The sequence below is a fragment of the Pseudomonas sp. M5A4_2d genome (genome assembly GCF_053345295.1).
The window spans coordinates 227,315-339,363 of record NZ_JBKEZW010000007.1; the positions used below are offsets into that span (position 1 = coordinate 227,315).

Annotated in this window: 120 protein-coding genes, 7 tRNA genes and 1 pseudogene (1 of these 128 cut by a window edge); 75 read left to right on the forward strand and 53 right to left on the reverse strand. The window is 59.4% G+C overall.

The annotated features are described in order from the left end of the window. Positions 1-913, reverse strand: partial view of a 1-phosphofructokinase gene (gene pfkB / locus ACLBW8_RS18065; protein ID WP_259763064.1) — the 5' portion only. Its footprint begins 29 nt before the window's first position; only the first 913 of its 942 coding nucleotides appear in the window; its start codon is at positions 911-913; its stop codon lies off the left edge, out of view. After that, positions 914-3,772, reverse strand: coding sequence for a phosphoenolpyruvate--protein phosphotransferase (ptsP, locus tag ACLBW8_RS18070; RefSeq protein WP_447805978.1), 2,859 nt, complete (start codon positions 3,770-3,772; stop codon positions 914-916). A 294-nt stretch (positions 3,773-4,066) separates the two neighbouring features. Here ptsP and cra point away from each other — a divergent pair, with 294 nt between their 5' ends. Together cra and ACLBW8_RS18080 are read left to right on the forward strand one after the other, a co-directional pair. Next, the gene (gene cra / locus ACLBW8_RS18075) at positions 4,067-5,062 is read left to right on the forward strand and encodes a catabolite repressor/activator (RefSeq protein WP_064450664.1); all 996 of its coding nucleotides are present in this window, start codon (positions 4,067-4,069) and stop codon (positions 5,060-5,062) included. Positions 5,063-5,064: 2 nt separating this feature from the next. After that, positions 5,065-5,841, forward strand: coding sequence for a TatD family hydrolase (locus ACLBW8_RS18080; protein ID WP_447805979.1), 777 nt, complete (start codon positions 5,065-5,067; stop codon positions 5,839-5,841). Here ACLBW8_RS18080 and ACLBW8_RS18085 read toward each other — a convergent pair. The 5 genes and pseudogenes from ACLBW8_RS18085 to ACLBW8_RS18105 form a co-directional block, all read right to left on the reverse strand. Beyond that, positions 5,788-6,216, reverse strand: a complete 429-nt coding sequence (locus tag ACLBW8_RS18085) for a hypothetical protein (protein WP_447805980.1) — start codon at positions 6,214-6,216, stop codon at positions 5,788-5,790. The genes ACLBW8_RS18080 and ACLBW8_RS18085 overlap by 54 nt on opposite strands. 127 nt (positions 6,217-6,343) lie before the next feature. After that, positions 6,344-6,568, reverse strand: a pseudogene (locus tag ACLBW8_RS18090) (methyl-accepting chemotaxis protein); the annotation flags it as partial. A gap of 153 nt (positions 6,569-6,721) precedes the next feature. Further along, entirely contained in the window at positions 6,722-7,558 is an 837-nt protein-coding gene (gene ampE / locus ACLBW8_RS18095) for a regulatory signaling modulator protein AmpE (RefSeq protein ID WP_064450660.1), read from the reverse strand. Next, positions 7,555-8,118 carry a 1,6-anhydro-N-acetylmuramyl-L-alanine amidase AmpD gene (gene ampD / locus ACLBW8_RS18100; RefSeq protein WP_064450659.1) on the reverse strand — a complete coding sequence of 188 codons (564 nt, stop codon included), beginning with the start codon at positions 8,116-8,118 and terminating at the stop codon, positions 7,555-7,557. Before ampD ends, ampE begins: the two co-directional genes overlap by 4 nt. 43 nt (positions 8,119-8,161) lie before the next feature. Beyond that, entirely contained in the window at positions 8,162-10,336 is a 2,175-nt protein-coding gene (locus ACLBW8_RS18105; RefSeq protein ID WP_447805981.1) for a DUF1631 domain-containing protein, read from the reverse strand. A 244-nt stretch (positions 10,337-10,580) separates the two neighbouring features. Here ACLBW8_RS18105 and nadC point away from each other — a divergent pair, with 244 nt between their 5' ends. Then, a complete protein-coding gene (gene nadC / locus ACLBW8_RS18110; protein WP_447805982.1) occupies positions 10,581-11,429 on the forward strand; it encodes a carboxylating nicotinate-nucleotide diphosphorylase in 849 nt (282 codons plus the stop codon). Between the two features lie 60 nt (positions 11,430-11,489). Here the strand turns inward: nadC and ACLBW8_RS18115 are convergent, their stop codons facing one another. From ACLBW8_RS18115 to ACLBW8_RS18125, 3 genes are all read right to left on the reverse strand, one after another. Further along, positions 11,490-11,795, reverse strand: coding sequence for a DUF6388 family protein (locus ACLBW8_RS18115; protein WP_221293915.1), 306 nt, complete (start codon positions 11,793-11,795; stop codon positions 11,490-11,492). 154 nt (positions 11,796-11,949) lie between these two features. Next, positions 11,950-12,022, reverse strand: a tRNA-Thr gene (locus ACLBW8_RS18120). A 64-nt stretch (positions 12,023-12,086) separates the two neighbouring features. Next, complete coding sequence (locus tag ACLBW8_RS18125) at positions 12,087-12,500, reverse strand: pilin (RefSeq protein WP_447806062.1); 414 nt, start codon at positions 12,498-12,500, stop codon at positions 12,087-12,089. A gap of 202 nt (positions 12,501-12,702) precedes the next feature. Between ACLBW8_RS18125 and ACLBW8_RS18130 the strand changes: the two genes are divergently transcribed. Genes ACLBW8_RS18130 through yacG form a run of 4 tightly spaced genes read left to right on the forward strand, consistent with a single transcriptional unit; the run spans position 12,703 to position 15,591 of the window. Continuing rightward, complete coding sequence (locus ACLBW8_RS18130; protein ID WP_447805983.1) at positions 12,703-13,911, forward strand: type II secretion system F family protein; 1,209 nt, start codon at positions 12,703-12,705, stop codon at positions 13,909-13,911. Then, on the forward strand, positions 13,908-14,774 hold the full coding sequence (locus tag ACLBW8_RS18135) for a prepilin peptidase (RefSeq protein WP_447805984.1): 867 nt from the start codon (positions 13,908-13,910) through the stop codon (positions 14,772-14,774). Before ACLBW8_RS18130 ends, ACLBW8_RS18135 begins: the two co-directional genes overlap by 4 nt. Beyond that, on the forward strand, positions 14,771-15,394 hold the full coding sequence (coaE, locus tag ACLBW8_RS18140; protein ID WP_447805985.1) for a dephospho-CoA kinase: 624 nt from the start codon (positions 14,771-14,773) through the stop codon (positions 15,392-15,394). Before ACLBW8_RS18135 ends, coaE begins: the two co-directional genes overlap by 4 nt. Further along, complete coding sequence (gene yacG, locus ACLBW8_RS18145; RefSeq protein WP_064450651.1) at positions 15,391-15,591, forward strand: DNA gyrase inhibitor YacG; 201 nt, start codon at positions 15,391-15,393, stop codon at positions 15,589-15,591. Before coaE ends, yacG begins: the two co-directional genes overlap by 4 nt. On the opposite strand, the gene ACLBW8_RS18150 is transcribed toward yacG, so the two are convergent. Both ACLBW8_RS18150 and ACLBW8_RS18155 read right to left on the reverse strand, forming a co-directional pair. Further along, positions 15,588-15,803, reverse strand: coding sequence for a hypothetical protein (locus tag ACLBW8_RS18150; protein ID WP_064450650.1), 216 nt, complete (start codon positions 15,801-15,803; stop codon positions 15,588-15,590). The genes yacG and ACLBW8_RS18150 overlap by 4 nt on opposite strands. Positions 15,804-15,867: 64 nt before the next feature. After that, positions 15,868-16,557 (reverse strand): energy-coupling factor ABC transporter permease, encoded by a 690-nt coding sequence (locus ACLBW8_RS18155; RefSeq protein ID WP_064450649.1) that lies wholly within the window; start codon positions 16,555-16,557, stop codon positions 15,868-15,870. 191 nt (positions 16,558-16,748) lie between these two features. Between ACLBW8_RS18155 and ACLBW8_RS18160 the strand changes: the two genes are divergently transcribed. From ACLBW8_RS18160 to ACLBW8_RS18170, 3 genes are all read left to right on the forward strand, one after another. Beyond that, positions 16,749-17,378, forward strand: a complete 630-nt coding sequence (locus tag ACLBW8_RS18160) for a DUF1780 domain-containing protein (RefSeq protein WP_053254334.1) — start codon at positions 16,749-16,751, stop codon at positions 17,376-17,378. Positions 17,379-17,467: 89 nt separating this feature from the next. Further along, entirely contained in the window at positions 17,468-17,641 is a 174-nt protein-coding gene (locus tag ACLBW8_RS18165; RefSeq protein WP_447805986.1) for a DUF3094 family protein, read from the forward strand. Positions 17,642-17,701: 60 nt separating this feature from the next. Further along, the gene (locus ACLBW8_RS18170) at positions 17,702-19,000 is read left to right on the forward strand and encodes an NAD(P)/FAD-dependent oxidoreductase (protein WP_064450647.1); all 1,299 of its coding nucleotides are present in this window, start codon (positions 17,702-17,704) and stop codon (positions 18,998-19,000) included. A gap of 177 nt (positions 19,001-19,177) precedes the next feature. On the opposite strand, the gene ACLBW8_RS18175 is transcribed toward ACLBW8_RS18170, so the two are convergent. The 7 genes from ACLBW8_RS18175 to rluD all read right to left on the reverse strand — a co-directional run bounded on the left by ACLBW8_RS18175 (position 19,178) and on the right by rluD (position 24,290). Then, positions 19,178-19,254 (reverse strand) — tRNA-Pro (locus tag ACLBW8_RS18175). Between the two features lie 92 nt (positions 19,255-19,346). Continuing rightward, positions 19,347-19,422 (reverse strand) — tRNA-Lys (locus tag ACLBW8_RS18180). 5 nt (positions 19,423-19,427) lie between these two features. Continuing rightward, positions 19,428-19,504: transfer RNA gene (locus tag ACLBW8_RS18185), tRNA-Pro, on the reverse strand. Positions 19,505-19,514: 10 nt separating this feature from the next. Further along, positions 19,515-19,590, reverse strand: a tRNA-Asn gene (locus ACLBW8_RS18190). Positions 19,591-19,893: 303 nt separating this feature from the next. Further along, a complete protein-coding gene (gene clpB / locus ACLBW8_RS18195; protein ID WP_053254304.1) occupies positions 19,894-22,458 on the reverse strand; it encodes an ATP-dependent chaperone ClpB in 2,565 nt (854 codons plus the stop codon). A gap of 147 nt (positions 22,459-22,605) precedes the next feature. Next, positions 22,606-23,331 carry a peptidoglycan editing factor PgeF gene (gene pgeF / locus ACLBW8_RS18200; RefSeq protein ID WP_447805987.1) on the reverse strand — a complete coding sequence of 242 codons (726 nt, stop codon included), beginning with the start codon at positions 23,329-23,331 and terminating at the stop codon, positions 22,606-22,608. Next, positions 23,328-24,290 carry a 23S rRNA pseudouridine(1911/1915/1917) synthase RluD gene (gene rluD, locus ACLBW8_RS18205; protein WP_053254302.1) on the reverse strand — a complete coding sequence of 321 codons (963 nt, stop codon included), beginning with the start codon at positions 24,288-24,290 and terminating at the stop codon, positions 23,328-23,330. The genes pgeF and rluD overlap by 4 nt, the downstream gene beginning before the upstream one ends. A gap of 149 nt (positions 24,291-24,439) precedes the next feature. On the opposite strand from rluD, the gene ACLBW8_RS18210 reads away from it, so the two are divergent. Then, positions 24,440-25,465 (forward strand): outer membrane protein assembly factor BamD, encoded by a 1,026-nt coding sequence (locus tag ACLBW8_RS18210; RefSeq protein WP_064450645.1) that lies wholly within the window; start codon positions 24,440-24,442, stop codon positions 25,463-25,465. Between the two features lie 125 nt (positions 25,466-25,590). Next, positions 25,591-25,824, forward strand: coding sequence for a PP0621 family protein (locus tag ACLBW8_RS18215; RefSeq protein ID WP_064450644.1), 234 nt, complete (start codon positions 25,591-25,593; stop codon positions 25,822-25,824). Here ACLBW8_RS18215 and thiO read toward each other — a convergent pair. The 5 genes from thiO to pilV all read right to left on the reverse strand — a co-directional run bounded on the left by thiO (position 25,811) and on the right by pilV (position 29,123). Next, positions 25,811-26,920 (reverse strand): glycine oxidase ThiO, encoded by a 1,110-nt coding sequence (gene thiO / locus ACLBW8_RS18220; RefSeq protein ID WP_447805988.1) that lies wholly within the window; start codon positions 26,918-26,920, stop codon positions 25,811-25,813. The two genes, ACLBW8_RS18215 and thiO, sit on opposite strands and share 14 nt — an antisense overlap. A gap of 62 nt (positions 26,921-26,982) precedes the next feature. After that, positions 26,983-27,384: a type IV pilin protein gene (locus tag ACLBW8_RS18225; RefSeq protein WP_221293910.1), complete on the reverse strand. Its 402-nt coding sequence runs from the start codon at positions 27,382-27,384 to the stop codon at positions 26,983-26,985. 11 nt (positions 27,385-27,395) lie between these two features. After that, positions 27,396-27,926, reverse strand: coding sequence for a pilus assembly PilX family protein (locus ACLBW8_RS18230; RefSeq protein ID WP_447805989.1), 531 nt, complete (start codon positions 27,924-27,926; stop codon positions 27,396-27,398). Positions 27,927-27,933: 7 nt separating this feature from the next. After that, the gene (locus ACLBW8_RS18235; RefSeq protein WP_447805990.1) at positions 27,934-28,641 is read right to left on the reverse strand and encodes a PilW family protein; all 708 of its coding nucleotides are present in this window, start codon (positions 28,639-28,641) and stop codon (positions 27,934-27,936) included. Beyond that, positions 28,638-29,123, reverse strand: a complete 486-nt coding sequence (pilV, locus tag ACLBW8_RS18240; RefSeq protein ID WP_447806063.1) for a type IV pilus modification protein PilV — start codon at positions 29,121-29,123, stop codon at positions 28,638-28,640. The genes ACLBW8_RS18235 and pilV overlap by 4 nt, the downstream gene beginning before the upstream one ends. A gap of 205 nt (positions 29,124-29,328) precedes the next feature. Between pilV and ACLBW8_RS18245 the strand changes: the two genes are divergently transcribed. After that, positions 29,329-29,910, forward strand: coding sequence for a GspH/FimT family pseudopilin (locus ACLBW8_RS18245; protein ID WP_128588608.1), 582 nt, complete (start codon positions 29,329-29,331; stop codon positions 29,908-29,910). Here the strand turns inward: ACLBW8_RS18245 and ispH are convergent. From ispH to murJ, 6 genes are all read right to left on the reverse strand, one after another. Beyond that, positions 29,864-30,811: a 4-hydroxy-3-methylbut-2-enyl diphosphate reductase gene (ispH, locus tag ACLBW8_RS18250; RefSeq protein WP_064450638.1), complete on the reverse strand. Its 948-nt coding sequence runs from the start codon at positions 30,809-30,811 to the stop codon at positions 29,864-29,866. The two genes, ACLBW8_RS18245 and ispH, sit on opposite strands and share 47 nt — an antisense overlap. A 168-nt stretch (positions 30,812-30,979) precedes the next feature. Continuing rightward, positions 30,980-31,417: an FKBP-type peptidyl-prolyl cis-trans isomerase gene (fkpB, locus tag ACLBW8_RS18255; RefSeq protein WP_010213263.1), complete on the reverse strand. Its 438-nt coding sequence runs from the start codon at positions 31,415-31,417 to the stop codon at positions 30,980-30,982. A gap of 7 nt (positions 31,418-31,424) precedes the next feature. Next, positions 31,425-31,937: a signal peptidase II gene (gene lspA, locus ACLBW8_RS18260; RefSeq protein ID WP_064450637.1), complete on the reverse strand. Its 513-nt coding sequence runs from the start codon at positions 31,935-31,937 to the stop codon at positions 31,425-31,427. Continuing rightward, positions 31,930-34,761, reverse strand: a complete 2,832-nt coding sequence (gene ileS / locus ACLBW8_RS18265) for an isoleucine--tRNA ligase (RefSeq protein WP_447805991.1) — start codon at positions 34,759-34,761, stop codon at positions 31,930-31,932. Before ileS ends, lspA begins: the two co-directional genes overlap by 8 nt. A gap of 14 nt (positions 34,762-34,775) precedes the next feature. Then, positions 34,776-35,714, reverse strand: a complete 939-nt coding sequence (ribF, locus tag ACLBW8_RS18270) for a bifunctional riboflavin kinase/FAD synthetase (RefSeq protein ID WP_064450635.1) — start codon at positions 35,712-35,714, stop codon at positions 34,776-34,778. A gap of 119 nt (positions 35,715-35,833) precedes the next feature. Then, positions 35,834-37,372: a murein biosynthesis integral membrane protein MurJ gene (gene murJ / locus ACLBW8_RS18275; protein ID WP_064450634.1), complete on the reverse strand. Its 1,539-nt coding sequence runs from the start codon at positions 37,370-37,372 to the stop codon at positions 35,834-35,836. 253 nt (positions 37,373-37,625) lie between these two features. On the opposite strand from murJ, the gene rpsT reads away from it, so the two are divergent. Next, the gene (gene rpsT, locus ACLBW8_RS18280) at positions 37,626-37,904 is read left to right on the forward strand and encodes a 30S ribosomal protein S20 (protein ID WP_003171647.1); all 279 of its coding nucleotides are present in this window, start codon (positions 37,626-37,628) and stop codon (positions 37,902-37,904) included. A 294-nt stretch (positions 37,905-38,198) separates the two neighbouring features. On the opposite strand, the gene ACLBW8_RS18285 is transcribed toward rpsT, so the two are convergent. Beyond that, positions 38,199-38,684, reverse strand: coding sequence for an FKBP-type peptidyl-prolyl cis-trans isomerase (locus tag ACLBW8_RS18285; protein WP_016976314.1), 486 nt, complete (start codon positions 38,682-38,684; stop codon positions 38,199-38,201). On the opposite strand from ACLBW8_RS18285, the gene ACLBW8_RS18290 reads away from it, so the two are divergent. The 3 genes from ACLBW8_RS18290 to ACLBW8_RS18300 all read left to right on the forward strand — a co-directional run bounded on the left by ACLBW8_RS18290 (position 38,683) and on the right by ACLBW8_RS18300 (position 42,052). Next, complete coding sequence (locus ACLBW8_RS18290) at positions 38,683-38,973, forward strand: DUF3565 domain-containing protein (RefSeq protein ID WP_064450633.1); 291 nt, start codon at positions 38,683-38,685, stop codon at positions 38,971-38,973. The two genes, ACLBW8_RS18285 and ACLBW8_RS18290, sit on opposite strands and share 2 nt — an antisense overlap. Before the next feature lie 79 nt (positions 38,974-39,052). Further along, positions 39,053-41,152 carry a phosphate acetyltransferase gene (gene pta, locus ACLBW8_RS18295; RefSeq protein WP_262667002.1) on the forward strand — a complete coding sequence of 700 codons (2,100 nt, stop codon included), beginning with the start codon at positions 39,053-39,055 and terminating at the stop codon, positions 41,150-41,152. After that, positions 41,153-42,052 (forward strand): acyltransferase, encoded by a 900-nt coding sequence (locus tag ACLBW8_RS18300; RefSeq protein WP_447805992.1) that lies wholly within the window; start codon positions 41,153-41,155, stop codon positions 42,050-42,052. Between the two features lie 192 nt (positions 42,053-42,244). On the opposite strand, the gene cysN is transcribed toward ACLBW8_RS18300, so the two are convergent. The 3 genes from cysN to ACLBW8_RS18315 all read right to left on the reverse strand — a co-directional run bounded on the left by cysN (position 42,245) and on the right by ACLBW8_RS18315 (position 46,102). Next, positions 42,245-44,143 carry a sulfate adenylyltransferase subunit CysN gene (gene cysN / locus ACLBW8_RS18305; RefSeq protein WP_221293907.1) on the reverse strand — a complete coding sequence of 633 codons (1,899 nt, stop codon included), beginning with the start codon at positions 44,141-44,143 and terminating at the stop codon, positions 42,245-42,247. 13 nt (positions 44,144-44,156) lie between these two features. Next, a complete protein-coding gene (cysD, locus tag ACLBW8_RS18310; protein WP_049710083.1) occupies positions 44,157-45,074 on the reverse strand; it encodes a sulfate adenylyltransferase subunit CysD in 918 nt (305 codons plus the stop codon). A gap of 269 nt (positions 45,075-45,343) precedes the next feature. Then, positions 45,344-46,102: a Nif3-like dinuclear metal center hexameric protein gene (locus ACLBW8_RS18315; RefSeq protein ID WP_447805993.1), complete on the reverse strand. Its 759-nt coding sequence runs from the start codon at positions 46,100-46,102 to the stop codon at positions 45,344-45,346. Between the two features lie 102 nt (positions 46,103-46,204). Between ACLBW8_RS18315 and algW the strand changes: the two genes are divergently transcribed. From algW to ACLBW8_RS18330, 3 genes are all read left to right on the forward strand, one after another. Then, entirely contained in the window at positions 46,205-47,359 is a 1,155-nt protein-coding gene (gene algW, locus ACLBW8_RS18320) for a Do family serine endopeptidase AlgW (RefSeq protein WP_064450628.1), read from the forward strand. Positions 47,360-47,467: 108 nt separating this feature from the next. Then, a complete protein-coding gene (locus tag ACLBW8_RS18325; protein WP_447805994.1) occupies positions 47,468-49,564 on the forward strand; it encodes a TonB-dependent siderophore receptor in 2,097 nt (698 codons plus the stop codon). A 12-nt stretch (positions 49,565-49,576) separates the two neighbouring features. Continuing rightward, complete coding sequence (locus tag ACLBW8_RS18330) at positions 49,577-50,296, forward strand: DUF4198 domain-containing protein (RefSeq protein WP_064450626.1); 720 nt, start codon at positions 49,577-49,579, stop codon at positions 50,294-50,296. Between the two features lie 135 nt (positions 50,297-50,431). On the opposite strand, the gene hemH is transcribed toward ACLBW8_RS18330, so the two are convergent. Further along, positions 50,432-51,457 carry a ferrochelatase gene (gene hemH, locus ACLBW8_RS18335; protein WP_447805995.1) on the reverse strand — a complete coding sequence of 342 codons (1,026 nt, stop codon included), beginning with the start codon at positions 51,455-51,457 and terminating at the stop codon, positions 50,432-50,434. Between the two features lie 14 nt (positions 51,458-51,471). Further along, the gene (locus ACLBW8_RS18340; RefSeq protein ID WP_447805996.1) at positions 51,472-52,371 is read right to left on the reverse strand and encodes a TIGR01777 family oxidoreductase; all 900 of its coding nucleotides are present in this window, start codon (positions 52,369-52,371) and stop codon (positions 51,472-51,474) included. Between the two features lie 211 nt (positions 52,372-52,582). Here ACLBW8_RS18340 and ACLBW8_RS18345 point away from each other — a divergent pair, with 211 nt between their 5' ends. From ACLBW8_RS18345 to ACLBW8_RS18400, 12 genes are all read left to right on the forward strand, one after another. Further along, positions 52,583-53,569, forward strand: coding sequence for an NAD(P)/FAD-dependent oxidoreductase (locus ACLBW8_RS18345; RefSeq protein ID WP_221293892.1), 987 nt, complete (start codon positions 52,583-52,585; stop codon positions 53,567-53,569). After that, positions 53,566-53,781 carry a TIGR02450 family Trp-rich protein gene (locus ACLBW8_RS18350; protein ID WP_447805997.1) on the forward strand — a complete coding sequence of 72 codons (216 nt, stop codon included), beginning with the start codon at positions 53,566-53,568 and terminating at the stop codon, positions 53,779-53,781. Before ACLBW8_RS18345 ends, ACLBW8_RS18350 begins: the two co-directional genes overlap by 4 nt. Before the next feature lie 112 nt (positions 53,782-53,893). Further along, on the forward strand, positions 53,894-54,853 hold the full coding sequence (locus ACLBW8_RS18355) for a YbgA family protein (RefSeq protein ID WP_064450621.1): 960 nt from the start codon (positions 53,894-53,896) through the stop codon (positions 54,851-54,853). A 17-nt stretch (positions 54,854-54,870) separates the two neighbouring features. Further along, positions 54,871-55,800, forward strand: coding sequence for a MerR family transcriptional regulator (locus ACLBW8_RS18360; RefSeq protein WP_447805998.1), 930 nt, complete (start codon positions 54,871-54,873; stop codon positions 55,798-55,800). Continuing rightward, the gene (phrB, locus tag ACLBW8_RS18365; RefSeq protein WP_447805999.1) at positions 55,801-57,246 is read left to right on the forward strand and encodes a deoxyribodipyrimidine photo-lyase; all 1,446 of its coding nucleotides are present in this window, start codon (positions 55,801-55,803) and stop codon (positions 57,244-57,246) included. After that, complete coding sequence (locus tag ACLBW8_RS18370) at positions 57,239-57,661, forward strand: nuclear transport factor 2 family protein (RefSeq protein ID WP_064450618.1); 423 nt, start codon at positions 57,239-57,241, stop codon at positions 57,659-57,661. The genes phrB and ACLBW8_RS18370 overlap by 8 nt, the downstream gene beginning before the upstream one ends. Continuing rightward, positions 57,658-58,440: an SDR family NAD(P)-dependent oxidoreductase gene (locus ACLBW8_RS18375; RefSeq protein WP_064450617.1), complete on the forward strand. Its 783-nt coding sequence runs from the start codon at positions 57,658-57,660 to the stop codon at positions 58,438-58,440. Before ACLBW8_RS18370 ends, ACLBW8_RS18375 begins: the two co-directional genes overlap by 4 nt. Beyond that, entirely contained in the window at positions 58,437-59,684 is a 1,248-nt protein-coding gene (locus tag ACLBW8_RS18380; RefSeq protein ID WP_447806000.1) for an NAD(P)/FAD-dependent oxidoreductase, read from the forward strand. Before ACLBW8_RS18375 ends, ACLBW8_RS18380 begins: the two co-directional genes overlap by 4 nt. Then, positions 59,681-60,490, forward strand: coding sequence for a DUF1365 domain-containing protein (locus tag ACLBW8_RS18385; RefSeq protein ID WP_064450615.1), 810 nt, complete (start codon positions 59,681-59,683; stop codon positions 60,488-60,490). Before ACLBW8_RS18380 ends, ACLBW8_RS18385 begins: the two co-directional genes overlap by 4 nt. After that, positions 60,477-61,748 carry a class I SAM-dependent methyltransferase gene (locus ACLBW8_RS18390; RefSeq protein WP_447806001.1) on the forward strand — a complete coding sequence of 424 codons (1,272 nt, stop codon included), beginning with the start codon at positions 60,477-60,479 and terminating at the stop codon, positions 61,746-61,748. Before ACLBW8_RS18385 ends, ACLBW8_RS18390 begins: the two co-directional genes overlap by 14 nt. Then, the gene (locus ACLBW8_RS18395) at positions 61,741-62,232 is read left to right on the forward strand and encodes a DUF2878 domain-containing protein (RefSeq protein ID WP_064450613.1); all 492 of its coding nucleotides are present in this window, start codon (positions 61,741-61,743) and stop codon (positions 62,230-62,232) included. Before ACLBW8_RS18390 ends, ACLBW8_RS18395 begins: the two co-directional genes overlap by 8 nt. A gap of 54 nt (positions 62,233-62,286) precedes the next feature. Further along, positions 62,287-62,592, forward strand: a complete 306-nt coding sequence (locus tag ACLBW8_RS18400) for a YkgJ family cysteine cluster protein (protein ID WP_016977069.1) — start codon at positions 62,287-62,289, stop codon at positions 62,590-62,592. A gap of 152 nt (positions 62,593-62,744) precedes the next feature. Here ACLBW8_RS18400 and ACLBW8_RS18405 read toward each other — a convergent pair whose 3' ends face one another. The 6 genes from ACLBW8_RS18405 to hemA all read right to left on the reverse strand — a co-directional run bounded on the left by ACLBW8_RS18405 (position 62,745) and on the right by hemA (position 68,111). Beyond that, complete coding sequence (locus ACLBW8_RS18405; RefSeq protein WP_064450612.1) at positions 62,745-63,263, reverse strand: acyloxyacyl hydrolase; 519 nt, start codon at positions 63,261-63,263, stop codon at positions 62,745-62,747. A 112-nt stretch (positions 63,264-63,375) separates the two neighbouring features. Beyond that, positions 63,376-64,170 carry a glutamate racemase gene (gene murI, locus ACLBW8_RS18410; RefSeq protein ID WP_262666989.1) on the reverse strand — a complete coding sequence of 265 codons (795 nt, stop codon included), beginning with the start codon at positions 64,168-64,170 and terminating at the stop codon, positions 63,376-63,378. After that, positions 64,163-64,918, reverse strand: coding sequence for a molybdopterin-synthase adenylyltransferase MoeB (locus ACLBW8_RS18415; RefSeq protein WP_447806002.1), 756 nt, complete (start codon positions 64,916-64,918; stop codon positions 64,163-64,165). The genes murI and ACLBW8_RS18415 overlap by 8 nt, the downstream gene beginning before the upstream one ends. Then, positions 64,912-65,742 carry a peptide chain release factor N(5)-glutamine methyltransferase gene (gene prmC / locus ACLBW8_RS18420; protein ID WP_447806003.1) on the reverse strand — a complete coding sequence of 277 codons (831 nt, stop codon included), beginning with the start codon at positions 65,740-65,742 and terminating at the stop codon, positions 64,912-64,914. Before prmC ends, ACLBW8_RS18415 begins: the two co-directional genes overlap by 7 nt. Then, on the reverse strand, positions 65,743-66,825 hold the full coding sequence (gene prfA, locus ACLBW8_RS18425; RefSeq protein WP_053131841.1) for a peptide chain release factor 1: 1,083 nt from the start codon (positions 66,823-66,825) through the stop codon (positions 65,743-65,745). Next, positions 66,822-68,111: a glutamyl-tRNA reductase gene (hemA, locus tag ACLBW8_RS18430; protein ID WP_064450607.1), complete on the reverse strand. Its 1,290-nt coding sequence runs from the start codon at positions 68,109-68,111 to the stop codon at positions 66,822-66,824. Before hemA ends, prfA begins: the two co-directional genes overlap by 4 nt. 182 nt (positions 68,112-68,293) lie before the next feature. Between hemA and ACLBW8_RS18435 the strand changes: the two genes are divergently transcribed. The 19 genes from ACLBW8_RS18435 (at position 68,294) to ACLBW8_RS18525 (ending at position 82,624) form a co-directional block, all read left to right on the forward strand. Then, complete coding sequence (locus ACLBW8_RS18435) at positions 68,294-70,018, forward strand: tetratricopeptide repeat protein (protein ID WP_064450606.1); 1,725 nt, start codon at positions 68,294-68,296, stop codon at positions 70,016-70,018. Between the two features lie 4 nt (positions 70,019-70,022). Beyond that, positions 70,023-70,640: a lipoprotein insertase outer membrane protein LolB gene (gene lolB / locus ACLBW8_RS18440; protein ID WP_064450605.1), complete on the forward strand. Its 618-nt coding sequence runs from the start codon at positions 70,023-70,025 to the stop codon at positions 70,638-70,640. 49 nt (positions 70,641-70,689) lie between these two features. After that, positions 70,690-71,493, forward strand: coding sequence for a 4-(cytidine 5'-diphospho)-2-C-methyl-D-erythritol kinase (ispE, locus tag ACLBW8_RS18445; protein ID WP_447806064.1), 804 nt, complete (start codon positions 70,690-70,692; stop codon positions 71,491-71,493). 36 nt (positions 71,494-71,529) lie between these two features. Beyond that, a tRNA-Gln gene (locus ACLBW8_RS18450) sits at positions 71,530-71,604 on the forward strand. Between the two features lie 46 nt (positions 71,605-71,650). Beyond that, a complete protein-coding gene (locus ACLBW8_RS18455) occupies positions 71,651-72,592 on the forward strand; it encodes a ribose-phosphate pyrophosphokinase (RefSeq protein ID WP_003208392.1) in 942 nt (313 codons plus the stop codon). Positions 72,593-72,730: 138 nt separating this feature from the next. Further along, on the forward strand, positions 72,731-73,330 hold the full coding sequence (locus ACLBW8_RS18460) for a 50S ribosomal protein L25/general stress protein Ctc (RefSeq protein WP_064450603.1): 600 nt from the start codon (positions 72,731-72,733) through the stop codon (positions 73,328-73,330). 167 nt (positions 73,331-73,497) lie between these two features. Then, a complete protein-coding gene (pth, locus tag ACLBW8_RS18465; protein ID WP_053254257.1) occupies positions 73,498-74,082 on the forward strand; it encodes an aminoacyl-tRNA hydrolase in 585 nt (194 codons plus the stop codon). Between the two features lie 21 nt (positions 74,083-74,103). Further along, complete coding sequence (gene ychF / locus ACLBW8_RS18470) at positions 74,104-75,204, forward strand: redox-regulated ATPase YchF (RefSeq protein WP_064450602.1); 1,101 nt, start codon at positions 74,104-74,106, stop codon at positions 75,202-75,204. A gap of 334 nt (positions 75,205-75,538) precedes the next feature. After that, positions 75,539-76,462 carry a sigma 54-interacting transcriptional regulator gene (locus ACLBW8_RS18475; protein ID WP_447806004.1) on the forward strand — a complete coding sequence of 308 codons (924 nt, stop codon included), beginning with the start codon at positions 75,539-75,541 and terminating at the stop codon, positions 76,460-76,462. A gap of 182 nt (positions 76,463-76,644) precedes the next feature. Then, positions 76,645-76,824 carry a hypothetical protein gene (locus ACLBW8_RS18480; protein WP_447806005.1) on the forward strand — a complete coding sequence of 60 codons (180 nt, stop codon included), beginning with the start codon at positions 76,645-76,647 and terminating at the stop codon, positions 76,822-76,824. Positions 76,825-76,886: 62 nt separating this feature from the next. After that, positions 76,887-77,252: a hypothetical protein gene (locus ACLBW8_RS18485; protein WP_447806006.1), complete on the forward strand. Its 366-nt coding sequence runs from the start codon at positions 76,887-76,889 to the stop codon at positions 77,250-77,252. A 6-nt stretch (positions 77,253-77,258) separates the two neighbouring features. Then, positions 77,259-78,041 (forward strand): type III secretion system inner membrane ring lipoprotein SctJ, encoded by a 783-nt coding sequence (sctJ, locus tag ACLBW8_RS18490; protein WP_221293873.1) that lies wholly within the window; start codon positions 77,259-77,261, stop codon positions 78,039-78,041. A gap of 79 nt (positions 78,042-78,120) precedes the next feature. Then, complete coding sequence (locus ACLBW8_RS18495; RefSeq protein WP_447806007.1) at positions 78,121-78,573, forward strand: type III secretion protein; 453 nt, start codon at positions 78,121-78,123, stop codon at positions 78,571-78,573. A 15-nt stretch (positions 78,574-78,588) separates the two neighbouring features. Next, positions 78,589-79,188 carry a type III secretion system stator protein SctL gene (gene sctL, locus ACLBW8_RS18500; protein WP_447806008.1) on the forward strand — a complete coding sequence of 200 codons (600 nt, stop codon included), beginning with the start codon at positions 78,589-78,591 and terminating at the stop codon, positions 79,186-79,188. Positions 79,189-79,284: 96 nt separating this feature from the next. Continuing rightward, a complete protein-coding gene (locus ACLBW8_RS18505; protein ID WP_128588667.1) occupies positions 79,285-79,500 on the forward strand; it encodes a hypothetical protein in 216 nt (71 codons plus the stop codon). A 1-nt stretch (position 79,501) separates the two neighbouring features. After that, positions 79,502-79,900 carry a hypothetical protein gene (locus ACLBW8_RS18510; protein WP_064450595.1) on the forward strand — a complete coding sequence of 133 codons (399 nt, stop codon included), beginning with the start codon at positions 79,502-79,504 and terminating at the stop codon, positions 79,898-79,900. A gap of 14 nt (positions 79,901-79,914) precedes the next feature. After that, positions 79,915-82,056: a type III secretion system outer membrane ring subunit SctC gene (gene sctC / locus ACLBW8_RS18515; protein WP_447806009.1), complete on the forward strand. Its 2,142-nt coding sequence runs from the start codon at positions 79,915-79,917 to the stop codon at positions 82,054-82,056. Next, entirely contained in the window at positions 82,053-82,256 is a 204-nt protein-coding gene (gene hrpT / locus ACLBW8_RS18520) for an HrpT family type III secretion system protein (RefSeq protein WP_447806010.1), read from the forward strand. Before sctC ends, hrpT begins: the two co-directional genes overlap by 4 nt. Further along, positions 82,253-82,624, forward strand: a complete 372-nt coding sequence (locus tag ACLBW8_RS18525) for a transcriptional regulator (RefSeq protein ID WP_447806011.1) — start codon at positions 82,253-82,255, stop codon at positions 82,622-82,624. Before hrpT ends, ACLBW8_RS18525 begins: the two co-directional genes overlap by 4 nt. On the opposite strand, the gene sctU is transcribed toward ACLBW8_RS18525, so the two are convergent. Genes sctU through sctW form a run of 11 tightly spaced genes read right to left on the reverse strand, consistent with a single transcriptional unit; the run spans position 82,625 to position 92,792 of the window. Further along, positions 82,625-83,722, reverse strand: a complete 1,098-nt coding sequence (sctU, locus tag ACLBW8_RS18530) for a type III secretion system export apparatus subunit SctU (protein ID WP_447806012.1) — start codon at positions 83,720-83,722, stop codon at positions 82,625-82,627. It abuts the gene before it with no gap. Continuing rightward, a complete protein-coding gene (gene sctT / locus ACLBW8_RS18535; protein WP_447806013.1) occupies positions 83,719-84,507 on the reverse strand; it encodes a type III secretion system export apparatus subunit SctT in 789 nt (262 codons plus the stop codon). Before sctT ends, sctU begins: the two co-directional genes overlap by 4 nt. Positions 84,508-84,517: 10 nt before the next feature. Further along, positions 84,518-84,781 carry a type III secretion system export apparatus subunit SctS gene (sctS, locus tag ACLBW8_RS18540; RefSeq protein WP_053254244.1) on the reverse strand — a complete coding sequence of 88 codons (264 nt, stop codon included), beginning with the start codon at positions 84,779-84,781 and terminating at the stop codon, positions 84,518-84,520. A gap of 7 nt (positions 84,782-84,788) precedes the next feature. Then, positions 84,789-85,442 carry a type III secretion system export apparatus subunit SctR gene (gene sctR / locus ACLBW8_RS18545; RefSeq protein WP_064450589.1) on the reverse strand — a complete coding sequence of 218 codons (654 nt, stop codon included), beginning with the start codon at positions 85,440-85,442 and terminating at the stop codon, positions 84,789-84,791. Beyond that, positions 85,439-86,455 carry a FliM/FliN family flagellar motor switch protein gene (locus ACLBW8_RS18550; protein WP_447806014.1) on the reverse strand — a complete coding sequence of 339 codons (1,017 nt, stop codon included), beginning with the start codon at positions 86,453-86,455 and terminating at the stop codon, positions 85,439-85,441. The genes sctR and ACLBW8_RS18550 overlap by 4 nt, the downstream gene beginning before the upstream one ends. After that, a complete protein-coding gene (locus tag ACLBW8_RS18555; protein WP_447806015.1) occupies positions 86,452-86,910 on the reverse strand; it encodes a type III secretion system HrpP C-terminal domain-containing protein in 459 nt (152 codons plus the stop codon). Before ACLBW8_RS18555 ends, ACLBW8_RS18550 begins: the two co-directional genes overlap by 4 nt. After that, complete coding sequence (gene sctO / locus ACLBW8_RS18560) at positions 86,907-87,350, reverse strand: type III secretion system stalk subunit SctO (RefSeq protein ID WP_447806016.1); 444 nt, start codon at positions 87,348-87,350, stop codon at positions 86,907-86,909. Before sctO ends, ACLBW8_RS18555 begins: the two co-directional genes overlap by 4 nt. Beyond that, positions 87,337-88,695: a FliI/YscN family ATPase gene (locus ACLBW8_RS18565; protein ID WP_262666967.1), complete on the reverse strand. Its 1,359-nt coding sequence runs from the start codon at positions 88,693-88,695 to the stop codon at positions 87,337-87,339. The genes sctO and ACLBW8_RS18565 overlap by 14 nt, the downstream gene beginning before the upstream one ends. After that, a complete protein-coding gene (locus ACLBW8_RS18570) occupies positions 88,692-89,591 on the reverse strand; it encodes an FHA domain-containing protein (protein WP_447806065.1) in 900 nt (299 codons plus the stop codon). Before ACLBW8_RS18570 ends, ACLBW8_RS18565 begins: the two co-directional genes overlap by 4 nt. Before the next feature lie 37 nt (positions 89,592-89,628). Further along, positions 89,629-91,722, reverse strand: a complete 2,094-nt coding sequence (gene sctV, locus ACLBW8_RS18575) for a type III secretion system export apparatus subunit SctV (protein WP_447806017.1) — start codon at positions 91,720-91,722, stop codon at positions 89,629-89,631. After that, positions 91,719-92,792, reverse strand: a complete 1,074-nt coding sequence (gene sctW / locus ACLBW8_RS18580) for a type III secretion system gatekeeper subunit SctW (RefSeq protein WP_447806018.1) — start codon at positions 92,790-92,792, stop codon at positions 91,719-91,721. Before sctW ends, sctV begins: the two co-directional genes overlap by 4 nt. Before the next feature lie 263 nt (positions 92,793-93,055). On the opposite strand from sctW, the gene ACLBW8_RS18585 reads away from it, so the two are divergent. The 24 genes from ACLBW8_RS18585 to ACLBW8_RS18700 all read left to right on the forward strand — a co-directional run bounded on the left by ACLBW8_RS18585 (position 93,056) and on the right by ACLBW8_RS18700 (position 110,916). Further along, on the forward strand, positions 93,056-93,607 hold the full coding sequence (locus tag ACLBW8_RS18585; RefSeq protein ID WP_064450581.1) for an RNA polymerase sigma factor: 552 nt from the start codon (positions 93,056-93,058) through the stop codon (positions 93,605-93,607). A gap of 394 nt (positions 93,608-94,001) precedes the next feature. Then, entirely contained in the window at positions 94,002-94,259 is a 258-nt protein-coding gene (locus tag ACLBW8_RS18590) for a DUF6124 family protein (protein WP_447806019.1), read from the forward strand. A gap of 114 nt (positions 94,260-94,373) precedes the next feature. Beyond that, positions 94,374-94,450, forward strand: a tRNA-Met gene (locus tag ACLBW8_RS18595). Positions 94,451-94,620: 170 nt separating this feature from the next. Further along, positions 94,621-95,862, forward strand: coding sequence for a tyrosine-type recombinase/integrase (locus tag ACLBW8_RS18600; RefSeq protein WP_447806020.1), 1,242 nt, complete (start codon positions 94,621-94,623; stop codon positions 95,860-95,862). Positions 95,863-95,991: 129 nt separating this feature from the next. Further along, positions 95,992-96,990: a hypothetical protein gene (locus ACLBW8_RS18605; RefSeq protein ID WP_447806021.1), complete on the forward strand. Its 999-nt coding sequence runs from the start codon at positions 95,992-95,994 to the stop codon at positions 96,988-96,990. A gap of 117 nt (positions 96,991-97,107) precedes the next feature. Beyond that, the gene (locus tag ACLBW8_RS18610; RefSeq protein WP_447806022.1) at positions 97,108-97,374 is read left to right on the forward strand and encodes a helix-turn-helix transcriptional regulator; all 267 of its coding nucleotides are present in this window, start codon (positions 97,108-97,110) and stop codon (positions 97,372-97,374) included. After that, positions 97,374-97,673: a helix-turn-helix domain-containing protein gene (locus ACLBW8_RS18615; protein WP_447806023.1), complete on the forward strand. Its 300-nt coding sequence runs from the start codon at positions 97,374-97,376 to the stop codon at positions 97,671-97,673. Before ACLBW8_RS18610 ends, ACLBW8_RS18615 begins: the two co-directional genes overlap by 1 nt. Next, positions 97,670-98,143 (forward strand): Rha family transcriptional regulator, encoded by a 474-nt coding sequence (locus tag ACLBW8_RS18620; protein WP_447806024.1) that lies wholly within the window; start codon positions 97,670-97,672, stop codon positions 98,141-98,143. The genes ACLBW8_RS18615 and ACLBW8_RS18620 overlap by 4 nt, the downstream gene beginning before the upstream one ends. A gap of 475 nt (positions 98,144-98,618) precedes the next feature. Continuing rightward, on the forward strand, positions 98,619-98,882 hold the full coding sequence (locus ACLBW8_RS18625; protein WP_447806025.1) for a hypothetical protein: 264 nt from the start codon (positions 98,619-98,621) through the stop codon (positions 98,880-98,882). Beyond that, entirely contained in the window at positions 98,879-99,388 is a 510-nt protein-coding gene (locus tag ACLBW8_RS18630; protein ID WP_447806026.1) for a hypothetical protein, read from the forward strand. The genes ACLBW8_RS18625 and ACLBW8_RS18630 overlap by 4 nt, the downstream gene beginning before the upstream one ends. Before the next feature lie 106 nt (positions 99,389-99,494). After that, the gene (locus ACLBW8_RS18635; protein ID WP_447806027.1) at positions 99,495-99,782 is read left to right on the forward strand and encodes a hypothetical protein; all 288 of its coding nucleotides are present in this window, start codon (positions 99,495-99,497) and stop codon (positions 99,780-99,782) included. Beyond that, a complete protein-coding gene (locus ACLBW8_RS18640; RefSeq protein WP_447806028.1) occupies positions 99,775-100,002 on the forward strand; it encodes a hypothetical protein in 228 nt (75 codons plus the stop codon). Before ACLBW8_RS18635 ends, ACLBW8_RS18640 begins: the two co-directional genes overlap by 8 nt. Further along, entirely contained in the window at positions 99,999-100,880 is an 882-nt protein-coding gene (locus ACLBW8_RS18645) for a toprim domain-containing protein (protein ID WP_447806029.1), read from the forward strand. The genes ACLBW8_RS18640 and ACLBW8_RS18645 overlap by 4 nt, the downstream gene beginning before the upstream one ends. Next, positions 100,867-102,669, forward strand: a complete 1,803-nt coding sequence (locus ACLBW8_RS18650) for a DUF927 domain-containing protein (RefSeq protein WP_447806030.1) — start codon at positions 100,867-100,869, stop codon at positions 102,667-102,669. The genes ACLBW8_RS18645 and ACLBW8_RS18650 overlap by 14 nt, the downstream gene beginning before the upstream one ends. Positions 102,670-103,005: 336 nt before the next feature. Beyond that, a complete protein-coding gene (locus ACLBW8_RS18655; RefSeq protein ID WP_447806031.1) occupies positions 103,006-103,314 on the forward strand; it encodes a hypothetical protein in 309 nt (102 codons plus the stop codon). Beyond that, entirely contained in the window at positions 103,311-103,919 is a 609-nt protein-coding gene (locus tag ACLBW8_RS18660; RefSeq protein ID WP_447806032.1) for a hypothetical protein, read from the forward strand. The genes ACLBW8_RS18655 and ACLBW8_RS18660 overlap by 4 nt, the downstream gene beginning before the upstream one ends. Then, positions 103,906-104,406 (forward strand): hypothetical protein, encoded by a 501-nt coding sequence (locus tag ACLBW8_RS18665; RefSeq protein WP_447806033.1) that lies wholly within the window; start codon positions 103,906-103,908, stop codon positions 104,404-104,406. Before ACLBW8_RS18660 ends, ACLBW8_RS18665 begins: the two co-directional genes overlap by 14 nt. Positions 104,407-104,418: 12 nt before the next feature. Then, positions 104,419-105,021, forward strand: coding sequence for a tail assembly protein (locus ACLBW8_RS18670; protein ID WP_447806034.1), 603 nt, complete (start codon positions 104,419-104,421; stop codon positions 105,019-105,021). A 48-nt stretch (positions 105,022-105,069) separates the two neighbouring features. Beyond that, positions 105,070-105,492 carry a hypothetical protein gene (locus ACLBW8_RS18675; RefSeq protein WP_447806035.1) on the forward strand — a complete coding sequence of 141 codons (423 nt, stop codon included), beginning with the start codon at positions 105,070-105,072 and terminating at the stop codon, positions 105,490-105,492. A gap of 164 nt (positions 105,493-105,656) precedes the next feature. Continuing rightward, positions 105,657-106,622 carry a hypothetical protein gene (locus ACLBW8_RS18680; protein ID WP_447806036.1) on the forward strand — a complete coding sequence of 322 codons (966 nt, stop codon included), beginning with the start codon at positions 105,657-105,659 and terminating at the stop codon, positions 106,620-106,622. A gap of 171 nt (positions 106,623-106,793) precedes the next feature. Next, positions 106,794-107,501, forward strand: a complete 708-nt coding sequence (locus tag ACLBW8_RS18685; RefSeq protein WP_447806037.1) for a hypothetical protein — start codon at positions 106,794-106,796, stop codon at positions 107,499-107,501. 706 nt (positions 107,502-108,207) lie between these two features. Continuing rightward, complete coding sequence (locus ACLBW8_RS18690; protein WP_191951294.1) at positions 108,208-108,678, forward strand: hypothetical protein; 471 nt, start codon at positions 108,208-108,210, stop codon at positions 108,676-108,678. 66 nt (positions 108,679-108,744) lie between these two features. After that, positions 108,745-109,773, forward strand: a complete 1,029-nt coding sequence (locus ACLBW8_RS18695; RefSeq protein WP_447806038.1) for a DUF4238 domain-containing protein — start codon at positions 108,745-108,747, stop codon at positions 109,771-109,773. A gap of 327 nt (positions 109,774-110,100) precedes the next feature. Then, complete coding sequence (locus tag ACLBW8_RS18700) at positions 110,101-110,916, forward strand: hypothetical protein (RefSeq protein ID WP_447806039.1); 816 nt, start codon at positions 110,101-110,103, stop codon at positions 110,914-110,916. Positions 110,917-112,049 lie beyond the last annotated feature (1,133 nt).

Consider the following 112,049-nt stretch of genomic DNA (forward strand, 5'->3'; position numbering starts at 1 on the left):
CGCCGCTTTCGAGACGCGCCAACTGCGCGTCATCGCTGATGCCAAAGCCGATCTGCGTGACGGCCATGGCGGCAATCGCCGTGGCCCGGCGCAGGGTGCTTTCCGGCAGATCAAAACTGAGCAAACCGTGAAGCATCCCGGCCAGCAGCGAGTCACCCGCACCGACCGTGCTGGCGACGCTGACCTTGGGCGGCGTGGCATGCAGCGCCGTGCCCGGGCTGAACCAGTTCACGCCGTCGGCGCCGTGGGAAACTACTACATGCTCGACGCCTTGGGCGTGCAGGCGTTCGGCGGCCTGGGCCTGTTGCGCGATGGAATCGGTGGGGCAATCCAGGGCTTCGGCGAGCTCTTCAGTGTTCGGCTTGATCAACCACGGGCCCGCCTGCAAACCGGCGCGCAAGGCTTCGCCGCTGGTGTCGAGGGCGACTTTCAAACCGAGGCTTTTCAGATGTTCCAGCAAACCTTTGAACCACTGCGCAGTGACGCCACCCGGCAAGCTACCGGCGACCACCACGGCGTCGTGCCCAGGCGCAATCAGCGTCAGTTGATTGAGCAACGCCGCTTGCGCCTGCTCACTGACCTGCGGCCCTGGTGCGTTGATGTCGGTGACCCGGCCATCCTGTTCGGCGATCTTGATATTGCTACGGGTTTCGCCCGGCACACGGATAAACGCGTCGGCAAAGCCACGCCGCGCGATCAACGCCTCAAACGCCTGGGGGTTGTCTTCACCGAGAAAGCCGCCCACGGTGACTTCATGGCCCAGGTCCGCCAACACCTGGGCGACATTGACCCCCTTGCCGGCGGCATGGGTCAGCAGGGTTTCGCTGCGGTTGACTTCACCCGGTTCCAGGCGCGCCAGGCGTACCGTCAGGTCCAACGCCGGGTTCAGCGTCAGGGTCAGAATCTTCGCCATTTACACGGCCTCCACGAGGGCTCGCACTTCGGCGGGCGAACCCACCGCAAGGGCTTTTTGCGCCAGGCCCTGGGCCTCGCTCAGACTGAATTCGCGCACCCGCGCCTTCACTTCAGGAATGCTGCGGGCCGACACGCTCAACTCATCCACACCCAGGCCAATCAGCACCGGCACCGCCAGCGGGTCCGCCGCCAACTCGCCGCACACGCCGACCCATTTGCCATGGGCATGGGCGGCGCGCACGGTGATGTCGATCAACTGCAACACCGCCGGGTGCAGTCCATCCGCCTGAGCGGACAGGGTCGGGTGGCCACGGTCGATGGCCAGGGTGTATTGGGTCAGGTCGTTGGTGCCGACACTGAAGAAGTCGACTTCCTTGGCGAGTACCGGCGCCAGCAAGGCAGCGGACGGCACTTCGATCATGATCCCCAGTTGCAAGTCGGCCACCGGGATCTCCAGGCGTAGGCGCTCGGTCATATCGCGGGCGGCGCGCCACTCATCGACGCTGCCGACCATGGGAAACATGATGCGCAGCGGCCGGTTATCGGCGGAACGTAATAGCGCACGCAATTGCGCTTCCATGATCTGCGGGCGCTGCAAGGTGAGCCGAATACCGCGCACCCCCAGGAAGGGATTTTCCTCTTGGGCAATCGGCCAATACGGCAGCGGTTTGTCGCCGCCCACATCCAGGGTGCGCACGACCAGCGGGCGACCGTCGAGGCCGTCGAGTACGCGGCGGTATTCGGCTTCCTGCGTGGCTTCATCCGGCGCTTGCGGGTGGGCCATGAAAATCAGCTCGGTGCGCAGCAGGCCGATACCTTCGGCGCCTTGCTCCACCGCAGCGGCAACGCCGGCGCTTTCGCCGATATTGGCGAACACTTCAACGGCGTGGCCGTCGCGGGTCAGGGCCGGTTCATGGCGCTGGGCCGAGGCGGCTTGCAGGCGTTGTTCGCGAGTGTCGCGCTCAACGGTGGCCCGCTGCAGGGTGGTCGCATCGGGGTCGACATGCAGGCGACCGCGCTGGCCGTCCAGCAACAAAGGCGTGCCGGAGGCCAACAACAACACCGTCGGACCCGCACCCACCAGCGCCGGAATGCCCAAGGCTCGCGCGACGATGGCGCTGTGGGCCGTGGCGCCACCACGGGCGGTGAGGATGCCGGCGACGCGCGTCGGGTCCAGACGCGCGACGTCGGAGGGCCCGACTTCTTCCATCACCAGAATGTAGGGTTCGCTCGGCTCCTGGGCGGTTTCAATGCCGCACAGTTGCGCCAGCACACGGCGGCCGATGTCGCGCAGGTCGGCGGCGCGCTCGGCGAGCAAGGCATCCTGCAACGACTCCTGCTGCCTGGCGGCGGCTTCGATCACGCTCATCCACGCGGCTTCGGCGCTCTCGCCTTGCTTGAGGCGAGTGCCGACTTCGTCGGTCAGTTCCGGGTCGTCGAGCATTTCCTGGTGAGTGATGAAAATCTCGCGGATGGCTTTGGCCTGGCTGCGTTCGATCAGGCCCTGAATATCGCGGCGCACATCGGTCAAGGCGTTCTGCAGGCGCTCGCGTTCAATGGCCGAGGATTCACCGCGCAGCGGGTAATCGACTACTTGCTGCGTCTGGATATGCGCAGGGCCGATGGCGACACCGGGCGCGGCGGCAATAGCCTGGAGCTGGCTGCCGGACACGGGCGCGCTGAGCACCGGTTCGATATCAAGCGTTGCGGGTTGCACACTGGCGGCCGGCAGCGGCTCAACGTCTTCGCCGAGGCCTTCCTCTACGGCCGCCAGCAAGGCGGGTAACGCGTCACCGGCAATCGTTGGCTCGGCCACAAACTCCAACACCTGGCCGCGACGGGCGCCGAGGCTGAGCAACTTGCTGAGGCTTTTTACCGACACGGCGCCGACCGGGCCATCGACGATACGCACGCGGATATCGCCGTCAAAACTTTTCGCCAGTTGCGCGAGGATCTTCGCCGGCCGCGCGTGCAGGCCATGGGCATTGGCCAGGGCAATGCGCACACTCGGCCAATCGGGTGGCAGTTCGCCGCCGAGCACTTCAAGCACCGCACGGCTGCTGGTGGCACGCCCCAGTTCCTGGCCGCGACCTTCAATCAACAACGCGCACAAGCGTTCCAACAAGGTCTGATGGGCTTCGCCGAGGCTGGCCAGGCAGAACAAACCGTTGAGTGGCTGGCCGAGGTAACGCATGGGTTTGTCCGGCGTGACAAAGGCCAGACCCGGACGCTTGACCGTCTGCTCGCTGTGCAACCACCACAGGCCATCGCCCAAGGGCAGTGCGTCGACTTGCTGCAACACGGCGGCAAAACCGTTGCTCACGCAATCTGCCTGGCGCAACAGGCGTGCGCCACGCCACACCAGCTCTTCGAAGTCATCGGCGGACACGCCAAGGCTGATCATCTGCGCATCCAGCGCCAGTTCCTGCGGCGCGCCTTGCAGCAGCTTCAGCAACGCTTCAGCGTTGCCGGCACGGCGCAGCGCCTCGCCCAGGTCGGTTTCACCGAGGGCGCGGGTCAGCAGTTGCAGCAGGCGCAGGTGTTCATCGGATTTGGCGGCAATGCCGATGGCCAGGTAGACGATCTGGCCGTCACCCCAGTCCACCCCGTCGGGGAATTGCAGCAGGCGCACGCCGGTAGAAAAGACCTGGTCGCGGGTTTCCGGGGTGCCGTGAGGGATGGCAATACCTTGGCCGAGAAAGGTCGAGCCTTGGGCTTCACGGGCTTGCAAGCCACTGAGATAACCCTCGGCGACCAGGCCATCGGCCACCAGTTTTTCAGCGAGCAAGTGCAAGGCAGCAGATTTATCCACAGCCACCTGGCCCATGGATATCTGCTCTACAGTGAGCTCAAGCATGCCGTTCTCCTAGTTAGTGCGGTGTGCGCACTAGGTATTGTTTTGAATAAATCAGCGAGGCTGTGTTCAAAAATAACTGACTGAGCGGTCAATTGGCAGTAGCCATTCAGTCGCGAACGTCGTAAAAATACGCTGGCTGAAACGTTTAATCTAGAATTTATGGCAGATTACGCGCTAATTATGCAAGCTTGAAGGACCACTTGGCGCTTGAGCTCAGACAATAGTCGTGTGCAGGAATCGGTTACGATTGGACAAAATGTCGGGGCAAGCTCTAAAAAACAAGGAAATCCCGGTTTGAAACTCAGTGATATCGCACGTCTGGCCGGTGTGTCCGTCACCACCGCAAGCTACGTCATCAATGGCAAGGCCGCACAGCAACGCATCAGCTCCGCGACCGTCGAGCGGGTGCGGGCGGTGGTCGAAGCCCATGGTTTTACCCCCAACCCTCAGGCGGCCGGGCTGCGCAGCCGGCATACGCGCACCTTGGGTTTTATCCTGCCAGACCTGGAAAACCCCAGTTACGCACGGATTGCCAAGTTGTTGGAGCAAGGTGCGCGAGCACGAGGCTATCAGTTGCTGATCGCCAGCTCCGACGATGATGCGGACAGCGAACGCCAGTTGCTGCAACTGTTTCGTGCACGGCGCTGCGATGCGCTGTTCGTCGCCAGTTGCCTGCCGGCCAGTGATGACAGCTATCGCGAGTTGCAAGCCAAGGGCTTGCCGGTGATTGCCATCGACCGGGTGATGGAACCGGCGCAGTTTTGCTCGGTGGTCAGCGACGACCGCCAGGCCTGCCAGCAACTGACCAGCAGCTTGCTGCAACCGCTGCCCAAGCAGATCGCACTGATCGGTGCACGACCGGAGCTGAGTATCAGTCAGGAGCGCGCCGCCGGTTTCCGTGAAGCGCTGCAAGGGTTCACCGGTGAAGTCATCATCGAACAGGGTGAAGCCTTCAGCCGTGACTGCGGCCGACAGTTGATGGAGCAACTTCTACATCAACTGGGGCATTTGCCTGACGCATTGGTGACCACTTCCTACGTGCTGCTGCAAGGCGTGTTCGACGCGCTGCATGACTTCCCGCTCAAATCACGGCCGCTGCGCCTGGGCACGTTCGGTGACACCCAATTGCTGGACTTCCTGCCGCTGCCGGTCAACGCCATGGCCCAGCAACACCAATTAATCGCCGACACGGCCCTGCGCCTGGCCCTGGCCGTCATCGAGGAAGAGCAATACCAACCGGGCGTGCACGCCATTGGCCGGACCTTCAAGCAGCGTATTCACGAGGCTTGAGCATGGAGCTGATCGACACCCACACCCACCTGGACTTCCCGGACTTCGATCATGATCGCCGGGAAGTCCTCGCCCACAGCCGCCAACTTGGGGTGCAGCGCATGGTGGTGTTAGGCGTCTATCAGCAGAATTGGCAACGGCTGTGGGACCTGGTGCAGGAAGATGAAGGCTTGTTCGCCGCTTTCGGCCTGCACCCGGTGTACCTCGACGCGCATCGCCCCGCTGACCTGACCGAACTGGGCGACTGGCTGACCCGCCTGCACGGCCATCGACAGTTGTGCGCCGTCGGCGAAATCGGCCTGGACTACTTCCTCGAACAGCTGGATCGCGAACGTCAGCAAAGCCTGTTTGACGCCCAATTGAAACTGGCGGTGGACTTCCACCTCCCGGCCCTGTTGCATGTACGTCGCAGCCACGCGGCGGTGATCGCCACCCTCAAGCGCATCCGCCTGCCACGGGGCGGTATCATCCATGCATTCGCCGGCAGCGTTGAGGAGGCTCGCGAGTACATCAAGCTCGGCTTCAAGCTGGGCCTGGGCGGCGCGGCCACCTGGCCTCAAGCCCTGCGCATGCACAAGGTGCTCGCTCAACTGCCCCTTGAGGCCGTGGTGCTGGAAACCGACTCACCGGATATGGCCCCCGCGATGTACCCCGGCCTGCGTAACAGCCCGCAACACTTGCCGGACATCTGCAGCGCGTTGGCTGAGCGCATGGGCATCAGCCCCTTACTGCTGGCCGAAACGAGCACACGCAATGCGCGCGAGTTGTTCCGTTGGTAGCACGCTGACCGCTTGCAAATCCAACGTCAGCCGCTGCCGGTAACGGATATAGCGCAGCACCAGGAAGTGGGCCAGCAGCATCACCAGTGAAATATTGAGTTGCCCGATCACGCTGACCACCCCCACCCATTCGGCCAACAACGCCACGATCAACACCACGCAGGTGAGTACCAGCATGCTTGGGCGCACCATCGCCCAATAGTCCAGCGACTTGAACTGGCGCAGTTGCCGGGGGCAGTTCAACTGCACGATCCGCTGGCAATACGTGCAATCAAAAGGCTCATGAATGGCAATGGCGTTCAATTGCCAGGGCTTGAGCGCAAACGTAATGTCGCAATGGGCGCAGTGCCCTTTGATACCAGTAGCAGCAGTCATCGCCGTGCCTCCCTTGGACCGTGATGGGTTGAAACAAATTCTCACCCATCCAGGCGCTCAAAGAAGATACACAGACAAATAAGGACAGGAGCCACGCCATACAAAACCAAAATCCTACACGCTCGCCCTACACACGAAACGCCCCGATCAATGGCTTCAACTCGATCACCCGCATCGACAACTGCCGGCTGGCCGCCTCTGTCTGATAGGCGCCCTGAGCCGCATGCTCGCCAGCTCGATTGAGCTCGGCAATGTTCTGGTCGATATCGTGTGCAACGGCAGTTTGCTGCTCCACGGCCGCAGCGATCTGCTGATTCTGGTCGACGATCATGCCCACGGCACCGAGGATATGAATGGAAAGAGCACACCGTCTAAACTGGCTGCGGCTACTTCCCAAGGTGGTTACACGGCGCACAGCGGTGGGAGCCTTGCTGTCTTTGGAAAGGATGGACGGATAAAGACCGTTAAGACTATTGCTCCCACATTTTTGACCGCACTCACTCGATCAAGGCAACACGGTCCAGATGGCGAACCCGGCATACCACAGCACCGCCGCACGCAGCAGCAGTTCCCACAGGCGATCCAAACTGTTGATGCCGTCAGCCCCCACCACCGGCGGTGGAATTTCAGCCGCTACCAGGCCGACTTTTTCTACCAACTGCGCGGCACTGATATCCCAGCTCAGCAGTTCATGGAGCATCACCCGGCTGACTGCAACAAAGTTACCCACCAGGGCAAAACTCGCCGCCAGCAAGCGCACCGGCAACCAATCAAACGCGTGGCGCAATTGGCCGGCACGTTCGGCGACCAGAGGGTTCTGGCTGTGCTCACTGGCCAACGCCAGCAGGCGATAGGCCAGGGCCGCGACCGGGCCCAACAGGAAATACCAGAAAATCACCGCGAAAAAGCTTTGGTAAGCCTGCCATAGCAGATGGCCTTGAACGCGCTCCAGCAGCTGCTCGCCATTGTCGGCCGCTACTTTCAGGTCCCGCTCGGCCACGTGTTCGGCGGCTTGCAAGTCACCGCGCCGCCACGCATCGCGAAACGGCCCGAGCCCAGCCAGTAGATCGCCACGCCCCAGGCTATAGATCACCACCAGTAAGTGCACCGGCAATGCCAACAAGCCATAAGCCACGGGCTCCAGCACCAATAGCAACAGGGCCAGCAAGGCCACCGGCAACAACACCAGCAGTACCAGAATCAGCCAAGGCCGCTTGCCCATGCGCGGGCTCGACTCCAGTTTGGCCAGCTCACGCAGCCATCCACCGTCGCACTGTAACCGCCGACGCAAGGCCGAGAACTTCTCGATCCAGACCGCCAGCACCAACACCAGGAAACTCATCGTGCGTGTCCTCCATCCTGCAGGGCGCTGCGAAAGCGCGCCCAATCAAAAGCCGGGCCCGGGTCAGTCTTGCGCCCTGGCGCAATATCACTGTGACCACGAATACGCTGACGGGTAATGCCTGGGTAGGCTGCCAGCAGTTGACGTGTCAGGTCGATCAGCGACGCGTATTGGGCATCGGTAAACGGTAGCTCATCCGTACCCTCCAGCTCGATACCCAGGGAAAAGTCATTGCAGACTTCACGCCCCTCAAAGCTCGAGACCCCTGCATGCCAGGCCCGGTCCAGACACGATACAAATTGCGTCACGGTGCCGTCGCGCTCAATCAGAAAATGCGCAGACACCCGTAGGTCGGCAATGCTTTCAAAGTAAGGATGCTCTGTGACATCCAGGCGGTTCTGGAAAAACGCCTGCACCTTGCCGGTGGCGAACTGCGCCGGAGGCAGGCTGATGTTATGCACCACCAACAGTGAGATCTCGCCTGCGGGGCGCTCGTTGAAGTTGGGTGAAGGGCAATGGCGAATACCCTGGCACCAACCGCTGGTGGGGTCCAACTGCATACTGGTTCCTTGAATGAGACGAGGTATTACCAGTATGCCGCGTTCAGCCCTGCGGTTGCGATGACTTGCCGCGATTGAGTTGACGCAGGTTACCCATCACTGACGTCAGCGCGCGGTCAAACAGCAGCCCCTCGTCCAAACTGCGTATCGCCCCTTGCTTGAAGGCCAAGGCCAATTGGACGGCACTCTTCTCCAGGACCTTGAGCCCCGTGCGGCTGACAAAAATATAGGCGTTGGCCGGTGCCATGATCGCCTTCAGCTTGCAGCGCAGACGGTGGGTTTCATCTTGCTGGAACTCAAACCAGCCTCCGATCCGCAATTGTTGAGCCTTGAGCAAGTGCGGGTCATCACTGGGCAGGCTTGCGATTGGCTCAGGCAAACCGCTACTGAGTGAAAATGGCTCACGCACCTCGATCAGCGTGTCCTGCCTCCCACTCTCGAATGACTGCACATGCATGGCTTGCAATCGGACAAAGAACTCACGGGTGCTGAAGGGATCGAACGCCACGCCGGTCAAGCCGTTGCGCAAGGCCTTGAGCAGCCCGGGCAATTGCTCCAGCAGGTGCCGTCCGGCCTCGGTGTCTTTCTGCAGGCTCACGCTCCAGATCAACTCATCCATGGTGCGCACCGCCGCCTGGCATTGCACCGATTGCTCGCCATGCTTGAGGCAGGCCGACAACAGCACCTGGCTCCAGGCCTGCTGGAGAAACTGCACCACCGCCTGGGGTAACACCCGGCCTACCAAACGTCGATTGAGCAGCTCGGCCACACGCTGACGGGCGGCCTCAGTACGCACACGGTTTTCTTCAACCTCATAGGTGTGCTGCTCCAGCAATTCGCTGCGCCGCTGCTCATCCGCAGTAAAGGCCGTGAATTGCGCCAATAACCGGGGGAAAATCGCCAGGTCTTCAACGAACTCATTCAGCAAACATTGCACCACCTGCTCGGTTCGCAGGTACAGGCTGTCGCGCGGAGAGTCATCGCGCGGGCTCCAACCCATGGCGGCGGCGGCGATTTCATTGAGTAAGCGCCGCGCCGGATGGCTGCTGCGACTGAAAAAACTCTTGTCCAGTATCGCCACTTTCAATATCGGAATCTGCAAACGCGCGATCAAGGCCTTGAAAACATCAGGCACGGTGCTGTCATTGAGGATGAACTCGAATAACAGGGCGACCAGGTTGATCACATCCTCATCGGCGTCTTCCACCACACGAGACTTGCCACTTTTGACGCTAACGCGGGTCAGCAACTGTTCAAGCTGGTTACGCAGGTCGAAGTCGTCTTCGGCCTCGGGTTCCGGCACGTATTGCTGCAAATGAGAGAGCAGGCGCAACAGGTCGCGGGTGGCAATGGGCTGGGGTTCGGCGCTGGCTTCCAGGGTAGGCGCCACGCTGCCACGCACGGCCGCCAGCAATTTCTGCAAGGCAGCGAAGGCTTCCTGGCCGTTTTCATCCACTGGCGGGTCGACGGTCGGCAAGCTGCCTTCACGCTGCTGTTCAAGCGCCGCACGCCCACCGGGGCGACGTGATGGCACTGCCTTGAGCTCAGGCAAAACCCCGGTAGCGACGAGTATCTGGTTGGCTTCAGCGAACAGTTGGTCGGCGTCACTGAGCACGTATTTTTCAAACAGCTTGAGAATGATCAATTTGACGCGGATCTCTACCCCCAAGCTGCGCCCCGCCCGCAAAAAGAACTCACAAAGCAGTGCCGGGCCCAACGGGTTATCGCGCTCATCCAAGGGATTGACGAGCAACGTACTCAGGCGCGCGGTCAGTTGCGCCAGTGCCAGGCCATCACGATGCCGCACTCGACCGAGCATGGCCGCCAACGCGACCGCTTTTTCCAGTTCATCACTGGACGTGCCGGTCGCCGTGTCATAGGACACCACCGGCAGCCAGTGCGACTCGCCCCGCCCAACCTGGCCCAGATTGGCGAATGCGGCGAACAACTGCGCCATGAACACGCGCTCGAAATTCTTGCGCTTGAGGCGCAAGTCGCGCATGGCTTCAAAGAAGATGTGATGGTCAGCGTTACTACGGGCCTTGTCGGCCATTTCGAACAGGGTGTCGTCGGCGTTATCGAACAGTTCCTGCAAACCTTGTTGCAACTGCTGAGCGGCCTTGTCGCGAACCTGTAGCAACACCACTGGCAGGCGCGCAAGCGGCGATGGCGTGGCGTGTGCCTTGTTGATGGGCACCACCTTTCCGTCATTGTGCATCCTGGCCTCCTGAAACGGCGGTGTTGGTTGGGGAAAGATCGGGGGCAGGCCCAATTGGACGCTGTAAAAAACCCGTTATCACCAGGACGTCAAAGCTATGACGCCAATTGCAAGGCGCGAGATTATCTTGCAAATGAGGGTAGTTGCGCCAGCAAACTCTGCCTTTGCCCTGTAAATGAATAGGAGTGTGGGTTCAAACGCGCACTGCCCCTATAATCGAGGCACTTTGTTTGTGGAGCCTGTTATGCCGAATCTCCGTCTTGCCGACCTCACCGCCGAAATTGAAGCCAACGTGCGCCGTGCACTGCTGGAAGACATCGGCAGCGGCGACATCACTGCACAATTGATCCCGGCCGAACGGCTGGCCAAGGCCACAATCATTACTCGCGATGCGGCCGTTATCGCCGGCACGGCTTGGGTGGACGCGGTATTCCGCCAGCTCGACCCTCGGGTCGCGGTGCATTGGCAGGTGGCCGATGGTGAACGCGTCAGCCCCAATCAAGTGCTGTTCCACTTGGAAGGCCCGGCCCGCTCATTGCTCAGCGGTGAGCGCTGCGCACTGAATTTCCTGCAGATGCTGTCAGGGGTGGCCACACGTGCGCAGTATCTGGCGGGCTTTGTCGCCACCACCCAGGTCAAGCTGCTGGACACCCGCAAAACCCTGCCCGGTCTGCGATTGGCGCAGAAGTACGCGGTGACTTGCGGTGGCTGCCATAACCATCGCATCGGTCTGTATGACGCGTTCCTGATCAAGGAAAACCATATCGCTGCGTGTGGCGGTATTGCCCAGGCAATTACGGCCGCCCACAAGATCGCCCCGGGCAAGCCGGTGGAAATCGAAGTGGAAAGCCTGGATGAACTGCGCGAAGCACTGGCGGCGGGTGCCGATATCATCATGCTCGACGAATTGAGCCTGGATGACATGCGCGAGGCCGTGCGCCTGAACGCAGGCAAGGCCAAGCTGGAAGCCAGCGGCGGGATCAATGAAACTACCCTGCTGCCCATCGCTGAAACCGGGGTGGACTACATCTCCATCGGTGCGATGACCAAGGATGTTAAAGCCGTGGATTTGTCGATGCGGCTCAGTATCTGAGGCCCTCTGTAGGAGCGAGCACGCACTGGGCGGACCACTCGCTCCTACACAGAAAGCGACTTAGATTGCGAGATTATTCATCCCACAATACTCATTCCAGTCGACGCCCAGTACCTCGGCAGCCTCCTTGTGCAAGGCCAGGCGCGCCGCCTCGAACTCTTCGGGGGTGGAGGTGTACTTGAGGCTCAGTTCCCATGGCTGCAGGCCCTGGGCCTCCGCCTCATCCTCAAATGCCCATTGGATCTGGTCCCTTTGATCATCGGCACTCAGGTCCTTGATCTCATCCAGCAGTTCCGGCGACTCCGCCACGTATTTCTTGAGGGCGGCTTCGTGACGCGCTTCCTGGGTCATCTCTTGTGTGGTCATGTTGTTCTCTTAGATCAAGGAATGGGGATGCATCTGGGTCATCAAGGTTGCGCAGATACAAAAGAGTGGGCATGAATGCCGGCTCGTCTGGCCTTCAGAACCATTCTGGGATCATCTGAAAACAGTGTTGCCTTTGAAAACAGTGTTGCCTTTGTGCCCGAGACAGGAATCGAACCTGCGACCTTCGCGTTACGAGTGCGCTGCTCTACCGGCTGAGCTACACGGGCGGTGGGCTAAAGCTAGCACCGCATTGGGCATGCAGCAACTAACTCGCCTGCCGCCCAGTAACCGTTATGCTCCGTCGGCGCCGCAGCCCTTGGCAACGTATTGAGCATCAGCCGTGGTTGTACACTTCCAGCCGGTGGTGGCACTGCGCGTCAACGTGATGGTCTTGCCCAGCACGGGAGCGGGCGCATCGAGAATTTCACAACGGATGGAACCGGTGCCGGTGGCCACATCGCCTGCCACCTCGATCGTGCAGTTGGCGGTTGGGCTGGTGCCACCGATCAAGGCCAGTGTCGGCACGGTGCCCTGGTTAAGGGTGTCTTCGAAACCGGCCTTCAACGCGGAGACCTCAGCCAACCCCGCCGTAAACTTGGCCTTGGCCTGGTGCTTGGTATACATGGGCAAACCGATCGTGGCCAAAATGCCGATGATTGCCACGACGATCAACAACTCGATCAAGGTGAAGCCTTTCTGACGCATCACATTCACTCTCCAGAATAGAAACCATATCAAGGCGCGTCCTGCGCCCCGCATTTTGCAGCGGCGTCAGTGTACTCATCCGCGAGCGGCCAAACGCGCACAAGACGCACATTCTGACATTTTATCCTTCACTGCCGACCTGCCGGAATCCATCACCTGACTAAGCTGTAAATCTACGACTACCGGTGTGCGGACACATGACATGAATGAAGCTGCAACGATCTACGCCTGGGAAGGCATCAACCGCAAAGGGCGCAGGGTCTCAGGGCAAACCGCAGGCCATAACCTTGCGCTGATCAAGGCGCAACTGCGCCAGCAAGGAATCTGCCCCGGCCGCGTGCGCAAAAAAACCTCGCACCTGCCAAGCTTTGCGCCGCCAATAAAACCGGCAGATATTGCCCTGTTCACCCGCCAACTGGCGACATTGCTGAAGGCCGGCATACCGCTGCTGCAAGCCTTCGACATCATCAGCGAAGGCTTCGAACACCGACAGATGCGCGAGCTGATAAAGGGCTTGAAACAGGAGATCGCCGCCGGTAACAACCTGGCGGCAGCACTGCGCAAACAACCGCGCTACTTCGATGAACTGTATTGCAACCTGATCGCTGCGGGCGAACAGGCCGGTGCCCTGGAAACCTTGCTGGAGCGGGTGGCGGTACACCTGGAAAAAAGCCAGCAGCTCAAGGCGCGAATCAAAAAGGCCATGACCTACCCCTGCGCAGTCATCGTGGTCGCCTGCCTGGTCAGTGCAATCCTGCTCATCCACGTGGTACCGCAGTTTCAGAGCCTTTTTAGCGGGGTCGACGGCGAGCTGCCAGGCTTTACCTTGAAGGTCATTGCCCTGTCCGAATTCCTGCAACACGCCTGGTGGATGGTCGCGCTGGGCCTGGGCGCTACCATTGCCGGGCTGCGCCAGGCTTATCGGGCTTCCCCCGGTTTTCGTCACGGCCTGGATAGCGGTTTGTTGAAGGTGCCCCTGGCAGGCACACTGCTGAGAAAATCCGCCGTTGCCCGCTATGCCCGTACACTTTCAACGACTTTTGCAGCGGGCGTGCCCTTGGTGCAGGCCCTGGATTCCGTGGCGGGTGCGACGGGCAATGGCTTGTTCAAAAAGGCGATCGAACAGATGCGTCACGACGTATCCACAGGCATGCAATTGAATCACTCCATGGCGCATAGCGGTCTGTTCCCCGGCATGGCGATCCAGATGACAGCGATCGGTGAAGAATCGGGCACCCTGGACCGCATGCTGGAAAAAGTTGCCCAGCATTTTGAGGCCGACGTGGAGAATCTGGTCGACAACCTCACCAGCCTGATGGAGCCGCTCATCATGGTGATATTGGGGGGCATTGTCGGTGCATTGGTGATCGCCATGTACCTGCCGGTCTTCCAGCTGGGGTCGGCATTTTGAGCCTGCTGCCCAGCGAACAACCATGGGTCTTTGTCGGGATGGCGCTCGCTCTGGGCCTGATCGTCGGCAGCTTCATCAACGTGCTGGTGTGGCGTCTGCCAAAGATGCTCGCGCGCGAATGGCGTGCCCAAGCCCAGGAAGTGCTGGGCTTGCCTGCCGACCGCGCGAACCCCACTTACAACCTGATACACCCCAACTCCTGCTGCCCGCATTGCGACCAGCCGATTCGCCCCTGGGAAAATATCCCGCTGCTCAGCTACCTGATACTCAGGGGCCGTTGCGCCGATTGTCGTGAACCTATCAGTAGCCGCTACCCCATCACCGAACTGGCCTGCGCGCTGGGCTCAGCTATGGTTGCCTGGCATTTTGGTTTCGGCTGGCAAGCTGGCGCGGTGATGGTGTTGAGCTGGGGGTTGCTGGCCATGAGCCTGATCGACGTGGATCATCAACTGTTGCCGGACGTTCTGGTGCTGCCGCTGCTATGGCTCGGGCTGATCCTCAATAGCTTCGACGTGTTGACGACGCTGCCCAATGCGCTGTGGGGCGCAGTCATAGGCTATATGAGCCTGTGGACGGTGTTCTGGCTGTTCAAGCTGATCACCGGCAAGGACGGCATGGGCTATGGCGACTTCAAGTTATTGGCCCTGCTCGGTGCTTGGGGTGGATGGCAGATTCTGCCGATGACGCTACTGATCTCATCGCTGCTAGGCGTGCTCGCCGGCTTGATCCTGATGCGCTTGCGCAGGTCCCAGGCGTCGATACCGATGCCGTTTGGCCCGTGCCTGGCAATTGCCGGCTGGATTGCATTGCTCTGGGGTGGTCAAATAACCGACTTCTATTTGCAGTCTGTCGGTTTCAGATGACCACTTCTGTCGCAACACCCTGGATTCTTGGCCTTACTGGCGGTATCGGCAGCGGCAAAAGCGCAGCCGCCCAGCACTTTATCGACCTGGGCATTGATTCGGTCGACGCCGACCATGCCGCCCGCTGGGTGGTCGAGCCCGGCCGGCCGGCACTGGCGCGGATCGCCGAGCATTTCGGTGCCGGCGTGCTTCTGCCCGACGGCCAACTCGACCGCGCCGCGTTGCGTAAACTGATCTTTGAATCACCTGGAGAGCGCCGCTGGCTGGAAGCCTTGCTGCACCCGTTGATTGGCGAGGAGATTCGCAGCCATCTGGCGCGCGCGCGTTCGCCTTACGCGATTCTGGTGTCGCCGCTGCTGATCGAGTCCGGCCAGTACAGCATGACGCAGCGCATCCTGGTGATAGACGTGCCGCAATCACTGCAGATTCAGCGTACCCTGCAGCGCGACGGCATCAGCGAACATCAGGTGCAAGCGATCCTCAAGGCTCAGTCCAGCCGCGAAGACCGCCTGAACCATGCCGATGACGTGCTGGTCAATGACCAGGACCTCGCCTGGCTGCACAGCGAGGTCGAGCGACTGCACCACTTTTACCTTACTTTGCGTGGAGGCCGATCATGAGCCAACCCCTGACCGTCGAATGCCCAACCTGCGGTGCCCCCGTAGAATGGACAGCGACCAACCCCAACCGGCCGTTCTGCTCGGACCGTTGCAAACTTATCGACCTCGGTGCCTGGGCGTCGGAAGAACACAAGATTCCGGTCAGCCCGGATGCAGAGGACGAACTGTTCTCCGAAGACCTGCCGCTGCGCCATTAAGGCCGCATAAAGGCATATTCCTGCTGGTCGTCGAGATTCTCTGCAAGGTATTGCAGCTCGTCGGCCAAGTCTTCAAAACTGCGTACGCCCTTGCTCTGCTGCACCACCGCGCTGAGCATGGCGCGTAGGGTCAAGCCGGGGTCAAAACCGACTTCCTGTGCTGCGTCCTGGCTTCTGCGCAATTCCTGCCGTGCCCACTCGTACACACTCATGATCGTTGCTCCCGGAAATTTTGCAAAGAATGAGCCTGTGCGCCTGCATGGGATTTGATCTGGGTCAACGCCGCGAATCGTCGTCCTTCCACGGTGCCGAGAGGTAGCGCGTGCGATTGAATGTCTCCAGCCACTCAGGGCAAAACACCACCAGGGCACTAATGACCATACCGTTGATAAACGCTTCGGGGAAAATGATCAGCCACAGGTAACCGACGAAGTCTTCCAGCCATTCCGGCATTGCAAAACGGCCGTCGAACCACAGCAGACCCAATGCGGCCAACAGGCAGAGCAGTGCCGACAGCGCGGCGGCAAAAAAGCCGGAGCAGAAGATATAGACGAAGGGGTTGCGTGGCTGCGCGCGCTCTACCAGCCATGCACAGCCTTCCGTGACCAGCACCGGCAACACGATCAACAGTAGGCCGTTAATACCCACGGCGGCCAAGTCCTGGCGCCCCAGCAATACCAACCCCAACTGAGCCGCTAACCCACCGACGATTGCCAAAGGCCAGTCGAGTAGCAGGGTCACAGCGGTCATGCCGATAAAGTGGTAGGAAACACCGGTATCGAAATCCCGGCGCACCAGCCACAACATGAAGAGCGCGAACACCGTACCAAACAGCAGATGCTGGCGCCTGCGGTCTGCAAACAGCTCAACCCACGGCGATCGTAAAATCGCCCACATCACCAGCGGCGCGTACAAAAGCCAGCCGATGCCAAGGGTTTCCGGCGCCAGTACGGCGGCGCTGATCACGGCTTCACCTGCTCCAGTGCCTCATGCAGTTCGGCGGCCTGGGCCAAAACGGGCAGCAGACTTAGCAACAACACCGCAAAAAACTTCACAGCACACTCTCCCTGCTCGGCATAACGGTCGAGTAGCCAGTCTACACCGCTGTTTTAAAGCAAGACTTCCTGTGGTCATCATTTGAACGCTAAGCTGCAAATATGGATGACTCAGATTATCTGCGCCTGCTCACCGTAGCGGCCGAACAAGCCAACGCCTTCCTGTCCAATGCCCGCAAATGGGAGCGTGAGCGTTGGGTCTGCCAGCGCCTGCTGCAAGGCTTGAATGTGCCCTACCGCGCCGAAGAGTTTCACCCCGCGGGGCAAGAGCCGCCTGACGTGTTGTTTCGCGACGCCAGCTTCGAGGTGTTTTTCGTGCTGGATGAGGGCCGCCGCCTGAACGACGAATGGCGCGATGAGTTGCTGCGCCGACGCAGTGCGTTTTCCCTGAGCCAACTGGTGCGTCGCGAGGCCAAGCCGCGCCGCATCCCCGCCCATGAGTTCTTGCTGCGCCTGGCGCCGACGCTGCGCAAAAAAGCCCATAACTATAAGGAACGCGGGATGGACCTGGGCGAGCTGGATCTCATTGCCTTCACCAGCCTCAAACGTGAAGTGCTGGACCTCAACAGCCATTTCCCGCCGCCCACCGAATACCTGCGCCAGGGTTGGCGCTCGCTGTCACTGGTAGGCCCCACCTTTGCCCGCGTGCTGTTCGCCCACCCGGACGCACCGGACTTCTTGCGCAACAACCTGGGGCGCAGCATAGTATTCGACGTAGGCATCAGCCTGTGACGCGGGCACAGGCTAAGCTTGTGGCGAGACCGCCAATCCCCTGACTGTAACGTGGCGCCCTTTTGCAACGTCTACCTGACGAGGCCTTTATGACCAGCCGCCTGAACCCCGATGACCAACAGCATGTCGAAGAGTACCTGCAACTCTCCCAAAACCGAGTCGAGCGCAAGCCTTTCCGGCCCTGGCTGCTCCTTGGTGTGGTGCTGGCGGCGGTGATCGGGCTTGGTCTGCTGAGCCGCCTTTTGAGTTACCTGACGCTATGAGCTGCCTGGCGCTCGCGAGGGTAACTGCTCCGATTTCTTTTAGCCTTGCGAGATATCCCCATGACCCATCGTATTATTATCGTCGGCGGCGGCGCCGGCGGCCTGGAGTTGGCTACCCGCCTGGGTAAGACTCTGGGCAAGCGCGGCACTGCCAGCGTCACGCTGGTGGACACTAACCTGACCCATATCTGGAAGCCCCTGCTGCACGAGGTGGCTGCCGGTTCGCTGAACTCTTCGGAAGACGAACTCAATTATGTCGCCCAGGCCAAATGGAACCACTTCGAGTTCCAGCTGGGGCGCATGAGCGGCCTTGACCGTGAACAGAAGAAAATCCAGCTGGCCGCCACCCTCGATGAAGAAGGCCGTGAGTTGGTGCCCGCGCGCGTGCTGGGCTATGACAGCCTGGTGATCGCGGTCGGTAGCACCACCAACGATTTCGGCACCGAGGGCGCAGCGCAGCACTGCCTGTTCCTCGACACCCGCAAACAGGCCGAGCGGTTCCACCAGCAGTTGCTCAACCACTATCTGCGCGCCCACGCCGGCCAGACCGATGTGGAAGAGAAAATCAGCGTTGCTATCGTTGGCGCCGGAGCAACGGGCGTCGAGCTCGCCGCTGAACTGCACAATGCCGCGCATGAACTGGCGGCCTACGGCCTGGACCGAATCAAACCGGAAAACATGCACATCACCCTCATCGAAGCCGGCCCGCGGGTATTGCCTGCGCTGCCCGAGCGGATTGGCGGCCCTGTGCATAAAACCCTGGAGAAACTCGGGGTGACGGTATTGACCAACTCGGCGGTCAGCGAAGTGACGGCCGATGCCTTGATCACCAGCAGCGGCCAGGTCATTCCTGCCAGCCTGAAGGTGTGGGCTGCCGGCATTCGCGCCCCGGCCTTCCTCAAGGACATTGATGGGCTGGAAACCAATCGCATCAACCAATTGCAGGTGTTGCCGACGCTGCAGACCACCCGCGACGAAAACATCTTCGCCTTCGGGGACTGCGCTGCCTGCCCACAAACGGGCACCGACCGTAATGTGCCACCACGCGCTCAGGCGGCTCACCAGCAGGCGTCATTGCTGGCCAAATCGCTGAAGTTGCGGATCGACGGCAAGGACCTGCCGTCCTACAAGTACACCGACTACGGCTCGCTGATCTCGCTGTCGAGATTCTCGGCTGTGGGTAACTTGATGGGCAACCTGACCGGCAGTGTGATGCTCGAAGGTTGGCTGGCGCGGATGTTCTATGTGTCGCTGTACCGCATGCACCAAGTCGCGCTGTACGGTTTTTTCCGCACCGCGATGCTGATGCTGGGCAGCAAGATTGGGCGCGGGACTGAGCCTAGGCTCAAATTGCACTAATAACACGCAGCAGTGTGGGAGCGGGCTTGCCCGCGATGGCAGTAGATCAGCACAAGATATACAAGCTGATAAGACGCCATCGCAGGCAAGCCCGCTCCCACATTTTTTTGCGCGGTGCCTTAGCTTTTCAGCAGACAAAAAAAATCCCCGTATCTTTCGATACGAGGATTTTTAATATGGTCGGGGTAAGGGGATTCGAACTCCTGACATCCTGCTCCCAAAGCAGGCGCGCTACCGGACTGCGCTATACCCCGGAAAAAAAGGCGACCTCTCAGTCGCCTTCTTCGATCAGCGCTTTTGGCCTCTGATCTTAAGATTCGATTCCAGCGTTAACTGGTCTCAAAAATGGTGGGTCGTGTGGGATTCGAACCTACGACCAATTGGTTAAAAGCCAACTGCTCTACCAACTGAGCTAACGACCCAAAAATGGTCGGGGTAAGGGGATTCGAACTCCTGACATCCTGCTCCCAAAGCAGGCGCGCTACCGGACTGCGCTATACCCCGGTTTTGAAATTGGCTCCGTGACCAGGACTCGAACCTGGGACCCAATGATTAACAGTCATTTGCTCTACCGACTGAGCTATCACGGAACTACATATTTCAAATTTACAACTTTTACTACTTTGTAACCTTCTCTTCGGCTTGTCCGTATCGCTACGTTCATGTCTCTGAGGCGCGCTATTCTACAATCTTAAAAACCCCTGTCAACCCTTTAAATTGCTTTTAAGACAATGATTTGCGCTTCTTTCTGATTTCTCCTTGGGGAGAAGAAACCCGTGGGCTGACGTTGCTGCGGGGCGCACTTTACAAGCCTTTGCCTTACAGTTCAACGCCCTATCGAAAAAAAAGGCCCCGCAATGCGAGGCCGTCTCTAATAACCCTACAGGCCGGGCTTAGTGGAAGACGATTTCGTCGTTTTCCACCGTGGCCGTCACGCGGGTGCCTGGCATGAAGCTGCCCGAGAGGATCAACTGTGCCAGTGGGTTTTCGATCCAGCGCTGGATCGCACGTTTAAGTGGCCGTGCGCCATACACCGGGTCGTAACCGACCGCGATCAGCTTGTCCAACGCCTCGCTGCTCAGTTCCAGGTCAAGCTCACGCTCGGCCAGGCGACTACGCAGACGACCCAACTGGATCTCGGTGATGCCCGCGATCTGATCCCGCGCCAGAGGCTCGAAGATCACCACTTCATCCACCCGGTTGATAAATTCCGGACGGAAGTGCGAGGTCAGCGCATCCATCACCGCCGCACGCTGGCCTTCACGATCCCCCACCAATTCCTGGATCTGCGCCGAGCCCAGGTTGGAGGTCATCACGATCACCGTATTGCGGAAGTCCACGGTACGCCCGTGGCTGTCCGTCAGTCGGCCATCTTCCAACACCTGCAAGAGGATGTTGAACACATCCGGGTGGGCCTTCTCGACCTCGTCCAGCAGGATCACCGAGTAAGGCTTGCGTCGCACAGCCTCGGTCAGGTAACCGCCCTCCTCGTAGCCCACGTAGCCTGGTGGTGCGCCAATCAGGCGAGCCACCGAATGTTTCTCCATGAACTCGGACATATCGATCCGCACCATGGCCTCTTCAGTATCGAAGAGAAACTCGGCCAAGGCTTTGCACAGCTCGGTCTTACCCACGCCGGTCGGGCCGAGGAACATGAACGAGCCGCTCGGACGGTTCGGGTCGGACAAGCCGGCACGGGAACGTCGTACCGCGTTGGACACCGCTACCACCGCCTCTTCCTGCCCGATGACGCGCTGGTGCAACAGGCTTTCCATCTTCAGTAACTTGTCGCGCTCGCCTTCAAGCATTTTCGACACGGGAATGCCGGTCCACTTGGAGACCACTTCGGCAATTTCTTCCTCGGTCACCTTGCTGCGCAGCAACTGGTTCTCGCTCTTGCCATGCTGGTCGACCATCTGCAGGCTGCGTTCCAGATCCGGGATCACCCCGTACTGCAATTCGGCCATGCGGTTCAGGTCGCCTTTACGGCGCGCGGCTTCCAGTTCCTGACGGGACTGCTCGATCTTTTGCTGGATCTGCGCAGAACCCTGCACTTCGGCTTTTTCCGAGGTCCAGATTTCCTCGAGATCCGAATACTCGCGCTCCAGACGGACGATTTCTTCCTGAAGTTTCTCCAGGCGTTTTTTCGCGGCCTCGTCCTCTTCCTTCTTAAGCGCCTGGGATTCGACTTTCAGTTGAATCAGGCGACGATCAAGGCGGTCGAGCACTTCCGGCTTGGAGTCAATCTCCATGCGAATACGGCTGGCCGCTTCGTCGATGAGGTCGATAGCCTTGTCCGGTAACTGGCGATCGGTGATATAGCGATGGCTCAACTTGGCCGCCGCAATGATCGCGCCGTCAGTGATCGCCACCTTATGGTGGACCTCATAGCGTTCTTTGAGGCCACGCAGGATGGCGATGGTGTCTTCTTCGCTCGGTTCTTCCACCAGCACTTTCTGGAAGCGACGCTCAAGTGCCGCGTCCTTCTCTATGTATTGGCGGTACTCGTTGAGCGTGGTTGCGCCAACGCAGTGCAACTCGCCCCGCGCCAAGGCCGGCTTGAGCATGTTACCGGCGTCCATTGAGCCTTCGCCTTTACCGGCGCCGACCATGGTGTGCAGCTCGTCGATAAACAGAATGATCTGCCCTTCCTGCTTCGACAGCTCGTTCAGCAAGGATTTCAGGCGCTCTTCGAACTCGCCACGGAACTTGGCACCGGCGATCAACGATCCCATGTCCAGGGACAGCAGGCGCTTGCCTTTCAGGCCGTCCGGCACCTCACCATTAATGATGCGCTGGGCCAGGCCCTCAGCAATCGCGGTTTTACCCACACCAGGTTCGCCGATCAGCACCGGGTTGTTCTTGGTACGACGTTGCAGCACCTGGATGGTGCGCCGAATTTCGTCGTCACGGCCGATCACCGGGTCAAGCTTGCCTTCTTCGGCGCGCTTGGTCAGGTCGACGGTGTATTTGTCCAGCGCCTGGCGCGACTCTTCATGGTTGGGGTCATTGACTGCCTCGCCGCCACGCAGATTATTGATGGCGTTTTCCAGGGCTTTCTTGCTCACGCCCTGCCCCAGCAACAATTTGCCGAGCTTACTGTTGTCGTCCATTGCGGCGAGCAGCACCAGTTCGCTGGAGATGAACTGATCACCTTTCTGCTGGGCCAGGCGATCAGCCTGGTTGAGCAGGCGCGCCAAGTCCTGCGACATGTTCACGTCGCCGGTAGGATTTTGGATTTTCGGCAGTTGGTCGAGCTCTTTGCTCAACTCCTTGCGCAGGCTGTTGATGTCAAAGCCCACCTGCATCAGCAAGGGCTTGATAGAACCACCTTGCTGTTCAAGGAGCGCCTGCATCAAGTGCGCAGGCTCGATGGCCGGGTGGTCAAGGCCCACCGCCAAGGATTGGGAATCCGATAAGGCCAACTGCAATTTGCTGGTTAAACGATCAATACGCATTAGTCACCTTCCTTTTGAGCAGGCCGGAGCTGTAAACACATCCTGAATGAAGAAACCTGCCAGATACCCTTATAGATGGGGTGGATTCTGGCGGATTCAAGCGAGCAATGTTTGATATGGATCAGCAATGACCCGGATCAGGAGAGTCTAGCGCTCAAGCCAGATCAGGGAGGCAAACCGACCGGTGCGAGGGCTGCGCCGGTAAGAAAAGAAGCGGGGGTCGGTCACGGTGCAAAAACCGCCACCGTAAACAGCGGTGACACCGCGTGCGGCCAGGCGCAGGCGCGCCAGTTGGTAGATGTCAGCCATGTACTTGCCGGGATTGTGGCTTGGAACAAAGGCTTCGGCAGTGACCGGCAGTTGCTGCATAAAAGCTTCACGCACTTCCGGGCCGACTTCAAAGGCCTGCGGGCCGATGGCAGGGCCCAGCCAGACCAACACTTCGCCGGGTTCGGCCGCCAGGCTTTCGAAGGCGGCTTCGAGCACACCCGCCGCCAAGCCACGCCAACCCGCATGGGCGGCGGCCACACGCGTGCCGGCTCGGTTGCAGAACAACGCGGGCAAACAATCGGCGGTCATGGATGTGCAGGCGATACCCGGCGTGCTGGTCCAACTGCCATCGGCCTCTGCGATGCGCGATGGGTCAGCCTCAACCACGGCTATCCCGTGGACTTGGCGCAGCCAGGCAGGCTGAATGTGGAATGCGTCGGTAAGACGGCGACGGTTTTCAAGAACAGCCTCAAGGCTGTCCTCGACATGATCACCCAGATTAAGGCTGTCGAACGGCGCCAAGCTGACGCCGCCCGCACGGGTAGTGACGCAGGCTTTAACCTGAGCCGGCGCAGGCCAGTCAGGAATCAGCCAGTCACTCATCCGATAAACGCCTCACGATCCTGCTTGAGCAGCGACAACAACCAGACCAGATCGTCCGGCAGAGGCGATTCCCAGCTCATCCGCTTACCGCTCGTCGGATGATCCAGTTCCAGGAAGCGTGCGTGCAAGGCCTGGCGCGGGAAGGATTTCAGCGATTCAACCATGGTCACACTGGCCGCCGGCGGAATACGAAAGCGACCACCGTAGGCCGGATCTCCGACCAACGGGAAATTAATGTGCGCCATGTGCACGCGAATCTGGTGCGTACGACCGGTTTCCAGCTTGACCCGCACGTGCGTGTGGGAGCGGAAACGCTCCAGCACACGGTAGTGGCTGACGGCCTGCTTGCCACCCTCCATCACCGCCATACGCTGGCGCTGCTGGCCGTGACGGCCGATGGGGGCGTTGATCTTGCCACCCGCCACCACCACGCCGATCACGATGCACTCGTAGATTCGGCTGACGCTGCGGCTCTGCAATTGTGTGACCAGCTGCGTCTGGGCCTGGATCGTCTTGGCCACCACCATCAAGCCGGTGGTGTCCTTATCCAGGCGGTGCACGATGCCGCAGCGCGGGACATTGATGATGTCCGGCACGTGGTGCAACAAGGCATTGAGCAAGGTGCCATCAGCGTGCCCGGCTGCCGGGTGAACCACCAGGCCTGCGGGTTTGTTGATGACCAGGATGTCGTCATCTTCATAGACGATGTCCAGCTCGATGTCCTGAGCGACCCATTCTCCCTGGGCTTCCTGCTCGGCAGTCAGCTCAAGAATCGCACCGCCATGGACTATGTCTCGCGGGCGGATAACCGCTCCATCCACAGTCAGGCGGCCGTCTTTGATCCAGGCGGAAAGGCGCGAGCGCGAGTGCTCAGCGAATAATTGTGCGGCGACTTGATCGAGGCGTTGGCCGCCCAATTCGGACGGCACCTCTGCGCGAAGTTCAATTTTATCGGACATGCTCAGACTAGGCGTGGCACAGCCTTTGGTTTCGGCTGCGCGCTTGTGGTTAAATACGGCGTCTTTTGCCCCGATGCTTTCAACGGGGCGCTCATCATAACAGGACGGCCCCGCCCAAGACAGCGGCCGTCATAGGGACGCAAGCCGCCATGCAAGTGAAACACCTGCTGCTGATCGCCATCCTCGCCATGACTGCTGCTTGCTCGTCAACAAAGGAAGTCGTCGACGAAAACCTGAGCGAAGTCGAGCTGTATCAATTAGCTCAAAAAGACTTGGACAATAATAGCTACACCAGCGCCACAGCCAAGCTGAAGGCCCTGGAGTCGCGCTATCCGTTCGGGCGCTATGCCGACCAGGCCCAGCTTGAGCTGATCTACGCCAACTACAAGAACGCCGAGCCGGAGGCTGCCAAGTCTGCTGCCGAGCGTTTTATCCGTCTGCACCCGCAGCACCCGAACGTGGACTACGCCTACTACATGAAGGGCCTGACCTCGTTCGACCAGGACGTTGGCCTGCTGGCGCGCTTCCTGCCGCTGGACATGACCAAGCGTGACCCGGGTGCTGCCCGCGACTCCTACAACGAGTTCGCTCAGCTGACCAGCCGCTTCCCCAACAGCCGCTACGCGCCGGACGCCAAGCAGCGCATGATCTACCTGCGCAACCTGCTGGCCTCCTACGAAATTCACGTTGCCCATTACTACCTGACCCGTCAGGCGTATGTAGCTGCCGCCAACCGTGGCCGCTATGTAGTGGAGAACTTCCAGGAAACCCCATCCGTGGGTGACGGCCTGGCCGTGATGACCGAGGCTTACCAGCGCCTGCACCTGGACGCCCTGGCGGCCACCAGCCTGGAAACCCTGAAGCTCAACTACCCGGACCACCCAAGCCTCAAGGACGGTCAGTTCGTGCCTCAGGTTGCCGAAGTGGACAACCGTTCGTGGCTGAGCAAGTACACCCTGGGCCTCATCGAGTCCCGTCCACCGTTGCCGCCGGGCGAAACCCGCGCCAACCAGGACGTGATGAAGCAGTTCCAGGATGCCAAGGAAGCTATTCCTTCGGACCTCAAGCCGCATGACGCAAACGGCGACGTGATCGAAGAAGAAGCGCCACAGGCCCTTGGCAACAACGAAGATCGTTCGTGGTTCAGCTACATGACCTTCGGCGTCTTCGACTGACAGGTCGACGCGATACAAAAAGGGAGCCCATTGGGCTCCCTTTTTTGTGGGCAAGCATTATTGCGCTGTGCGCTTGCCATGCGCTTGGCTAAACTGGCGCATTCCCTGTCGAGAAACTGCACATCATGGTTCGCCTACTGTTCTGGATTGCCGTCATTGCTGCCGCGGTATGGTTCTGGCGCAAATTCAAAAGCCCGGCTGCTAAACAGCAACGCTCCGCCGAGCCTGACGCCGCCTTGATGGTGCGCTGTGCCCACTGCGGCGTGCACCTGCCGCAGGACCGCGCGCTCAGTTCACGCCAAGCGTGGTACTGCACCCAAGCGCATCTGGAACAAGGGCCAAAGTCTATCCAGCGTTGATCCGACCTGCTGGCGCATAAGGCGCCGGATCAATGATCGGTGCGCGCCCCAGCAGCAGGTCCGCGAACAACTGGCAGGAGGCTGGCGCGAGTACCAGCCCATTGCGGTAATGCCCGCAATTGAGCCATAGCCCTTTGAAACCCGGAACCTCGCCGATGTAAGGGATACCTTCCGGCGACCCGGGACGCAAACCGGCCCAGTGACCCACGACCTCGGCGTCCGCCAACGCGGGAATCAATTCCACAGCCGAAGCCTTGAGGCTTTCCAGCGCAGACTCGGTCGGGGTTTTATCGAACCCCTCATGCTCCAACGTACTGCCGATCAGAATGTGCCCATCACGCCGCGGTATTGCGTAGCGTCCTTTGGCCAGGACCATGCTCGACAAGAAATCCGACGCACATTTGTACAAAATCATCTGCCCCTTGACCGGCTCCACGGGTAGCGACAAGCCCAACTTGCCCAGCAACTCCCCGCTCCAGGCACCGGCGGCCAGCACCACCTGATCGCCAAGAACCTGCCCGGCGGCCGTATTCACACCCACTACGTCGTCACCTTCAAGAACAAACCCGTGCACTTCGCACTGCTCATGAACGGTCACGCCGGGTAGCGCCAATAACGCCGCCTTGAGGGATTTGACCAGGCGCGGGTTGCGCACATTGGCCACATCCGCCATGTAGACCGCCTGGGAGTAACCGCCACCGAGCACCGGCACAGCATCATGGGCGGCAGACACATCCACTTTGCTCAGCGGCCGGCCTTCTCGGGCAGCCCAGGCCAGTGCTTCGGCTTCATCCTCCAGGTCCAGCCAGTACAAGCCCGTGGTGTGAACCTCTGGATCAACACCCGTGGCGGCGAATAAGCGCTGCGCCAGTTGTGGATAAAAATCCTGGGACCAGTGGGCCAGAGCGGTGACTGCCGGGCTGTAGCGCCATGGATAAAGCGGTGAAACGATGCCGCCGCCCGCCCAGGAAGACTCCTGGCCAAGCCCGGAGCGCTCCAGCAGCACGACTGCCTGCCCTTGGGTGGCCAGGTTGAAGGCCGTCAACAACCCGATTACTCCACCCCCGACAATCACCACTTTCTGTTGCTTAGCCATCATTTGATCCAGCCGATAAAAAGGGAAAAGCGCACCCGGCGCCCAATCATCCAGCACTCTCATTATTGCCCCCAGCACGCCTTGCGCGACATTTCAGGTGCCGCACCCGGATTGCTGCGCACACCGGAGCTGGTCAGGCTGAATGCACCGCAAGGGTCTCCCGCCATCACTGAGCCGACGGCAGGCGTGGCCACCAGACTGAATGCCTGAGGGTTTAATGCAGCGCTGATTCTATAGTGATCATTGCCCGCACTGACGTTGCCTGCATCAAGAAAAGTACCGTTACGCGTGTAAAAGCGTTCCAGGTAGTGGACTTGCTCGGCCAACAACGCAACGACTTCTGCGCGGTAGGCTTTTTTTACATGGCCGGTATACCCGGGGTAAGCGATACCGGCCAGAAACGCGATGATCGCTACAGCGATCAGTAACTCGATCAGGGTGAAACCTTGGCAATCCTTGCCCATTGATACGCTCCTTATTGAAGTTGCCGCCATAAAACCCGACGAAATCCTGGGCCTCCCCCTTGGTTTACCTGTGCATATACCGTCTCCAGAACCGTACGCGATTGCCCGCTGAGCCCAACCGCCGTCACTCGGTACAAAGCGGCGACTGTTTCAGGCGGTAGACCCACCAGCCCTGCGCCCGCCCCCAGCGATTGAATGCCATACACCCCGCCCTTCAAGGCTACCCAACTAACCGCTGAAACAGGATTTCCCCCGGCGCCCACTACCGAAAACGACTCCTGCGGCGGTGCACAGCGGCTGATCGACTGGCACAACGGCAGCATCGCACCTGCGTGCCGGACGACCGACTCACCCAGCCGCAAGCCGCTTTCAGCGCTTTGAAATGATTGATTTCGATGCCAGACGCCGCTGGCGATCTTTTGCTGGGACATGGCCCCTTGCATCGAGGCCAGGCCGATCAGTGACAAGACCAATAGAAATACCAGGCTGATCATTAGAACCATGCCCGTCTGCCGCCGATAAAAGCCGCGATAACTCAACATAATCGCCCTACCCCACCCGATTACGCAGCGCCGCCACGACGCTGTAAGCCTGATCCTTCACTCGCCCGGTCGGGTCTCGAAGCGTCATTTGAATGCGCACACTGCGTATCAGCGATTCATCAGCCGGGCTGGCGTCATAGCGCACGACTTGAGTCGAGCCGGGTTTGGCCGCTACACCAAAACTGATGTCGAACGCCTGTACGTTATCCACCAACACAATCCTGGCCGGCGCTGCCGGCGTACTGACCTTCAACTGCCCCGCCTCAAAGGTGTAGGTGAGCTGGCGTATCGCAAATCGAGTCTGCCCGGGCGCAGGCAATGGTGAGCTGCCCGCATAGGCTTGGGCTGTGCCGGTGCAATCGGACAGTATCGTCCAGTCAGGCTTGCCGCCGTCACCTGTCGCATCGGCAGTGACCAGCGTCAGTGACCTTGAGCTACTCGCCGCACTCCAGCCAACGGGGCGATCAAACGCTGGCGGTGCGTTATCGATATAGGCCGTGGCCAGGCAGCCCAGCATGCCCGCCTGGCGAATATCCTGGATCATCTTGCCCAGCACAAACCGCGCATCATCCTGCAGCAACATGGCGGCCTGCTGGCTGGCGTGGGTGGATCGAGCGCTGATGACGACCTGACTGACCCCGAGTACCAGCACCAACCCGACAGCCAGCGCCAGCAACAGCTCCATCAAGCTGAAACCCCGCGCCAAGCGAATCATTGCGCCACCCCCGGCTCGCTGGCAGCGCGACTGGTGAGGATGAACGTTTCCCGTGCACCGCTGCTGTTCGCTGCCCTGGCGTCGTCCCAACTGATACTAACGGTCACCTCGCTGCCGCTGACCACGACAGAACCTTTTGCGCTCGCTCCGGCAAACCCGATGATATTGGCTTCAAAATCATGCAGGTCCAGGTCGCGTACGCTGGAGGTCACTGTACTGGAGGGTGCACCTTCGCTCAGACCCCATGAGTAATCGGCGCCCGAGTTGGCGCGGACCCGGTCCAGCATGTCGTAGGCAATGAAACTGGCCTGGCTGATCATCCTGGAGCTGTCGGTGTGCTTGAGTGCATTGAGCTGGATCACGGCGGCGCCGAGCAGGCCAACCGCAAGAATCAGCACCGCCACCAGCACCTCGATCAGCGTCATGCCGGATTGGTGTCTGGGCAAAAAGGGGGCAGCGTTTGTGTTCGGGCGAACAAGCATTACCGTCGTCATCCCTGTCGAAGGCTGAAAAAACAGCAAAACAGCTGCTGTGCGGCCCAAGACTAGCGCCGGTTTTTGGCTGGCGCTGCTATCGGAACAAAGGGAAATACTTTGGACATGAATGCCATCATTCAGCGCGAGGAGCCGGGGGCTATACCTATGCCTATCAATTGAAAGACTGAACACGTCCACGGAGGGACGGCCTATGAGACAACACGGCTTCACGCTGATCGAACTGCTGCTCGGCTTGGTGCTGAGCGGCATCCTGACAAACCTCGCAGTACCCAGCTTCAGGGGGTTTCTTGAATCGCAGCAACGACAAACGGCTGTCAACGCCCTGGCAGCCGGGTTGCGTTATGCACGCACCGAGGCCATTACCCGCAATCGTGCGGTGGTGATTCATGCAAGGGATGAGAACTGGAGCCTGGGATGGCGAGTGATTCTGGACGTCAGCGGACGCGGCGTCCTGGACGACAACAACCCGGTGCTGCTGGAACGTCAGGACGGAGGGAAAATACCGATCGTAGGCAATGGGCCGGTCAAGAGCCAGGTGCGCTTCAGCGGGTTGGGCGAACCGGTGTTTTCAGCAGGAGGCTTTCGCGCTGGTACTGTGCATGTATGCGACGCGGACCAAGCGCAAAGCCTGTTTCAGCTGGTGCTGGCGCCCAGCGGGCGCATCAGCCTGCGCAGTGAACCCACCGAGCAGGCATTGTGCCGAAATCATTCCGGCAACCTGGCATTTAAAGCAACGAGCGGACTCGCAGCTCCTTCGGCATGGAGAACGTGATGTTCTCTTCACGACCGGCCAACTCATCGGCACCGGTGGCACCCCAAGCCTGCAGTTGCTGGATCACGCCACGCACCAGGACTTCAGGGGCCGAGGCACCCGCAGTGATGCCGATACGTTCAACACCGTCGAACCAGCTGCGCTGCATGTCTTCAGCGCCGTCGATCAAGTACGCCGGGGTAGCCATGCGCTCAGCCAGTTCGCGCAAGCGGTTGGAGTTGGAGCTGTTAGGGCTGCCGACCACGAGCACGACATCACATTCATCGGCCAGTTGCTTGACCGCGTCTTGACGGTTTTGCGTGGCGTAGCAGATGTCGTCCTTACGCGGACCACCGATGGCCGGGAACCGTGTGCGCAGGGCATCGATCACTCGGCTGGTATCATCCATCGACAAGGTGGTTTGCGTCACAAAGGCCAGCCGCTCGGGGTTTTGTACCTGCAAGTTGGCGACGTCTTTTTCATCTTCTACGAGGTAGATGGCGCCGCCAGTGCTGGCGTCGTACTGGCCCATGGTGCCTTCGACCTCCGGGTGGCCAGCGTGGCCAATCAGGATGCATTCACGACCGTCACGGCTGTAACGCGCGACTTCGATGTGCACCTTGGTCACCAGCGGGCAGGTGGCGTCGAATACTTTCAGGCCACGGCCGGCCGCTTCGGTACGTACGGCCTGGGACACACCGTGGGCGCTGAAGATGACAATAACGTCGTCCGGCACCTGGTCGAGTTCTTCGACAAAGATAGCGCCGCGTGCTCGCAGGTCTTCGACCACGAATTTGTTGTGGACGACTTCATGGCGCACGTAAATCGGCGGCCCGAAGACCTCCAGAGCGCGATTAACGATTTCGATCGCCCGGTCCACACCAGCGCAGAAGCCACGGGGGTTGGCGAGTTTGATTTGCATGCTGTGCCTCGTGTCTTGCAGGGCAAGAAATTGGATCAACTCAACTCTGTAAGAGTAAGCCTCTGTGGAAGCCGGGCCTGCCCGCGGTACAGACGACTCGGTGTATCAGGTACACCGAGGTGATGCTATCGCAGGCAAGCCAGCTCCCACAGGAACCGGTTTAGTCAATCAGAGCGCTTTAACGTCGATGATTTCGACGTCAAACGTCAAGGTTTTACCGGCCAACGGGTGGTTGAAGTCGATGGTCACTTGCGCGTCATCGAAGGTTTTCACCACACCGGGCAGCTCGGTATTCGCCGCGTCGTTGAAGATCACCAACAGACCTTCCGACAGGTCCATGTCCTGGAACTGCGAACGCGGGATGATCTGTACGTTTTGCGGGTTAGGCTGGCCAAAGGCGTTTTCCGGCAAAATCTGCAGGGTGCGCTTGTCGCCGGCCTTGAAACCGAACAGAGCGGCTTCAAAACCCGGAAGCAGGTTGCCATCACCGACCTTGAAGGTCGCCGGGGCTTTGTCGAACGTACTGTCGACCGTGTCGCCATTCTCCAGGCGCAATGCGAAATGCAAAGTGACTTCCGTGTTCTGGCCGATGCGTTGCTCAGCCAATACCTGATCAGTCATTGACGGTCTCTCCGGTTTTCTTACTTTTGAACATGTCCAACGCCAGCATGATTGCACCGACGGTGATGGCGCTGTCGGCAAAGTTGAACGCCGGGAAGTACCAGCGGTTCTGCCAATGCACCAGGATAAAGTCGATCACATGACCCAGGGCAATGCGGTCGTACAGGTTGCCCAGCGCGCCGCCCAGCACCAACGCCAGGGCAATCGCCAGCCAGGTGTCATCACGGCCCAGGCGTTTGAGCCAGACCACCAGCACCGCACTGACCACCACGGCGATCAGGGCGAACAGCCAGCGCTGCCAGCCGCCGCCATCAGCGAGGAAGCTGAAAGCGGCGCCGGTGTTGTAGGCCAGGGTCCAGCTGAAGTAGTCAGGAATGACCACAATCTGCTGGTACATCTGTAAGGCGCCTTCGAAGTGAGCCTTGCTGAGCTGGTCAATGACCAGCACCAGCACGCTCAGTACGAGCCAGCCCAGACGTCCGAAACGGCTGGAAGCGTTAGGCATAGTGGCGAACCTCGCCATCACCGGAAATGTTATCGACGCAGCGACCGCAGATTTCCGGATGCTCAGGGTTCACGCCAACGTCTTCACGGCAGTGCCAGCAACGGGCGCACTTAGGGAAGGCCGACTTGACCACTTTGAGCTTGAGGCCCGGCACTTCAGTCGCCACCGCGTCCGCTGGCGCCTGGGTAAACGGTGCCAGGCTGGCGGTCGAGGTGATCAGCACGAAGCGCAGTTCGTTGCTCAGCTTGGCCAGGTCGGCGGTCAGGCCTTCCTCGGCAAACAAGGTGACTTCGGCTTGCAGGTTGCCACCGACGGCCTTGGCCGCACGCTGAACTTCCAGCTCCTTGTTCACCGCAACTTTGACGGCCATCACGCCTTCCCAGTACTCGCGGCCCAGTTCGAAGTCGGCCGGCAGTTCGGTCAGGCCTTCGTACCAGGTGTTGAGCATCACGGACTCGTTACGCTCGCCCGGCAGGTATTCCCACAATTCGTCGGCGGTGAAGGCCAGTATCGGTGCGATCCAGCGCACCAGCGCTTCAGAGATGTGATACAGCGCGGTCTGCGCCGAACGGCGGGCCTTGCTGTTGGCGCCGGTGGTGTACTGGCGGTCCTTGATGATGTCGAGGTAGAAACCACCCAGCTCCTGCACGCAGAAGTTGTGGATCTTCGAGTAGACGTTCCAGAAACGGTACTCACCGTAGTGCTCCTGCAACTCGCGTTGCAGCAACAGGGTACGGTCCACGGCCCAGCGGTCCAGGGCGAGCATTTCCTCGGCCGGCAGGATGTCGGTGGCCGGGTTGAAACCGGTCAGGTTCGACAGCAGGAAGCGTGCGGTATTACGGATACGGCGGTAGGCATCGGCGCTACGGGCCAGGATCTGGTCCGACACTGCGATTTCGCCCGAGTAATCGGTCGAGGCCACCCACAGACGCATGATGTCGGCGCCCAGGGTGTCGTTGATCTTTTTCGGCTCGATCACGTTCTTCAGCGACTTGGACATCTTGCGACCCGTCTCGTCGACGGTGAAGCCATGGGTCAGCAGTTCGCGGTACGGCGCGTGATTGTCGATGGCGCAACCGGTCAGCAACGACGAGTGGAACCAGCCACGGTGTTGGTCCGAGCCTTCCAGGTACAGGTCGGCCCGCGGGCCTGTCTCGTGGCCCATCGGGTGCGAACCACGCAGCACGTGCCAGTGGGTGGTGCCCGAGTCGAACCACACGTCGAGGGTGTCGCTGATCTTGTCGTACAGCGGCGCTTCGTCGCCCAGCAACTCAGCGGCATCCAGCTTGAACCAGGCTTCGATGCCTTCCTGTTCAACGCGCAGGGCCACGGCTTCCATCAGCTCGACGGTGCGTGGGTGCAGTTCGCCGCTTTCCTTGTTCAGGAAGAACGGAATCGGCACGCCCCAGTTGCGTTGGCGGGAGATGCACCAGTCCGGACGGTTGGCGATCATCGAGTGCAGGCGCGCCTGGCCCCAGGCCGGGACGAACTGGGTGTCTTCGATGGCTTTGAGCGAGCGCACACGCAGGGTGTCGCCGCTGACCGGCTCTTTGTCCATGCCGATGAACCACTGCGCGGTGGCGCGGTAGATCAGCGGGCTCTTGTGACGCCAGCAGTGCATGTAGCTGTGCTTGATGGTCTCGGTTTGCATCAGCGCACCGACTTCACGCAGCTTGTCGATGATCGGCTGGTCGGCCTTGAAGATGAACTGGCCGCCGAAGAACTCCAGCGAAGGCGCGTACACGCCATTGCTCTGCACCGGGTTGATGATGTCATCGTTGACCATGCCGTACTTCTTGCAGATCACGAAGTCGTCCACGCCATAGGCGGGCGAGCAGTGAACCACGCCAGTACCCGAGCCCAGCTCAACGTAGTCGGCCAGGTACACCGGCGACAGACGGTCGTAGAACGGGTGACGGAAGTTGATCAGTTCCAGCGCGGTGCCGGTGGTGGTGGCGATCACCGAACCTTGCAGCTCGTAGCGAGCCAGGCAGGCCTCGACCATTTCCTCGGCCAGCACCAGCAGGCGATCACCCACATCCACCAGGGCGTAGGTGAATTCCGGGTGCACGTTCAGCGCCTGGTTGGCCGGGATGGTCCACGGGGTGGTGGTCCAGATCACGATGGCAGCCGGTTTGCTCAGGCTCGCCAGGCCAAAGGCCTCGGCCAGCTTGGCGTCGTCGGCGATCGGGAAGGCCACGTCGATGGTCGAGGACTTTTTGTCTTCGTACTCGACTTCCGCTTCGGCCAGGGCCGAACCGCAGTCGAAACACCAGTTCACGGGCTTGAGGCCCTTGAACACGAAACCGCCCTTGACGATTTCGGCCAAGGCGCGGATTTCACCGGCCTCGTTCTTGAAGTTCATGGTTTTGTACGGGTTGTCCCACTCGCCCAACACGCCCAGGCGGATGAATTCGGACTTCTGCCCTTCGATCTGCTCGGTGGCGTAGGCACGGCACAGTTCGCGGGTTTTATCCGCGCCCAGGTTCTTGCCGTAGGTCACTTCGACTTTGTGTTCGATCGGCAGGCCGTGGCAGTCCCAGCCCGGAACATACGGCGCGTCGAAACCCGACAGGGTTTTCGAGCGCAGGATCATGTCCTTGAGAATTTTATTCAGCGCATGACCGATGTGAATCGTGCCGTTGGCATAAGGAGGGCCGTCGTGCAGGACGAACTTCGGACGATCCTTGCCAATTTCGCGCAACTTTCCGTACAGGCCAATACTGTCCCAGCCCTGCAGGATCTGCGGTTCGCGCTGTGGCAGGCCGGCCTTCATTGGGAAGGCGGTGTCCGGAAGGTTTAGCGTGGCTTTATAGTCGGTCATTTAAGGCTCTTCGGTTAGCGATGGGCGCTAGGTGCGGCTAGTGCACGGGCGGCGGCGACATCCGCATTGATCGCCGTTTTCAACGCCTCCAGGGAGGCGAAACGCTGCTCTTCACGCAGCTTCTGGTGGAAAACCACCGTCAAACGCCGGTCATACAAATCACCGGCAAAATCCAAAAGGTGAACTTCCAGGTGGGCCTTGCCATCACCTGCAACCGTGGGCCTGACGCCTATGTTGGCGACTCCCGGCCACGATTGACCGTCAATGTCGACACTCACCAGGTAAACCCCGGTGAGTGGCACACGACGGCGCTTAAGTTGCACGTTGGCGGTTGGCGTGCCCAGTTGGCGCGCCAGCTTCTGGCCGTGCAGGACCCGCCCGGCAATGCGGAACGGGCGGCCGAGCAAGCGCTCGGCCAAGGCGAAGTCGGCAGCGGCCAGGGCGTTACGCACCTGGGTACTACTCACGCGCAGGCCATCCAGTTCGACGGTTTGCGCGGCTTCGACGGTAAAACCTTGATTAACACCGGCGTGCTGCAGGAAGTCGAAATCCCCGACGCGGTCGCAACCGAAACGGAAGTCGTCGCCGACCTCCAGGTGCTGTACGCCCAGGCCATCCACCAGAATACGGTCGACGAACTCGGCGGCGCTGAGGCTTTGCAAGCGCTGGTTGAAGGCCAGGCAAAGGACACGGTCCACACCCTCTTCAGCCAGCAGTTGCAGCTTGTCCCGCAAGCGGGCCAGACGTGCTGGCGCCGTTTCGGGGGTAAAGAATTCCCGCGGCTGTGGTTCAAAAATCACCACGCAGCTGGGCACGCCCAACTCAACCGCACGTTCACGCAGCCGGCCCAGGATAGCCTGGTGGCCACGGTGAACACCGTCAAAGTTGCCAATAGTGGCGACGCAGCCCCGATGCTCGGGGCGCAGGTTGTGGAGACCTCGAACCAGCTGCATAACGCGCTTCTTGCTCATAAAGTGGTCGATTATAACCACACCCGGCCCCGGACGACAGGCAACAGAACAGGCCAAAGGGGTCGAATCGATAAAACAACCGTTTTATCGCGGCAAACTCTCTACCCCAGCGACTTGCGATTGAAATCCCGCAGGCGAAAGCCTTGTAGCAGCAACATCCCGAAGTACACCACCACACCGGCGACCACCAACACGCCAAGGCGCATGAAGCGCTCCAGCATATGGCCTTGATCCCAGGCAGGCATGAAGTGCATCAGGCCCAGCAATACCGCCGACATCGCCGCCACGGCCACCAGCAGCTTGAGGGCGAACATCCCCCAGCCCGGCTGCGGCTGATACATCTGCTGCTTGCGCAACTGATAAAACAGCAAGCCGGCATTGATGCAGGCACCGATGCTGATAGCCAGGGCCAGGCCGGCATGGGCCAACGGGCCGATAAACACCAGATTGAGCAACTGGGTAACGATCAGGGTGAAAATCGCGATTTTGACCGGAGTGCGGATGTTTTGCTGTGCGTAGAAGCCTGGGGCCAGCACCTTGATCACAATAATGCCGAGCAAACCGACGGAGTAGGCGACCAACGCACGTTGGGTCATCGACGCGTCAAACGCACTGAACTGGCCATACTGGAACAACGACACAGTCAGCGGCTCAGCCAGGATTCCCAACGCCAGGGAACATGGCAGCACCAGCATGAAGCACAGGCGAAGGCCCCAGTCGAGGATGCGTGAATACTCCTGGCGGTCCTTGCTGGCATAGGTGCGCGACAAGGTTGGCAGCAAAATCGTGCCCAGAGCCACGCCAAGCACACCGGACGGCAGTTCCATCAGGCGATCGGCGTAGTACATCCACGACACCGAACCGGAGACCAGCAGCGAGGCAAACGCGGTGTTGATGATCAGGGAGATCTGACTGACCGACACACCCAGAATCGCAGGCAGCATATTGCGCATTACGCGCCACACACCGGTGTCCTTGAGGTTAAGACGCGGCAGCACGAGCATGCCGATCTTTTTCAGGTGCGGCAGTTGGTAGAGCAATTGCGCCAGGCCACCCGCCAGCACCGCCCAGCCCAAAGCCATGACCGGCGGATCGAAGTACGGCGTGAGGAACAGCGCGAAAATAATCATGCTGACGTTCAACAGGGTCGGCACAAAGGCCGGCACCGAGAAGCGGTTCCAGGTATTGAGGATCGCGCCAGCCAGGGACGACAGAGAAATCAGCAATATATAGGGGAAGGTCACCCGCAGCAGATCAGTGGTCAGCGCGAATTTTTCCGGTGTGTTGGCAAAACCAGGCGCCGTGGCCCAGATCACCCAGGGTGCAGCCAGCATGCCGGCGATGGTCACCAACATCAGTACCAGGGTCAGCAGGCCCGAGACATAGGCAATAAACGTGCGGGTCGCCTCTTCACCCTGCTGGGTCTTGTACTCGGCCAGGATCGGCACGAAAGCTTGAGAAAAAGCGCCCTCCGCGAAGATCCGCCGCAGCAGATTGGGCAGTTTAAAGGCAATAAAGAATGCATCCGTGGCCATGCTGGCGCCAAAAATGCGCGCCAGCAGGGTGTCACGCACAAACCCCAAAACCCGGGAAATCATGGTGATAGAGCTGACCGCAGCCAACGATTTGAGCAGATTCATTGAAAGAGTTTGCGCCTATAGATAAAGAGCAGGCGAACAAAGCGCCCACTTATGCGATACTGCGCGCCTGCAACAGCACAGAGCCAAAGCTCGCGAGTTTACAGGTCAAGCGCCGGAAATAAATCACCCGCCTCTTCAGATCGACCACTCAGCAGTTCGCATCAGCCGCCCTTGACAACCCATCAAGTCATCGGCATGATTCGCGGCCTATTTTGTTTGCTATTTCCTAAAAAGTCTTTCGAGGAGCTCGACGGTGGCCAACACACCTTCCGCCAAAAAACGTGCAAAACAGGCTGAGAAGCGTCGCAGCCACAACGCCAGCCTGCGTTCCATGGTTCGTACCTACATCAAGAATGTAGTTAAAGCCATCGACACCAAAGACGCTGAAAAAGCCCAAGCTGCTTACGTTCTGGCCGTGCCAGTTATCGACCGTATGGCTGATAAAGGCATCATCCACAAGAACAAGGCCGCTCGTCATAAGAGCCGCCTGAATGGCCACATCAAGGCTCTGAACGTCGCTGCAGCAGCCTAAGTGGTAAAAACTGCAACGTAGCCCAGGTTACGTCACAGTTAAGAAATGCCCCGTACCGAAAGGTCCGGGGCATTTTTGTTTGTGCCTGATATAGGGCGTGCGCAGTTCAAAATGTAGGAGGACTTGCCCGCGATAGCGGTGGATCAATCACTTATAAGGTGGCTGACACGCCCCCATCGCGGGCAAGCCCGCTCCCACACTTGGACTGCGGGGTGTGAGATAGATATTTTCAAGCAAAAAAAAACGCCCCGAACCAGTCGGGGCGTTTTTGTTACCAGCTGATTAAACCATCAATCAGTGCTGGTGACCGCCTTCACCGTGGACGTGGCCGTGAGCCACTTCTTCCTGGGAAGCGTCGCGGATGGCAACGATCTTCACTTGGAAGTTCAGGCGCTGGCCAGCCAGAGGGTGGTTGCCGTCGACAGTCACGTCGTCGCCGTCCAGATCGCGGATGGTGACGATCTGCATTTGGCCATCCGGCGCGGAAGCGTGGAACTGCATGCCCACTTCCAGCTCGTCGACGCCTTCGAACATGCTGCGGCTCAGGGTGCTGACCAGTTCGGCGGAGTATTCGCCGTAAGCATCTTCAGGTTCTACGGCGACAGTCAGTTCGTCACCGACGTTCTTGCCTTCCAGAGCCTTCTCCAGGCCCGGGATGATGTTACCTGCGCCTTGCAGGTAGACCAGCGGCGCGCCGCCGGCGGAGCTGTCGATGACCTCACCAGCGTCGTTGGTCAGGGTATAGTCGATGGAGACAGCCTTGTTAGCGGCGATCGTCATGGGGCGAGACCTTTTGCATAAGAATGAAGAACGGACAAGTCTAAACAAGGATTTGCCCGAAAGCGAACAGAACCCGGACAGACGGGACCGATCAACGGCATCCTTCATCATTGGTTTCCATCAGGACGACGACCGGCACTGGGTCGCCGACCTGTCCTGCGGCCACACCCAACACCTGCGCCACCAGCCGCCATGGCAGTCCCGCGCCTGGGTGCTCGACCCTGCGCAGCGCCTTGAAAAAATAGGCCTGCCCTTTGCGTGCGGCTGGTGTGCGCAAAAGCGCGAATAACGATAACCTTGGTACCTGATTCCCGGTAGGCGCTCAACCATAGAGCGCCACCGAAGCCATGCACCTCCAGAGAATTCGCATGCAGACTTTTTTTATCGCGCCCACCGATTTTGGTGTGGGTCTGACCTCCATCAGCCTTGGGCTGGTGCGTACCCTTGAACGGGCCGGGCTGAAAGTCGGCTTCTTCAAACCCATTGCCCAGCCACACCCGGGCGACACCGGCCCCGAACGCTCCACCGAGCTGGTGGCCCGCACCCATGGCCTGAAACCGCCACAGCCCCTGGGCCTGGCCCATGTGGAGCGGATGCTCGGCGACGGCCAGCTCGACGAACTGCTCGAAGAAATCATCACCCTTTATCAGCAAGCCGCTGTGGGCAAGGACGTGCTGATCGTCGAGGGCATGGTGCCGACCCGTAGCGCCAGCTATGCGGCGCGAGTCAACCTGCACCTGGCCAAGAGCCTCGACGCGGAAGTGATCCTGGTCTCTGCGCCGGAAAACGAAGTGCTCACCGAACTCTCCGGCCGCGTGGAACTGCAGGCCCAACTGTTCGGCGGCCCGAAAGACCCGAAAATGCTCGGTGTGATTCTCAATAAAGTGCGCACCGATGAAAGCATGGAAGCGTTCTCAGCGCGCCTCAAAGAGCATTCGCCGCTGTTGCGCAGCGGGGATTTCCGCCTGCTTGGCTGCATTCCCTACCAGCCCGAACTCAATGCACCGCGCACCCGCGACGTAGCCGACCTGATGGGCGCGCAGATTCTCAACGCCGGCGACTATGAAAGCCGGCGCATGACCAAGATCATCATCTGCGCCCGCACCATGCGTAACACCGTTGAACTGCTCAAGCCCGGCGTATTGGTGGTTACCCCCGGAGACCGCGACGACATCATCCTCGCCGTCAGCCTGGCCGCGATCAACGGTGTGCCCCTGGCCGGCTTGCTGCTGACCAGCGACACCCTGCCCGACCCACGCATCATGGATCTGTGCCGCGGCGCTTTCCAGGCCGGGCTGCCGGTGTTGTCGGTGAGCACCGGCTCCTACGACACCGCCAACCAGCTCAACAGCCTGAACAAGGAAATCCCGATTGATGACCGCGAACGTGCGGAGATCATCACCGATTTCGTCGCCAGCCACCTGGATGCGCGCTGGCTGCACCAACGCTGCGGTACGCCTCGGGAGATGCGCCTGTCGCCGGCGGTGTTCCGCTATCAGTTGATCCAGCGCGCCCAGGCGGCCAACAAACGCATCGTGCTGCCCGAAGGCAGCGAGCCGTTGACCGTACAAGCCGCCGCCATCTGCCAGGCCCGGGGCATTGCCCGTTGCGTGCTGCTGGCCAAGCCGGCCGATGTGGAAGCGGTTGCCCGCGCCCACGGCATTGAGTTGCCCGAAGGCCTGGAGATTCTCGACCCGGACCTGATTCGCCAGCGGTATGTCGAACCGATGGTCGCGCTACGCAAGAGCAAGAGCCTCAATGCGCCGATGGCCGAGCAGCAACTGGAAGACACGGTGGTGATCGCCACGATGATGCTTGCGCTGGATGAAGTGGACGGCCTGGTCTCCGGCGTTATCCACTCCACCGCCAACACTATCCGCCCTGCCCTGCAGCTGATTAAAACGGCGCCGGGCTGCACCTTGGTGTCGTCGGTGTTCTTCATGTTGTTCCCCGAGCAGGTGCTGGTGTATGGCGACTGCGTGATGAACCCGCACCCAAGCGCCGCCGAACTGGCAGAAATCGCCCTGCAAAGCGCCGACTCGGCCGCGGCTTTCGGTATCACCCCGCGCGTGGCGATGATCAGCTATTCCAGCGGCGACTCGGCCAGTGGCGAGGAAGTGGAGAAAGTCCGCGAAGCCACCCTGCTCGCCCATGAGCAGCAAAGCTCACTGCTGATCGACGGGCCCTTGCAATACGACGCCGCCGCCAACGAAACCGTTGCCCGGCAGTTGGCGCCCAACAGCCAGGTCGCCGGCAAAGCCACGGTGTTTGTGTTCCCCGACCTGAACACCGGCAATACCACGCACAAAGCCGTGCAACGCAGTGCCGATTGCGTGAGCTTGGGGCCCATGCTGCAAGGCCTGCGCAAGCCGGTAAACGACCTGCCGCGCGGCGCCCAGGTCGACGACATCGTGTACACCATCGCCCTGACTGCGATTCAAGCCGCCAACCGACCTATGGATATCTAAATGCTGGATTTTCTACCTGCCGCCGTGCGCGGGGTAATTGCTTCGCTGCTGCTGGCGCTGAACACGATCCTGCTGTGCTCGTTCCTGTTTATTGTCGCGCTGTTCAAGGCACTGCCGTTTGCCAAACGCTTCAGCGAAGGGCTGATGAACCACACCCATGAAGCCTGGGTGACCAACAACAAGGGCTGGATGAACCTGGTGCGGCGCACCCGCTGGCACCTGACTGGCCTTGAGGGCCTCGATTACCAGCACTCATACCTGGTGACCAGTAACCACCAGAGCTGGGTCGACATCATGGTCCTGCAATACGTGCTCAATCGACGGATTCGCCCACTGAAGTTCTTCCTCAAGCAGGAATTGATCTGGGTGCCGGTGATTGGCCTGGCGTGGTGGGCGTTGGGCTTCCCGTTCATGAAGCGCTACACCAAGGCCTATTTGGAAAAGCATCCGGAGAAGAAAGGCAAAGACCTGGAAACCACCCGTAAGACATGTGCGAAATTTCGCAACAACCCGGTGGGGATTTTCAACTTTGCCGAAGGCACTCGGTTTACGCCGGGCAAGCATGCCCAGCAGAAATCGCCGTTTCGCTACCTGCTCAAGCCCAAGGCTGGCGGTATCGCGTTTGTGCTGGATGCCATGGGCGAGCAGTTGAAGTCACTGGTGAACGTGACGATTCACTACCCTGGCGGGCGCCCGGGTTACTGGGATTTGCTGTGCGGGAATGTGAAGGACGTAGTCGTGCAGTTTGCAGAAGTGCAGATCCCTGCCGAGTTCATTGGCAAGAATTATGAGCAGGATGGGGAGTATCGGTTGGCGTTCCAGGGCTGGATCAACCGGTTGTGGGAAGACAAGGATGCGCTTCTAGACAAGCTTCACACAGATTATCCAGGCAGTCGCTGATCAACGTGTGAATGCAATTTAATGTGGGAGCTGGCTTGCCTGCGATAGCGGTGGGTCAGCCGAGGAAACATAAACGGACAGTCCGCCATCGCAGGCAAGCCAGCTCCCACATTGACCGAGTCCACTTTTGAGACGATGTAAAAAAGCCCGCCACCGAGTGCTCGGTGGCGGGCTTTTGTGTGGCGGCGAGGTTTAGATCGCGCCGCGCTGACGCAACAACTCCAGCACTTGCTTGACGCTGTCTTCCAGCGACAGTGCCTGGGTGTCGATGACCAGGTCGGCATTCAACGGCACGTCATACGGGAAGGACTCGCCAGGGATGTTATCCCCACCGGCAGCGTACAGGCCTTGCGGATCACGCTCGGCGCACACCAACGGCGAGGCCTGCACGTAAACCGTCAGCAGGCGATCGGCACCAATCAGCGCCTTGGCCTGTTCGCGGCCCTCGGCATCCGGGGCAACGAATGCGGCCAGGGTCAGCAGGCCGGCTTCGTTGAACTGGCGCGCCACGTGAGCGGCACGTCGCCAATTTTCGGTGCGCCCGGTACGGTCCTGCGGCAACCCTTTGTTCAGGTCGTGGCGCAGGTTCTGGCCATCCAGTACGAACACTGCACGGCCCATGTCGAACAGCTTGCGCTCAACCGCATAGGCCAAGGTGCTCTTGCCCGCGCCCGACAGGCCGCTGAACAGCACAGTAGCGGGCTGCTGGCCGAAGCGCTGGGCGCGCTCTTCGGTAGCCACATGGGCCAACTTGCCGTGATGCGTGGCCGAGCCATGGTTGACCGGCGGCGCGATGATCATGCCCGCGGCCACCGTGCCGTTGGTCAAGCGGTCGATGACAATAAACGCACCGGTGGTGCGGTTGCTGTCGTAGCCGTCCAGCGCGATGGCGGCGTCGAGGCTGACCTTGACGCGACCAATCTCGTTCAACTGCAGCGAACTCGCCGGGCCTTCGGCCAGGGTGTTCACGTCCACGCGATGCACGATGCTGGTGATAGAGCCCGGCACGTAGCTGGTGGCGCGCTTGATGTCGTACTTCTTGCCCGGCAGCATCGGTTCTTCGGCCATCCACACCAGCATGGCGTCGAAGGCGTCGGTCACTTGCGGCACGTTGTCGGCATGCACCAGCAGGTCGCCACGGGAGATGTCGATTTCGTCTTCCATGGTCAGGGTCACGGCCTGGCCTGGGCCGGCGTGTTCCAACTCACCGTCGAAGGTGACGATGGATTTGACGCGGCTGCTCTTGCCCGACGGCAGCACCACGACTTCGTCGCCCTTGTGCACGATGCCGCTGGCCAGGGTGCCGGCGAAACCACGGAAGTTCAGGTTCGGACGGTTGACGTACTGCACCGGGAAACGCAGGTCGGTGTAGTTGCGGTCGTTGGCAATCTCGACGGTTTCGAGAATTTCCATCAGCGACTGGCCGGTGTACCAGGGCGAACGCTCACTCTTGTTCACCACGTTATCGCCTTTGAGCGCGGACATCGGCACGAATGCCATGGTGCTCGGCTTGAATGCGATGCCGTCGGCGAACTTCAGGTAATCAGCCTTGATCTGCTCGAAAATGCTTTGGTCAAAACCATTGATGTCCATCTTGTTGACGGCCACCACGATGTGCTTGATACCCAGCAACGAGGCGATAAAGCTGTGGCGACGGGTCTGGGTCTGCACACCGTAGCGGGCATCAATCAGGATGATCGCCAGGTCACAGGTGGAGGCGCCAGTGGCCATGTTGCGGGTGTACTGCTCATGGCCAGGGGTGTCGGCGATGATGAATTTGCGCTTTGCGGTGGAGAAGTAGCGGTAGGCAACATCAATGGTGATGCCCTGCTCACGCTCGGCCTGCAGGCCATCAACCAGCAAAGCCAGGTCGATATCGTCACCGGTGGTGCCGGACTTCTTCGAGTCGCGGGTGATGGCTTCCAGGTGATCTTCGTAGATCATCTTGGAGTCGTGCAGCAGGCGCCCGATCAGGGTGCTCTTGCCGTCGTCGACGTTGCCGCAGGTCAGGAAGCGCAACATTTCCTTGCGCTCGTGCTGGCCCAGGTAGGCGAGGATGTCCTCGCTGATCAAATCAGATTGATGCGACATTGGTGACAGCCCCTTAGAAATAACCCTGACGTTTTTTATCTTCCATCGAGCCTGCGCCATCGTGATCGATGACCCGGCCCTGGCGCTCGGAAGTTCGCGTCAGGAGCATTTCCTGAATGATGTCGGTCAGCGTCTCGGCTTCGGACTCCACCGCGCCCGTCAACGGGTAGCAGCCAAGGGTACGGAAACGTACTTTCTTTTTGACGATTCGGGCTTTGTCTTCGTCGGACAGGTGCTCGAGGATGCGGTCGTCGTCGATCATGATCAACGTGCCGTTTTTCTCGATCACGTCGCGCTCGGCGGCAAAGTACAGCGGCACAATCGGGATGCCTTCCAGGTAGATGTACTGCCAGATGTCCAGCTCGGTCCAGTTGGACAGCGGGAACACACGGATCGACTCACCCTTGTTGACGTTGCCGTTGTAAACGTTCCACAGCTCCGGGCGCTGGTTTTTCGGGTCCCAGCGGTGTTTGCTGTCGCGGAACGAGTACACGCGCTCTTTGGCGCGGGATTTCTCTTCATCACGACGGGCACCGCCGAAAGCTGCGTCGAAACCATGCTTGTCCAACGCCTGCTTGAGGCCTTCGGTTTTCATGATATCGGTGTGCTTGGCACTGCCGTGGGTGAACGGGTTGATGCCCTGCGCAACCCCATCCGGGTTGATGTGGGTGATCAGGTCCAGGCCCAGCTCTTCGACCATCTTGTCGCGGAACTTGTACATCTCCTGGAATTTCCAGCGGGTGTCGACGTGCATCACCGGGAACGGCAGTTTGCCCGGAAAGAAGGCCTTGCGTGCCAGATGCAGCATCACGGCGGAGTCTTTACCGATCGAGTAAAGCATCACCGGGTTGTCGAACTCGGCGGCGACCTCGCGGATGATGTGGATGCTTTCCGCCTCCAGCTGTTTCAGATGCGTCAGTTTGTCGACCATGGCTACTCACGGAAAAACGATCTTATGGACGGCCAGCGGGCCGTGTTCGAGCGGGGCATGCTAGCACAGCACCTTCTTCTATTCAGGGCGCCAGCTAGATCGAAACGGTATATGAATATGCCACTGAGTTAGGCCTGCCTCGGTCGAATGTGGGAGCGGGCTTGCTCGCGAAGGCGGTGGGTCACCAGAGTATGTGTGACTGATACGCCGCCTTCGCGAGCAAGCCCGCTCCCATACAAGCCCGCACCACATTCCTTCTGTGGAGTTAGTTAGATAGGGTTCGGGCAATCGATGAACAAATGCTCCAGGGCAAAACGCCGAGCCAGGTAATCACCCAACGCCTGCACCCCGTAGCGCTCAGTGGCGTGGTGCCCGGCTGCAATAAAGCTGATGTCGTTTTCCCGCGCACTGTGGAAAGTTTGCTCGGATGCTTCGCCGCTCAGGTACAGATCGACACCCGCCGCAATCGCCTGGTCGATATAGCCCTGGCCACCCCCCGTGCACCAGCCGACACGGCGGATCATCTCGCTGCCTTCGATCAGCAGCGGCTCGCGGCCCATCACATCCTGCACACGACGGGCGAAGTCGCGCGGCGACAACGGCTCGGCCAGCGAGCCGACCAGGCCGACGACTTTGGGGTTGCTCGGGTCCAGCGGGCCTTCAACGGTGATGTCCAGGTGGCGGGCCAGTTGCACGTTATTACCGACATCCGCGTGCAGATCCAGCGGCAGGTGATAGGCCAACAGGCTGATGTCATGCTTGAGCAGGGTTTTGAGGCGGCGCTGCTTCATGCCGGTAATGCACGGGTTTTCGCCCTTCCAGAAGTAACCGTGGTGCACCAGCACCAAGTCGGCCTTGGCTTCGACGGCGGCGTCCAGCAGGGCTTGGCTTGCGGTTACGCCGCTGACAATGCGCATCACCTGCGGACGACCCTCGACCTGCAGGCCATTGGGGCAATAATCGGCAATTTTTGCGCTGCCGAGATAGCGGTCCGCTTCCTCGACCAGGGTGCTAAGGGGCACGGCCATAAAAGACTCCTAAATATCCCGTTCCGAGGCGCTCGCAGCCTCGTATAATGCGCGACATTATGGGCGCTCTCCCGCCCCCTGCAACCTGTCAGGACTTACTTGATGCTCAAGGCACTGCGTTTTTTTGGATGGCCATTGTTGGCTGGCGTGCTGATCGCGATGCTGATTATTCAGCGTTATCCCCAGTGGGTGGGCTTACCCAGCCTTGACGTGAACCTGCAACAGGCCCCGCAAAGCAATTCGGTGGTGCAAGGCCCGGTGACCTATGCAGACGCTGTCGTCATCGCCGCGCCCGCCGTGGTCAACCTGTACACCACCAAGGTCATCAACAAACCTGCGCACCCGTTGTTTGAAGACCCGCAATTTCGCCGCTACTTCGGGGACAACGGGCCCAAGCAACGCCGTATGGAATCCAGCCTCGGTTCCGGTGTGATCATGAGCCCGGAAGGCTACATCCTCACCAACAACCACGTGACCACCGGCGCCGACCAGATTGTCGTGGCCCTGCGCGACGGCCGCGAAACCCTGGCCCGCGTGGTCGGCAGCGACCCGGAAACCGACCTCGCCGTGCTGAAGATCGACCTCAAAAGCCTGCCTTCGATCACTATCGGCCGCTCTGAAGGGCTGCGCGTAGGTGATGTGGCCCTGGCCATCGGCAACCCGTTCGGTGTCGGCCAGACAGTCACCATGGGCATCATCAGCGCCACCGGGCGTAACCAGTTGGGGCTTAACAGCTACGAAGACTTTATCCAGACCGACGCAGCCATCAACCCGGGCAACTCCGGCGGCGCTCTGGTGGATGCCAATGGCAACCTGACCGGCATCAACACCGCGATCTTCTCGAAATCGGGTGGCTCCCAAGGCATCGGTTTTGCGATTCCGGTGAAGCTGGCAATGGAAGTGATGAAGTCGATCATCGAACACGGCCAGGTGATTCGCGGTTGGCTGGGGATCGAAGTGCAGCCGTTGACCAAGGAATTGGCCGAGTCGTTTGGCTTGACCGGGCGCCCTGGCATCGTGGTCGCGGGGATCTTCCGAGACGGCCCGGCGCAGAAAGCCGGCCTGCAATTGGGCGATGTGATCCTGAGCATTGACGGCGAACCAGCCGGTGACGGCCGCAAGTCGATGAACCAGGTGGCGCGGATCAAGCCAACCGACAAGGTGGCGATCCAGGTGATGCGCAACGGCAAAGAGATCAAGCTGCTGGCGGAAATCGGCTTGCGCCCACCACCTGCCCCGGTGAAAGAAGAGGAATAAGGGCTTTGGGAGCCCGTTCACGGGCTCCTGTATCCTAATATTTCAAAAGAAATCCATTCTCATTGGGTATGTTATATTGTTTCAATATAGACATTGGAACGCTCTATCATGCCGTCTCAAAGATTTGCTCCCATGGCGGGCCTGGCCTTGGGTTTATTGCTCGACCCCGCTTACGCCGAAGACAACGCCGTTGAACTGGACACCATCAGCGTCACCAGCGACGACTATGAATCCGCCACCAGCCCCGTCAAAGGCTATCGCGCCACCCGTTCCGCCAGCGCGACAAAAACTGACACGGCCCTTCGCGACATCCCACAATCGATCAGCGTGATTCCCGCGACGGTGCTCAAAGACCTGGGCAGCACCCATGTGGAACGCGCCCTGGAATTTGCCGGTGGAGTGTCCAAGCAAAACAACTTCGGCGGCCTGACGCTTTACGAATACAGCGTGCGCGGCTTCACCACGTCGGAGTTCTATCAGGACGGTTTCAGCGCCAACCGTGGCTACCCAAGCACACCAGATGCGGCCAATATCGAACGCATTGAAGTGCTCAAAGGCCCCGCCGCCAGCCTGTATGGCCGCGGCGATCCCGGCGGCACCGTGAATATCGTCACCAAGAAACCGCAGCCGCAAGCCTTCACCACCGTGCAAACCAGCGCCGGCAGTTGGGACCGTTATCGCACAGCACTGGATGTGAACACCCCGCTCGACAGCGAAGGTCGCGTGCTGTCGCGCGTGAACCTGGCCGTGGAAGACGGCCACAGCTTCCGCGATCACGTAGACGCCAGGCGCGTGTTCGTCGCGCCCTCTTTCAGCTGGCAGTTGGACCCGGATACCAGCCTGCTGGTGGAAAGCGAATTCGTGCGCCACAGCTCTACCTTCGACCGAGGCATTGTCGCCAACCACGGCATGTCCCGCTCGACCTTCCTCGGCGAACCCAACGACGGCAACATCCGCAACCACAACAACCGCCTGCAAGCCACCCTGGAACATCACCTCAACGACGCCTGGAAACTGCGCCTCGCCAGCCACTACAAACAAGGCAGCCTGTGGGGCGACGCGTCGGAAAGCCGCGCGCTGAACGCCGATGGGCACACCGTCAACCGCCGCTACCGCGAACGTTCCACCGGGTGGCACGACAGCATCACCCAGCTGGAACTGCGCGGCCTTTTCGACATCGGCAGTTGGCAGCACGAACTGCTGATCGGCACCGAATACGAGGACTACCGCAAGAAGGAACGCGTGACGGCTATCGGCGGCAGCCTCTACCCCATCGATATCTATAAGCCGATCTATGGCCAACCCAAACCCGACGGCGCACGCTCCGGCACCGACTTCTTCGAACAGGTGAAGAGCCAGGCGCTGAACCTGCAAGACCAGGTCGTGTTCACCGACCGCCTGCGCGGCATGGTTGGCATGCGCTTTGAGCACTTTGAACAAAGCATCGACGACTTCACCCGCCACCCTGCCAAAAGCCGACAAACCCACAATGCCCTGACCCAACGCGCAGGATTGCTTTACCAACTCACACCGCACATCGGTGTATTCGCCAACGCCTCAACCTCGTTCAAACCGAACAATGGCCTGGATGCCGGCGGCAAATCCTTCAAGCCTGAAGAAGGTCTGGGTTATGAAGTCGGCATCAAGAGCGAGCTGTTCGACGACCGCCTGAGTGCCACCCTCGCCGCGTTCCATATCGAAAAGAAAAACGTCCTCGCACTCGACCCGGCCACCGACCTTGACCGCGCCATGGGCAAGGCCCGCAGCCAGGGTTTCGACCTGCAACTGGCCGGGCAAGTGACTGATGCCGTCAGACTCATCGGCGCCTTTGCCTACATCGACGCCGAAGTGACCAAGGGCGACAAAGCCATCCCCACGGGTAGCCGAATTCTCGGCGTGGCCAAACGCAGCGGCAGCCTGTTGGGGGTGTATGAATTCCAGAATGGTGCGTTGCGCGGCTCAGACGTGGGCGCGGCCTTCACCTATGTCGGCGATCGCTCCGGCGAGGCAGGTAGTCGTTTCAAACTGCCCGCCTACCACACCGTCGACCTGCTCGCCCATTACAAGGCCAGTGACAACGTCACCGTGGGCCTGAACCTCAACAACCTATTCGACGAAAAGTACTACGAGCGCTCCTACAGCAATTACTGGGTCAACCCCGGCGAGCCGCGCAACGTCACCGTCAGCCTGACCCTCAACCTGTAAAAGGACGTCTCCATGCAAGCCTTCAAATCCCTGGCCGTACTCGGCTTATTGTTTGCCAGCCAGGTCTCGGCCCACGGCCTGTGGACCGAACAACGACGCGGCAACATCGAGGTTATCTATGGCCACGGCGCGGAAGATAACGCCTTCAAGGCGCAGAAAATCAGCGGCGCCTGGGCCTATGACGCCAGCGGCAAGATGATCCCGGTGACCGTGGAGCGCCTAGCCGACCACGCGCGCCTGCAGCCGCTGAAATCGCCCGCCGTTTTAGCCGTCGCATTGGATAACGGGATGTGGTCGCAGACGGCGGACAAGAAGTGGATCAACCAGGGCCGCAGCAAAGTGCCCGGGGCGATTGAGTCGACCCAGACCTTCAAGTACAGCCTGGCGATTTACCAGCCGGGGGCGAAGTTGCCGAAGCTGGATCAGATCAAGCTGTTGATCCTGCCGGAAGTTGATCCGCTGACGGTAGGACCTGGCAGGTCACTGCCCGTGCGGGTGCTGCTGGATGGCAAGCCAGCGGCGGGGATCAAGCTGGTGGGCGACTATCGCAATGCGCCGAACACCCTGAGCACCGAGACCGACAAAGACGGGCGGGCCCAAGTGCTGGTGCGTAATGAAGGTTTGAATGTGATTGCCGCGCAAGTGGAGCTGCCGCTAAAAGACAATGCTGATGTGGCGACACGGGGGCTGTTCACCTCGCTGACCTTCCTCGGCGAACCCCACCACGAGTAAACACTACAAAACAATGTGGGAGCCGGGGCTTGCCCGCGATGGCGATTTGTCAGTCGATACTTCCAGTGGCTGATGCATCGCTATCGCGGGCAAGCCCGACTCCCACATTTGACTTCTACCGTTTCGACAATCTGATTACAGTGCCAACGGCGCTCTTTCACACAGTGTACTGAGCGCCGCTGCCCACTGCGGGTCGTCATTGAGGCAGGGCACCAACACCAACTCCTCGCCGCCCGCTTCGCGGAACTGCTCCAGGCCGCGGTCACCAATCTCTTCCAGCGTCTCAATGCAGTCCGCCACAAATGCCGGGCACATCACCAGCAACTTTTTCACGCCTTGTTGGGCCAGCGCTTCCAGACGTGCTTCGGTGTAGGGTTCAATCCACTTCGCCCGGCCCAGGCGCGACTGGAAGGCCACCGACCACTTGCCCTCCGGCAGCCCCATGCGCGCGGCAAAGTTACGCGCAACGCTGAAGCATTGCGCGCGATAACAAGTGGCAAGCACCTCGGGCGAGGCGTTCTTGCAGCAATCGGCATCCTTAAAGCAATGCCCGCCGGTAGGGTCGAGCTTTGTCAGATGACGCTCGGGCAGGCCGTGAAAACTCAGCAGTAAATGATCGTAATCCTGTTCCACATACGGCCGGACGCTCGCGACCAGCGCGTCGAGGTATTCCGGCTGATCGTAGAACGGTTGCAGGATCGAGAACTGCACCTTGAGCTTTTTATCGCGCACGACACGTTTGGCTTCTTCAATCACCGTGGTCACGGTGCTGTCGGCAAACTGCGGGTACAGCGGCGCCAGGGTGACTTTTTCGATGCCCTGGGCAGCCAGGCGCGTCAACGTGGTTTCAAGGGACGGCTCGCCGTAACGCATCGCCAGTTCCACCGGGCCCTGGGTCCACTGCGCCGTCATTTGCTGCTGCAGGCGACGGCTCAGTACAACCAGCGGCGAGCCCTCGTCCCACCAGATCGAGGCATAAGCATGCGCGGACTGCTCCGGACGCTTGATCAGGATCAGCGACACCAGCAAACGCCGCACCGGCCACGGCAGGTCGATCACATAAGGGTCCATCAGGAACTGATTGAGGTAGCTGCGCACATCGGCCACCGAAGTGGACGCCGGTGAACCCAGGTTGACCAGTAACAACGCGTGATCCGTCATGCAACATCCTATCTCTAGAGGCGGCTGGACAAGTCTTCCAGGGCCGCGTGCAACTCAGTGAACTGAAAAGTGAAACCGGCAGCCAGCAGCCGTTCGGGAACTGCCTTCTGCCCGCCCAGCAATAACCCGGACAGCTCGCCCAGCCCGACCTTCAATGCAAACGCCGGCATCGGCATGAACGCCGGGCGGTGCAACACCTGGCCCAGGGTCTTGGCGAACTCGCGGTTACGCACCGGGTGCGGAGCGCAAGCATTATAAGGACCGCTGGCGTCACCCTTGTGCAGAAGAAAATCAATCAGGGCGATTTGATCTTTGATATGTACCCACGGCATCCACTGCCGACCATCGCCGATAGGCCCGCCCAGCGCCAGTTTGAACGGCAGCAGCAGCCGTGACAAAAAGCCGCCCTGCGCCGCCAATACCAGGCCGGTGCGCACCAGCACCACGCGAACACCCAGGGATTCGGCGCGCAACGCGGTTTCTTCCCAAGCGATGCACAACTGGCTGGGGAAGTCGTCCAGCACCGGGCCACTGGCTTCGGTCAATTCGCGCTCGCCGCCGTCGCCATACCAGCCCACGGCTGAGCCGGAAATCAGCACCGCCGGCTTTTGCGCCAGGCCTTCCATCCACGCCAGCAGCGTTTCGGTGAGACTGATGCGACTGCTCCACAACAAGGCCTTGCGCTTTTTCGTCCACGGACGATCAGCGATGGGCGCGCCGGCCAGATTGACCACCGCATCCAGGGGACCTGTCACGTCCTGCAGGCGGCCTACACCCAACACCTCATCACCGCACCATTTGGCCACGGTGCCCGGTTCACGGCTCCAAACAGTCAGGCGATGCCCTTGGGCAAGCCAGTGCTGGCAGAGTTGGCGACCAATCAAGCCAGTACCGCCGGTCAGCAAAATATGCATGGGTTCCTCCTCATGTAACGTTTGCCGCCCATCGCTAGTCTATTTTATAAGCAGGGATTTTATGTAAGGGGGCGTTACGTTGGTTTAAGCCTCAGCTTTAACCATAGGTCACGCCACAAGAACAGGTACGCCAAAACTTATACCAAAAAACAATATTGTACAGCTATTGGTGTCGGCGTAGTCTGTACCCAACGGTAAAACGAGGCCTCCCATGACTGTTCCCATCGCGATCATCGGCACCGGCATCGCCGGTCTCTCCGCCGCCCGAGCGTTAAGAGACGCGGGGCACGCTGTACAACTCTTCGATAAAAGCCGTGGCAGTGGCGGCCGCATGTCCAGCAAGCGCAGCGATGCCGGCGCGCTGGACATGGGCGCGCAATATTTCACCGCCCGCGATCGGCGCTTCGTCAACGAAGTGCAACGCTGGCAAAGCAACGGCTGGGCTGAACAGTGGAAACCGCAGCTGTACAACTTCAAGTCCGGCCAGCTCACGCCCTCCCCCGATGAACAGATCCGCTGGGTCGGCACGCCGCGCATGAGCGCCATCACCCGCGCGCTGCTCGACGACTTGCCGGTGGAGTTCGGTTGCCGCATCACCGAAGTGTTCCAAGGCAAACAGCATTGGAACCTGCTGGACGCGGACGGTGGCAATCACGGCCCATTCAGCCATGTGGTCATCGCCACCCCGGCACCACAAGCCACCGCGCTGCTGGCCGCTGCGCCCAAGCTGGCGAGTGCTGCCGCCGGGGTGAAGATGGACCCGACCTGGGCGATTGCGCTGGCCTTCGACAAACCTTTGGATACACCGATGGAAGGCTGCTTCGTGCAAGACAGCCCCCTCGACTGGCTGGCGCGAAACCGCAGTAAACCTGGGCGCGACACCACCCTCGACACATGGGTACTGCACGCCACCAGTGCCTGGAGCAAGGCGCATCTGGACCTGCCCAAGGAAGCGGTGATCGAACATCTGCACGGTGCCTTCGCCGAATTACTGCACAGCGCCATGCCCGCACCGTCCTTCAGCCTGGCCCATCGCTGGCTCTACGCACGCCCTTCAAGCAGCCATGAGTTCGGTGTACTGGCCGATGCTGACCTGGGCTTGTATGTGTGTGGCGACTGGTGCCTGTCCGGCCGGGTCGAGGGCGCGTGGCTCAGCGGCCAGGAAGCCGCGCGACGTTTGATCGAGCACCTGCAATGAATCGCATCAACCCAGCCAAATTGCTGCTGTCGAAATGGACAGCAGCGCACCCACGCAACAAAGAGAAACACTTCTTGGTCACCGAACTGTTTCGTGATGAAGAAGGCACCGTGCTCGACATCGAACTGCAAGCCGTCATGACAGAGCGCACCGAACGCCTGGCCTGGCAAACCCTGCAAAATGCTGAAGTGTGGCGAATCGGCTGGAAATAGCCTGCCCGCAAAAACTTGTACAAAATAATTGACTTGTACAGCATCAAACCTATGATGAGATCCAGTTGTACAGGCTTAACTGTGTGTACAGGAATCTCGGAGAGGTTTGAACATGTCCAGCACTGGAAAACCGAAGATCGCCATCAGCGCCTGCCTGTTAGGCGAGAACGTGCGCTTCAACGGCGGACACAAACAATCCCTGCTGTGCAGCCAAACCCTGGCCGACTACTTCGAGTTTGTGCCGCTGTGCCCCGAAGTCGCAATCGGCCTGGGCATCCCCCGCGAACCGATCCGCCTGGTGGGCGACCCTGACCACCCGCAAGCCGTCGGCAGCGTGCGCCGTGAGCTCAATGTGACGCAGCCGTTGGACGATTACGGCCAGCAAATGGCTGCGGAACATACCGACCTGTGCGGCTACATCTTCATGCAAAAATCGCCCTCGTGCGGCCTGGAACGGGTCAAGGTCTACCGCGATAACGGTACGCCAGTAGAGGGCGGCGGGCGTGGCATTTACGCCCAGGCATTTTGTTTACGCCACCCCAACCTGCCGGTGGAAGAAGACGGTCGGCTGAATGACCCGGTATTGCGGGAAAACTTCCTGACCCGCGTATTCGTATATGCCAGCTGGCAACAGCTGCTGGCCGAAGGCCTGACGCGTCACCGCCTGCTGGCTTTTCACTCGCGCTACAAATACCTGCTGATGGCCCACAGCCCCGTGCATTACAAAAGCCTTGGCCACTTGCTGGGCAGCATGGGCAAGGGCATCAACCTTGATGAGTTGGCCGCCGGTTACTTCAGCGAACTGATGATCGGCCTGAAAAAATGCGCCACCCGGGGCACCCACTCCAATGTGCTGCAACACATCAGCGGCTACCTCAAGCAGGCCATCAGCGCCGACGACAAGCAGGAAATGCAAACGGTCATCGGCCAGTACCGCCACGGCATCGTGCCGCTGGTGGTGCCCCTTACTCTGCTCAAACACCACTTTCGCCAACACCCGGACCGCTACATCGCGCAGCAGGCCTACCTGCAACCGCACCCGGAAAACCTCAGCCTACGCAATGCGATCTAACCCATGAAAAGCACCTCATGAACGCTGCCCCGCAAGACGAACCTGGCGAAGACATCGCCCAAGCCCTCGAAGACGGCTGGCTGCCGATTCGTGAAGTGGCACGCCAGACCGGCGTCAACGCCGTTACGCTGCGCGCCTGGGAACGCCGCTACGGCTTGATCGTGCCCCAGCGCACGCCCAAAGGTCATCGGCTGTTCAGCGCCGAGCACGTGCAACGCATCCACACCATCCTCACCTGGCTTAACCGCGGCGTACCGGTCAGCCAGGTAAAAAACCTTATCGACACCGCCCAAATCAGCCCCGACACCGTCGAAAACGAATGGCACGCGTTGCGCCAGAACCTGGTGACCGCGATCAGCGACTTGGCCGAGCGCCGGGTCGACGACGCGTTCAACCAGGCCATGGCGCTCTACCCGCCACGTACCTTGTGCGAGCAATTGATGCTACCGCTGCTGCAAGAGCTCGAACAACGCTGGCAGGGCCAATTCGGCGCGCAGATGGAACGGGTGTTTTTCCTGTCATGGCTGCGCAGCAAGTTCGGCGCGCGGATCTACCACAACAATCGCCAACTGCAAGGCGCCCCGCTGCTGCTGGTCAACCACTCCGACCTGCCACTGGAGCCGCACCTGTGGCTCAGCGCGTGGCTCGCCAGCAGCGCCGATTGCCCAGTGGAAGTGTTCGACTGGCCTTTGCCGGCCGGTGAATTGGCATTGGCCGTGGAACACCTGCAACCGCGTGCCGTGCTGCTGTACTCGAGCAAGGCCCTGCACCTGCCTTCACTCCCGAAACTGCTGGGCGGCGTCAGTTGCACAACATTGATTGCCGGACCAACGGTATGCATCCACCAGGCCGAGTTAGCCGTATTAACCCGTGACACCCCTGAATTGTTCGTGGCCGAAGACCCGTTGTCGGCCCATCAGATACTGATCCAGCGTGGACTTCTTTAAATGCATTTGATCTGGCTGCGCACCGACCTGCGCCTGAACGACAACACCGCCCTGGCCGCCGCGAGCCAGCGAGGCCCGGTCGTTGCCGTGTACCTGATCAGCCCCGAACAATGGCTGGCCCACGATGACGCGCCCTGCAAAGTCGACTTTTGGCTGCGCAACCTGCAGCACCTGAGCCAGGCGCTCGGCGCATTGAACATTCCCTTGCTGATCCGCACCGCCGCGACCTGGGACCAGGCCCCCGCCGTGCTGAGCACGCTGTGCCGGGAACTGTCGATTGAGTCAGTGCACGTCAACGAGGAATACGGCATCCACGAGAGCCGCCGCGATGCCGCCGTAGCCAAAGCCCTGGAAGCCGACGGCGTGACGTTCCACCCTTATCTGGACCAGCTGTTTTTCCAACCCGGCAGTGTGTTGACCAAAACCGGCACCTACTTCCAGGTCTTCAGCCAGTTCCGCAAAGTCTGCTACAGCCGCCTGCACAGCGCCCTCCCGCGCCTGGTAGCAACGCCAAAAGCCCAAGCCAAAACGCACGTAAAAAGCGACCCCGTCCCCACGCAGGTTGAAGGGTTCCAGCCACCCAGCGAAACCTTGCGGGCGCTCTGGCCCGCCGGTGAGGACGAAGCCAGACGCCGTCTCGACGCTTTCGCCGACCAGCAGATCAGCTACTACAAGGACGAACGCGACTTTCCGGCCAAACCCGGCACCAGCCAGCTTTCCGCCTACCTCGCTGCCGGTGTGGTTTCACCGCGACAGTGCCTGCATGCCGCCTTGCAGACCAACCAGGGCGAGTTCGAAAGTGGCGATGTGGGCACGATCACCTGGATCAACGAGCTGCTATGGCGCGAGTTCTACAAACATATCCTGGTCGGCTATCCAAGGGTCTCGCGCCATCGCGCCTTCCGTCCCGAAACCGAAGCGGTGGCCTGGCGCGACGCGCCCAAAGACCTCGCCGCCTGGCAGGAAGCGCGCACCGGCCTGCCGATCATCGACGCTGCCATGCGCCAATTGCTGGAAACCGGCTGGATGCACAACCGCCTGCGCATGGTGGTAGCGATGTTCCTGACCAAGAACCTGCTGATCGACTGGCGCGAGGGCGAGCGTTTTTTCATGCGTCACCTGATCGACGGCGACCTGGCGGCCAACAACGGTGGCTGGCAGTGGAGCTCATCCACCGGCACCGACTCGGCGCCCTATTTCCGAATTTTCAGCCCGCTGAGCCAGTCGGAAAAATTCGACAGTGAAGGCGTGTTCATCAAGCACTGGCTACCCGAACTGGCCGCGCTGAATAAAAAGGAAGTGCACAACCCCGAGGCCGTCGGCGGCCTGTTCGGTGTGGCGCACTACCCGCGCGCGATTGTAGACCTGAAGCAATCCCGTGAACGGGCCTTGGCCGCTTTCCGCAGCCTGCCCTCGCGCGAAGCGGTCGGAGGTTTACATGAGTGACTTCCTGCCCCGGTTCGCCCAGGCCTTTGCGACGCTGGACAAGCACAACCTGCACCTGCTCGACGGCCTGTACAGCAAGGACATCGCCTTTACCGACCCGCTGCATGAAGTGCATGGCTTACCGGCGATGCACCGCTACTTCGCCGAGCTGTACAGCAATGTCAGCCAGCTGCGTTTCGACTTTCACGGCTTCGACCAAGTGGCCGAAGGCGAAGGCTACTTGCGCTGGAAAATGAGTTTTTGCCACCCGCGGCTGAACCGCGGAAAAGTGATACGCGTGGAAGGCTGCTCACACCTGATGTGGCGCGACAAGGTGTACCGCCATCGTGACTATTTCGATGCCGGTGCCTTGCTCTATGAACACCTGCCAATACTCGGCCCCGCAGTCCGTTGGCTGAAAAGGAGAATGGGATGAGCCTGACACCGCCCCGCCGATATTGGCTGACCGGCGCCAGCAGTGGCATCGGTGCCTCGCTGGCCGTGGAGTTGCTCAACAGCGGCGCCCACGTAGCCCTCAGCTCGCGCACAAAAGGCCCGCTGGAAGCACTCGCCCAACGTTATCCAGGACAAGTGCTGGTGGTGGCCGGCGACCTGACCAACAGCCAGACCGTGCGCGAGATTGGCGAGCACATCAGCGTGGTTTGGGGCTCACTGGACACGGTGATCCTCAACGCCGGCACCTGTGAATACGTGGACGCCCGGCAGTTTGACGCCTCCATCGTCGAGCACGTGGTGCGCACCAACCTGCTGGCAAGCGCTTATTGCATTGAAGCCGCGCTGCCACTGTTACGCGCCGGGCAATCACCGCACCTGGTGGGCGTGGCCAGCGCCGTGACTTACCTGCCGATGCCACGTGCCGAAGCCTATGGCGCGTCCAAGGCCGGGCTGCGCTACCTGTTCGAATCCCTGCGCATCAGCCTGTCGTCCGAGAACATCGACGTCACGGTCATCAGCCCGGGTTTCGTCGACACACCGCTGACCGAGCGCAACGATTTCCCGATGCCCTTGAGCTGGTCAGCCGACAAGGCCGCGAAACATATCTTTGCCAAGCTGGGCAAACGCCCGCTGGAAATCGCCTTTCCCGCGCTGTTTATCGCCACCCTGTGGCCGCTGTCGAAGCTGCCCAACCGCGTCCAACTGATCATCGGCAAACGCATGCTGCGCAGCCCTCCGCCGCAGAAGGACAGACTGTGAAGATCGCCATTATCGGCAGCGGCATCGCCGGGCTGACCAGCGCGTACCTGCTCAGCCGCCGCCATGACATCAGCCTGTTCGAAGCGGGCGAGCGGATCGGCGGGCATACCCACACGGTCAACGTCACCGTGGAGGGCAAAAGCTATGCGGTGGACACCGGCTTTATCGTGTTCAACGACTGGACCTACCCCAACTTCATCCGCCTGCTTGGGCAGATCGGTGTGAAGTTCAAGCCCACCGAGATGAGCTTTTCGGTGTGTGACCAGAATGCCGGGTTCGAGTACAACGGCAACAACCTCAACAGCCTGTTTGCGCAACGGCGCAATATTCTGTCGCCTGGGTTCTGGGGCATGTTGCGCGACATTTTGCGCTTCAACCGCCAAGCGCCGCTGGACCTGCAAGAGCAGCGGATCAGCGCGCACATGACCCTCGGCGACTACCTCGAAGCCGGCGGTTACGGCCCGCGGTTTATCCGGCATTACATCGTGCCGATGGGCGCGGCGATCTGGTCGATGTCCCTGGCCGACATGCTGGGGTTTCCGCTGCAATTCTTTGTGCGTTTCTTCAAGAACCACGGCTTGCTGTCGATCAGCAACCGGCCACAGTGGTGCGTGATCGAAGGGGGCTCCAGCAGCTACATCGAGCCGCTGACACGCAGTTTTCGCGAGCAGATCCGCCTCAATTGCCCTGTGCATAAAGTAGAACGCACAGACGACGGCGTGGTTATCCACAGCCCTGCCGGCAGCGAAACATTTGATCGCGTGGTGTTCGCCTGTCACAGCGATCAGGCCCTGGCCATGCTGGCCGACCCGAGCCAGGCCGAACAAGAGATCCTCGGCGCATTGCCCTACGCCGACAATGATGTGGTGCTGCACACCGACACGCGCCTGCTGCCGGACCGCAAACTGGCCTGGGCCAGCTGGAATTACCGGCTAACCGGCAATGCGCAAACCCAGGCCGCCGTCACCTACGACATGAACATCCTGCAAGGTATCGACAGCACCACCACCTTCTGCGTCAGCCTGAACCAGACGCCGATGATCAACCCGCTGAAAATCCTCGCGCGCTACACCTACGCCCACCCGCAATACAGCCTTGCCGCTGTGGACGCCCAAGGGCGCTGGGAAGAATTGCTCGGCGCGCGCAATACGTTTTATTGCGGCGCTTACTGGGCCAACGGTTTCCATGAAGACGGCGTGGTCAGCGCATTGCGCGTGGCCCAAGCCTTTGGAGAAACCCTGTGAACAGCGCCCTGTACAGCGGCTGGATCGCCCATCGCCGGTTTGCGCCCAAGGCCCATGCCTTTCGCTACCGCATCGGCCTGCTGTACCTGGATTTAAGCGAACAAGACGAAGTGCTCGGCTTGTCACCGCTGGCCGGCACCAGCTGGCTAGCGCCCTTCGGCTTTCGCCAGCAGGATTACCTGCGTGAATTTACCCGCCACGGCATGAGCTTGAGCGATGCCGTGCGCCAGGAAGTCGGCAAGGCCTTGGGGCGTACACCCCAGGGCGTTATCTGCCTGCTGACCCAGGCCCGCAGTTGGGGCCTGGCTTTTAACCCGGTGAGTTTCTTCTACTGTTTCGAGGCCGATGGCCAACTGGCCGCGATCCTGTGTGAAGTGACCAACACCCCATGGCGCGAGCGCTATCACTACGTGCTGCCGGCCCAGGCCCTCGGCGCGGATGAACATCAGCACTTCGCCGTGGCCAAGGCCTTCCATGTCTCGCCGTTTTTGCCGCGCGACCTGGAATACCGCATGAGCTTCAGCCCGCCCGCCGCCAAGCTCGGCGTGCACATGGCCGATTGGCAAGGCGAGTTGAAAGTCTTCGACGCCACCTTGAGCCTGCACAAAGAAGCGCTCAACCGCGCCAGCCTGCATCGCTACCTGTGGCGCTTTCCGTGGATGACCGCCAAAACCTGCCTCGCCATTTACTGGCAGGCCATGCGCCTATTGCTCAAACGAACACCGATTTTTCCCCATCAGGCCGCCGATGGCGCCTCTCGCACCGCAGTCGGGTACACCAAGGATCGCCGCCATGAAATCCCCTAGCTTATCGGTCAAAACCAACCGCCTGAACGTCAACGGCATGACCAGCGCGCTGCTGCGCAAGGCGGTGCTGCGTCAACTCAGCCAGCTGCGCCACGGCCAGTTGGTGGTGATCGAGGACGGCGAACGCCAAGTGTTCGGCGCACGCGAAGCGCACCTGCTGGGGGAAATCCAGATCCTCGATTCGGCGGTATGGGGCCTGGTGGCGGCCAACGGTTCGATAGGCGCCGGCGAGGCGTTTATCCACGGTTACTGGACCACGCCGGACCTGACTTCGGTGGTGCGCGTGATGGTGAGTAACCTGGAGGTGCTCGACGCCATGGAAGGCGGGCTGGCGCGCCTGGCACGGCCGTTCACCCAAGGCCTGCACTGGCTCAACCGCAATACACGCAAAGGCTCACAGAAAAACATCGCCGCCCACTACGACCTGGGCAACGACCTGTTCGAAGAATTCCTCGACCCGACCATGATGTATTCGGCCGCGCAATTTCTGACGCCCGACGACACCCTGGAACAGGCGCAACTGAACAAGCTGGAACGCATCTGCCAGAAGCTTGCGCTCAAACCCACTGACCATTTGCTGGAAATCGGCACCGGCTGGGGCAGCATGGCGTTGTACGCGGCGCAGCATTATGGCTGCAAAGTCACCACCACAACCTTGTCCAAAGAACAGTTTGCCTACACCGAAAAACGCATCGAGGCCTTGGGGCTCAAGGACCAGGTGACCCTGTTGTTGCAGGATTACCGCGACCTGACCGGCCAGTACGACAAGCTGGTGTCCATCGAGATGATCGAAGCGGTGGGCCATCGCTTCCTGCCGACCTACTTCAAACAGTGCGCGCACTTGCTCAAGAACGACGGGTTGATGTTGCTGCAAGCCATCACTATTCGTGAACAGCGCTTCGAGCAGGCCAAGAACAGCGTCGACTTCATCCAGCGCTATATTTTCCCCGGTGGCGCCCTGCCCTGTGTGCAGAACATGCTGCACATCGTCAGCCGCGACACCGACATGAACCTGCTGCACATGGAGGACTTCGGCCTGCACTACGCGAGAACCTTGCGCCTGTGGCATGAGAACTTTCGTCGCGCCCATGGCCGCCTCGCAGAGCTGGGCTACGATGAGTACTTCCTGCGCTTGTGGGAATTCTATTTGTGCTATTGCGAAGGCGGATTCATGGAACGAACAATTGGCACCGCGCAACTGCTGCTGGCCAAGCCGGCGGCCATCAACCCGCCATTGCTCGGGCGTTTCAGTGCTTAAACCGCTGGCGAATGCCGTGCTGTTCCAGTGCGGCTGGTTTGCCTGCGTACTGGGCGGTGACAGCCGATGGCTGCTGGTAGCGGGCGCAGTGCTGGCCATCCACCTGCTGTGGATAAGTGCATGGTCTGCGGAGGGGCAAGTGATCCTCGCCGTGACCCTGCTGGGCACCGTCATCGACACCTCGCTGCGCACCTTTGGCGTCTTTCACTTCAGCTTTCCGGGGCCACTGATACCTTTTTGGCTGGTGCTGCTGTGGGCATTGCTGGCGACCACGCTGCGCCATTGCCTGGCCTGGAGCGCGCAGCCCTGGTGGCGCGCCAGCTTATTAGGTGCGATGGGCGGGCCGTTGTCTTATTACGCCGGCAGCCAATTGGCCGGTGTGAGTTTCGGGTACGGCACTGTGCCGACCATGATCGGCCTGGGCCTGCTTTGGGCGATCCTGTTCCCGGTGATGCACTGGATCGCACGGCAACTCGGGCACTGACGTCCGTCAGTGCAATCACACGCTGTTGATGCGCTTGCCTTACACTGCGCGCCTATGACTAACATCCCGCACACTCAAATCACCGAACCCGCCGTCACCTGCTCGACGTGCGCGGCCTGTTGCTGCCAGCTGGAAGTCATGCTGATCACCGACACGGGCGTGCCGGAGCGTTATATCGATACCGACGATTGGGGCGGCGAAGTGATGCTGCGCCTGGATGACGGCTGGTGCGCGGCGCTGGATCGGGACACGATGATGTGCACGATTTACGAGCGACGCCCGCTGATCTGTCGCGAATTCGAGATGGGCGCACCGGAGTGCTTGACCGAGCGCGAAGGGATTGCGACGGCTTACCGCTGAACCTGAGACCGATGAAAATCAAAATGTGGGAGCGGGCTTGCTCGCGAAGGCAGAGTGTCAGTCACCGAAGAATTGACTGATATACCGCTTTCGCGAGCAAGCCCGCTCCCACATTTAATTTTGCGCCGGTCTGAAAAGTCGTCTCTAACGCATTACAACGCCAACGTGTAGTGCAACGAATAGCTTTCTACCCCGTCGTTATTGCTGCTGATACCCGCGTTGGAATAGTGCGTGGCGCGGATGCCCACTTCATGCCCACCGGCAAAGCGCAAACCAAAGCCCAGGCGGTCTTCGAACTGGAAGGCCTGGCCGATGTTGTTGTCTTCGACCCGCGTACGTGAGAACACGGCCACGCCGATCCCCGCCTCGATATAGGGTTTGACCGACTGACCGGCAAACTCGTACACAAATACCGGCGAGAATGACAGGCTGCTCACACTGGCGCGCTTGTCGCCATCCCAATACGTGTAGGCGCCGCTCCAATAGCCCGTCAGTCGGCCGGTATCGCTCTGCCACCAGCTCTTATCCCAATCCGACGTCAGCCCAAGTCGATAGGTCATGGTCGACTCACTGGTGCTCCCCACACCCAATTCCAGGCCGGCAGCCTGCGCCGAAACCGAGTGCCCTACCACCACGGCCGCAATCGCAGCCAAACAGAACAAGCGCTTCATAAGAAACAGTCCTTTGAGAACGAAGTTGTATGGTTTTGTACAAGCTAACTCGTTATAGAAGCTGCCGTAGTGTCAGAAGTTCAGCTTCTAACGCCGACGTTTCACGAATTTTTCACGAACCAAAACTACGCACAACTCCAGGAGATTTCCATAGCGTCGGTAGGATATTTCTTAGGTGATCGACGTCACCGCTGGTCCAGAACTGCGCAGGCTCAGGGTTTGCGCCAGCCAGGAGGTTGCGCTCACCCAGCAGCCGCTTGAGCTGACGCGCCACGGCGGCGCCGGTGTCGATCAGGATGATGCTTGGGGGAAGCATCTGCGCCAGGAGCGGCTTGAGGAAGGGGTAATGGGTGCAGCCGAGAATGATGGTGTCGCAACCGGCGCTGAGCAGCGGCTCGACATAACCCTGCAACATCTGGCGCAGGGCGGCACTCTTGAGGTCACCGCTTTCAATCAACTCCACCAGCCCTGGGCACGGTTGGGTAATGACCCGCACATCGGTGGCAAAGCGGTCGAGCAAGGCGGCAAATTTGGCGCTTTGCAGGGTGCCGGTGGTGGCGAGTACACCGACCACGCCACTGCGGGTGGCGGCAGCCGCCGGCTTGACCGCCGGCTCCATGCCCACCAGGGGCCAGTCGGGATAGTCCTGGCGCAAATCGGCCACGGCGGCGACGGTCGCGGTGTTGCAGGCAATCACAAAGGCTTTGGCACCCTGCTCGCGGAAAAACTTCGCGACGGTACGGGAGCGCTCGAGAATGAACGCCGGAGATTTCTCGCCATACGGGATATTCCCGCCGTCAGCCACGTACAGCAGCGACTCATGGGGCAGCAACTGCTGGATTTCATCCAGCACCGACAGGCCGCCGACGCCGGAATCGAACACACCAATTGGCGCATCCTTAACCACGTTGGGTCCCACACACGCTGCAACCCGGGTCGCGTTTGACGCGCAATTCGCGAAAACGCGTGGTCAGGGCATCAATCAGCAACAGCCGCCCCACCAACGGCTCACCGAAGCCGGCCAGCAGTTTCAAGGCTTCCAGTGCTTGCAGGCTGCCGACCACGCCCACCAACGGGCCGACGACGCCGGCCTCGCTGCACGTCAGTTCAGTGTCGCTGCCGTGCCCATACAAACAGTGGTAGCAAGGGCTTTCGGCGCGGCGCGGATCAAACACCGACAGTTGCCCCTCCAGGCGAATCGCCGCGCCGCTGATCAATGGCTTGCCGGCAGCGACGCAGGCGGCGTTGACGGCTTCGCGGGTCGAGAAGTTGTCGCTGCAGTCGAGCACCACATCGACGCCCCCCACCGCCGTCGCCAGTGAATCGGCATCCAGCGCTGTGCGATGGGCGAGCAGTGTGACGTCCGGGTTGATCGCCGTGAGACGACGCATGGCCGAATCGACCTTGGTCTGCCCGACGCTGTCCGTGTCGTGGATGATCTGGCGTTGCAGGTTGGTCAGGTCGACGCTGTCGAAGTCGGCCAGGTGCAACTCACCCACACCCGCGGCGGCCAGATACAACGCAACTGGCGCGCCCAACCCACCAAGGCCGACGATCAGCGCGCGGCCATTTTTCAGGCGCAACTGGCCTTCGATGTCGACATGCTGCAACAGAATCTGTCGGCTATAGCGCAACAGCTCCTGATCGCTCAGCACAGGCGGTGCCCCAGGGTGATGCGTTCGTGGCCGCCGAGGTCGATACGGCTGTGTACGTCTTCAAAGCCTTCGCCCAGTAACAAGTCACGCACGGCAGCGGCTTGATCATAGCCATGCTCAAGCAACAGCCAACCACCGGCGTTCAGGTGGGCCGGGGATTGGGCGATGATCAACCGCAAATCGTCCAGGCCGTCATGGCCGGCCACCAGGGCACTGGCGGGCTCAAAACGCACGTCACCGGCCACCAGATGGGGATCGTTATCGGCAATGTACGGCGGGTTGCTGATGATCAGATTGAAGGTTTGGCCTTGCAGGGCGCTGAACCAATGGCTGTTCAACACCGTGGCGTTCTTCAGGTGCAGGCGCTGGCGATTGCGCTCGGCCAGGGCCACGGCTTCCAGCACGCGGTCTACCGCCGTGACCTGCCAGGCCGGGCGTTCGCTGGCCAGGGCCAGGGCGATGGCGCCGCTGCCGGTGCCCAGGTCGAGAACCCTGGCAGGGTTGGCAGGCAACAGTTCCAGCGCAGCTTCCACCAGCAGCTCGGTTTCCGGACGCGGGATCAGCGTATGAGGCGCAACCTCCAGGTCCAGCTTCCAGAAGCCTTGCTGGCCGAGGATATACGCCACTGGCTCACCGCCACGGCGACGTTGCAGGTAGTCGGCAAAGGTCAGCGCATCTTCGCTGCTGACAATCTTTTCCGGCCAGGTGTGCAGGTAGCTGCGCGACTTGCCCAGGGCAGCGGCCAGCAACAACTCCACATCCAGGCGCGCGGTGGGCGAGTCAGGCAGGTCGGCGGCGCGCAGAAGGCTGGCAATGATGGTCATTTATTCACCTATCGCCGCCAATTGATCGGCCTGGTATTCGGCGAGCAAGGGCTCGATCACCGCATCTACGCCACCGGCGAGAATCTCGTCGAGGGAGTAAAGGGTGAGGTTGACCCGGTGGTCGGTGACCCGGCCCTGGGCAAAGTTGTAGGTGCGGATGCGCTCGGAGCGGTCGCCCGAACCCACCAGCAACTTACGCTCGCTGGCAATCGCGTTGGCGGCGGCGCTGGTTTGCTGGTCGTTGAGCTTGGCCGACAGCCAGGACATGGCCCGCGCACGGTTCTTGTGCTGTGAACGTTCTTCCTGGCACTCCACCACGATGCCCGACGGCAAGTGAGTGATACGGATCGCCGAGTCGGTCTTGTTGACGTGCTGACCACCGGCGCCCGAAGAGCGGTACGTGTCGACGCGCAAGTCCGCCGGGTTGATCTCGATGGCTTCCTGCTCGTCCGGCTCGGGCAACACGGCCACGGTGCACGCCGAGGTGTGGATACGGCCCTGGGATTCGGTCGCCGGAACCCGCTGCACGCGGTGCGCGCCGGATTCGAATTTCAGCTTGCCGTAGACATTGTCGCCTTCAACCCGGGCGATCACTTCTTTATAGCCGCCGTGTTCGCCTTCGTTCTCGGACAGAATCTCGACGCGCCAGCCACGGCGCTCGGCATAGCGCGAGTACATACGGAACAGGTCGCCGGAGAAAATCGCCGCCTCGTCGCCACCGGTGCCGGCACGGATTTCGAGGAACACGTTGCGCCCGTCGTTGGGGTCTTTGGGCAGCAACATACGCTGCAGGTCGCCTTCCAGCTCGGCCAGTTTGTCCTTGGCTTCACGGACTTCTTCCACGGCCATTTCGCGCATGTCCGGGTCGCTGTCCTTGAGCAGCGCCTGGGCGCCTTCGAGGTCGGCCTGCACCTTCGTCAGGTTTTTGTAGGTAGCCACAATCGGCTCAACTTCGGCGTATTCCTTGGAATAGGCGCGGAACTTGGTCTGATCGGAGATGACCTCGCCATCGCCGAGCAAGGCGGTCAGTTCTTCGAAACGGTCCTGGAGCACGTCCAGTTTATTGAGCAGTGACGCTTTCATTGCGGTTTTTTATCCGAAGAGCTATCTGACGCGCCCTCACCGAGGGCAAAGAGTTCCTGGGCCATGGCCAGCGCATCAAGGCGGCCTTCGGCAGTAAGCTTTTTCAACTGAACGCTGGGGGCGTGGAGCAACTTGTTGGTCAAGCCACGGGCCAGTTGCATCAACACCTCTTCGGCGCTGCTGCCGTTGGCCAGCAAACGCTGGGCCTTGACCAACTCCTCATCGCGCAGGCGTTCACCTTGCTGACGATAAGCCTTGAGCACGTCCACTGCCGCCAGTTCACGCAGGCGCACCATGAAGTCTTCGGCGCCGGTACTGACCATTTCCTCGGCAGCCTGGGCAGCACCCTGGCGACTCTTGAGGTTTTCGGCGACCACTTCGTGCAAATCGTCGACGCTATAGAGGTAAACGTCGTCCAACTCGCCGACTTCTGGCTCGATATCCCGGGGAACGGCAATATCCACCATGAAAATCGGCTTGTGCTTGCGCAGCTTCAATGCGCTCTCGACCGCACCTTTGCCAAGGATCGGCAACTGGCTGGCGGTGGAGCTGATGACGATATCGCTGCGCACCAGTTCGGCCGGGATCTCCGAGAGCAGCACGGCATGCGCACCGAACTGTTCGGCGAGAATGCTCGCGCGCTCCAGGGTGCGGTTGGCGACCACAATACGCTTCACGCCCAGGTCATGCAGGTGGCGGGCGACCAAAGTAATGGTTTCACCGGCACCGATCAGCAGGGCCTGGCTGCGCTGCAAGTCGCTGAAAATCTGTTTGGCCAGGCTGACAGCGGCAAACGCCACGGACACCGGATTTTCACCGATGGCGGTGTCGGTGCGCACTTGCTTGGCCGAATTGAACGTGGCCTGGAACAGGCGACCCAGCAGCGGGCCCACGGTTCCGGCCTCGCGGGCCACGGCGTAGGCGGATTTCATCTGGCCGAGGATCTGCGGCTCGCCCAGCACCAGCGAGTCGAGCCCTGAGGCAACGCGCATCATGTGACGAACTGCCGCATCCTCTTCGTGCACATACGCGCTGGCGCGCAGGTCCTCGAGATCCAAATGGTGATAATCGGCCAGCCAGCGCAGCACCACATCCGCGGAAAGATGTTCCTGCTCTATATAAAGCTCACTGCGATTGCAGGTCGAAAGGATCGCAGCTTCGCGGCTGTCGGTGAGCCGGCAGAGCTGCTGCAAGGCCTCAACCAACTGCTCGGGCGTAAACGCCACGCGCTCGCGCACGTCTACGGAAGCAGTCTTGTGGTTAATACCGAGTGCAAGGAAGGCCATTCAATATCGCTGATGATGTCGGGAAGCCGGCAATTGTCCTACTTCGAATGATTCAGAACAACCACCGTAGGCTATTGTCCTAATGCCTTGTGTCTATAAAGGCACCCACTGAGACTCGGTTATGTTTGGCCGAAGGCTTGTGTCATGATGATCCGACCGCAGGTTAGTCGTCCTCTTCCTATATGAATAGATCTTCCGCGTTGCTCCTTGCTTTTGTCTTCCTCAGCGGCTGCCAGGCCTTGGCCCCCGTGTCGCCGGACGGTACGCCGCCGGTGGAAGACAGCACCCCCGCCCCTGAAAAGCCCAAGGTTTATTCCTCGTTCAATGAAGAAACGATCTACAGCCTGCTGACGGCGGAACTCGCCGGCCAGCGCAATCGTTTCGATATTGCCCTGGATAACTACGTGACCCAGGCCATCAATACCCAGGACCCAGGCATTTCGGAGCGTGCATTTCGCATCGCCGAATACCTGGGCGCTGACCAGGCCGCGCTGGACACATCGCTGATCTGGGCGAAAAACGCACCGGACGATCTGGAAGCGCAACGCGCGGCCGCCGTTCAACTGGCGCGCGCCGGGCGTTATGACGACTCCATGGTCTATATGGAGAAAGTCCTGCAGGGCAAAGGCGACACGCATTTCGACTTCCTCGCGCTGTCGGCTGCCGACACCGACCAGGACACTCGCAATGGCCTGATGAAGAGTTTCGACCGCCTGCTGCAAAAACATCCGAAGAACAGCCAGCTGATTTTCGGCAAGGCACTGCTGTTGCAACAGGATGACGAAGCCGACGCCGCGCTGAAGCTGCTGGAGCAGAACCCGCCCGAAGACGGCGAGATCGCCCCGATTTTGCTGCGCGCACGCCTGCTGCAGAACCTCAATCGCGGCAAGGAAGCGATTCCACTGCTGGAAAAAAGCATCAAAAAGTACCCGGACGACAAGCGCCTGCGCCTGACATATGCGCGCACGCTGGTTGAGCAGGACCGCATGGAGGACGCCAAAGTGCAGTTCGCCAACCTGGTCCAGCAATACCCGGACGACGATGAATTGCGCTACTCGCTGGCACTGGTATGCCTGGAAGCCAAGGCCTGGGACGAGGCCAAGGGTTACCTTGAGGAGCTGATCCAGCGCGAAAGCCATGTGGACTCCGCGCATCTTAACCTCGGCCGTATCGCTGAAGAGCGCAACGACCCACAGGCCGCCCTGCTCGAATACGCCCAGGTCGGCCCTGGCAATGACTACCTGCCGGCACAACTGCGCCAGGCCGACATTCTGATGAGCAACGGTCGCACCGACGAGGCGGAAAAACGCCTGGCAGCCGCACGCGACGCCGAACCTGACTACGCCATCCAGTTGTACCTGATTCAGGCCGAAACCCTGTCAGCCAACAAACAGGGCGAACGCGCCTGGAAGTTGCTGCAACAAGCGTTGCTGCAATACCCGGACGACTTGAACCTGCTGTACACCCGTGCCATGCAGGCGGAAAAACGCAATGACCTGGCGCAAATGGAGAAAGACCTGCGCCTGATCATCAAGCGCGACCCGGACAACGCCATGGCGCTGAACGCCTTGGGTTACACCCTGTCTGACCGTACTACGCGATACGCCGAAGCCAAGGCGCTGATCGAGCACGCCCACAAGCTCAACCCGGAAGACCCGGCCGTGCTCGACAGCCTGGGCTGGGTCAATTACCGACTGGGCAACCTGGACGAGGCCGAGCGTTTGTTGCGCCAGGCACTCGAGCGCTTCCCCGACCAGGAAGTCGCCGCTCACCTGGGCGAAGTGCTCTGGGCCAATGGCAAACAACGCGAAGCGCGACAAATCTGGGAAAAATTCCTCAAGGAACAACCCGAAAGCCCCATCCTGCGCGGCACCATCAAGCGCCTGACCGGATCCGAGACCCTTTAAATTTATGTTTTTGCGCCACGTCATTGTTTTCAGTTTGATCGCCTTGCTCGCCGGTTGCGCGGGCATAGGCAGCCGTGAATCCGTTGAAGGCCAGGGCAACCAGGCGCAATGGAAACAGCACAAAGAGCAGCTCAGCAGCATCGACGGCTGGCAGATCGACGGCAAGGTCGGCGTTCGCGCGCCGAAAGATTCCGGCAGCGGCACGTTGTTCTGGCTGCAGCGCCAGGACTATTACGACATTCGCCTGTCAGGGCCACTTGGCCGTGGCGCAGCGCGCCTGACCGGTCGACCGGGGCAAGTGAGCCTTGAAGTGGCGAACCAGGGTCGCTATGAAGCAACGACGCCGGAAGCCTTGCTGGAAGAACAGATGGGCTGGAAATTGCCGGTGTCCCATCTGGTCTGGTGGGTGCGCGGCTTGCCCGCGCCGGACAGCAAGAGCCGCCTGAGCCTCAACGGCGACAGTCGCCTGGCCACTCTGGAGCAGGATGGCTGGCAGGTTGAGTACCTCAGCTACGTGCAACAGGGCGCTTACTGGCTGCCCGAGCGCATCAAACTGCATGGCACCGACCTTGACGTCACGTTGGTGATCAAGGAATGGCAACCGCGCAAGCTGGGGCAATAACGTGACCGTCGCCACATTGACCCTGCCCTCCCCAGCCAAACTCAATTTGATGCTGCACATTCTGGGGCGCCGTGAAGACGGCTACCACGAGTTGCAGACGCTGTTTCAATTTCTCGACTACGGCGATGAGCTGACCTTCGCCGTACGCGACGATGGCGTGATTCAGCTGCATACCGAATTTGAAGGCGTGCCCCACGACAGCAATCTGATCGTGAGAGCCGCAAAAAAAATCCAAGAGCAATCCGGTTGCCCGCTCGGCATCGACATCTGGATCGATAAAATTTTGCCTATGGGCGGTGGCATCGGTGGCGGCAGCTCAAATGCCGCGACCACACTGCTCGGCCTGAATCACTTGTGGCAACTGGGTTGGGACCTCGATCGCCTGGCCACGCTGGGCCTGACACTGGGCGCCGACGTCCCGGTTTTCGTGCATGGGCACGCGGCTTTTGCCGAGGGCGTGGGCGAGAAACTCACCCCGGAATACCCCGAAGAGCCGTGGTATGTCGTGCTTGTTCCGCAAGTATCTGTAAGTACAGCAGAAATTTTTTCAGATCCACTGTTGACACGTAACTCTCCTCCCATTAAAGTGCGCCCCGTTCCCAAGGGAAACAGTCGAAATGACTGCTTACCGGTTGTAGCAAGGCGTTATCCAGATGTACGTAACGCTTTGAATTTGTTAGGTAAATTTACCGAAGCAAAATTAACCGGAACTGGAAGTTGTGTGTTTGGGGGCTTCCCAAACAAAGCTGAAGCTGATAAAGTCTCGGCCCTTCTTACAGAGACCCTTACAGGGTTTGTAGCAAAGGGAAGCAACGTTTCGATGTTGCATCGCAAGCTGCAAAGTCTGCTCTAAAGGAACCGAGTACTGGGTACTCGTTGCAACAAATACAGGGGCGTCGCCAAGCGGTAAGGCAGCAGGTTTTGATCCTGCCATGCGTTGGTTCGAATCCAGCCGCCCCTGCCATTTTCTAATACTCATCCAGGTTACCCTCAGCCTCTAGGTACTGCGCGTGTCCAAGATGATGGTCTTTACGGGGAACGCTAACCCCGATCTGGCTCGACGTGTCGTACGTCAGCTGCATATCCCTCTCGGTGACATCTCTGTCGGTAAGTTCTCCGACGGCGAAATTACAGCCGAGATCAATGAAAATGTCCGCGGTAAAGACGTCTTCATTATTCAGCCGACTTGCGCTCCGACCAACGATAACCTGATGGAACTCGTCGTGATGGCTGATGCCTTCCGCCGCTCCTCAGCGACTCGAATCACAGCTGTAATCCCTTACTTTGGTTATGCCCGTCAGGATCGCCGTCCGCGTTCCGCACGTGTGGCTATCAGCGCGAAAGTCGTCGCTGACATGCTGACCGTGGTAGGCATCGACCGTGTTCTCACGGTTGACCTGCACGCTGACCAAATCCAAGGGTTCTTCGATATTCCGGTAGATAACATCTACGGCTCACCAGTATTGGTGGATGACATCGAAGATCAGCGCTTTGAAAACCTGATGATCGTGTCCCCGGACATTGGTGGCGTCGTGCGTGCACGGGCTGTTGCCAAATCCTTGGGCGTGGATCTCGGGATCATCGACAAACGCCGTGAAAAAGCTAATCACTCCGAAGTGATGCATATCATCGGTGATGTCGAAGGGCGTACCTGTATTCTGGTTGATGACATGGTCGACACCGCCGGCACTCTGTGCCACGCGGCCAAAGCCTTGAAAGAGCACGGTGCTGCAAAAGTCTTCGCCTACTGCACACACCCTGTGCTGTCGGGCCGAGCGATCGAGAACATCGAGAACTCCATGCTGGACGAACTGGTGGTGACTAACACCATCCCGTTGTCCGCAGCAGCTCAAGCCTGTTCGCGTATCCGTCAATTGGATATCGCACCGGTAGTTGCCGAAGCGGTTCGCCGCATCAGCAACGAAGAATCGATCAGCGCGATGTTCCGTTAAGGGTCAGCCCTTACGAAACATCCACTGACGAAAAGCGCCCCGCCCCAGCATTCTGTTGGGGCGGGGCTTTTTTGCCCATATCGCCTTTAGCGCTGGTCGCAAACGCTGGGGCGAATGTGGTTATTTTGGAGATACAACATGAACGATTTTACTTTGAATGCTGAACTGCGTTCCGACCTGGGGAAAGGTGCGAGCCGCCGCCTGCGTCGTCTCGCAAGCCTGGTTCCAGCTGTAGTTTACGGTGGCGAAAAAGCCCCTGAATCCATCAGCATGCTGGCTAAAGAAGTTGCCAAACTGCTCGAAAACGATGCGGCCTACAGCCACATCATCGAGCTGAACGTTGGTGGCAAGAAGCAGAACGTCATCATCAAGGCACTGCAACGTCACCCAGCTAAAGGCCACGTGCTGCACGCTGACTTCGTACGCGTAGTAGCCGGTCAGAAACTGACCGCTATCGTGCCTGTACACTTTGTTGGTGAAGAAGCCCCGGTCAAGAAAGGCGGCGAAGTTTCGCACGTTGTTGCCGAGATCGAAGTGACCTGCCTGCCGAAAGACCTGCCTGAGTTCATCGAAGTCGACCTGTCGGCTCTGGAAATCGGCGACATCGTTCACCTGTCCGACCTCAAAGCCCCTAAAGGCGTTGAGTTTGTTGCACTGGCTCACGGTGATGACAAAGCTGTTGCAAACGTTCACGCTCCACGCGTTGCACCAGAAGCTGAAGAAGGCGCTGCAGAGTAATTCACTCTGTATTGCCGGAGCTTGAGGAAACATCGCGGACCGGAACGTAGCGAGAAAGCGGGCGACAACGCGAAGTTTATCTCTGGATAAGTTAGCTCCTGCCGTCCACTTTCGCCGCACTTAGGTCTGGCGATGTTATCCACAACTCCAAAGGAAGGGCCCCTGTCGTGACTGCCATTAAACTGATCGTTGGCCTGGGAAATCCAGGCGCCGAATACGAACAGACCCGGCATAACGCGGGGGCCCTTTTTGTTGAGCGTATCGCCCACGCCCAAGGTGTGAGCCTTACGGCTGATCGCAAATATTTTGGCCTGACCGGGCGCTTCTCGCACCAGGGTCAGGATGTTCGTCTGCTGATTCCCACCACCTACATGAACCGCAGCGGCCAGGCTGTCGCGGCGCTTGCGGGCTTCTTCCGGATCAAACCCGAAGAAATCCTGGTGGCCCATGACGAACTGGACTTGCCACCCGGCGTTGCCAAACTCAAGTTGGGCGGCGGGCATGGCGGCCACAATGGCCTGCGCGACATCATTGCGCAGTTGGGTAATCAGAATAATTTTTACCGTCTGCGGCTCGGCATTGGCCACCCAGGCGTTGCCAGTATGGTTTCAAATTTCGTCCTGGGTCGTGCGCCACGCGCCGAACAGGAAAAACTCGATGCCAGCATCGACTTTGCCCTCGGCGTGCTGCCGGATATCTTCGCCGGTGAATGGAACCGTGCGATGAAAAACCTGCACAGCCAGAAGGCCTGACTCTTACCGAGGGGAAACACCATGGGATTCAATTGCGGCATCGTCGGCCTGCCCAACGTCGGCAAATCCACCCTGTTCAACGCCTTGACCAAGTCCGGTATTGCGGCGGAGAACTTCCCCTTCTGCACCATCGAACCCAACAGCGGCATCGTGGCCATGCCGGACCCGCGCCTGCAAGCGCTGGCGGCTATCGTCAATCCCAAGCGCATCCTGCCGACTACCATGGAGTTCGTCGACATCGCGGGCCTGGTGGCCGGCGCGTCGAAAGGTGAGGGTCTGGGCAACAAGTTCCTGGCCAACATCCGTGAAACCGATGCCATTGCCCACGTAGTCCGCTGCTTTGAAGACGAGAACGTGATTCACGTCTCCAACAGTGTCGACCCGAAACGCGACATCGAGATCATCGACCTGGAACTGATCTTCGCCGACCTCGACAGCTGCGAAAAGCAACTGCAGAAAGTCGCGCGTAACGCCAAGGGCGGCGACAAGGATGCAGTGGTCCAGAAAGGCCTGCTGGAGCAACTGATCGCTCACTTCACCTTGGGCAAACCAGCGCGCAGCCTGATGAAGAGCATGAATGCCGACGAAAAAGCGGTGATCAAAGGCTTCCATCTGCTGACCACCAAGCCGGTGATGTACATCGCCAACGTTGCTGAAGACGGCTTCGAGAACAACCCGCTGCTCGACGTGGTCAAGGCTATTGCCGACGAAGAAGGCGCCATCGTTGTTCCGGTGTGCAACAAGATCGAAGCAGAAATTGCCGAGCTGGATGATGGCGAAGAGAAAGACATGTTCCTTGAGGCCCTGGGCCTGGAAGAACCTGGCTTGAACCGTGTAATCCGTGCGGGCTACGAAATGCTCCACCTGCAGACTTACTTCACTGCCGGTGTCGAAGAAGTCCGCGCGTGGACCGTCAAAGTCGGTGCTACTGCACCACAGGCCGCTGGCGTGATCCACACCGACTTCGAAAAAGGCTTCATCCGCGCCGAAGTCATCGCCTACAACGACTTCATCCAGTACAAGGGTGAAGCCGGTACCAAGGAAGCCGGTAAATGGCGCCTGGAAGGCAAGGAATACATCGTCAAGGATGGCGACGTGATGCACTTCCGTTTCAACGTGTAAGCGTTACCTGCGGCGTTCGTCGCAAACAAAAAGCCGATGCACTGCATCGGCTTTTTTGTGGCTGCTGTTTGGCACCGCCGTAACGTGATATAGGCCTTCACGTCTTTAACCCAACAAACCTCATCTAATCTACCGAACTTTAAGTTTAATCCTACGAATAAAACTGGCACTTTCCGACTCCGACACTTGAACTAACCTTTTTGCAGTGTCCGCCTCAAAACCTCAATACAACCCGAGACGTTTTCCTACTTAAAGAACAGTGACACCCCGGATAAATTACGGTTTACTGCGCCCCCGTTGAATACCGCTCTACTCATAGTGAAGTGATAGCAAAATGTCGGCCGCCTACCAAAAGGAAAGTGAACTAGACGCCCCATTCATTGAGGACGTAGATATTGAAAGCACACTCAATACGACTGCCGCACTCAATGTTGACATCTTGTTACTGGGGGAAACCGGTACCGGTAAAGATACCTTGGCGCAACGGATACATCGCCTGTCCGGCCGACGCGGCAACTTCGTTGCCGTTAACTGCGCCGCCATCCCGGAAAGCCTCGCGGAGAGCCAGCTCTTCGGTGTCAACAGCGGCGCCTATACCGGTGCAGTGCAATCACGGGCCGGCTTTATCGAGACCGCACACCTGGGCACGCTGTACCTGGATGAAATCGACAGCATGCCGCTCTCGCTGCAAGCCAAACTGCTGCGTGTGCTGGAAGCTCGCGGTGTGGAGCGCCTGGGGTCAACCCGTTTCATCCCTGTGAACATGCGCGTCATCGCCTCCGCCCAGCAGTCACTGCATGAGATGGTCGAACAAGGCACATTCAGGCGTGACCTGTACTTCCGCCTGAATGTCGTCAACATCAAGCTCTCCCCCCTGCGAGAACGGCACGAGCGGATTGTGCCCTTGTTCCTCGACATGGTTCGACAGGAGGCCGATAACTTCAACTACGCCGCCCCTCTCGCCTCCAATGAATTGCTTCAACAACTGCTATGTCACACCTGGCTGGGCAACGTGCGCGAACTGCGCTCTACGGCCAAACGCTTTGTACTGGGGCTGCCACCGCTCACAGTGCCGGCGTTGGAAGCCCAGGAAACACCACTGAACTTGAAAGACCGCTTACAACAAATAGAGAAAATACTGATTGAAGAGTCGCTGCGCCGTCATGCGCATAACGTAGAGGAGGTGGCGGTTGAACTGCGCATCGCCAAACGTACGCTCTACTACAGGATGAAACAATTGGATATATCACTGAATTGATGTCAGTCGCTGCCACAGCAAAGAAATACAATTTTAAATATCCACAGGTGAAATATTTGGAACGCTTTTGTTGGTAGGGACCACACAGTTAAAGAGCCAAGAGTTCTCAGTGTCTGCATTCTGCGCAGAGAAAAACTTGGCTGAATATTAATCTCTCATACACCAACAATGGAGTCATTAACATGGGTATAAACGTTATTGCCTCACTTCTCCAGTCTCTCAGCGGCTCGCTTATCGGCGGTGACAGGAAGAACGAGGACTTGGAAGAGCAGCGCGACCAAATGCAACGTAAATCCTTCGAGCGAAGCAACAAGGTTTACGAAACGAACGAGGCCAAAAAGAACGCTGAAGCAGTGCGATAACTCGCTAACCTCTCCTGCCTGTCGGCAGGAGAGGCTTCTTCCATCACTCGTGAAGGCCCTCTATGCGTGTAGAACGTAACCTCATGTCGGGTAACAACGGCGCCCTGAATCCCTCCAACACTCAAGAGTCGACACTCCCCCGGGAAGACGTGAGTTTTTTCAGCTCACAACTGGAAGGTTCGGCACGCCCCGTCACCGCTTCATCAGCCTCCCCGTCCTCGAACCTACTGATCGACGCGTCCAATCAACTGATCAAGTCGACCACCGGTTTGACCAAGGGCCTGCGTGCCTACAGTACCGGTAACAAGGAAAAGGACAGCGCCAACTATGCCGGCAACCTTTCAGACACCATGCTGCTTACCCAGGTGCTGACCAAGAGCGTCGGTAAAACCGCCCAATTCCTCGAAAAAATCAGCAACCTGCAGTAGGTAAAAATGATCCGTCTCCTGACCCCGGGCTTCATGTTATCGCTGGTACTCATGCTGAGCGGCTGCGGTGAAAGTGTTGAATTGCACCGCCAACTGTCCGAACAGGAAGCCAATGAGGTCATTGCGGAACTGGCGGACAAACACATACGCGCACAAAAAATCCCGGCCAAAGAGGGGGTGACTGTTCGTGTCAGCGCCTCGGACATCAGCCGAGCGGTTCGTACGCTGGAAGCCGCCGGGCTGCCCAAGGTTGCACGTGTCACGATGGGGCAAACCTTTCGCAAGGAGGGCGTCATTTCCACCCCTCTGGAGGAACGCGCTCGTTACATCTATGCCTTGTCCCAGGAGCTCGAAGCCACTCTGTCGAACATCGACGGCGTTATCGTCGCACGCGTTCACGTCGTGCTGCCCGAACGTGTCGCTCCTGGGGAACCGGTACAGCCCGCCTCCGCATCGGTGTTTATCAAGCATGATCCAAGGCTTGAGCCCGACAATATTCGCGCCCGTGTACGCCGTATGGTCGCCAGCAGCATCCCCGGCATGTCGACTGCGGTGGATAACTCACAAAAACTGACAGTGGTTTTTGTGCCGTCCACAGCCTATACGGAGCAACAACGACTAGGCTATTTCGGGCCTTTCCTTCTCCCGGAAAGCGACGTCGCGTTCTGGCGCGCCTGCGTAGCGTTTTTAGTGGTCGGTAGCGTGCTGGCGGTGGCCGGCGGACTGTTCTGGCGTAACCGAAAGCGCGCGCAAGCGACACCCAATGGGGCAACGTTGCCCGATGAGTGAACAACGGGCCTGGGCCCAATGGTGGGCCCTTCCCTGGGAGGCCTCGCACGCAGATTGGCGTGTACTTGACCAGGAAAGCGTGGACGCACTTTGTCGTGCCCAGCACACGCGGATCAGCAAGCTCCTGGGCATCGAGCCCTGCCTGCCGCCGCCGCCTCACACCACCGTACTTCGGCTGGCCCTCGCTTCAACCGAACAACTCAACCAGATGCTGGCTCTGCTGGGCAACACCTGTCATCGCCCTCTAGACGGAACGGTAAGCGACATCCATCACCAGTGGTGCCTGCGCCTCTCCAAAGCGCTAAGCCCTGAAGCGTTGTTGCAGCCCGACGACGATCCATTGCAGCTCCTGCGTGCCTGGGTCCCGCCGGCCATCTGGCAGCGGCTTCGCTTGCGTTTTTCACGCCCACGGGTGCAGCAAATGGAAGCTACATCTCACTCACTCGAAGACGCACACACTCGGCTCGACACGCTCTGGCAAGCCATCGTCTGGCGGGTGACGACCACGCGCGACGAAGACTTCCTAAACTGAAAGAGCTGCCCCACGATGCTATGCCGACGCAAAATTGATTTATACGACAGCTCTGCCGGCCAGGCACCTGTCTTGATTCCCCAGGAAATGCTCAGGGAGAGCGCTCAAGCCAGCCAAATGCTGGAGCGTGCCAAAGCCCAGGCAGATGAGGTGCTGAGCCAGGCAGCAGAACAGCGCGACGCCCTGCTTGAGCAAGCGCACCAGGCGTTTTGGCAACGGGCCAACGCCCAGCTCGAAGAGTGGGAACACCAACGCCAGGTCCTGTGCGACAACCTGGAGCGATACGCCACGTCGATCGCCGACCAGGCGCTGTGTTGCCTGCTGGACGACATTCCTCCCGCGCAACGCCTCAGCGCCCTGATCAAACGATTGATGGCCACACAGCTTCCTAACGTCACCGCAACCCTCCTGTGTCACCCGCAGGAGGTGGAGAGTCTGAAGCAATCTCTCGCCATGCTGGACATCACCCACTGGGTACTTCGCGCGGATGACCGGGTTAGGCCGCAGACACTGGTACTGGAAACAAACGAAGGCGACTTTCGTATCGATTGGGCCTCGATGCGCAAGATATTGCTGGTCACCGAAGCCGCATTTTCAAGTGAGCGTCCTGGGTGAAACGTGGCAATCCTTAGGGTTCAAAAACGTCAATCCGCATGGAACTGGTGGCGATCTGCACGCCACATACTTCATACACATCACGAGTAAATGTTTATGGAATTCTACGCAAACCTGAAGAGCCAACTGTTGCGACGAAGCGACCTTGAAAAAAATCGGGCGGAAACGGCGATGGCGGATCCGGACATAGACGACGCCGATGTCGACCTTTTCGAACTGGGCCTGCAGCAACGTAACGCCAAGTGGGCCTTTCACGAACAGATCCGTGCCAAACACATGCTGCTCAAAACTGCGCTCGACGGCGTGCAGTAAGTTGAACGCCCTGATCATCCACTGGGCGCGGGGTCGTGAAGACTCACTCACCCTGTTTGAAGACGGCCACGCAATTACCCTGCAACGCCTGTCGGGCACACTGCGATTAGGTGTCCAACTGACGCTGCACAGGCCCGATAACGCGCAACTGGAAACCTGGATGCGGCCAGGTGAACCCAGCCTGAACCACTTCCAGGGCGCCCTGGCGCAAGCGCCGGACAGTGGCGCGCTGTGGCTGGTCCAGTGCCTGCCCCTGCCGGATGATCTGGATGACAAGCACGTCTTGAGCGGCGTCGAAAACCTGCTCAACCAACGTGACGCCTGGCGCGCGATGATCGCGCGCCAACTTCGGCCGGCACTCCCGCGCCCCTCTTTGTCGCTACGCTCGCTGGCGCATTAATCAGAGAACCCTCCATGTACAACAAGCCCCACAAACGCATTGGTTTGTGCGCCGACTCGTCTGCGTGCGCGACCAAAAGTAGTCACTGGCGCAGCCTGATGCTGCTGCCCTGGCTGCTGGCGCCGTTGGAAAGCACCCTGGCCGCCATTCCACCCGAATGGAAAAACACGGCCTACGCCTATGAGGCGCAGCACAAGCCCCTGCGGGAAGTGCTGGAAGATTTCGCGCAAACCTTTGGCATTCAGCTACAGGTCGAAGGCCTGCTGGAAGGCCTCGTCAATGGCAAGATACGCGCCAACACTCCCCAGTCATTGCTCGACAGGCTGGGCGTTGAGCACCGCTTCCAGTGGTACATGTACAACAACACCCTGTACATCAGCACACTGGACCAGCAAGAGTCGGCGCGACTGGAAGTCTCCTCCGAGACCCTCTCCGATCTCAAGCAAGCCCTGACCGATATCGGCCTGCTCGATAGCCGCTTCGGCTGGGGCGAGCTGCCCGAAGACGGCGTGGTGCTGGTCTCGGGCCCCAAGCGCTATATCGAGCAGATCAAACAATTCAGCAGCCAGCGCCGCACACCGGATGAAAAACAGAGCGTACTGAGTTATCCGCTGAAGTTCGCCAACGCGACCGACCGCGTGGTGGATTATCGCGGTGAAAAACTGACCATACCGGGCATCGCCACGATGCTGCGCGGGTTGCTGGAACCGCGCACGCCCTCCGCACTCTCAAGCGCGAGCCAGCCCCCCGGCGCCCAGTCGCAAAACGCCATGGTGACGCCGAACGTCCCCCGGCTGAGTAACCCGCTATTGGAGCAAATGCTCGGCACGTCAGCGAACAGCGGGGAGTTGGCGACCGGCGCATCGCTCACCCCGCGCGCCTCACGGGCAACCAGTCGCATCCGTGTCGAGGCCGACGTGCGTAACAACGCGGTACTGATTTACGACCTGCCGGAGCGCCAGGCGATGTACCGCGAGTTGATCACCCAACTCGACGTCGCGCGCAAACTGGTGGAGATCGACGCAATCATCCTTGATATCGAGCGCACGCAACTGAACGAATTCGGGGTCACCTGGGGCTTTCAAAACAGCCGTTTCCGTGGCGGCGCCAGCGTAGCGCCCGGCACCACCTCACAGTTGGCCATTGCCAACCGTGACAGTTTCATCGCCGCCGTACGCGCCTTGGAGGTCCGAGGCCTGGCAACCCTGGTCTCCAACCCCTCGGTACTCACCCTGGAAAACCAGCCGGCGGTCATCGACTTCAACCGCACGCGATTCCTGGAGGCGGGTACAGAGAACGCAACCATTTTGCCGGTCACCGTCGGTACCAGTTTTCAGGTAGTACCCCGGGTCATCACCAGCCGCGGCAGCCATCAGATCCACTTGGTGGTGGATATTGAAGACGGCAATTTCGATGAGTCCAACCCCTCGATCAAAGACCTCGATGTACGCCGAGGCAAGGTCAGCACCCAAGCGGTGATGGCGGAAAAACGCTCGTTGGTGGTCGGTGGGTTCCACGTCACGAACAACACAGACAAGCGCAGCAAGGTGCCACTGCTGGGAGATATCCCGTTGCTGGGCAAGGCGTTGTTCTCCTCGACTGAGCGCCTGAATAATCGTCGCGAACGCCTGTTCATCCTGACCCCACGGGTCATCGGCGATCAGGCCGACCCTTCACGCTACTTGCCCCAAGAGGACCAGGCTGAATTGCAAGCCGCCCTCAAACCCTTGGCCCGCCGCCTTTCTCCCCACCAGCCAGAGATCAAGCGCAGCGAGATCACCGGTACCCTGGCGCGTCTCGTCAGCGGGCAAGTGCCTGATGGCTTCAAGGCCGGGCCGATGCCCCTGGGTTTGAACACCTTGTGCACCACTCGCGATGTGTTGGCACTCAACACTGAACGCAGCCAATGGTACGCCGGCCCACAATTCAACGTGGCGGTGGTGGTGCTGCGCAACCAGATCAAACGCAATGTGCGTATCGATGAAAATGAATGCAGCAACTCGCAGACCCTGGCGGTCAGTGTCTGGCCGCGCGCCTGGCTCAAACCGGGTGAGGAAGCCGAAGTGTTCATCGCCATGCGTCCCGTCGTGAAGGATGAACACATTGGCGTGACCCGCCCTTCCCTCCTCACCCCAACCCAGAAGACTACGCCATGAAACACGGACTCTTGTACGCCACCCTGATCGGTGCGGCACTGCTCGTCGCCGGCTGTACTGCCACCTGCAAAGGCGATTCCTGCACACGCCCGCAATCGAGTGCTGACACGCTGGTGGTCTGGTGGCCGCCGCAGATGCGTGTGGCCCCTGGCCCGTCAGGCGAGCGCGCGGACTATCAGACAGTGTCGTTGGAACGATGAGTGCGATGGGGCTACCTGGCAATGACTTGAACCGCCAAGCGTTCCTGGACAGCCTGGAGAGCGGCGGTGCCGCTCTCATGCAACTCTGCCCGGGAATCAAGCTGTGCACCCTGCAGGTCGGCGCACGCCAGGGGCTGAGCCTGCAAATAGCCGGCGAGGCGTTGCAGGCCGGGCAGTTGCAACGCGTCTTGGAACGCCGCTTCGAACAGGCCATCGCGTTCGAGGGCTGCTTCGCTTATCTCGATGGCAAACGTGCCCTGGTGATCTGGCATGCCCTGCCTGCGCAACGCACGGCACTTGAGCCAACGCTCAGCCGGATGCTCTCGCTGGCCAACCTTGAAGCCTTGGACGGCGGCATGGCTCGCTGATCAGCGCTGTTCAAGCTCCGGCAACTCCAGGGTTTCACGCTTGGCGTCATCATCCAGCTCGCGCAGGGTCCGGTAGATAAGTGCCACGGCCTGCAACGTATCGCGAGGAATGCTCGCCCCCAGCTTTTTCTCATACAGCGTACGCGCCAACCACACACATTGGATGACCGGCACATCGGCGGCCTTGGCGCGGGCGATCAATTGTCGCGCCTCGGCATCGGTGCCCTTATCCACCAACAGCGGCAGTGGGGTTGTACCGGGGCGGTAGTACAAGGCAACGGCAAAGTGCGTGGGGTTGATCACCAGCATGTCGGCCTCTTCGAGCTTGGGCAGCTTGACCTTCGGCTCCTCCTGAGCCAGTTGCTGTGCGAGCTGGCGCCGTTGGCCCTTGACGTGGGGGTCGCCCTCCATGTCCTTGTACTCCTTGACCACCTCAACCTGAGTCATGCGCATGCGCTGGGCAAAGAAATACTTCTGCAATGTCAGGTCAATCAGCGCCAGCACCAACAACAGGCCCAGGCACGCATGCAGCAAATGGCGAAACAGGGTGATAAGCGCCAGGATGTAACTTTGCAGGTCGCTGTTGGCGAGGTTGATCAATGCGTTCAATGACGGACCGATCACCACGTACAGAATCAGGCCCAGCAGCACCGCCTTGACGATGCCCATCAACACATTCATCAGCGACTGCTTGGAGACCATTTGCTTGGCTTGTTTGAGCGGGTTGAGGCGATTGAAATCCAGCTTCAAGGTTTCCGGTGCAAACAGCAGCCCGAACTGCATCCAACTGCTGATCAACTTCACTGCAATCGCCACCCCGACCATCAACAGGGCGAACGAGAAGAACACCACCACGGCGTCCAACAGCACTTCCTCCAGGGCGTGAACAAAAGGCTGGCCGATTCGTGACAGGGGCAACACCATCAGTTGCTGAAAGCGCTGCAGACTGGTTTCGGCCGTGAATAACGCGATTTCACTGATGGCGGTCAACACCAGCAATTTGCCGACATCCTGGCTTTGGGCGACCTGGCCTTTCTTGCGTTGGTCGCGCAGCTTTTTGGCACTGGCCGGGTGCTTTTTCTCGCCCGAATCGCTCATGGCGTCGGTACCTTGAACATCAAGCCCAGAGAGTGTTTGAGGTCGCCCAGCAGCACCATGCGCCCGACGATCAAGTCCTGCAGCAACGCAAAGTACAGGATCAAAATACCAATGCCCGCCAGGCATTTGACCGGTGGGGCCAGCGTACTCACTTGCAGCTGGGGGCTGTAAAGCCCAAGCAAAGCGATGCCGAATTCAAGCAACAGCAACACCGCGATAAAAGGCGCCGCGTAGAGCATCATGTGCGTGAAGGTATCGCCCAGCAGCGCGATAAAAGTACCGAACCCAATAGGCCCCACCACCGGAAACCAGGCGGTCGGCGGCCAGATCTGGTAGCTGTCCCAAATCACCTGGGTCAGCGCCCCCAGGCCCAGGGTGGCCATCAAAAGAAAAATCGCCAGTTCCTTGAACAGATGGCCGATGGGCGTGGCGTCCGGGCCGAGCGAGGGATTCAACTGGCCACCGGCCAAGGCACCCCGCTGGTTATCCAACAGCGCCCCTACTGCCTCAAACATCCAGAACGGCATCGACAGCAACACGCCCAGCAAAAAACCCAGCATGGCCTCCTTGAGCACCAACCCGGCGAGCATCAGCGCCGAGTAGTCGCTACCCGCCAACGCTGCGTGGATGCCGGGCGCGGGGAGCAGCGCCATGACCATCACGATCGTGTGCCTGGGCATACCGCGTATGTGCTGAAAACAAAACGCCGCCACCAGGAACGCGCAGGGGTAAATACGCGCCATGCCAATCAGCAGGCTGGGCAGGAACTCAAGGTATAGCAACACAGGCAATGCCTCAGTTCAGCGCCGAGCGGGCGATCATGTCGAAAGTCAGGTTGATCAACTGGATCAATTCCACGCCAATCCAACGGCCCGTCACAGCCAGCGTGATACCCACCGCCACCAGCTTGATACCAAACGGCAACGTCTGGTCCTGAATCTGCATCAGGGCCTGCACCAACGAGGTCAGTACACCAACGACCACCGCCACAATCAGCGGCGGAGCCGACAACACGACCACCAGCAGCATGCCCTGCTTGAACAGCACGATCGGTTCCATAGAGGGCTCAGAGGTAAGAAAGGAAAAGGCTGTCGAGCAACCGCGACCATCCGGAGACGAGCACAAACAACAGCAACTTGAGCGGCAGGGAAATGGTCATGGGCGAGACCATTTGCATGCCCAATGCCAGGAGCAGGTTGGAGACAATCAGGTCGATCACGATGAAGGGGATATAGATTAAAAACCCGATCTCGAACCCCGCCTGCAACTGCGACAGCACAAATGCCGGCACCAGCAGGATCAGGTCCTCGCGCAGGACTTCCTGCGCCATCTGCGCCGGCCACATGCGCGCGGTATTTTCCAGCAAGTGCGTCAGCACATCCGGGTCAACGTTGCGCAGCATGAATGCCCGCAACGGCTTAATTGCTTCAAGCCCGGTCTGCTGGAGCGTCTGCACGTTGGTCAGGTTCAACGGCGTGACCTTGACGGCCTCGGCGATCTCGTACCCCACCGGGGCCATGATAAAAAGCGTCGCGGCCAACGCGATGCCGTTGATAGCCATGCTCGGCGGCACTTGCTGCACACCGATGGCATTGCGCGTAATCATCAGCACAATCACGATCTTCAAGAACGCCGTGCACACGATCAACAACATCGGCATCAACGACAATGCCGCAAGAAACAGCGCGAGAACGAGAGGGTCTACCCCCTGAAAGCTCATCGAGAAACCATCACTCGCGTTAATTGCAGACCGAGCCGCCCGTCCACTTCGACCAACTGCCCCTGGCCGATAGGCCGGTCGCCGTAATAGAGCCCGGCCATGCCCGGCGCATATCCGCCGAGCCCCAGCACCGCGCCGGGAGCAAGATTGCGCAACTCGCCGAGGGTCAGGTTCAGCGTCCCGCAGCGCACGTTGAGGGCCATGCTCAATTCATCGAACGGCTCGTTGCCGAATACATCCGCCACCGGCGTATCGTCCTCCTGCCCAAGGTAGTGCTGCTGCGCTGCAAAATCCTCATCCACAAACATGTCCTCAATAGAAGTTAGGGTCAGGCATAACGGCCCGGACTCATCATCAATACGCCCATGCAGGCGTTGCCTGCCGACCTGCACATAGCCGTCGCCCTGCGCTTGAAAAAAACTCTGCTCAAGCAACACCACGTCGCCCGCACGCAGGCTGCTCACTTGCGTAATGGGCAACTGCAGGCGCCCCAGTGGCACGGCAACAGTCACTTGAAACAACGCGGGTAGCGGCCGGGCGACAGGCTGCCAGGGCCCCGCTTCGCACAAGGCGAGAAAACTCTCGGGGGCCAGCCACAGATAACCCACGACCCTGGACGTGCCCAAGGTCACAGTGAGGCTGCAGCCGAAGTCCGAAGGGTGCTCAGTCACCCGCAAGCGCAGGTAACCCAACAACCCGCGCACCTGAGTGCTGAGGTGGTGCTGGAACAGCTCCCAAAACCAGGAGTCCGGATCGTTGCCCGACTGCGCCAGCGTCACCGGGCACTCGCCCATCAGGCTGAACAATGGCCCGGGCTCACCGAACGCCAGCACCCCGCAGGCTGTCTCGAAGCACAACGGCTGGATGCCCACCGGGGCAGGCCCGGGCTCAAGCAGCAGCTCACCGCTCTGCTCGGCAACCTGAAACGGCATACGCAAGCCATGCCCCATCCGACGCCGTGCAGCCACCGCGTCAGCCCTGACCGTGGGCAGGTTCAGCAACGACGCCATCATGCCGAGCCCACACTGGCCAGGCTCAAGCTCACCGGCACGCCCATGCTCTGTTCAAGACCTTCCTGAAAGCGTTGCCGTACGCCGTCAAGCCAGTGCGCGGTGGACGCTTCCTCCGCCGCCAGTTCAATGCTCCACGCGCCCGGCTCACGGCGCACAGTCGTGTTGATCCGCCCCAGGCGCGGCAAGTACAGGACCGCCACCAGCGGCCACTGCGAGGCGCCCAGCACACGCGGCGCCAATTGTTCGGTCAACGCTTCGATCATGGCCACCTGGGTGGAGGCCTTGCGCCCGGCCAGAGAAGCGCCGCCACCGCGCCTGTCACCGCTATCGTCAAACAGCTGGGTAAACAGGCGGACGTGTTCCCACGGCACCGCGAGCGCATTGCCCTGTGCGAGGTCGTTGCGGGGTGCTCGCGGGCGCGGGCGTTTGGGCGGGCTGGTAGACACCTTGGTCATGTCGGCTCCTGAGCCAGCAAAATGGACAATTCCTGAAGTTTTTCGACTTGGCGCAGGCTTAAGGTGACCTGCTTCTGGGCACTGTCGATTTCAATTTCCTGCTGCTCCCGCTGGCCTTGCAGCTCATGCAATTGGCCTTCCTCGCGCCGGGTGCTGGCGGACAATGTCTGCTCTTGGGCACTCCAGGCTTTGAGCGCCTGAAAGGTCAACACTTGCCCTTGGTGTTCGCTGAGCATTTGCGCACTTTGCTCGGCCTCATCCAGCCGGGTTTGTTCAAGGGTGTCCTTTGCTTCGCGGATGTTCGCCAACAAGGCCTGCTGAGTTCTTTTGGCCTCACGCAGCGCGCGTTCGGCACGGTCTGCACGGTGCCTGCGCAAGCGTCGCAGGGTCTCTATTTCGCCAAGTATCGGGTCCGCAGGAGGCGACTCAGAATGGGACATACGCGGTCAGCTCTGTCAGTTGCTCAAGGGTCATCGCGACCGGCGTGGGCTCACGCAAGTCCTGACGCAAAAAACCATCGACTGCCTGGCGGCTGTCCACCGCCATATCGGTCAGTGCATCGCTGCCTGGCTGGTATTCACCCAACTTGAGCATCAGTTCGATCTGTTGATAAGCCGACAGCAGGCGACGCAACGCCGTACCGGCCTGAATATGCCCAGGCTCTGCGACGTTGCTGAGAATTCGTGAAAGGCTGGCCAGCACATCGACCGCCGGATAATGGCCGCGCTCAGCCAGCTTGCGTGACAGCACGATATGCCCGTCCAGCAGCGAACGAACTTCATCCGCCACCGGATCGCTCATGGAATCCTGCTCGATCAGCACCGTGTAGATCGCCGTGATCACGCCGTCACGGGTCAGCCCGGCGCGCTCGACCAGGCGCGGCAGCAGGCTGTAGACCGACGGGGGCAAACCGCCACGGCCCAACGGTTCGCCAGCGGCCAAACCGATTTCGCGCTGGGCCCTGGCAAAACGCGTCAATGAGTCAATCAACAGCAGCACCCGCTTGCCCTTGCGCCGAAAACCTTCGGCCAGCGCCGTCGCCGTAAAGGCGGCCCGGGCGCGCTCCATGCTGGAACGGTCGGACGTGGCGCAGACCAGCACCGCCTTGGCACGTAGCGCGTCGTCCAACTCATGATCGAGAAACTCGCGCAGCTCGCGGCCCCGTTCGCCGATCAAACCGAACACAATCACATCGCAATCAACGTTGCGCGCGATTTCGGCCAACAAGGTCGTCTTGCCGCACCCCGCGCCCGCAAACAAACCGACGCGCTGGCCCTCGCCCAAGGTCAGCAACCCATCGATCGAGCGCACGCCGGTGGCCAACGCCCGGTTGATGCGTGGGCGCTCCGTGGGTAAAGGGGCCTCGCACAACACCGGGCTTGCGTCACCGCTGGCGGTTTCGACAAACGCACTGGGCCCGTCGCCCGCAATCGGTCGGCCAAAACCATCCAGCACCTGGCCCAGCAAGTCATCACCGACGCGTACTCGGTGCGGCACGCCCAGACGCTCCACGCCGGCACCCACCCGCACGCCTTCGAGATTACCCAGGGCACTGAGCACCGCATCCTGCTGATCAAAACCGATGATTTCGGCGAGCATGTCGTCACCCGGTGACTTCTCCACCCGGCACAAATCCCCGATGCGCGCCTCGGGCAATCGGCATTGCAACAGCATGCCGTTGACGCGTTGAATGCGGCCACGCTGAATGACGGGCGCAAAGCGCGTCAATGCCTGGGACTGACGCTGCTGCCAGGCTTCCAGACGCTCTTGCAGGTTATCGTTCACCAGCGCACCTCATAACGTTGTGGCCCATCGAAAACCACCTTGTTGTTATCGATAAGCACCAAGCGCAAACCGTCCACTTCGTCGCCCACAAAGAGGCGATCGCCTTGCTCCAGGACCACGTGGCCGTTCGGCCCGCCGACGATTTGAAGAATCTTGAAAGGCAGCGTCCCGTCGCTGACCCGCACACGGCTCAACACCGGCACGGCGGTATCAAACTGCTCGCCAAACCGGCCGAGCATGCGTGCCACCAGTTCCACGTCGTCCTGGGGGACTTCGCCGTCCAGCACAATCTGGCCATTGATCACCAGCAAGCTGACCTTCGGGCCCAATTCGCGCTCGCCGAGCATTTTCAGCAGTTGCTGACGCACCTCGAAAGGCGAGGCCAGCTCACGCTTGTGCTCCAGCGCCGGCATCAATGACGCCTGCGCGTCGCGGTCTCCGGTGGAGGCGATACCGACCGCCACGAAGATGACGGCCAACACCAGCACCAGGCTGATCAAGTGCTTCTGCCGCGACGGTGAGAGGGAAGACAACGTCAGCGTCGACGGTGCCTCGTGATCGGGCGCAACGGGCACGGGCTGGGGGGCAGGCGCCTGGGGCCAGGGATGGTCGGCCGGGGTGACACACAGACGAATGGCGCCAACCGAAAAAGGGGTATCGAGTGCCAGATTGGCAATCTGCGCCAAGATCAGGCCATCGGGCCCCTGAAGCAGCCCCGCCTCTGCCTGGACCGACCAGCATGAACCGATGTACCGCAACCGTGCGTGATGCTCGGCAATCCCGGCGTCGTTGAGCAACAGGTCGGCGTCGGCATGCGCACCGATACTCCATTGTTCACCGAACAAGGGCAGCGCGGCGCCCTGATGCAAACCATCCAATACACGCAGCTCGAACATCATCGTGCCCTTCCCGGCACCGGCAGCAATAACGTATTCATGCCAACGCCCCGCGCATCAACGCGTCCTGGGCAAGGTCGAAACGCCCCAGCACTTTTACCTTGGAGGTGCTGCCCAATTCGGCGAAGGACAGCACCGGCACATGGTTGAATTCTTCGAGCAACAGAGTGCGTAAGGGGCTGCGCAGATCCTGCGCCACCAGCATCACGCTTTTAGTCTTGGGTCGCAGGGTAAAGGCCTGGTTGAGCAAGCTGACCAGCGCCGCGCTGCTGTCATTGTCGAGCGCAAAAAACACCCCCGTCTGCGTCTGGCGCAACGCCTCACGCAGGATGTTCTCGGTCTGCGGCGCCAGCAGCCAGGCGTGCAAGCCGTCTGTCTCACTGTACTGGTGAAAGATCTGCGACTTGAGCGCAATGCGCGCGTAGTCAGCCAAGGCCTCCGGCTCACGCTCGTGCTGGCCATACTCGATCAACGATTCGACAATCAACCGCACGGCGCGCAGCGGCACACCTTCGCTGGCCAGGCGCTGCAACACCGCCGAAAAGCGCGACAACGGCATGATGCGCTGCAGCTCCTGAACCAGCTCGGGTTGATTGCTTTCAAGCCAGCCGAGGATCGACTTGCTCTCCTGGATCCCGAGAAACTGCGGCCCGCTGAGCATCATCGATTGGGTCATGCGCTCAACGATCAAGCTCACGGCGCTGAAGCGCTCAAGCTGCGGATCGTCAAGCAGCGGATGATCGGCGGCCAGCCACACCCAATCCTGTTCCTCACGCTCGGGCAGCCCCGGCACGCCGTTGTCCGGTTCGTCTTTCAAGGTCGAGCGCGCGACCGCCACTCGATGGCCTTGGGTGGCCTTGACCATTGGCACTTCATGCACGCAAAAACGCATTTCATCGTCGGCCAGGGAGGCGTCGAACTCGACCTCAAACGGCGGAAGGGTCAAGCCAATCCTGGCGACGATGCCGTTACGCGCTTTGCGAATCTCGTGCATGAGCTCTACCACCACGTCTGTGCCACGCAGCACGGGCGGAAACTGCAAGAGGTAGGGCCGCGAGGGATCGAAACCTCGCAAGTCCACAAACCCGTTCTCTTCCGGCGCCATCTCGACGGTGGCGCCGGCCTCTTCCTGTTCCTGGCGTTGACGCTGGCGCACCAGGTAAAAACCCAGGCAGCCGGTGATCAGCGCAATCAGGATGAACACCAGCGTGGGCATGCCGGGCAACGCCGCAAACGCGAGCATCCCGACCGAAGCGATCATCCAGCTCTTGGGTTCGCTGGTCATCTGGCGGGCAATTTCGGTGCCCATGTTGGTGATGCCCTTGCGTCCATCGGGTGCCACGCGGGTGATGATCATGCCGGCCGTCAACGAGATCAGCAGCGCGGGAATCTGCGCAATCAGACCGTCGCCGATGGTCAGCACCGAATACAAGGCGATGGAGTCGGCGGCGCTCATGCCGTGCTGGAACATGCCGGTGGAAAAGCCGCCCAGCAGGTTGATCAACACGATCACCAAGCCGGCGATGGCATCGCCCTTGACGAACTTCATGGCCCCGTCCATGGCCCCGAACAGCTGGCTCTCACGGGACAACTGGTCACGCTTGTCGCGCGCCTGCACGCCGTCGATCAAGCCTGCACGCAAGTCGCTGTCGATGGACATCTGTTTTCCGGGCATCGCGTCCAGGCTGAAGCGCGCCGCCACTTCGGCAACCCGCTCCGAACCCTTGGTAATCACCAGGAAGTTGACCAGGGTGAGGATCATGAAGATCACCAGCCCTACCGCCAGGTTGCCGCCCACCACGAAATTGCCGAATGCCTCGACGATATCACCAGCGTCCTGTTCCAGCAGGATCAGGCGCGTGGTCGCAATCGACAGCGCCAGGCGAAACATCGTGGTCAACAGCAGGATCGACGGAAACGAAGAAAACGCCAACGGCCCCGGCAGGTAGAGCGCCAGCACAATCAACAGGCAGGAAATGCAGATGTTGAGTGCGATGAGGATATCCACCAGCCAGGTGGGCAACGGCACGATAAAAATGAACACGATGGCCAACACCACCACCGCGCCAAGGACTTCGGCACGTTGTGCAGCCTTGAGCATCCAGCGGTTGAGGGTCGCCAGGACGGTCACGCCAATGCCCTCGGATCACTGCCAAGGCGCGCCTGGCCGTTCTCCAGGCGGGTGAACTCATCCATCACCAGCAAAAAGTTGTGCAGGCCCTCCTGGCGCCCCCGCGTGTCACGCCACAACGCCATGGGCAATGTTTTGAGCACCGGGTAGACCGCATTGAGCGAGGCCAATTGGCTGGCCGATTCGACGCCCGCCAACTCATCCGCCAGCCGCTGGACCTCGGATGGGGCGATGCCATTACCGGCGTACCCCAACAGACGCTGCAACAGGATAACGGCGTCGTGTTCAACCTTCAGACGCTGGATCAACGTGCGACAACTGGACAACACGCCACCCAATTGACCGCAGCTTTGCAGGCCCAACAGCAGCGTGCGCAACTTGGCTGTCGGAAGGGACGAGGCACAGGCCGCAATATCATCTGCCAAGGCCCGGCGCATGATGTTGAGCCCGCCAGAAAACTGCTCACCCCCATACAGGCCCAACAGCGCCTGCATCATGCTGGCCAGCGACTGGCGCACGACCACATTGGCGTAGTACAGCGCACGTACCGCCTGGCGCTCCTGCGGATCATCACTATTGGCCTGCAACGCCATCGCGATATTGAGGCCCGCCTGGATTTCCCGCTTGTAGCGAATTTCCAGCTTGGCCAGTGCATCACGTGCCAGCGCGGCTTCCGTCTTGCGCACCTCCGCTTCTGCCTGGGCCGTAATCTGCCGCAGCACCACATACGTACGCGCCGGGTCGCCCCCCGTGAGGTCCAACAACTTTTCCACACTCGGCTGCTGCTGCAAGTGCTGCCTGACTTGGCGAGTGATGGCTGCCAGGCTCGTCTGAGCGGGGTGCCCCAACTGATCATAGAGTTGCGCAAGCTGTTCGGTTGGGGTCACACGCACGCCCATCGCACGCTGGTTCAGTGCCTTGCTGGTGAGCGCCACTTCCTGGCTGAAAATGCTCGCGAGCTCGTCGATACCCGGTGCGGCGACTTGCGCTCGGACGTGGGCGGCCTTCTCAGGTGCAGGCTGTTCTAGGCTCTGGACTTTGTGCAGATCATGGTTGAATTCGACTTTCATGGGCGTGCCAGGACAGGAAGTTTGTGTCCCTATGTGGCAAGCCGGTGCCATACGGTTCCATCGAAATCCCTCCATCGCGGTTTTCTGAAAAAACCGGCACGAAGCGAGCAAGCCTTTTGCAAAAAACTGCGCAAAAACGCCTTATTTCAAAATATTTATATAATTAAATCAGCAAGTTGCATGATTTTTTCGCTTGGCACAGCCAGTGCTAAAGGGGTTCCCGTCGAAATTATTTCGATAGCGTCTACCCTGAGGAAAAAATCGTGAATATCCCTATTGAAGCTTTAGCGCAGCTCGTTGGCGGCTCGCCTCAATTCATGCTCGAACTGACGGACGACCAGCAGAAGAAACTCCGACGTTTTATCCATAAACGCGTACTCAACCCCGAAGATGCAGACGACATCCTGCAACTGACGTACCTGGAAGCCTGGCGTAACCGGGAGCGGTTCAGTGGCCAGGCCACCCTCAGCACCTGGATGTGCGGCATTGCGCAAAACCTGATCCGCAACCACTTCCGGCGGATGTATGCCAAACCGGTGCATTGCGAATTCGATGAGTCGCTGTGGCACGGCCAAGAGGAAAACAACAACCTGGATTGGGAATTCGAGGTCAACCGCAGGCTGGAGAAAACCCTGAGCGCCATCGACCACCTGCCGACAGAAATGCGCAGGACGTTGTACGCCTCGCTGGAAACCGACGGCAGCTATCAGGACACTGCCGACGTGTTGGACATCCCCATCGGCACCGTTCGCTCACGCCTGTCACGGGCGCGTGAACACCTCAAACGCGTCACGCACAACCCGCTGCACCCGTAAACAGCCCTGGGGGCAAGCGTTGGGCAGCAGGGATATCTGCCCAACCGACTTCAGACCTTTGCGTACGTAACAACCAGACCACCAGCGGCCCGCGCCGCGCCGCAATGACCCCGCCAACACCAAGCCTTTGCCCGAAGCACACCCTGGTAATCATCCCCCTATTGCCCGGTGCCTGCTCCTGAGCATCTACCCTACGAGGGCGTTAACGACATCGCTTGTAAAGGGCCAGCAGGGTAAGTCTCTTTAAATTGCAGGACGTTTCCTGAAGAGCGTTTTTGGGTTGTTCCGGCGTAACCAGCTGACTAACCTACGATCCGCCACGTAAGAGCGGCGAGGGTTTAGCAGCCCAAAATCAATAGGTGACAACTTCGTTAAATTAGACTGGAGTTACACCATGACCAAAGCGCTCCCCGCCCCACCCGCAGACTGCCTCATCGTCAACGAAAACCTCAGCTTCGAAGACGCCCAGCTCTACCTTTCCCACCTGATCCACAGCGCCAGCTCCACCGTCCTCGACTGCGGCGACCACCTGCAACCCCACGACCGCGCCAAGATCCACGCCGTATGGCACTTGCTGGAAATGGCCAAGGCCGTGATCGACCGCTCGATTGAAAGCCTGCACCCGCGCACGGCCTGTCCGGCGCACGAATGACAAGCCACTCGTCGCCAGAACCGGCAATTTTGGTTAAACAGTTGAAAGCGTAGAAAAATTTTCAACAAAAGTGCTTGACGCATTCCCGTTCTACGCGAATAATGCGCGCCACTTGGCTACATAGCTCAGTTGGTTAGAGCATAGCATTCATAATGCTGGGGTCCGGGGTTCAAGTCCCTGTGTAGCCACCAAGTACCGGTTTACAGATGTCTACATGAGTCTCTAAACCACCTCAAGAAGCCCGCCTAGTGCGGGCTTTCTTGTTTCTGGCTATATCTCCTTGTATCCCCCTATACCTTCCCTCCGTGTATCCCCCTGTGTATCCTCGACAAATAATTGAACCGAGGGGATACAAGCCAAAATGAAGCGATCCGAGATAAAACGCCGCCCCCTTTCCGATACCGCATTGGCCGGCCTGGAGCCTGATGCCAACGAGTATCGCGAGCTAGACGGGAGCGGCCTTTATTTCCGCGTGAAGCCTGATGGCCAAAAGTCCTGGCAGCTTCGCTACAAGAAGCCGGACGGCAAATGGTCATGGCTTGGGCTTGGCGGTTACCCCGAGGTGAGCGGATCAGTCGCCAGGCAGAAAGCCGCCGAATTGCGCACCGACGCCGCCGACGGCAAAAACCCTATCGTTACCAAGCAAGCCCGCAAGAAAGCAGAGAGGGACATCGCCGGCGAGACATTCGAGCCATTGGCAAGAGAGTGGTACGCCTCTCGTCTCACCAACTGGGACGCAGGCACCGCCAAGCGAATCATCGGCGCCCTGGAACGCCACGTCTTCCCGGTATTCGGCAAGCGCCCCTATGCCGACATCACTCCGCTTGAGTGGATGGAGTTTCTGCGCGGCATGGAGCAGCAGGGAATCCTTGAGCAAATGAGCCGAGTGCGCTCGTACTGCAGAGACGCCTACGACTTGGCCAGGGTAACCGGCCGGGCAACCCACAACCCGCTCGAGGGGCTACAAAAATATCTTCAGTCAGGCAAGGCCGAGAACTACGCCCACGTTCCACCCGATGAGCTTCCCGGCCTGATTCGCGCCATCGCAGCCTATCCACACGCCCACGATGTGCGCCTCGGTCTGCGCCTGCTGAGCTTGTTCGCCGTGCGCCCCAGCGAGCTACGCGAGGCGCGGTGGTCGGAATTCGATTTCGCCAAGAAGGTTTGGACAATCCCAGTCGAGCGCAAAGGCCGCAAAAAGGGACTTGAGCACCTGGTTCCGCTTTCGTCTCAGGCGATCGAGGCGCTAGAGGAACTGCGCCAGTACACCGGCAGCTATCCCCTTCTGTTCCCTGGCCGCAGCGACCACACCAAACCACGCAGTGACACCGTGTTTCTGATGGCTCTACGCCGAATGGGATATGAGGGCAGACAAACCGGTCACGGCTTCAGGCACATCGCGTCGACAGTACTCAACGAGAACGGCTTCGACGAGAACCACGTCGAGGCACAGCTATCGCACAAAAAGCCTGGCGTTGCCGGCGTCTACAACAAGGCCCAGTACCTGCCGCAGCGCAAGGTGATGATGCAATGGTATGCGAACTACCTCGACGGCTTAGCGGGCGGGATCGTTATTCAAGGCGACTTTGGCAAGCGGGCGTGATTCAGGACTTTCCTCGCTTGTGTAGACAGTTATAGACTGGAAGCATAACTGTTTGGATATACAGCCATGCACCGAAATTTGAGCTGGCCGCTCTGTCCACAGCCGGACCAGAGCTGATAGGAGATTTGCGTGAGATTCCTGAAAGATCCTGAGCCGATAATTTTTGAAGACCGCCTTCATTACATGATGATGTTCGGCCCAAGGCCGGAGGGGACGCCATATAACGATTATGACCCCTTCGCACCTTATTACTATTGCCCAGACGGACTGGGTTTCAATATGGTTTATCAGGACATCGTAGAGCTTCTTAAAAGCCTCACTACGTCTGAGGTTGCTGAGCTTCGAAAAAAGATTATCAGTTGCACCGATGACGCCAGAACGCACTATCGAGCTTACATAGCGGACGCCCTGCCCAACCGAGCTGCTGATGAATACGACGACGCCGCGAAGTACATGCACGAAATGCGTAGGTACGAGCTTCTGAAGATGTTCCCTCCTGAAGATCTTTTTCTGTCCACTGGTACGAAATTCTCGGAGGCACAGCTCTGGGCGGTCTATGCGCTGGAGGAGTTTCAGGCAGCAGTAAATCTCGCAGAAATCCCTCCGTTTGCAGACGACAAGAAGTCGATGGCAAAAAGTCAGTACATCGAGGATATGTTGGAGCTTGAACTGCCAGGCCTTGCTAGGAAACAAAGCCCTCTTGAACGAGCAAGAAGGGCAGTGCGTCGTCAACGCTCGACAATGATGGACGCAGGCTTGAAGTTAATATTCGCAACGAAGCACATACAGTACGCGCTGGTGCTAACCCACTCGAATCGAATTCAGCAAGAAAGAGCCGAGCACCTGGCGATTAAAGACAGTCGAATGAAAGGCCTCAAGGAGATAAATAAGCTGAAAGATCAGGCTGTCGAGAAAGCGCTCAACTTGGCGGATTCAAAATGGAAAGAAGACTCAACTCAGTCCATAAGAATTGGAGAGATGGCCGATATTGTGTATCGCGCACTCGCAGAGCAGGGCTTAAACGTAGCGCTGCCAGACACGAGCGATCGGCTAAAGGCTTGGATTAAGCCCGTCGCGCCTGATTACGCCAGGAAAGGCGGACGTAGTCGAAAAACCGTCCAACCGTAACGGATATTACGTTTTCCATTACGGTTAACTGAATAACCGTTACAGCGGCTGAATTTTTTCGACGTAGTAGAGTGCTCATCCTGTCTCCCGCCATCTACAGCAAACGGGAAACAGAATATGAGCACCACATTCAATTCGCAGACTACTGCTACGACCGTTCACCAGTTCGATCCGAACACAGTCATCATCCGCATTAGCGAGCTGTCGGCGATCACCGGCTACGCCCGCCCCACAATCTACAAGCGCCTCAAAGACGATCCGACCTTCCCCCGCCCCGTCCCGCTGAGCGATAGCAAATCGCGTGGGGCACCTGTCGGCTGGATTTTGGCTGAGGCGCAAGCCTGGGTGCGCCAGCGCATCGCTTTGCGCGAGGTGGCCGCCTAATGAACAAAAAAAAGGCCGACCAACAGGCCAGCCACAAAAATACTCGCGTCGAGAATACCAGTGGAACCGCGCAACGCGCTCGCCTTTGGGAGCGCTTACAGATTGGCCCGATTGATACCTTCACCGCCATCCGCGAACTGAACATCGTTCGCCCTGGTGCCCGCATCAATGAACTGCGCGCCCTGGGCCACAAGATCCTGACACACCGCCTCACGCTGACCGACGATCAAGGGCGCACACACCAGGGCATGGCGCTCTACTACCTCAGCACCAACCCGCCGACGGGGGTGACAGCATGAACACAATCATGGTGACTCAAATCGGGGGCGAGCCTCGCGTGGATAGCCGACAACTCGCCGAGCAGTTGGACAACAAACACAAGAACTCCATGGCACTGATTGAGCGCTACTCCGAAAAATTCAAAGAGTTCGGCTTGCTCGCGTTTGAAACGGAGGCAAGGCCGGCGGGCCAGCATGGCGGTGGTGATGTGCGCTTCGCCCTGCTCAATGAGGATCAAGCGTTCTTCCTGCTGTCGTTGTCCCGCAATACCGACCGCGTTGTGGAGCTGAAAGCGAGCCTGATCATGGCGTTCCGCGAAGCTCGGTATGGGTACGCCTTCCACACATTGGAGGCCCGCAAGAAGGAAGCCAGCAACAGTGGTCGCCGGCTGGCTCACTGGCGCTATGACAAGCCAGGCGTATACGCGCACGTCGCTCATTTGAGGGAGCAACTGAAGCTGCCGCTCGGTTTTGAGGACTTCCGCCCATGACAGCTATGCTCATGATCAGCGATAAAAGGTCGATAACTTTTCTTGCAAGCAGTCGTGCTCGTCGGTATGGTTTGCCCGTCACTGCAAATTCAGTGACCGGGTTTTGCAGCCCGAATATCGTTAGGCGCATAAGCGCCACCGTCTCGATAGCTGGCGCTTTTTTCATGGCCGCTATTTCGTTTTATGGTGGCTGTGCGTGGGGCGCTCTCGAGCGCGCCGGGTTCCTAACGTCCCGGTCTGCAAACCTGCGTACAGCCGCCACCCAATTCTGTTTTGCAGCAGGTAGTGGCGGTTCCTCAACGTTAGGAGCCGTACCGATGAATCACGCCCTCATTACGCCCGCAATTCGCGCATTTGCTCACCGCCGCATGGCACTGAGCGCCCTCCGCGCAAACTCATCACTTTCCGTTCGTCTCGCCCGTTACAACTCCCACATGGCGATCGCTCGTACCCTGGAGTCTGCCGAGGGTGCGCAATGAATACTCCCGCCCGCACCATCCAAGAAATCGCCCACGACACGCTTGAGGATCTCGAAAGCGCCCAGATCGCTCTGCGCAAGGTTGAGGCCGTTCTCTATGCCGCATTGGCAGACAAGGGCACGAGTCAGCACGTCCGCAATCTGGTAGATGTCGCGTGGAACCTAGCCGCTGACGGCGCCAACACGGCCGACTGCAACCGCGAGCAAATCGTCGCCGCGCTGTCCGGGTGTGTTGCGCTGGGCGCCGGGGGTGATCAATGAGCCGCTCCTACAAGGCAATCGCCGAGACTGCCGTCCAGGATCTGTACGAAGTGACCAGCGCCCTCGATAGCGTGCGCGCAATCTTCACGCTGATGCTTGAGACCTTCCCCGAAGACAGTACACCTCACGCTTTCGCACAGTTGGGCACCCTCGAGATAAGCGACTGGAACACCAAGGTTTATCAGTGGTGCGAGTGCATGGAAAACGAGCTGGATGATGCGAACGCCGAGGCGCAGAAGGCATCGCCATTGCCCCACTACCTGCTGGACCTGCGCAGCAACGAAGTGGCCGAGGTGATTTCTGCCGAGCGCACACACGCTACCCGGTGGTGGACGCACTTGAACGAGATGCGGCGCCGCAAGGAACTGCCTGACTGGGTGGCGGCGGGCGTCGGCACGCATGATGAACACGATCTGATGCTGGAAAGCCGGAAGGCCGTCAATCAAGCCCTATTCGGATCGGCCGACCTGGGCGGCGTTCAGCCATACCGCGAGGTCGCCCTATGAACCAACACATGCGTTCACATTCGATCTTTTTTATCAGCTTCACATTTTGCCCAAAGCCAACGCGTACTCACGCGAAGCGCCGACACCCTGACCTAAGAGGTTAAGCATGAAAATTCAAAACGGCGCATCTGCGTCGACGGGATCGGCTTGCCCGAAAAAAGCCACAGAGCTTTGGTTCGTCACCCACCCGAAGGTGCCCAAGGCTTTGCTAGGGCCGTTCTTGAGCGAGGCCGACGCAGAGTGCGGGCGCGTAGTTATGCGTAGTGCTGGCGCTCACGTAACGGCCTGTCTCGCTGACGGGATCGACGACATCACCCGCTGGCATGGCGTGAATAACGGCCAGGTTTGCCGGGCCTTTGCTGGCGCTGATCGCCGGGAGGTCGGCCATGGGTAGTGTGACCCCAATCAAGCGCAAGGGCAGCGGCATACCGCCCACCACGGGCGCCCACATAGACAGCACCAGCTATGCCCTGCTGGTGGAAACCCTGATCGGCTTCCTAGAGCTGCGCATCTCGGAAGGAGACCAAGGCCGCCACTGCGATGAGCTGGAACGCCTGACTCAAAACCTGGAGAACTTGGCCAAGCGGTTTACACCGCCGAAGGGGGCCGCATGACTGACGCAACGATCCTATTCCGTGATGCGCTCCAGGCTGTCTATGGCCCTCTCGACTGGGTACCAGAGCCCGACGGTGCAATTCACCGATTCCGTGTGCCGGAGGATAAGCCCGGCTCGCTCAACGGCTGGTATGTGCTGTACCTGGACGGCATTGCATCCGGCGCGTTCGGCAGTTGGAAAGCCGGTGGCGCCAGCACCTGGTGTAGTCGCGAACCGGTGGACGCCCGCGAAGCGGCCCAAATCTGCGAGCGGGTCGACCAGGCCCGGCGCCAACGCGAAGCCGAGCAACACCGGCGCCAGCAGCAGGCCGCCGAGAAGGCCAATTACTGGTGGCGCAATGCGCGCCGCGCCTCACCCGACCACCCGTATTTGGTCGCCAAGGCTGTTCGCTCCTACGGCCTACGCCAGCGTGGCGCTGACCTGCTGATCCCTCTGTACCTGGATGGGCGCTTGGTCAACCTGCAAAGGATCGGGCCGGACGGCGACAAGCGCTTCCTGTTCGGCGGCCGGATCAAGGGCGCCTATTCGCCGCTGGGCATCATTGAGCCAGGTTCTGTGCTTTGCATCTGCGAAGGATGGGCGACGGCCGCCAGCCTCCACCAACACGGCGGCTACGTCGTTGCCGCGGCCATGAACGCGGGCAACTTGATCCCGGCGGCGATGGCCCTTCGCGCTCGCTACCCGGGCCAGCCAATCGTCATCGCCGGCGACGACGATCGGCTCACCGATGGCAACCCGGGGCGCGCAGCGGCAAACGCGGCGGCCGCGGCCGTGGGCGGCCAGGTGGCTTTCCCCGAGTGGCCGGAAGGCGCCCCCGATGACCTCACCGACTTCAACGACCTCGCCAACTGGAAACTCGCCCATGTCCAAGCCTGACACCAACGTGATCAACCTTCGGCCGGACGCCGCGACCATTGCGCCAGATCGCCCCTGCTGGGCGGTGTATGAGCATTGGGTGATCAATGAGAAGGGCCGCAAGCTGCGCCCGGGCGTTTACTGGCATAACTTCAAGCGCGCCGCCGCTGACCTGGACGACGCCGAGGGCGATACCGGCGGCCGGCCTATCACCGATGAGTGGATCTCCAGCCCCGTCACAGTCGTCGCCCGCACCACCAACAGCGACGATGGCAGCGAAGGCCGGTTGCTGCGCCTGGTCACCGAGGGCGGCATCAAGGAATGGATCATCGCCATGGAGGTGTTCGGCGGCAGCGGCGAGGACGCCCGGCGCGCCTTGTTCGGGATGGGCGTCATTATCGCCCTCAAGAAACGCGGCACGTTCATGGAGTACCTGCTCGACCAGCATCCTGCAGAAGTGTTTGCCACCACCAGCCGGCCAGGCTGGCATGAGTCGGGCGCTTTCGTGCTGCCAGGGAGAACCATCGGCAGCACCAATGTTCGGTACCAGGCCAGCAACAAGGCCCAGGTACTTTTCAGCCTGCGCGGCGAGCTGGCGCTGTGGCAATCGGAGGTGGCCGCCAAGTGCGCGGGCAACCCGGTACTGACGCTCGCGATCGGCTGCTCGCTGGCAGGCCCGTTGCTGAGTTTGGTGGGCGTGCTGGGCGGTGGTGTTCACCTGGTGGGCGATAGCTCGAGCGGTAAGTCGCTGGCGCAACTGATCGGATCGTCGGTATGGGGCGACCCGGGCGTGTTCGCCGCCAGTTGGGACATGACCAAGGGCGGCCTGGAGATCGAGGCGTCTAGCCGCAATGACACCATCCTCCCCCTGGATGAGATCAAGCGTGCTGATCCCAAGCGCGTACAGGAAATGGCGTACTCCCTCGCCAACGGCCAGGGCAAAGGCACCATGACCCGCGAGCGCGAAGGCCGCGCCAAATTGAGCTGGCGCCTGCTGACACTCTCCAGCGGCGAGCGCTCCCTCTCTGAGCACGCGGCCATATCCGGCAATGCCGCCCACGCTGGCGCTGAGTTACGCATGGTCGACGTGAACGCCGGTACCCGCACACACCGGGCCTTCGACGAATTGCACGGGCTTGAGGGGGCAGACTTTCACCGACAGCTCACGGTGGCGGTCGGCGCCCACCACGGCCACCTTGGCCCAGCGTTTGTGGAGTGCCTGGTCGCCGCCGACGATAAGCCCGGGCTGCTCAGTGACTTTGACGGCATCCGCGCCCAGTTTGTCGAGGACAACGCCCAGGCTGGCCGCGTGGCCGACCGGTTCGCCGTAATCGCGCTGGCGGGCGAAATGGCCATCGCCTATGGCTTGCTGCCTTGGGAGCCCGGCACCGCCCTCTCAGACTGCCGTTTGCTTTACGGGGAATGGCTCTCCCGTGTCGGCGGGGGCAACGCAGAAGACCGCCAGATCCTCGCCGGCATCATCGACTTTATCGACAAGCACGGCAGCAGTCGATTCTCCGATGTCGACGCATCAGAGGTGGACGCCAAGGTATTCAACCGCGCCGGGTACTGGGAGCTGGTGGCCGGCAAGCGGCTCTATCTGTTCAACAAGTCCGCACTGATCGAGGCCGCCCATGGGTTCGGTCTCACCCGAGTGGTCAAGGCACTGGAGGTCGGCGGAGCCCTGGCCAAACGCGACACCGACCGCGATAGCCGCAAAACCAAAAAGTACCGCATTCCTGCCGGTGGATCGGCGCGCCTGTACGTGATCGACCCAGAAGCCATGGACAGCGAAGGGGGCGGCGCATGACCACCATATCCACCAAGTATGAATGCCCGAGTTCACAGGAACCTATAAACGTGGGGAACAGGGGGAACGGGGGAACAGCCAGTAAAACCGTGAGTTGTGGCCGTTCCCCCTTATTGAATGTATGGGGAACAGGGGGAACACAAACATGTTTTTGAATATAAGCGTGTCCGCGTTTTCCAGAATTTGGTTATCACCGTTCCCCACAAAAAAACTTGGGGAACAGAAACCCCCTCTGAAAGCCCCGGAAACATTGGCTGTTCCCACTGTTCCCCCGTTCCCCCAATTTTTTTCTAGAGACACATATGGGCAATGGAGCAATCAGGCCGAGGTGACGCCATGAGTCTACTTTCCGGCTTGCTCGATCACATGCCGCCAGCCATTGCCAGTACCGACGCGCCAAAAATGGATAGTCGGCCTCGCCCACGCCTGGTGCTGGCCAACCCTGTCGAGCGCACTCCCCGGCTCATCACAAGCCCACACGCAAGCGCCGCCACTGCCACGCCCGAATGGCGACACGCCCGTGACCATTACCTCAACCACATCATGGTTTGTCGGAGCTGCTACGCGCCCACCGGCCGCCATTGCACGGCTGGCGCCCACCTGCGCGCCAGCTACGACGCCAAACCTATGGAGGCGCACCAATGACGCCCAGCCTTATCACCCGCTTGTGCAACATCGGTATGAAACCCGGCATCAGCGCCGCCACGCAGCTCATCACCACCCGGCGAATATGTCGCGCCATTGCTGACCAGCTCGAAGTTATCCGCAGTGATCGGCGAGCCCTCCGCCGGCAGGCGGGCAAGTTGAAAGCGTTTCTCCCCTTCACCCGGCAAGCTATTGCTGAATTGGAGGAGCGAGCCCAGGAACACCAAGAGGCTGTCCGCAGTGGAGCGTGGAGCGCACTTGCTGGATTCGGCCAATCACTGATGTTCGACCGTGAGGGACTGGCGCAGGCGCTGGGCTTCGACCAGATGTGCGACCTGCTCGGCGTCAACCCAGTACATCGCGATCGGGCCAGCGCAGACGGTGACACCAGCCTTCGCGGAGTGGCCTACCTATCCCAACTGGAGGACAGCGCCGACCGCAAGAGCCACGAATGGGGCGCCGGTGGCCCGCTGTATCGCGCCTGCCACGCCGCCATGATCCGGTTCATCAGGGAATGTCCAGAAGACCAACTACCCGACCCATTCGCCCCTGGCGCGCCGTTCGGCCCAAAGCTGCCGCCAGCACTAAGCATTGTCGGCAAATGACCATTTTTCGCGCCACGTTTTGCGAATCACGAAATCGTGGCGCGACACCGAGCAACACCGCCGGGCACCAGCCCATGACCAGCGCCAGCGGCGCAAAGAGGAAACCATGACAGACCAAAACAGCAACGCAACGGGCCAGGCGCGCACGCACCGGAAGCGCTTCGTCGAGGCGTGCAAGTTGACTGATTTCGCGATCAACCCGAAAGCGGTGGCGGGGTATTACGTCTGGGGCGTCGACCACATCGTCAAGGGTGGCCGTAAGGAGATCGACGGTCCGTATTACACCGAGGACGAGGCTTGTATAGCAGCAGATCTGATGAAGCCAATAGAGCCGTTCGCTCGAGCGTTTGTGTCAACCCATTGCTGGGCGTGGAATCCAGACCCGCGCCGCGAAAAGGCTATCCGTGACGACGCCATGGCATCCCGAATGATGCTCGCCATGCAGATCGGCGCCGAAGTACCAACCCACACCACCAGCGACAAGTAGGAGAAACAAATCATGGCCGCACTTTCGATTGAATACACCCCAATGAGAAACATCAGGCTCTGCGCGCAGTTGCGACAATTCGGAAAGTCTTACCCGCTCGCCGTCCGCACGCCAGCGGAAGCCATAAAAGCCTTATGCGTGCAGATCCCCGGGCTCGAGAGATTTATCTCCAACGCCAAGTCGAGAGGTCTGGAGTTTGCAGTGTTCGTGGGCAAGAAGAATGTCGGAGAGACGGAGCTGGGTTTCCAGGGCGCAGGCGACATCATCATTGCGCCCGTGATCACCGGCAGTAAGCGCGCAGACTCTCTTCAAACCATTGTTGGCGGGATATTGATTGCAGCAGCATACGTGCTGTCTTTCACCCCATTCGCTGCCGCGTCACCTTTTCTGTATTCGGCAGGCGCCGCAATGTCCATCGGCGGGATAATTCAGATGCTCAGCCCTCAAGCCAGCGGCCTGAAAACCAGCGCCGCGCCAGAGAATACTCCCGGCTACGCCTTCGGCAGCGCCAAGAACACCACCGCATCCGGCAACCCGGTACCGCTCTGCTATGGCAAGCGGCGGGTGGGTGGCGCAATCATCAGCGCCGCGATCTACGCCGAAGACCAGATGTAGGCCCCCTGTGGCGGTGCTAAAGTGGCCGCCTCATGGAAAGGAGCTCTCATGCTGAAAATTACCGCTGTTGCCGCCCTGGTTGCCCTGATGGCCGGCTGTGCTACTTCTCCGGTACCAACGAAAACCGCTGTTGCGGTACCTCCTGAAAGGATTCTCGCATATCAGACGAACTCCCCAGGTACCGGCACACTGTCGGTAACCAGAGACTCTGGCCATACGGGAAGTCTTTGCTCGGTGGGCCTTTTCGTAGATGGAAAAGTGGCCGCATTACTCAAGCCTGGAGAAAGGGTTGCCCTTCACGTCCCTGCTGGCTCGGTTGTTGTCGGCGCGGCATACCAAGGAAGCGGCATCTGCGGGATGGGTGCGGACAGGCAAGAGCGTGAGGCCATCGTCACGGGCGGAAAGGTGAAAAACTACCGCATATCAACGAGCGGTGACGGTGTTTTAGACATTCTCCCCACCACGCTGTAACGGAAAGATAAGGCCGCCTCCTGGCGGCTTTGTCACGCTTTGAGTCAGACGATATGGTCTCACTCAGACCAAATCGTCTGTTTCACCGAAAGCCTCCATCCAAGACGTTGTTTCAAATTGCTATTGAAGCCGCATCGTCAAATCATCTGTTCAAGGAGAGCACCATGTCGATGATGAAAAACGCGGTCGATTCCATCTGGATCGGCATGGAAGACTTCCACGACGACGATCCACGACGAGCCGTCTCGGCCATCCGTAACTTTTATGCCGGCATCCTCTTGCTCTTCAAATGCAAGCTGCAAGAGCTAAGCCCAGAGGGTTCAGAAGAGGTGCTGCTAAAGAAGAATATCCTTCCCGTAATCGACCCAGCGACAGGAGAAACGACATGGATCGGATCAGGAAATAACACTGTCGAGGTTAGGGACATCAGAGATCGATTGAAGTCTCTCGGGGTGGAGGGTATCGAATGGAACCGCTTGGAGAACCTTCAGAGGATTCGAAATAATATAGAGCACTACTACAGCAAAGATCCCGTTGAACGAATGAAGGAGGCTATTGCAAGCGCGCTTCATTTGATTATTCAGTTCTGCAAGCCTCATCTTGGAAAAGATCCAGTCCAAATCCTAGGCCAAGAGTGCTGGGATTTGCTTCTCGGCGTGGCGTCTCTCTATGAGGCTGAGTTAAAAGCCGCAAAAGAGAACCTTGAGTCTGTTGATTGGCCATACCCAGAAGTAAAGGACGCCATTGATTATATGAGGTGTCCTGACTGCGACTCACAGCTCATCAAGGTACTAGACCCCACAGATCTTGGTGCTGGCATCGAATTCGTTTGTAGCAGTTGTGGGTCAAACTCTTCATATGAAACCGTCATAACCGCAGCCCTGCCTGAAAGCATGGAAGGTGCCAACTATGTGAGCGTCAAGGATGGAGGCGATTCACTTATAGAGGACTGCCCCATGTGCGGAGAGGAAACCTTCCTGGTCGCGCAAGGTGAGTGTGCCGTGTGTTTTGCAGAACTGGAATACAACTCATGCAAAGCGTGTGAAACGGGTTTGAGCGTGGATGAACAACATTTTGAAGGCCTGTGCTCATACTGTAATTACAAGCTCGGCAAGATGATGGCGGAATAGAAGCGGTGCCTGGCAACCACTCAGGTAACCACCAAAAGTAACCACTCTGCCTGGTTACCAACCATCATTAATCGCTGCCAGAAAACCGTGCGACCTCGGTAAGCCTTGACTATTGTCAACAGCTCGGCCGGATAAGCATACGGCAGCAATCAGCCAATAGGAGAGCTAGGCATGACGAAATTTGATGAGCCCTTTCACGTCAATCTCGACACCCAAAAAGTAATGATTGGGGGTAAGAGTCTTGATCAAACGAGGAGCGATCAAGAAGCGGGCGTTGCTCGGATTGGTGGGTTTTGGCGTCGCCCGAATTACTTTGAAGCATACCTACACTCAGCATCTCTATTGATCGAACAGGGACGAGCGACTGGGACACTGGATGAAATAGGGCTGCCCGCCTTTTACCTCCAGAGACACGCCATCGAATTATTGTTGAAAGGCCTGCTGTCATCGCTGACCAGCATCTCCGACCTTCGCAACGAATTAGGACGATCTAAGCAGCAACCAAGCGATGATCTAAAGGATGCTTTGCGCAGAAGTCATAACCTCAAAAAGCTCCATGGGCACATCCTAGAGTTTGGCAACGTGCTTGACGTCCCACTGCCACCAGTGGAGCTTGGTATTTTGATTGAGGATATGGGTCGATTGGAGATAACGGAAACCTGGTCTCGGTACCGTTCGTCTTCTGAAAGGTCGAAGGGCGGCACACGCATAAAGGTCGAACACATTTCAGAAGAGATTCAGATCCCTATCGTTGAACTTCAAGAACGACTAGATGCTATAGCGACCCTTGTGTCGGCACGCGAAGCCTTCGGCGAGGCCTACGAGGATGAGCTGGATGACATCTGGGCGCAGCTGAATGCCGATCTGGGCCGGGCATAAAACTCAAGCCGAGGAGAGAGGAACTTTACTAAGTCGCTGCCGTTAGCCAGATCCTGCGGCATCCACCGGTTGCCACTTAATCGCCTGATGCGGTGACCATGCGAGTAACCACCAAAATCGAATCACCTCGCCTGGTTACCAACCATCAAAGGGATCTCCGTCACAGGGTCGCCAACCTTCCGCCAACCATTGACAATTGTTAACAGGGTTAAGGGTTGACCAACCTCACACGGGCTAACTTCTGCTAACAGGTGGCGAGCGTTACCAATGAATCCAAGCCGGCCTGACCTCAACATTTCTCAACATCGAGCCAGGCTTGCGCACTCGATCCGATGTCAGGTTTTGTCAGATTCACGACCTGAAAAAAGGTTAAGTTTTGTTAAGCCGCTGGCGCTGACCAAATCACAGAAATCAGCCAATTGCTGCCCCTCGCGAGAGGCATAAAACGGCCAAAAGCGGTCATCTTGTGAATAAGAAAACCAAGGGCAATTTATTTCTTTGGAGCAATAGACGAGGCCGCCGGAGCTGCCAGAAACCGCTCAGGCCTTCTAAGTGCGCTAACTGGGGCGAGGGAGACATCGGCACGACAATGAGGTATCCGCATTTAGCACCGAAGCACCTACTTGATGCGATCAGACTCGGGTCACTGGCTGATAGTGGCGCAACGCCGTTATCATGATGCTCTAAAATTGACCTTATGGTAGCTATGGATAAGCGCAAGAGGCTGTATCAAGAGTTTTTCATTGCTTTGGCTTTGGGAAGCGTCCCTACCTTCATCGCGTACTGGTCAGGCGGGGTTAAGCTGCTGGACGCCGCGGTTAAGGCTCAGATGCCGCCTGATAAAGTACTCTGGTACCTGATCACTTTGCCGGCGCCTTATCTCATAGCAGTCCTCTTCGACCGCTTTGTTTGGAAGAAAACAGAGCTGATCAAAGCTCGTTCTGCATTCTGGCGCTCCACCTGGACAGAAGTCGGGACAGCACTCCACTCGCTGTGGCGTGTGTTGGTAGGACTTTTCTTTGCTATCCCGGTTCTTTGGTGGTGGTACGAGCCCGAAACATTTCAGCTCTCAAAGGCTAGCTTTTTTATCGTCTGGGGATTCGTATTGTTGGCACAATGCTGGTTCTTTTCTCTTGGAAGAAGCCTGCTTGAAGGGCGCGTGCGCCAGCTTTTCTGATCCCGCTCACGAATCTTGAAGACGACTTACTGCACTACGGCAGAGCAACGAGGATTTAACTCCAAGATGGAAAGCTTCAAAAAGGACAACCACTATGTACCTCAGGCCTACCTGAGGCAGTGGGCGAATAATGGTAAAATCCTCACCTACAGGCTTTTGGTGCCACATGAAAAATGCGAGCCCTGGAAGCCGCATTCACCCAAAAGTATTGCGAAACACCAACACCTGTACACTTACTTCTCGGGGTCTAAAGACAGCGATGAGATAGAGCGCTGGCTTGATCGTGACTTTGAAGGGCCTGCATTCGCGTCGATTGCTAAGGTGGTGAGCGAGTCGCGATTGACCAGCGAGGATTGGAACAATTTATTCCGCTTTGCCGTAGCGCAATCTGTCAGGACGCCCGCCGGCTTGCAGCGATTTATGAAGCGACAGGACGAAACGCTTGGAGCATTTTTGTCTGAATCGATGGAAGGGTCGGTAGCCAAAGTTGGCGCAGCGTTAGCTGCCGGTATCAAGCTTGAGCCCGCCCCAGTTGTAGACCCATACAGCAAGCTTCCGCTCAAACTCCACCGTGTGAAGAATGAGGATGGCGAGGAAGGTATCGAAGCGCGGGTGTTGAACGGACGGAAGTTTTGGATTTGGCAGCTCGAACACATCCTTAAGAATACAATCCATCGCATACCAACTCATCGATGGACCATCCTCCACGCCCCACCTGGAATCACCTGGCCAACCACCGATAACCCGTTCACTAGGCTGGGCGTTGGAGTGAACGGAAAGCTGAGCCTTGAAGGTGGCTGGGGTGTGCCTGGCACAAGACTTTTCCTTCCTCTGAGCCCCAAGCATCTTCTATTCGCTTGTGTTGGCTATCGCCCCCCTCAACGAGGCACCACGCTGAGTCTTACTGAAGCAGCATTTATTCGGACGATAATCCTCAATGGTGCCAACCGCTACGTATTTGCAACGGACATACAGGATATCGATGAGATCAGACCACGCACTGTCTCTCGTGAACTATTTGATACAGATGCGAAACTTTGGGCGGAGTGGCATGAACGTCAATCAATAGAGGAAGCACAGTATCCTGACCTCTGACCCATAATTGTCTCCCCCTGAAAGGCTGCTTTGGGTCGATAGCAGCCCTTCGCGACAGGCAGATATCGGCCAAAAGCTGTCGTCCATGGGCAACCGGTTACGATCAATGGTAAGTAAATACTCAAACCCACCTGATAAGCACACAACGACTTAGAAAAAAGGTAACGTAAAGGCGAGAGACGACATATTCGTGAAAAGAGATTTCCAGCTACTATTTACGTTTTAGCTGGTGCCTAGGTTAGAGGTTTTTATGTTTTTGGAAAACCCAACAGCTCTGCCCCGACCCCTAGTTGTGTCACACAAACAAAAATTAGCGAGAGATTGAACGTGCGAGAGAAAATAGGCGGTTTGATAACCGGAGCAGGAGCCGTAGCCAATGCGTGGAATCCAGTAATAAGAGCGCTTCAGTCATATTATGATTTCCCACTAACTTCTGATTCTGCGAACTCGATACTTGCTAGGCTAATTTATTTGGTCAGATGGTATTCCTCTCTGAAAACAGAGCACGGAGCAACACAATATAAAACTCACTTAGAGCTTCTCAATGAAATTAAAACCTCGATATCTCGTGAGCTTAAGAAGGCTCAAGACAGCGGGGAGATTACTGTTCGGGCATCACTAATTGCATGCACCAAGTTGTTCCTGCTGTCACACTCAAAAAAATTTGCATATATAACAACAAATTGGGATAGCGTGGGATCTCATGCGATTAAAAAAGAACTAAATAAGACGCATCACGTAAACATCTATCCTCTTCACATCCACGGTCATTTTGACGCACCATCTGGAATTTATCTTCCGACTGAAATGGTAAAAGAACCATATCGTTCAAGTGAAGAGGAAATGACCCTAGGTTCTACGCACGGAATGGCTTGGCGAGCTTTGGAGCCGGCAACTAGAATAATACTATTCGGACTTTCACTATCCCCCCTGGACGCTGAGCTACAGCAAATTGTAGCTTGCGGGCTAGACTTTGACTGTAAAAAGGAAGTTATCATTGTCGACCCCAACCACAATGAAATTGCACAGCGGATTAATTTGCTAATTAATCCTGCGAGAAACATCTCCGTAACCGGTTATCATCCAGATGACTTGGCCAAAAAGCACACCTATACAATAAAACGTCAAAACAAAAAAGCCTGACTGGTTTAGGATGGACCAACAAATCTGAATAAACTAAAACACTCTAAGAATCTATCTTATTTAGGCGGCTATGTGGATTACTTGACGAATTTATTGACTGCATCCACCCTGGATTAAGTGTTCGGCTTTGGCCGAGACTAGCCCATCATGACAGGCAACAATTAGCCGGTATCCGCCACTCACGAGCGTACGTTACGGGTCGAAACCCGCCAGTATCCACCCAGGTATCCACAGATTGACGCTGATCCGAGATGGATACCCGGGCGGTTACCAAGCACAGTGACCACCATCAGTGACCAATTTGCGGAACAACCCCACGGAAGGCTGGCGCCCAGTTCCGGCGGCGTGTTTCGCGCAGTTCGTCGCGCACGTTCGTCGCGCACCTGGTCAATGCGCGAAGCTTTCACCCACCAAGGTTTCACGCACCCTTCACGCAGCATATTCACGCACTGGGCCGTGTGATGCCCAGCCAGCATGTAACCGGTTCGGCCTCAGCGACGGCTCGCCATCGGAATGCGCAGTGACTGCGCAAATTGCGCACATCAAGTACACAGCTCAGTACGCACGGTTGGTACGCACTCTGGGCGTGTACCAGCAGGAGGTTCGCACTGAGGTTCGCACCCTCTTACGCGAACCTGGTGCGAACCCGGCCAGCGGTTACCACGCTGGTTACCACGGGAAGTTACCAATGCGAGCGGTTGCCAGGCGCTGGTTTCCACTGTGGTTTCCAGGTTTTGCAGTGTTTTCCACTGGCTCCCTGCCTAGGCCCAGACCAAACCCACGGCGCGGGGGTCGACTCGCCGGCGCGCACGATCCACGCCAGCATTGAGTGTTGAATTCAACTCACCGTGTAGATCGCAACACGCTGGCGCCGACTATTACTTTGACCACACTTTGACGGAATGCGAGACAGGCATCAGACCAAAACCACGCCGGGTGGGCGTCTGAGGCTTATCGCGTGGCCAGCCCGTCAAACAAGCGCACCGTGGCCGCTGATACCCCTGACAGACCCCAGACGGATACGGCGCTTTCGGCCCTCCTACTTTTACCCGGCTTTTACCGAATCGCTGGCGAATGTGAGACAGGCATGAGACGGATTCGGCGGGCGTGGCCGCCTGAGAACGCCCATCGGC

Coding starts and splice junctions, on each gene's coding strand:
- ptsP (WP_447805978.1), bottom strand. CDS start 3,772: ATGCTTGAGCTCACTGTAGAGCAGATATCCATGGGCCAGGTGGCTGTG.
- ACLBW8_RS18080 (WP_447805979.1), top strand. CDS start 5,065: ATGGAGCTGATCGACACCCACACCCACCTGGACTTCCCGGACTTCGAT.
- ACLBW8_RS18085 (WP_447805980.1), bottom strand. CDS start 6,216: ATGACTGCTGCTACTGGTATCAAAGGGCACTGCGCCCATTGCGACATT.
- ampE (WP_064450660.1), bottom strand. CDS start 7,558: ATGAGTTTCCTGGTGTTGGTGCTGGCGGTCTGGATCGAGAAGTTCTCG.
- ampD (WP_064450659.1), bottom strand. CDS start 8,118: ATGCAGTTGGACCCCACCAGCGGTTGGTGCCAGGGTATTCGCCATTGC.
- ACLBW8_RS18105 (WP_447805981.1), bottom strand. CDS start 10,336: ATGCACAATGACGGAAAGGTGGTGCCCATCAACAAGGCACACGCCACG.
- nadC (WP_447805982.1), top strand. CDS start 10,581: ATGCCGAATCTCCGTCTTGCCGACCTCACCGCCGAAATTGAAGCCAAC.
- ACLBW8_RS18115 (WP_221293915.1), bottom strand. CDS start 11,795: ATGACCACACAAGAGATGACCCAGGAAGCGCGTCACGAAGCCGCCCTC.
- ACLBW8_RS18125 (WP_447806062.1), bottom strand. CDS start 12,500: ATGCGTCAGAAAGGCTTCACCTTGATCGAGTTGTTGATCGTCGTGGCA.
- ACLBW8_RS18130 (WP_447805983.1), top strand. CDS start 12,703: ATGAATGAAGCTGCAACGATCTACGCCTGGGAAGGCATCAACCGCAAA.
- coaE (WP_447805985.1), top strand. CDS start 14,771: ATGACCACTTCTGTCGCAACACCCTGGATTCTTGGCCTTACTGGCGGT.
- yacG (WP_064450651.1), top strand. CDS start 15,391: ATGAGCCAACCCCTGACCGTCGAATGCCCAACCTGCGGTGCCCCCGTA.
- ACLBW8_RS18150 (WP_064450650.1), bottom strand. CDS start 15,803: ATGAGTGTGTACGAGTGGGCACGGCAGGAATTGCGCAGAAGCCAGGAC.
- ACLBW8_RS18160 (WP_053254334.1), top strand. CDS start 16,749: ATGGATGACTCAGATTATCTGCGCCTGCTCACCGTAGCGGCCGAACAA.
- ACLBW8_RS18165 (WP_447805986.1), top strand. CDS start 17,468: ATGACCAGCCGCCTGAACCCCGATGACCAACAGCATGTCGAAGAGTAC.
- ACLBW8_RS18170 (WP_064450647.1), top strand. CDS start 17,702: ATGACCCATCGTATTATTATCGTCGGCGGCGGCGCCGGCGGCCTGGAG.
- clpB (WP_053254304.1), bottom strand. CDS start 22,458: ATGCGTATTGATCGTTTAACCAGCAAATTGCAGTTGGCCTTATCGGAT.
- pgeF (WP_447805987.1), bottom strand. CDS start 23,331: ATGAGTGACTGGCTGATTCCTGACTGGCCTGCGCCGGCTCAGGTTAAA.
- rluD (WP_053254302.1), bottom strand. CDS start 24,290: ATGTCCGATAAAATTGAACTTCGCGCAGAGGTGCCGTCCGAATTGGGC.
- ACLBW8_RS18210 (WP_064450645.1), top strand. CDS start 24,440: ATGCAAGTGAAACACCTGCTGCTGATCGCCATCCTCGCCATGACTGCT.
- ACLBW8_RS18215 (WP_064450644.1), top strand. CDS start 25,591: ATGGTTCGCCTACTGTTCTGGATTGCCGTCATTGCTGCCGCGGTATGG.
- thiO (WP_447805988.1), bottom strand. CDS start 26,920: ATGGCTAAGCAACAGAAAGTGGTGATTGTCGGGGGTGGAGTAATCGGG.
- ACLBW8_RS18225 (WP_221293910.1), bottom strand. CDS start 27,384: ATGGGCAAGGATTGCCAAGGTTTCACCCTGATCGAGTTACTGATCGCT.
- ACLBW8_RS18230 (WP_447805989.1), bottom strand. CDS start 27,926: ATGTTGAGTTATCGCGGCTTTTATCGGCGGCAGACGGGCATGGTTCTA.
- ACLBW8_RS18235 (WP_447805990.1), bottom strand. CDS start 28,641: ATGATTCGCTTGGCGCGGGGTTTCAGCTTGATGGAGCTGTTGCTGGCG.
- pilV (WP_447806063.1), bottom strand. CDS start 29,123: ATGCTTGTTCGCCCGAACACAAACGCTGCCCCCTTTTTGCCCAGACAC.
- ACLBW8_RS18245 (WP_128588608.1), top strand. CDS start 29,329: ATGAGACAACACGGCTTCACGCTGATCGAACTGCTGCTCGGCTTGGTG.
- ispH (WP_064450638.1), bottom strand. CDS start 30,811: ATGCAAATCAAACTCGCCAACCCCCGTGGCTTCTGCGCTGGTGTGGAC.
- lspA (WP_064450637.1), bottom strand. CDS start 31,937: ATGCCTAACGCTTCCAGCCGTTTCGGACGTCTGGGCTGGCTCGTACTG.
- ileS (WP_447805991.1), bottom strand. CDS start 34,761: ATGACCGACTATAAAGCCACGCTAAACCTTCCGGACACCGCCTTCCCA.
- ribF (WP_064450635.1), bottom strand. CDS start 35,714: ATGCAGCTGGTTCGAGGTCTCCACAACCTGCGCCCCGAGCATCGGGGC.
- murJ (WP_064450634.1), bottom strand. CDS start 37,372: ATGAATCTGCTCAAATCGTTGGCTGCGGTCAGCTCTATCACCATGATT.
- ACLBW8_RS18290 (WP_064450633.1), top strand. CDS start 38,683: ATGGGGCGAGACCTTTTGCATAAGAATGAAGAACGGACAAGTCTAAAC.
- ACLBW8_RS18285 (WP_016976314.1), bottom strand. CDS start 38,684: ATGACGATCGCCGCTAACAAGGCTGTCTCCATCGACTATACCCTGACC.
- pta (WP_262667002.1), top strand. CDS start 39,053: ATGCAGACTTTTTTTATCGCGCCCACCGATTTTGGTGTGGGTCTGACC.
- ACLBW8_RS18300 (WP_447805992.1), top strand. CDS start 41,153: ATGCTGGATTTTCTACCTGCCGCCGTGCGCGGGGTAATTGCTTCGCTG.
- cysN (WP_221293907.1), bottom strand. CDS start 44,143: ATGTCGCATCAATCTGATTTGATCAGCGAGGACATCCTCGCCTACCTG.
- cysD (WP_049710083.1), bottom strand. CDS start 45,074: ATGGTCGACAAACTGACGCATCTGAAACAGCTGGAGGCGGAAAGCATC.
- ACLBW8_RS18315 (WP_447805993.1), bottom strand. CDS start 46,102: ATGGCCGTGCCCCTTAGCACCCTGGTCGAGGAAGCGGACCGCTATCTC.
- algW (WP_064450628.1), top strand. CDS start 46,205: ATGCTCAAGGCACTGCGTTTTTTTGGATGGCCATTGTTGGCTGGCGTG.
- ACLBW8_RS18325 (WP_447805994.1), top strand. CDS start 47,468: ATGCCGTCTCAAAGATTTGCTCCCATGGCGGGCCTGGCCTTGGGTTTA.
- ACLBW8_RS18330 (WP_064450626.1), top strand. CDS start 49,577: ATGCAAGCCTTCAAATCCCTGGCCGTACTCGGCTTATTGTTTGCCAGC.
- hemH (WP_447805995.1), bottom strand. CDS start 51,457: ATGACGGATCACGCGTTGTTACTGGTCAACCTGGGTTCACCGGCGTCC.
- ACLBW8_RS18340 (WP_447805996.1), bottom strand. CDS start 52,371: ATGCATATTTTGCTGACCGGCGGTACTGGCTTGATTGGTCGCCAACTC.
- ACLBW8_RS18345 (WP_221293892.1), top strand. CDS start 52,583: ATGACTGTTCCCATCGCGATCATCGGCACCGGCATCGCCGGTCTCTCC.
- ACLBW8_RS18350 (WP_447805997.1), top strand. CDS start 53,566: ATGAATCGCATCAACCCAGCCAAATTGCTGCTGTCGAAATGGACAGCA.
- ACLBW8_RS18355 (WP_064450621.1), top strand. CDS start 53,894: ATGTCCAGCACTGGAAAACCGAAGATCGCCATCAGCGCCTGCCTGTTA.
- ACLBW8_RS18360 (WP_447805998.1), top strand. CDS start 54,871: ATGAACGCTGCCCCGCAAGACGAACCTGGCGAAGACATCGCCCAAGCC.
- phrB (WP_447805999.1), top strand. CDS start 55,801: ATGCATTTGATCTGGCTGCGCACCGACCTGCGCCTGAACGACAACACC.
- ACLBW8_RS18370 (WP_064450618.1), top strand. CDS start 57,239: ATGAGTGACTTCCTGCCCCGGTTCGCCCAGGCCTTTGCGACGCTGGAC.
- ACLBW8_RS18375 (WP_064450617.1), top strand. CDS start 57,658: ATGAGCCTGACACCGCCCCGCCGATATTGGCTGACCGGCGCCAGCAGT.
- ACLBW8_RS18390 (WP_447806001.1), top strand. CDS start 60,477: ATGAAATCCCCTAGCTTATCGGTCAAAACCAACCGCCTGAACGTCAAC.
- ACLBW8_RS18400 (WP_016977069.1), top strand. CDS start 62,287: ATGACTAACATCCCGCACACTCAAATCACCGAACCCGCCGTCACCTGC.
- ACLBW8_RS18405 (WP_064450612.1), bottom strand. CDS start 63,263: ATGAAGCGCTTGTTCTGTTTGGCTGCGATTGCGGCCGTGGTGGTAGGG.
- prmC (WP_447806003.1), bottom strand. CDS start 65,742: ATGACCATCATTGCCAGCCTTCTGCGCGCCGCCGACCTGCCTGACTCG.
- prfA (WP_053131841.1), bottom strand. CDS start 66,825: ATGAAAGCGTCACTGCTCAATAAACTGGACGTGCTCCAGGACCGTTTC.
- hemA (WP_064450607.1), bottom strand. CDS start 68,111: ATGGCCTTCCTTGCACTCGGTATTAACCACAAGACTGCTTCCGTAGAC.
- ACLBW8_RS18435 (WP_064450606.1), top strand. CDS start 68,294: ATGAATAGATCTTCCGCGTTGCTCCTTGCTTTTGTCTTCCTCAGCGGC.
- lolB (WP_064450605.1), top strand. CDS start 70,023: ATGTTTTTGCGCCACGTCATTGTTTTCAGTTTGATCGCCTTGCTCGCC.
- ispE (WP_447806064.1), top strand. CDS start 70,690: ATGCTGCACATTCTGGGGCGCCGTGAAGACGGCTACCACGAGTTGCAG.
- ACLBW8_RS18460 (WP_064450603.1), top strand. CDS start 72,731: ATGAACGATTTTACTTTGAATGCTGAACTGCGTTCCGACCTGGGGAAA.
- ychF (WP_064450602.1), top strand. CDS start 74,104: ATGGGATTCAATTGCGGCATCGTCGGCCTGCCCAACGTCGGCAAATCC.
- ACLBW8_RS18475 (WP_447806004.1), top strand. CDS start 75,539: ATGTCGGCCGCCTACCAAAAGGAAAGTGAACTAGACGCCCCATTCATT.
- ACLBW8_RS18480 (WP_447806005.1), top strand. CDS start 76,645: ATGGGTATAAACGTTATTGCCTCACTTCTCCAGTCTCTCAGCGGCTCG.
- ACLBW8_RS18485 (WP_447806006.1), top strand. CDS start 76,887: ATGCGTGTAGAACGTAACCTCATGTCGGGTAACAACGGCGCCCTGAAT.
- sctJ (WP_221293873.1), top strand. CDS start 77,259: ATGATCCGTCTCCTGACCCCGGGCTTCATGTTATCGCTGGTACTCATG.
- sctL (WP_447806008.1), top strand. CDS start 78,589: ATGCTATGCCGACGCAAAATTGATTTATACGACAGCTCTGCCGGCCAG.
- ACLBW8_RS18505 (WP_128588667.1), top strand. CDS start 79,285: ATGGAATTCTACGCAAACCTGAAGAGCCAACTGTTGCGACGAAGCGAC.
- sctC (WP_447806009.1), top strand. CDS start 79,915: ATGTACAACAAGCCCCACAAACGCATTGGTTTGTGCGCCGACTCGTCT.
- hrpT (WP_447806010.1), top strand. CDS start 82,053: ATGAAACACGGACTCTTGTACGCCACCCTGATCGGTGCGGCACTGCTC.
- ACLBW8_RS18525 (WP_447806011.1), top strand. CDS start 82,253: ATGAGTGCGATGGGGCTACCTGGCAATGACTTGAACCGCCAAGCGTTC.
- sctU (WP_447806012.1), bottom strand. CDS start 83,722: ATGAGCGATTCGGGCGAGAAAAAGCACCCGGCCAGTGCCAAAAAGCTG.
- sctS (WP_053254244.1), bottom strand. CDS start 84,781: ATGGAACCGATCGTGCTGTTCAAGCAGGGCATGCTGCTGGTGGTCGTG.
- sctR (WP_064450589.1), bottom strand. CDS start 85,442: ATGAGCTTTCAGGGGGTAGACCCTCTCGTTCTCGCGCTGTTTCTTGCG.
- ACLBW8_RS18550 (WP_447806014.1), bottom strand. CDS start 86,455: ATGATGGCGTCGTTGCTGAACCTGCCCACGGTCAGGGCTGACGCGGTG.
- ACLBW8_RS18555 (WP_447806015.1), bottom strand. CDS start 86,910: ATGACCAAGGTGTCTACCAGCCCGCCCAAACGCCCGCGCCCGCGAGCA.
- sctO (WP_447806016.1), bottom strand. CDS start 87,350: ATGTCCCATTCTGAGTCGCCTCCTGCGGACCCGATACTTGGCGAAATA.
- ACLBW8_RS18570 (WP_447806065.1), bottom strand. CDS start 89,591: ATGTTCGAGCTGCGTGTATTGGATGGTTTGCATCAGGGCGCCGCGCTG.
- sctW (WP_447806018.1), bottom strand. CDS start 92,792: ATGAAAGTCGAATTCAACCATGATCTGCACAAAGTCCAGAGCCTAGAA.
- ACLBW8_RS18590 (WP_447806019.1), top strand. CDS start 94,002: ATGACCAAAGCGCTCCCCGCCCCACCCGCAGACTGCCTCATCGTCAAC.
- ACLBW8_RS18600 (WP_447806020.1), top strand. CDS start 94,621: ATGAAGCGATCCGAGATAAAACGCCGCCCCCTTTCCGATACCGCATTG.
- ACLBW8_RS18610 (WP_447806022.1), top strand. CDS start 97,108: ATGAGCACCACATTCAATTCGCAGACTACTGCTACGACCGTTCACCAG.
- ACLBW8_RS18615 (WP_447806023.1), top strand. CDS start 97,374: ATGAACAAAAAAAAGGCCGACCAACAGGCCAGCCACAAAAATACTCGC.
- ACLBW8_RS18620 (WP_447806024.1), top strand. CDS start 97,670: ATGAACACAATCATGGTGACTCAAATCGGGGGCGAGCCTCGCGTGGAT.
- ACLBW8_RS18625 (WP_447806025.1), top strand. CDS start 98,619: ATGAATACTCCCGCCCGCACCATCCAAGAAATCGCCCACGACACGCTT.
- ACLBW8_RS18630 (WP_447806026.1), top strand. CDS start 98,879: ATGAGCCGCTCCTACAAGGCAATCGCCGAGACTGCCGTCCAGGATCTG.
- ACLBW8_RS18635 (WP_447806027.1), top strand. CDS start 99,495: ATGAAAATTCAAAACGGCGCATCTGCGTCGACGGGATCGGCTTGCCCG.
- ACLBW8_RS18640 (WP_447806028.1), top strand. CDS start 99,775: ATGGGTAGTGTGACCCCAATCAAGCGCAAGGGCAGCGGCATACCGCCC.
- ACLBW8_RS18645 (WP_447806029.1), top strand. CDS start 99,999: ATGACTGACGCAACGATCCTATTCCGTGATGCGCTCCAGGCTGTCTAT.
- ACLBW8_RS18650 (WP_447806030.1), top strand. CDS start 100,867: ATGTCCAAGCCTGACACCAACGTGATCAACCTTCGGCCGGACGCCGCG.
- ACLBW8_RS18655 (WP_447806031.1), top strand. CDS start 103,006: ATGAGTCTACTTTCCGGCTTGCTCGATCACATGCCGCCAGCCATTGCC.
- ACLBW8_RS18660 (WP_447806032.1), top strand. CDS start 103,311: ATGACGCCCAGCCTTATCACCCGCTTGTGCAACATCGGTATGAAACCC.
- ACLBW8_RS18670 (WP_447806034.1), top strand. CDS start 104,419: ATGGCCGCACTTTCGATTGAATACACCCCAATGAGAAACATCAGGCTC.
- ACLBW8_RS18675 (WP_447806035.1), top strand. CDS start 105,070: ATGCTGAAAATTACCGCTGTTGCCGCCCTGGTTGCCCTGATGGCCGGC.
- ACLBW8_RS18680 (WP_447806036.1), top strand. CDS start 105,657: ATGTCGATGATGAAAAACGCGGTCGATTCCATCTGGATCGGCATGGAA.
- ACLBW8_RS18685 (WP_447806037.1), top strand. CDS start 106,794: ATGACGAAATTTGATGAGCCCTTTCACGTCAATCTCGACACCCAAAAA.
- ACLBW8_RS18690 (WP_191951294.1), top strand. CDS start 108,208: ATGGATAAGCGCAAGAGGCTGTATCAAGAGTTTTTCATTGCTTTGGCT.
- ACLBW8_RS18695 (WP_447806038.1), top strand. CDS start 108,745: ATGGAAAGCTTCAAAAAGGACAACCACTATGTACCTCAGGCCTACCTG.